108 protein-coding genes, 1 pseudogene and 1 riboswitch (1 of these 110 cut by a window edge) are annotated in these 112,065 nt (G+C 65.9%); of the genes and pseudogenes, 44 read left to right on the plus strand and 65 right to left on the minus strand.

Annotation, left to right across the window (positions count from 1 at the left end):
• Positions 1-1,212: retention module-containing protein (locus tag AB5S05_RS10705; protein WP_369287501.1), on the minus strand; the 1,212-nt coding region annotated here is incomplete at its 3' end.
• Positions 1,213-1,632: 420 nt separating this feature from the next.
• Here AB5S05_RS10705 and AB5S05_RS10710 point away from each other — a divergent pair.
• The 3 genes from AB5S05_RS10710 to AB5S05_RS10720 are packed head-to-tail and all read left to right on the plus strand — an operon-like array spanning position 1,633 to position 6,539.
• Entirely contained in the window at positions 1,633-2,988 is a 1,356-nt protein-coding gene (locus AB5S05_RS10710; protein WP_369287502.1) for a TolC family outer membrane protein, read from the plus strand.
• Between the two features lie 32 nt (positions 2,989-3,020).
• Complete coding sequence (locus AB5S05_RS10715) at positions 3,021-5,171, plus strand: type I secretion system permease/ATPase (protein WP_369287635.1); 2,151 nt, start codon at positions 3,021-3,023, stop codon at positions 5,169-5,171.
• Between the two features lie 9 nt (positions 5,172-5,180).
• Positions 5,181-6,539, plus strand: a complete 1,359-nt coding sequence (locus tag AB5S05_RS10720; RefSeq protein WP_369287503.1) for an HlyD family type I secretion periplasmic adaptor subunit — start codon at positions 5,181-5,183, stop codon at positions 6,537-6,539.
• A gap of 63 nt (positions 6,540-6,602) precedes the next feature.
• On the opposite strand, the gene AB5S05_RS10725 is transcribed toward AB5S05_RS10720, so the two are convergent.
• Both AB5S05_RS10725 and AB5S05_RS10730 read right to left on the minus strand, forming a co-directional pair.
• Positions 6,603-7,205, minus strand: a complete 603-nt coding sequence (locus AB5S05_RS10725; RefSeq protein WP_369287504.1) for a tRNA-uridine aminocarboxypropyltransferase — start codon at positions 7,203-7,205, stop codon at positions 6,603-6,605.
• A 102-nt stretch (positions 7,206-7,307) separates the two neighbouring features.
• Positions 7,308-8,201 (minus strand): LysR family transcriptional regulator, encoded by an 894-nt coding sequence (locus AB5S05_RS10730; RefSeq protein WP_369287505.1) that lies wholly within the window; start codon positions 8,199-8,201, stop codon positions 7,308-7,310.
• A 185-nt stretch (positions 8,202-8,386) separates the two neighbouring features.
• Between AB5S05_RS10730 and speB the strand changes: the two genes are divergently transcribed.
• The 4 genes from speB (at position 8,387) to AB5S05_RS10750 (ending at position 13,298) form a co-directional block, all read left to right on the plus strand.
• Positions 8,387-9,346 carry an agmatinase gene (speB, locus tag AB5S05_RS10735; protein ID WP_369287506.1) on the plus strand — a complete coding sequence of 320 codons (960 nt, stop codon included), beginning with the start codon at positions 8,387-8,389 and terminating at the stop codon, positions 9,344-9,346.
• A 75-nt stretch (positions 9,347-9,421) separates the two neighbouring features.
• Positions 9,422-10,816, plus strand: a complete 1,395-nt coding sequence (locus AB5S05_RS10740; RefSeq protein WP_369287507.1) for a YjiH family protein — start codon at positions 9,422-9,424, stop codon at positions 10,814-10,816.
• A 58-nt stretch (positions 10,817-10,874) separates the two neighbouring features.
• Positions 10,875-12,476, plus strand: a complete 1,602-nt coding sequence (locus tag AB5S05_RS10745; protein WP_369287508.1) for a 5-guanidino-2-oxopentanoate decarboxylase — start codon at positions 10,875-10,877, stop codon at positions 12,474-12,476.
• Between the two features lie 96 nt (positions 12,477-12,572).
• On the plus strand, positions 12,573-13,298 hold the full coding sequence (locus AB5S05_RS10750; protein ID WP_369287509.1) for an MBL fold metallo-hydrolase: 726 nt from the start codon (positions 12,573-12,575) through the stop codon (positions 13,296-13,298).
• An 8-nt stretch (positions 13,299-13,306) separates the two neighbouring features.
• Here the strand turns inward: AB5S05_RS10750 and AB5S05_RS10755 are convergent, their stop codons facing one another.
• Positions 13,307-13,432: a PA1414 family protein gene (locus AB5S05_RS10755; protein WP_369287510.1), complete on the minus strand. Its 126-nt coding sequence runs from the start codon at positions 13,430-13,432 to the stop codon at positions 13,307-13,309.
• A gap of 137 nt (positions 13,433-13,569) precedes the next feature.
• On the minus strand, positions 13,570-14,190 hold the full coding sequence (locus AB5S05_RS10760) for a cysteine hydrolase family protein (protein ID WP_369287511.1): 621 nt from the start codon (positions 14,188-14,190) through the stop codon (positions 13,570-13,572).
• 125 nt (positions 14,191-14,315) lie between these two features.
• On the opposite strand from AB5S05_RS10760, the gene AB5S05_RS10765 reads away from it, so the two are divergent.
• On the plus strand, positions 14,316-15,266 hold the full coding sequence (locus AB5S05_RS10765; protein ID WP_369287512.1) for a helix-turn-helix domain-containing protein: 951 nt from the start codon (positions 14,316-14,318) through the stop codon (positions 15,264-15,266).
• Positions 15,267-15,276: 10 nt separating this feature from the next.
• On the opposite strand, the gene aceK is transcribed toward AB5S05_RS10765, so the two are convergent.
• Positions 15,277-16,995, minus strand: coding sequence for a bifunctional isocitrate dehydrogenase kinase/phosphatase (gene aceK / locus AB5S05_RS10770; RefSeq protein WP_369287513.1), 1,719 nt, complete (start codon positions 16,993-16,995; stop codon positions 15,277-15,279).
• 183 nt (positions 16,996-17,178) lie between these two features.
• Here aceK and AB5S05_RS10775 point away from each other — a divergent pair, with 183 nt between their 5' ends.
• Positions 17,179-18,093 carry a DMT family transporter gene (locus AB5S05_RS10775; RefSeq protein ID WP_369287514.1) on the plus strand — a complete coding sequence of 305 codons (915 nt, stop codon included), beginning with the start codon at positions 17,179-17,181 and terminating at the stop codon, positions 18,091-18,093.
• 61 nt (positions 18,094-18,154) lie between these two features.
• Here the strand turns inward: AB5S05_RS10775 and cysK are convergent, their stop codons facing one another.
• On the minus strand, positions 18,155-19,129 hold the full coding sequence (gene cysK / locus AB5S05_RS10780) for a cysteine synthase A (RefSeq protein ID WP_369287515.1): 975 nt from the start codon (positions 19,127-19,129) through the stop codon (positions 18,155-18,157).
• Between the two features lie 250 nt (positions 19,130-19,379).
• Here cysK and AB5S05_RS10785 point away from each other — a divergent pair, with 250 nt between their 5' ends.
• Both AB5S05_RS10785 and AB5S05_RS10790 read left to right on the plus strand, forming a co-directional pair.
• The gene (locus tag AB5S05_RS10785) at positions 19,380-20,225 is read left to right on the plus strand and encodes an AAA family ATPase (protein ID WP_369287516.1); all 846 of its coding nucleotides are present in this window, start codon (positions 19,380-19,382) and stop codon (positions 20,223-20,225) included.
• 119 nt (positions 20,226-20,344) lie between these two features.
• Complete coding sequence (locus AB5S05_RS10790) at positions 20,345-21,523, plus strand: vWA domain-containing protein (RefSeq protein ID WP_369287517.1); 1,179 nt, start codon at positions 20,345-20,347, stop codon at positions 21,521-21,523.
• A 163-nt stretch (positions 21,524-21,686) separates the two neighbouring features.
• Here the strand turns inward: AB5S05_RS10790 and AB5S05_RS10795 are convergent, their stop codons facing one another.
• The 8 genes from AB5S05_RS10795 to AB5S05_RS10830 all read right to left on the minus strand — a co-directional run bounded on the left by AB5S05_RS10795 (position 21,687) and on the right by AB5S05_RS10830 (position 32,140).
• Positions 21,687-23,357 (minus strand): long-chain-fatty-acid--CoA ligase, encoded by a 1,671-nt coding sequence (locus tag AB5S05_RS10795; protein ID WP_369287518.1) that lies wholly within the window; start codon positions 23,355-23,357, stop codon positions 21,687-21,689.
• 136 nt (positions 23,358-23,493) lie between these two features.
• Positions 23,494-24,615 (minus strand): zinc-binding dehydrogenase, encoded by a 1,122-nt coding sequence (locus tag AB5S05_RS10800; RefSeq protein ID WP_369287519.1) that lies wholly within the window; start codon positions 24,613-24,615, stop codon positions 23,494-23,496.
• 53 nt (positions 24,616-24,668) lie between these two features.
• Positions 24,669-25,895, minus strand: a complete 1,227-nt coding sequence (locus AB5S05_RS10805) for a glutathione S-transferase family protein (protein WP_369287520.1) — start codon at positions 25,893-25,895, stop codon at positions 24,669-24,671.
• Complete coding sequence (locus AB5S05_RS10810; protein WP_369287521.1) at positions 25,885-26,742, minus strand: SDR family NAD(P)-dependent oxidoreductase; 858 nt, start codon at positions 26,740-26,742, stop codon at positions 25,885-25,887. Before AB5S05_RS10810 ends, AB5S05_RS10805 begins: the two co-directional genes overlap by 11 nt.
• Positions 26,739-28,418, minus strand: coding sequence for a glutathione S-transferase family protein (locus tag AB5S05_RS10815; RefSeq protein ID WP_369287522.1), 1,680 nt, complete (start codon positions 28,416-28,418; stop codon positions 26,739-26,741). Before AB5S05_RS10815 ends, AB5S05_RS10810 begins: the two co-directional genes overlap by 4 nt.
• A gap of 7 nt (positions 28,419-28,425) precedes the next feature.
• Entirely contained in the window at positions 28,426-30,027 is a 1,602-nt protein-coding gene (mhpA, locus tag AB5S05_RS10820) for a bifunctional 3-(3-hydroxy-phenyl)propionate/3-hydroxycinnamic acid hydroxylase MhpA (protein ID WP_369287523.1), read from the minus strand.
• Between the two features lie 15 nt (positions 30,028-30,042).
• Positions 30,043-31,011 carry a fumarylacetoacetate hydrolase family protein gene (locus tag AB5S05_RS10825; RefSeq protein ID WP_369287524.1) on the minus strand — a complete coding sequence of 323 codons (969 nt, stop codon included), beginning with the start codon at positions 31,009-31,011 and terminating at the stop codon, positions 30,043-30,045.
• 25 nt (positions 31,012-31,036) lie between these two features.
• Positions 31,037-32,140, minus strand: a complete 1,104-nt coding sequence (locus tag AB5S05_RS10830) for a VOC family protein (protein ID WP_369287525.1) — start codon at positions 32,138-32,140, stop codon at positions 31,037-31,039.
• Between the two features lie 154 nt (positions 32,141-32,294).
• On the opposite strand from AB5S05_RS10830, the gene AB5S05_RS10835 reads away from it, so the two are divergent.
• From AB5S05_RS10835 to AB5S05_RS10845, 3 genes are all read left to right on the plus strand, one after another.
• On the plus strand, positions 32,295-33,002 hold the full coding sequence (locus AB5S05_RS10835) for a TetR/AcrR family transcriptional regulator (protein WP_369287526.1): 708 nt from the start codon (positions 32,295-32,297) through the stop codon (positions 33,000-33,002).
• Positions 33,003-33,453: 451 nt separating this feature from the next.
• Positions 33,454-35,307, plus strand: a complete 1,854-nt coding sequence (locus AB5S05_RS10840; RefSeq protein WP_369287527.1) for a DUF1302 domain-containing protein — start codon at positions 33,454-33,456, stop codon at positions 35,305-35,307.
• A 16-nt stretch (positions 35,308-35,323) separates the two neighbouring features.
• Entirely contained in the window at positions 35,324-36,682 is a 1,359-nt protein-coding gene (locus AB5S05_RS10845; RefSeq protein WP_369287528.1) for a DUF1329 domain-containing protein, read from the plus strand.
• A 196-nt stretch (positions 36,683-36,878) separates the two neighbouring features.
• On the opposite strand, the gene AB5S05_RS10850 is transcribed toward AB5S05_RS10845, so the two are convergent.
• The 4 genes from AB5S05_RS10850 to AB5S05_RS10865 all read right to left on the minus strand — a co-directional run bounded on the left by AB5S05_RS10850 (position 36,879) and on the right by AB5S05_RS10865 (position 39,203).
• Complete coding sequence (locus AB5S05_RS10850) at positions 36,879-37,403, minus strand: DUF2937 family protein (protein WP_369287529.1); 525 nt, start codon at positions 37,401-37,403, stop codon at positions 36,879-36,881.
• Between the two features lie 47 nt (positions 37,404-37,450).
• On the minus strand, positions 37,451-38,224 hold the full coding sequence (locus AB5S05_RS10855) for a class II glutamine amidotransferase (RefSeq protein WP_369287530.1): 774 nt from the start codon (positions 38,222-38,224) through the stop codon (positions 37,451-37,453).
• Positions 38,225-38,226: 2 nt separating this feature from the next.
• Entirely contained in the window at positions 38,227-38,673 is a 447-nt protein-coding gene (locus tag AB5S05_RS10860) for an HIT family protein (protein ID WP_369287531.1), read from the minus strand.
• Positions 38,674-38,735: 62 nt separating this feature from the next.
• Entirely contained in the window at positions 38,736-39,203 is a 468-nt protein-coding gene (locus AB5S05_RS10865; RefSeq protein ID WP_369287532.1) for an MFS transporter, read from the minus strand.
• A gap of 110 nt (positions 39,204-39,313) precedes the next feature.
• On the opposite strand from AB5S05_RS10865, the gene AB5S05_RS10870 reads away from it, so the two are divergent.
• On the plus strand, positions 39,314-41,356 hold the full coding sequence (locus AB5S05_RS10870; RefSeq protein ID WP_369287533.1) for a S9 family peptidase: 2,043 nt from the start codon (positions 39,314-39,316) through the stop codon (positions 41,354-41,356).
• Between the two features lie 123 nt (positions 41,357-41,479).
• Positions 41,480-41,953, plus strand: a complete 474-nt coding sequence (locus tag AB5S05_RS10875; protein WP_369287534.1) for a cyclic nucleotide-binding domain-containing protein — start codon at positions 41,480-41,482, stop codon at positions 41,951-41,953.
• 14 nt (positions 41,954-41,967) lie between these two features.
• On the opposite strand, the gene AB5S05_RS10880 is transcribed toward AB5S05_RS10875, so the two are convergent.
• On the minus strand, positions 41,968-42,261 hold the full coding sequence (locus AB5S05_RS10880; protein WP_369287535.1) for a hypothetical protein: 294 nt from the start codon (positions 42,259-42,261) through the stop codon (positions 41,968-41,970).
• A gap of 139 nt (positions 42,262-42,400) precedes the next feature.
• On the opposite strand from AB5S05_RS10880, the gene AB5S05_RS10885 reads away from it, so the two are divergent.
• Positions 42,401-42,775 carry a YajD family HNH nuclease gene (locus tag AB5S05_RS10885; RefSeq protein ID WP_369287536.1) on the plus strand — a complete coding sequence of 125 codons (375 nt, stop codon included), beginning with the start codon at positions 42,401-42,403 and terminating at the stop codon, positions 42,773-42,775.
• A gap of 55 nt (positions 42,776-42,830) precedes the next feature.
• Entirely contained in the window at positions 42,831-43,298 is a 468-nt protein-coding gene (locus AB5S05_RS10890) for an RNA methyltransferase (protein WP_369287537.1), read from the plus strand.
• 66 nt (positions 43,299-43,364) lie between these two features.
• Here AB5S05_RS10890 and AB5S05_RS10895 read toward each other — a convergent pair whose 3' ends face one another.
• From AB5S05_RS10895 to rnd, 8 genes are all read right to left on the minus strand, one after another.
• Complete coding sequence (locus AB5S05_RS10895; protein ID WP_369287538.1) at positions 43,365-44,456, minus strand: extracellular solute-binding protein; 1,092 nt, start codon at positions 44,454-44,456, stop codon at positions 43,365-43,367.
• Positions 44,457-45,575, minus strand: coding sequence for an agmatine deiminase (aguA, locus tag AB5S05_RS10900; RefSeq protein WP_369287539.1), 1,119 nt, complete (start codon positions 45,573-45,575; stop codon positions 44,457-44,459).
• A gap of 96 nt (positions 45,576-45,671) precedes the next feature.
• Positions 45,672-46,559, minus strand: a complete 888-nt coding sequence (locus tag AB5S05_RS10905; RefSeq protein WP_369287540.1) for a LysR substrate-binding domain-containing protein — start codon at positions 46,557-46,559, stop codon at positions 45,672-45,674.
• 70 nt (positions 46,560-46,629) lie between these two features.
• On the minus strand, positions 46,630-47,859 hold the full coding sequence (locus tag AB5S05_RS10910; RefSeq protein ID WP_369287541.1) for a hypothetical protein: 1,230 nt from the start codon (positions 47,857-47,859) through the stop codon (positions 46,630-46,632).
• 103 nt (positions 47,860-47,962) lie between these two features.
• Positions 47,963-48,412, minus strand: coding sequence for a YcgN family cysteine cluster protein (locus AB5S05_RS10915; RefSeq protein WP_369287542.1), 450 nt, complete (start codon positions 48,410-48,412; stop codon positions 47,963-47,965).
• 94 nt (positions 48,413-48,506) lie between these two features.
• A complete protein-coding gene (locus tag AB5S05_RS10920; RefSeq protein ID WP_369287543.1) occupies positions 48,507-49,439 on the minus strand; it encodes a D-2-hydroxyacid dehydrogenase in 933 nt (310 codons plus the stop codon).
• Positions 49,440-49,457: 18 nt separating this feature from the next.
• Positions 49,458-49,751, minus strand: coding sequence for a YcgL domain-containing protein (locus tag AB5S05_RS10925; protein WP_369287544.1), 294 nt, complete (start codon positions 49,749-49,751; stop codon positions 49,458-49,460).
• Positions 49,748-50,881, minus strand: a complete 1,134-nt coding sequence (gene rnd, locus AB5S05_RS10930; RefSeq protein WP_369287545.1) for a ribonuclease D — start codon at positions 50,879-50,881, stop codon at positions 49,748-49,750. The genes AB5S05_RS10925 and rnd overlap by 4 nt, the downstream gene beginning before the upstream one ends.
• Positions 50,882-51,053: 172 nt before the next feature.
• Between rnd and AB5S05_RS10935 the strand changes: the two genes are divergently transcribed.
• Complete coding sequence (locus tag AB5S05_RS10935) at positions 51,054-52,115, plus strand: SMP-30/gluconolactonase/LRE family protein (protein ID WP_369287546.1); 1,062 nt, start codon at positions 51,054-51,056, stop codon at positions 52,113-52,115.
• Positions 52,116-52,181: 66 nt separating this feature from the next.
• On the opposite strand, the gene AB5S05_RS10940 is transcribed toward AB5S05_RS10935, so the two are convergent.
• Both AB5S05_RS10940 and AB5S05_RS10945 read right to left on the minus strand, forming a co-directional pair.
• A complete protein-coding gene (locus AB5S05_RS10940; protein ID WP_369287547.1) occupies positions 52,182-52,865 on the minus strand; it encodes a spermidine synthase in 684 nt (227 codons plus the stop codon).
• 109 nt (positions 52,866-52,974) lie between these two features.
• The gene (locus AB5S05_RS10945) at positions 52,975-53,481 is read right to left on the minus strand and encodes a hypothetical protein (RefSeq protein WP_369287548.1); all 507 of its coding nucleotides are present in this window, start codon (positions 53,479-53,481) and stop codon (positions 52,975-52,977) included.
• Between the two features lie 159 nt (positions 53,482-53,640).
• Between AB5S05_RS10945 and AB5S05_RS10950 the strand changes: the two genes are divergently transcribed.
• The 3 genes from AB5S05_RS10950 (at position 53,641) to AB5S05_RS10960 (ending at position 55,910) form a co-directional block, all read left to right on the plus strand.
• On the plus strand, positions 53,641-54,495 hold the full coding sequence (locus AB5S05_RS10950; protein ID WP_369287549.1) for a sulfurtransferase: 855 nt from the start codon (positions 53,641-53,643) through the stop codon (positions 54,493-54,495).
• 243 nt (positions 54,496-54,738) lie between these two features.
• Positions 54,739-55,218 (plus strand): hypothetical protein, encoded by a 480-nt coding sequence (locus tag AB5S05_RS10955; protein WP_369287550.1) that lies wholly within the window; start codon positions 54,739-54,741, stop codon positions 55,216-55,218.
• Positions 55,219-55,298: 80 nt separating this feature from the next.
• Complete coding sequence (locus tag AB5S05_RS10960) at positions 55,299-55,910, plus strand: response regulator (protein WP_369287551.1); 612 nt, start codon at positions 55,299-55,301, stop codon at positions 55,908-55,910.
• A 9-nt stretch (positions 55,911-55,919) separates the two neighbouring features.
• Here AB5S05_RS10960 and AB5S05_RS10965 read toward each other — a convergent pair whose 3' ends face one another.
• The 19 genes from AB5S05_RS10965 to btuB form a co-directional block, all read right to left on the minus strand.
• Positions 55,920-57,689 carry a hybrid sensor histidine kinase/response regulator gene (locus AB5S05_RS10965; protein WP_369287552.1) on the minus strand — a complete coding sequence of 590 codons (1,770 nt, stop codon included), beginning with the start codon at positions 57,687-57,689 and terminating at the stop codon, positions 55,920-55,922.
• 21 nt (positions 57,690-57,710) lie between these two features.
• Complete coding sequence (locus AB5S05_RS10970; RefSeq protein ID WP_369287553.1) at positions 57,711-58,778, minus strand: lipase secretion chaperone; 1,068 nt, start codon at positions 58,776-58,778, stop codon at positions 57,711-57,713.
• Between the two features lie 51 nt (positions 58,779-58,829).
• On the minus strand, positions 58,830-59,756 hold the full coding sequence (locus AB5S05_RS10975; protein WP_369287554.1) for an esterase/lipase family protein: 927 nt from the start codon (positions 59,754-59,756) through the stop codon (positions 58,830-58,832).
• 121 nt (positions 59,757-59,877) lie between these two features.
• The gene (locus tag AB5S05_RS10980) at positions 59,878-60,003 is read right to left on the minus strand and encodes a hypothetical protein (RefSeq protein ID WP_369287555.1); all 126 of its coding nucleotides are present in this window, start codon (positions 60,001-60,003) and stop codon (positions 59,878-59,880) included.
• Positions 60,000-61,202: an MFS transporter gene (locus AB5S05_RS10985; protein ID WP_369287556.1), complete on the minus strand. Its 1,203-nt coding sequence runs from the start codon at positions 61,200-61,202 to the stop codon at positions 60,000-60,002. The genes AB5S05_RS10980 and AB5S05_RS10985 overlap by 4 nt, the downstream gene beginning before the upstream one ends.
• Positions 61,203-61,324: 122 nt before the next feature.
• A complete protein-coding gene (locus AB5S05_RS10990) occupies positions 61,325-62,266 on the minus strand; it encodes a transporter substrate-binding domain-containing protein (RefSeq protein ID WP_369287557.1) in 942 nt (313 codons plus the stop codon).
• Positions 62,267-62,302: 36 nt separating this feature from the next.
• Positions 62,303-63,028, minus strand: coding sequence for an adenosylcobinamide-GDP ribazoletransferase (locus AB5S05_RS10995; RefSeq protein ID WP_369287558.1), 726 nt, complete (start codon positions 63,026-63,028; stop codon positions 62,303-62,305).
• Positions 63,025-63,600 carry an alpha-ribazole phosphatase family protein gene (gene cobC, locus AB5S05_RS11000; protein ID WP_369287559.1) on the minus strand — a complete coding sequence of 192 codons (576 nt, stop codon included), beginning with the start codon at positions 63,598-63,600 and terminating at the stop codon, positions 63,025-63,027. Before cobC ends, AB5S05_RS10995 begins: the two co-directional genes overlap by 4 nt.
• On the minus strand, positions 63,597-64,649 hold the full coding sequence (cobT, locus tag AB5S05_RS11005) for a nicotinate-nucleotide--dimethylbenzimidazole phosphoribosyltransferase (protein ID WP_369287560.1): 1,053 nt from the start codon (positions 64,647-64,649) through the stop codon (positions 63,597-63,599). The genes cobC and cobT overlap by 4 nt, the downstream gene beginning before the upstream one ends.
• A complete protein-coding gene (gene cobU, locus AB5S05_RS11010) occupies positions 64,646-65,167 on the minus strand; it encodes a bifunctional adenosylcobinamide kinase/adenosylcobinamide-phosphate guanylyltransferase (RefSeq protein ID WP_369287561.1) in 522 nt (173 codons plus the stop codon). The genes cobT and cobU overlap by 4 nt, the downstream gene beginning before the upstream one ends.
• Positions 65,168-65,305: 138 nt before the next feature.
• Positions 65,306-66,754, minus strand: a complete 1,449-nt coding sequence (locus AB5S05_RS11015; RefSeq protein WP_369287562.1) for a cobyric acid synthase — start codon at positions 66,752-66,754, stop codon at positions 65,306-65,308.
• Complete coding sequence (gene cobD, locus AB5S05_RS11020; RefSeq protein WP_369287563.1) at positions 66,751-67,743, minus strand: threonine-phosphate decarboxylase CobD; 993 nt, start codon at positions 67,741-67,743, stop codon at positions 66,751-66,753. The genes AB5S05_RS11015 and cobD overlap by 4 nt, the downstream gene beginning before the upstream one ends.
• Complete coding sequence (gene cbiB, locus AB5S05_RS11025) at positions 67,736-68,644, minus strand: adenosylcobinamide-phosphate synthase CbiB (RefSeq protein ID WP_369287564.1); 909 nt, start codon at positions 68,642-68,644, stop codon at positions 67,736-67,738. The genes cobD and cbiB overlap by 8 nt, the downstream gene beginning before the upstream one ends.
• On the minus strand, positions 68,641-69,441 hold the full coding sequence (locus AB5S05_RS11030) for a cobalamin-binding protein (RefSeq protein WP_369287636.1): 801 nt from the start codon (positions 69,439-69,441) through the stop codon (positions 68,641-68,643). Before AB5S05_RS11030 ends, cbiB begins: the two co-directional genes overlap by 4 nt.
• Positions 69,438-70,088, minus strand: a complete 651-nt coding sequence (gene bluB / locus AB5S05_RS11035) for a 5,6-dimethylbenzimidazole synthase (protein WP_369287566.1) — start codon at positions 70,086-70,088, stop codon at positions 69,438-69,440. Before bluB ends, AB5S05_RS11030 begins: the two co-directional genes overlap by 4 nt.
• The gene (locus AB5S05_RS11040) at positions 70,085-71,404 is read right to left on the minus strand and encodes a cobyrinic acid a,c-diamide synthase CobB (protein ID WP_369287567.1); all 1,320 of its coding nucleotides are present in this window, start codon (positions 71,402-71,404) and stop codon (positions 70,085-70,087) included. The genes bluB and AB5S05_RS11040 overlap by 4 nt, the downstream gene beginning before the upstream one ends.
• A gap of 124 nt (positions 71,405-71,528) precedes the next feature.
• A complete protein-coding gene (cobO, locus tag AB5S05_RS11045) occupies positions 71,529-72,140 on the minus strand; it encodes a cob(I)yrinic acid a,c-diamide adenosyltransferase (protein WP_369287568.1) in 612 nt (203 codons plus the stop codon).
• Positions 72,137-72,712, minus strand: a complete 576-nt coding sequence (locus AB5S05_RS11050) for a hypothetical protein (RefSeq protein ID WP_369287569.1) — start codon at positions 72,710-72,712, stop codon at positions 72,137-72,139. Before AB5S05_RS11050 ends, cobO begins: the two co-directional genes overlap by 4 nt.
• A gap of 53 nt (positions 72,713-72,765) precedes the next feature.
• Positions 72,766-74,613, minus strand: coding sequence for a TonB-dependent vitamin B12 receptor (gene btuB / locus AB5S05_RS11055; RefSeq protein ID WP_369287570.1), 1,848 nt, complete (start codon positions 74,611-74,613; stop codon positions 72,766-72,768).
• 122 nt (positions 74,614-74,735) lie between these two features.
• Positions 74,736-74,972, minus strand: a riboswitch (cobalamin riboswitch).
• Positions 74,973-75,094: 122 nt separating this feature from the next.
• On the opposite strand from btuB, the gene gap reads away from it, so the two are divergent.
• From gap to AB5S05_RS11070, 3 genes are all read left to right on the plus strand, one after another.
• Complete coding sequence (gene gap / locus AB5S05_RS11060) at positions 75,095-76,093, plus strand: type I glyceraldehyde-3-phosphate dehydrogenase (protein ID WP_369287571.1); 999 nt, start codon at positions 75,095-75,097, stop codon at positions 76,091-76,093.
• Positions 76,094-76,234: 141 nt separating this feature from the next.
• Complete coding sequence (locus AB5S05_RS11065; protein ID WP_369287572.1) at positions 76,235-77,842, plus strand: NAD(P)/FAD-dependent oxidoreductase; 1,608 nt, start codon at positions 76,235-76,237, stop codon at positions 77,840-77,842.
• Between the two features lie 522 nt (positions 77,843-78,364).
• Complete coding sequence (locus AB5S05_RS11070) at positions 78,365-79,453, plus strand: NHL repeat-containing protein (RefSeq protein ID WP_369287573.1); 1,089 nt, start codon at positions 78,365-78,367, stop codon at positions 79,451-79,453.
• Between the two features lie 355 nt (positions 79,454-79,808).
• On the opposite strand, the gene AB5S05_RS11075 is transcribed toward AB5S05_RS11070, so the two are convergent.
• Positions 79,809-80,903 (minus strand): PLP-dependent cysteine synthase family protein, encoded by a 1,095-nt coding sequence (locus AB5S05_RS11075; protein ID WP_369287574.1) that lies wholly within the window; start codon positions 80,901-80,903, stop codon positions 79,809-79,811.
• Positions 80,904-80,913: 10 nt separating this feature from the next.
• Complete coding sequence (locus AB5S05_RS11080; protein WP_438943568.1) at positions 80,914-81,792, minus strand: DMT family transporter; 879 nt, start codon at positions 81,790-81,792, stop codon at positions 80,914-80,916.
• 349 nt (positions 81,793-82,141) lie between these two features.
• Between AB5S05_RS11080 and AB5S05_RS11085 the strand changes: the two genes are divergently transcribed.
• The 3 genes from AB5S05_RS11085 to AB5S05_RS11095 are packed head-to-tail and all read left to right on the plus strand — an operon-like array spanning position 82,142 to position 83,620.
• The gene (locus AB5S05_RS11085) at positions 82,142-82,594 is read left to right on the plus strand and encodes an Hsp20/alpha crystallin family protein (RefSeq protein ID WP_369287576.1); all 453 of its coding nucleotides are present in this window, start codon (positions 82,142-82,144) and stop codon (positions 82,592-82,594) included.
• Between the two features lie 28 nt (positions 82,595-82,622).
• On the plus strand, positions 82,623-83,000 hold the full coding sequence (locus AB5S05_RS11090; protein WP_369287577.1) for an Hsp20/alpha crystallin family protein: 378 nt from the start codon (positions 82,623-82,625) through the stop codon (positions 82,998-83,000).
• Positions 83,001-83,059: 59 nt separating this feature from the next.
• Positions 83,060-83,620 (plus strand): Hsp20/alpha crystallin family protein, encoded by a 561-nt coding sequence (locus AB5S05_RS11095; protein ID WP_369287578.1) that lies wholly within the window; start codon positions 83,060-83,062, stop codon positions 83,618-83,620.
• A gap of 56 nt (positions 83,621-83,676) precedes the next feature.
• On the opposite strand, the gene AB5S05_RS11100 is transcribed toward AB5S05_RS11095, so the two are convergent.
• A complete protein-coding gene (locus AB5S05_RS11100) occupies positions 83,677-85,281 on the minus strand; it encodes an ATP-binding protein (protein WP_369287579.1) in 1,605 nt (534 codons plus the stop codon).
• The gene (locus AB5S05_RS11105; protein ID WP_369287580.1) at positions 85,278-86,003 is read right to left on the minus strand and encodes a response regulator; all 726 of its coding nucleotides are present in this window, start codon (positions 86,001-86,003) and stop codon (positions 85,278-85,280) included. The genes AB5S05_RS11100 and AB5S05_RS11105 overlap by 4 nt, the downstream gene beginning before the upstream one ends.
• A 787-nt stretch (positions 86,004-86,790) precedes the next feature.
• On the opposite strand from AB5S05_RS11105, the gene AB5S05_RS11110 reads away from it, so the two are divergent.
• The 4 genes from AB5S05_RS11110 (at position 86,791) to AB5S05_RS11125 (ending at position 93,106) form a co-directional block, all read left to right on the plus strand.
• Entirely contained in the window at positions 86,791-89,700 is a 2,910-nt protein-coding gene (locus AB5S05_RS11110; RefSeq protein WP_369287581.1) for a ribonucleoside-diphosphate reductase subunit alpha, read from the plus strand.
• Positions 89,701-90,003: 303 nt separating this feature from the next.
• Positions 90,004-91,254 carry a ribonucleotide-diphosphate reductase subunit beta gene (locus AB5S05_RS11115; RefSeq protein ID WP_369287582.1) on the plus strand — a complete coding sequence of 417 codons (1,251 nt, stop codon included), beginning with the start codon at positions 90,004-90,006 and terminating at the stop codon, positions 91,252-91,254.
• A gap of 168 nt (positions 91,255-91,422) precedes the next feature.
• Positions 91,423-92,277 (plus strand): hypothetical protein, encoded by an 855-nt coding sequence (locus AB5S05_RS11120; RefSeq protein WP_369287583.1) that lies wholly within the window; start codon positions 91,423-91,425, stop codon positions 92,275-92,277.
• A 400-nt stretch (positions 92,278-92,677) separates the two neighbouring features.
• A complete protein-coding gene (locus tag AB5S05_RS11125; RefSeq protein WP_369287584.1) occupies positions 92,678-93,106 on the plus strand; it encodes an NUDIX hydrolase in 429 nt (142 codons plus the stop codon).
• A 136-nt stretch (positions 93,107-93,242) separates the two neighbouring features.
• Here the strand turns inward: AB5S05_RS11125 and AB5S05_RS11130 are convergent, their stop codons facing one another.
• Positions 93,243-93,572: a hypothetical protein gene (locus AB5S05_RS11130; protein WP_369287585.1), complete on the minus strand. Its 330-nt coding sequence runs from the start codon at positions 93,570-93,572 to the stop codon at positions 93,243-93,245.
• Positions 93,573-94,230: 658 nt separating this feature from the next.
• Between AB5S05_RS11130 and AB5S05_RS11135 the strand changes: the two genes are divergently transcribed.
• Together AB5S05_RS11135 and AB5S05_RS11140 are read left to right on the plus strand one after the other, a co-directional pair.
• Positions 94,231-94,689 (plus strand): GyrI-like domain-containing protein, encoded by a 459-nt coding sequence (locus AB5S05_RS11135; protein WP_369287586.1) that lies wholly within the window; start codon positions 94,231-94,233, stop codon positions 94,687-94,689.
• A gap of 153 nt (positions 94,690-94,842) precedes the next feature.
• Positions 94,843-95,373, plus strand: a complete 531-nt coding sequence (locus tag AB5S05_RS11140; RefSeq protein ID WP_369287587.1) for an REP-associated tyrosine transposase — start codon at positions 94,843-94,845, stop codon at positions 95,371-95,373.
• Between the two features lie 177 nt (positions 95,374-95,550).
• Here the strand turns inward: AB5S05_RS11140 and AB5S05_RS11145 are convergent, their stop codons facing one another.
• From AB5S05_RS11145 to AB5S05_RS11160, 4 genes are all read right to left on the minus strand, one after another.
• The gene (locus tag AB5S05_RS11145; protein WP_369287588.1) at positions 95,551-96,294 is read right to left on the minus strand and encodes a class I SAM-dependent DNA methyltransferase; all 744 of its coding nucleotides are present in this window, start codon (positions 96,292-96,294) and stop codon (positions 95,551-95,553) included.
• Between the two features lie 143 nt (positions 96,295-96,437).
• Positions 96,438-97,097, minus strand: a complete 660-nt coding sequence (locus AB5S05_RS11150; protein WP_369287589.1) for a dioxygenase family protein — start codon at positions 97,095-97,097, stop codon at positions 96,438-96,440.
• A 491-nt stretch (positions 97,098-97,588) separates the two neighbouring features.
• The gene (locus AB5S05_RS11155; RefSeq protein WP_369287590.1) at positions 97,589-98,440 is read right to left on the minus strand and encodes a CAP domain-containing protein; all 852 of its coding nucleotides are present in this window, start codon (positions 98,438-98,440) and stop codon (positions 97,589-97,591) included.
• Positions 98,441-98,552: 112 nt separating this feature from the next.
• Positions 98,553-98,915 (minus strand): hypothetical protein, encoded by a 363-nt coding sequence (locus tag AB5S05_RS11160; RefSeq protein WP_369287591.1) that lies wholly within the window; start codon positions 98,913-98,915, stop codon positions 98,553-98,555.
• A 198-nt stretch (positions 98,916-99,113) separates the two neighbouring features.
• Between AB5S05_RS11160 and AB5S05_RS11165 the strand changes: the two genes are divergently transcribed.
• On the plus strand, positions 99,114-99,413 hold the full coding sequence (locus tag AB5S05_RS11165; RefSeq protein WP_369287592.1) for a hypothetical protein: 300 nt from the start codon (positions 99,114-99,116) through the stop codon (positions 99,411-99,413).
• A gap of 62 nt (positions 99,414-99,475) precedes the next feature.
• On the opposite strand, the gene AB5S05_RS11170 is transcribed toward AB5S05_RS11165, so the two are convergent.
• Positions 99,476-99,973 (minus strand): GNAT family N-acetyltransferase, encoded by a 498-nt coding sequence (locus AB5S05_RS11170; protein ID WP_369287593.1) that lies wholly within the window; start codon positions 99,971-99,973, stop codon positions 99,476-99,478.
• 165 nt (positions 99,974-100,138) lie between these two features.
• Here AB5S05_RS11170 and AB5S05_RS11175 point away from each other — a divergent pair, with 165 nt between their 5' ends.
• Positions 100,139-100,504: a SpoIIAA family protein gene (locus AB5S05_RS11175; protein ID WP_369287594.1), complete on the plus strand. Its 366-nt coding sequence runs from the start codon at positions 100,139-100,141 to the stop codon at positions 100,502-100,504.
• A 137-nt stretch (positions 100,505-100,641) separates the two neighbouring features.
• Here AB5S05_RS11175 and AB5S05_RS11180 read toward each other — a convergent pair whose 3' ends face one another.
• Entirely contained in the window at positions 100,642-100,980 is a 339-nt protein-coding gene (locus tag AB5S05_RS11180; RefSeq protein WP_369287595.1) for a hypothetical protein, read from the minus strand.
• Between the two features lie 208 nt (positions 100,981-101,188).
• Between AB5S05_RS11180 and AB5S05_RS11185 the strand changes: the two are divergent.
• A pseudogene (locus AB5S05_RS11185) lies at positions 101,189-101,476 on the plus strand (peptidylprolyl isomerase); the annotation flags it as partial.
• Between the two features lie 97 nt (positions 101,477-101,573).
• Here AB5S05_RS11185 and AB5S05_RS11190 read toward each other — a convergent pair.
• Positions 101,574-102,404, minus strand: coding sequence for a CAP domain-containing protein (locus AB5S05_RS11190; RefSeq protein WP_438943569.1), 831 nt, complete (start codon positions 102,402-102,404; stop codon positions 101,574-101,576).
• Between the two features lie 257 nt (positions 102,405-102,661).
• On the opposite strand from AB5S05_RS11190, the gene phaR reads away from it, so the two are divergent.
• The gene (gene phaR, locus AB5S05_RS11195; RefSeq protein WP_369287598.1) at positions 102,662-103,186 is read left to right on the plus strand and encodes a polyhydroxyalkanoate synthesis repressor PhaR; all 525 of its coding nucleotides are present in this window, start codon (positions 102,662-102,664) and stop codon (positions 103,184-103,186) included.
• Between the two features lie 85 nt (positions 103,187-103,271).
• On the opposite strand, the gene phaP is transcribed toward phaR, so the two are convergent.
• On the minus strand, positions 103,272-103,841 hold the full coding sequence (phaP, locus tag AB5S05_RS11200; RefSeq protein WP_369287599.1) for a TIGR01841 family phasin: 570 nt from the start codon (positions 103,839-103,841) through the stop codon (positions 103,272-103,274).
• Positions 103,842-104,310: 469 nt separating this feature from the next.
• Here phaP and phbB point away from each other — a divergent pair, with 469 nt between their 5' ends.
• From phbB to phaC, 3 genes are all read left to right on the plus strand, one after another.
• Complete coding sequence (gene phbB, locus AB5S05_RS11205; protein ID WP_369287600.1) at positions 104,311-105,054, plus strand: acetoacetyl-CoA reductase; 744 nt, start codon at positions 104,311-104,313, stop codon at positions 105,052-105,054.
• A 77-nt stretch (positions 105,055-105,131) separates the two neighbouring features.
• Positions 105,132-106,313, plus strand: coding sequence for an acetyl-CoA C-acetyltransferase (locus tag AB5S05_RS11210; RefSeq protein WP_369287601.1), 1,182 nt, complete (start codon positions 105,132-105,134; stop codon positions 106,311-106,313).
• Positions 106,314-106,406: 93 nt separating this feature from the next.
• Positions 106,407-108,113: a class I poly(R)-hydroxyalkanoic acid synthase gene (phaC, locus tag AB5S05_RS11215; protein ID WP_369287602.1), complete on the plus strand. Its 1,707-nt coding sequence runs from the start codon at positions 106,407-106,409 to the stop codon at positions 108,111-108,113.
• Positions 108,114-108,159: 46 nt separating this feature from the next.
• Here phaC and AB5S05_RS11220 read toward each other — a convergent pair whose 3' ends face one another.
• Positions 108,160-108,489 carry a carboxymuconolactone decarboxylase family protein gene (locus AB5S05_RS11220; RefSeq protein ID WP_369287603.1) on the minus strand — a complete coding sequence of 110 codons (330 nt, stop codon included), beginning with the start codon at positions 108,487-108,489 and terminating at the stop codon, positions 108,160-108,162.
• A gap of 207 nt (positions 108,490-108,696) precedes the next feature.
• Here AB5S05_RS11220 and AB5S05_RS11225 point away from each other — a divergent pair, with 207 nt between their 5' ends.
• Entirely contained in the window at positions 108,697-108,951 is a 255-nt protein-coding gene (locus AB5S05_RS11225) for a hypothetical protein (RefSeq protein ID WP_369287604.1), read from the plus strand.
• A 19-nt stretch (positions 108,952-108,970) separates the two neighbouring features.
• On the opposite strand, the gene AB5S05_RS11230 is transcribed toward AB5S05_RS11225, so the two are convergent.
• Both AB5S05_RS11230 and dgt read right to left on the minus strand, forming a co-directional pair.
• On the minus strand, positions 108,971-109,870 hold the full coding sequence (locus AB5S05_RS11230; protein ID WP_369287605.1) for an EamA family transporter: 900 nt from the start codon (positions 109,868-109,870) through the stop codon (positions 108,971-108,973).
• Between the two features lie 101 nt (positions 109,871-109,971).
• Positions 109,972-111,465: a dGTPase gene (gene dgt, locus AB5S05_RS11235; protein ID WP_369287606.1), complete on the minus strand. Its 1,494-nt coding sequence runs from the start codon at positions 111,463-111,465 to the stop codon at positions 109,972-109,974.
• A 127-nt stretch (positions 111,466-111,592) separates the two neighbouring features.
• Here dgt and AB5S05_RS11240 point away from each other — a divergent pair, with 127 nt between their 5' ends.
• A complete protein-coding gene (locus AB5S05_RS11240) occupies positions 111,593-111,781 on the plus strand; it encodes a hypothetical protein (RefSeq protein WP_369287607.1) in 189 nt (62 codons plus the stop codon).
• Between the two features lie 155 nt (positions 111,782-111,936).
• A protein-coding gene (locus AB5S05_RS11245; RefSeq protein ID WP_369287608.1) for a DUF3303 domain-containing protein crosses the window boundary here: on the plus strand, positions 111,937-112,065 show its 5' portion. 171 nt of this gene lie beyond the right edge of the window; 129 of the gene's 300 nt are visible here — the first part of the coding sequence; its start codon is at positions 111,937-111,939; the stop codon falls past the right edge of the window.

Consider the following 112,065-nt stretch of genomic DNA (forward strand, 5'->3'; position numbering starts at 1 on the left):
CGTGAAGCTGTAGGCACCGTCACTGCCCAATGTCAGCACGCCGTAGGTGCCCAGCGCAGTCACCGCCGCACTGTTGTCATGGCCCACTGCACTCCAGGCGGTAAATTCCTTCGGTGCGTCCGCTCCGGCACTGTCGTTGCTCAGCACGTTACCGCTGACAACGGAAACTCCGTCCTCGGTCACGCCCACCGGACCATCATCCACCGCTGTTGGACCGTCGTCGTTGACATAAATTATCAGAGGTGCGGCAGGCGAGATGTCGCCATCGGAGTCGATGACCCTAACGGCGAAGGTCTCGGCAACCTGATCATCTGCCCCAATGGCACCGGGAATACTGTGATCGACGGTGTTAGCCGTAATGGTGTAGACCCAATTACCCGCGGCATCGAAGGTCAACACCCCGTATTGGCCAGTGACAATCCCCCCCACGCTGATATCGATCCACTGACCGGCCATGTTTTGCACCTGCAACTGCACCTGCAGGGAGGAAACGCCATCCGGCGACAAGACAACCAAATGGCCCGATGTAGTTTCATTGGGACTTTCTGGATTGCTGCCACTTGGTAGCGCTGCCTCATCGACAGTGCCAACGCCCGAGTCGACGCTGGGGTGGTCATAGACGACTTCTATTGTCGGTGTGAAGTCCGGCTCCTCGGGCGTTACCACGATATCCGGCTCTGGAAACTCCGGGCCAGAACTCAGGCCTTCGGTGGGAAAGCCGATCACCGGGTCGAGCGCTCCTGCCGTTTCATCCAACAGCACGAAGGAATGCCCGCCACCGGCATTACCAGCGCCAACTGCACCACCGGCACCGGGACCAGCTGCGGTCGCGGCCAGAGCGGCAGTCGGGTCGACCCCGGCCTCAATCGCCGCCTGCAGCTGCTCCACATCGGTCAGGTCCTGATCGCTCGGCGCCTCGGCCGCCGCAGCGGTGGCTTCGGCATCAGCGCCGCCGCCCCTGGCCAGTAGCTGGGTATCCAGCACCAGGTTGCTGTCGCGGCCAAGCGTCAACTCGCCACCACCGACCAAGGCAATGGCTACTGCCCCCGCCGCCCCGGTGACCAGCTGCTCCCCGGCGAATACCCGGTCGCCCTCGACGAGGGGACGACGCGTTCCGTCGCCGGCTACTGCAAAGACTTCGCCGATAACCTGACTGACGACACCAATTAAAGTAGCCATGCCTGCATCCTCACCACAGATGTCGATAAACATCGACAGATTCAAAGGAGATAAACACCTATGAACATGAGGTCTGTGCAATGACGGCCAAATCAAACTTAAAGGTGCTTCTTACCTAATCCCGATACTCAGACAAAAAAATGACGCTCCCGCAGCACCGACCTAACCCATCGCAAACAACCCTGCCCATATGCACAAAAATAATTTTCTGTCGTCTATTTAGTCTCAAGAATGACAGCCGAGAGACCGAAATTTCTAATACGTCACAAAAAACATGAGCCCTTTTTCAAAAACTGTACAAGACTTTTTTCTCATAAACCGTGTGCCGTTTTTATCTTAGCTACACTGAAACAATGTTCTTAGCTTAGCTGTTAAGAGACTGAAACAGTTTTTCCAGGGGATTTGCCATTTTTTTGGCGGCAAAGAAGAGCACTTACCAAGGAGATTCATCACATGCGCGTTTTCAATCCGCTGTGGAGCAGCATGTTACTGACGATAGCCTGCACGCAGGCCCAGGCAATAACCCTGTCAGAAGCCATTCAAAGCACGCTGGACAACCATCCGGAGATTCACGCTGGAATCAACAGCCGTCTCTCTTCGGACGAGGAAGTGAAGATGGCCAAGGGCGGCTATCTGCCGACGGTCGACCTGCTGGTCGGCTACGGCCGGGAGCAGACCGACAGCCCCAGCACCCGGGCCCTGGGCGATCACAACACCGAAACCCTGAACTACCGAAACGCCGAGCTACGCCTGCGCCAGATGCTGTTCGACGGTTTCAACACCCCCAATGAGGTGGCGCGCACCGAGGCGGTGGTCAACTCACGGGCCTACCGGGTGCTCGGCACCTCGGAGAGCCTGGCCCTGCGCACCGTCGAGGTCTACCTGGATGTATTGAAGCGCCGCGAGCTGGTCAGCCTGGCGAAGAACAACCTGCTGGCCCACCAGCGCATCAACGACCAGATCGACCTGCGCAGCCGCCAAGGGGTGGGCAGCAGCGCCGACCTCGATCAATCCAATGCTCGCGTGGCCCTGGCGGCAAACAACCTCTATACCGAGCAAGTGAACCTGGCCGATGCGGAAGCCAATTTCTTCAGCGCCACCGGCCGGATTGCCGATCAACTGGAGTCGCCGGTCAGCGTCAAGACAGCCATGCCGGCAGATCTGCTGGCCGCCCGCCAGGCCGTCATGGAGAACAACCCCTATCTGAAATCGGCCCAGGCCGACGTGCAGGCAGCCGAGAAGCAATACGAGGTCGCCAAGTCGCCGTTCTATCCGCGCTTCGATGTCGAGCTGGCAACCAGCGCCGACGACAACATCCAGGGCGACGAGGGCCACTACAACACCTGGCGTGCCGCCGTGGTGATGAACTACAACCTGTTCAACGGCTTGCGCGACAAGGCACGCCTGCAATCGACCGCCCACCAGATCAATGAGTCGATGGACATTCGCAACAATGCGCTGCGGGTGCTCAACGAAAACCTCTCGCTGGCCTGGAACGCCATGGAGAACGCCCGTCTGCAAACTCCCAAGGCACGCGACTATGCCGACTATACTGCACGTGTTCGCGAGGCCTACCAGCAGCAGTTCAGCCTGGGCCAGCGGACGCTGCTCGACCTGCTCGACAGCGAGAACGAACTGTTCACCGCCAATCGCCGCTATACCGAGGTGCGCTATACGGAAGAGTTCTCCATGTACCGCGTGATCGCGGCCATGGGTGACCTGTTGCGTCAGCAGCAGGTCGTAGTACCGGCCGAGGCTGTAGCCCTTTCCGAAGTGAAGAGCGAGGCACGTCTGCCGGCCATGAAGTAGTACCGGCGCAGGAGTAGCTAACCTTGACCACCATGGAGCGGCCAGGGCCCTCTCACGATCCGCGGCTCAACCATGATGATCCGCTGCTCGATGGCCTGCTGATTCTCTGCAAGCTGCACGACTGCACGGCCAGCCGTGGCAGCTTGACAGCCGGTTTGCCCATGCCCGAGCAACGCCTGAGCACCGACCTACTGCCCCGCGCAGCCGCCAGGGCCGGTCTGCAGGGGCGCCTGCTGACACGGGAGCTTGGCGCCATCTCGGCGCTCAACCTACCGGTCCTGCTGCTGCTCAACAATGGCCGCAGTGCCGTATTGCGCCGATGGGAAGCCAACAACGATGCCCTGATCCTGCCGAGTGAGGCGGAAGGCGGCGAACAGCGCGTGCCTCGCGAACTACTGGCCAAGGAATACAGCGGCCGGGCATTCTTCGCCCGCCCACGCCATGAGCTGGAAGACCTGCGGACCCCGCTGCTGCCGCGCATCGAGGCCTGGTTTCGCGACACCCTCAAGCTGTCGCGCTGGCTGTACACCGATGCCATGCTCGCCAGCCTGCTGATCAACGTGCTCGGCCTGATGGTGCCGCTGTTCGTCATGCAGACCTACGACCGCGTCGTGCCCAACCAGGCCACTGCCACCCTCTGGGTGCTGGCCATCGGCCTGTTCATCGGTACCGCCTTCGAACTGCTGCTGCGGGTCATGCGCGCCAACCTGCTCGACAGCGCCGGCAAGAAGACCGATGTGGTGCTCTCGGCCGCCCTTTTCGAACGCATCACCGGCATGGCCATGAGCGCTCGCCCGGCCACGGTCGGCGGTTTCGCCCAGAACATTCACGACTTCCAGGGGCTGCGCGAGTTCCTCACGGCGGTCACCCTGACCAGCCTGATCGACCTGCCCTTCGCCTTGCTGATGATCGTGGTGATCGGCCTGCTCGGCGGCCCGCTGGTCGCCATTCCGTTGCTGGCCTTTCCGCTCACGGCGATATTCGCCCTGATCATCCAGAGCCGCCTGCGTGACACCGTACAGCGCAGCCTGGCCCTCGGCGCACAACGCCAGGCCCTGCTGATCGAAACCCTAGGCGGCCTGGAAACCCTAAAGGCCTGCGGTGCCCAGAGCGAGCGCCAGCATCAGTGGGAAACTACCCATGGCGCGCTTACCCGCCTGGATGTACATGCTCGTTTCCTGTCGGCCATGGCCACCAATGGCACCCTGTTCCTTCAGCAATGCGCCGGCATGGCCATCATCATCGCCGGTGTCTACACCATCATCGCCGGTGACATGAGCGTCGGAGCGTTGGTCGCCTGCTACATGCTCAACAGCCGGGTACTGGCCCCGCTGGGCCAGGTCGCCGGGCTGATCACCCGCTATCAGCAGGCGCGCCTGACCATGAAAAGCACCGACGCCCTGATGAGTCTGCCTCAGGAGCGCCAGGACAAGCAGCGCCCCCTGGAACGTACCCAGCTCAAGGGCGGGCTCGCGGTACGCCAGGTCACTTTCAGCTACCCGGGCCAGAGTCACCCGGCACTGGCCAAGGTCGACCTGCAGCTCAAGCCGGGTGAGCGGGTGGGCATCATCGGCCGCAGCGGATCGGGCAAAAGCACCCTCGCCCGTTTGCTGATGGGCTTCTATACGCCCGAAGAGGGGGAAATCCTGCTCGACGGCCTGGACCTGCGCCAGCTGGATGTCGCCGACCTGCGCCACCAGATTGGCTATGTCGCCCATGACCTGCCGCTACTGGCCGGCAGCCTGCGTGACAACCTGTGTCTGGGCGCGCGCTACATCGGCGATGCGCGCATGCTCGAAGTCGCAGACATTACCGGTGTCAGCGAGCTGGCCCGGCAACATCCACAAGGCTTCGATCGCCCCGTCGGCGAACGCGGTCAGCTGCTCTCCGGTGGTCAGCGCCAGGCCGTGCTGATGGCCCGCGCGCTGCTGCTCGATCCACCGATCCTGCTGCTCGACGAACCGACCAGCGCCATGGACAACACCAGCGAGGAGCTTCTGCGTAGCCGTCTGAATGTGCTGGCACGCGGCAAGACCCTGCTGCTGATCACCCATCGCGCCTCGATGCTCAGCCTGGTCGATCGCCTGATCGTGCTGGACCACGGCCATATCGTCGCCGATGGCCCAAAAGAGGCGGTGATAGAAGCACTGCGCAAGGGCCGGGTCGGCCCTGCCGCGATCTAGGAGCACGCCATGCAACCGCACCGCTCCTCTCTTGCCTATTTCGCCAACCTCGGTCGGCACAAGCACGACACCGAGTTCATGCCGGAAGTCGACGGTGCCATCCTCGAGGACACGCCCTGGTTCTCCCGGATCACTATCTGGATCACCGGCGCCTGCCTGCTCAGTGCCGTGGCCTGGGCGCACTTCGCAGTGCTCGACGAAGTCACCACCGGCCAGGGCAAGGCCATTCCGTCGAGCAAGATCCAGGTCATCCAGAACCTGGAGGGCGGCATCGTCAACGCCATCTATGCCCGTGAAGGCCAGGTAGTGAACAAGGGCGATGTGCTGCTGCGCCTCGACGACACCCGCTTTCTTTCCAACCAAGGTGAAACCGAAGCCGACCGTCTCGCCCTGATCGCTCGCATCGAACGCCTGAGCGCCGAAGCCGAGGGTCGGCCCATCGCCATGCCGGAGGAAATCACCCGCAATGCGCCGCAGCTGGCCGAAGACGAACTGGCGCTGTACCGCTCGCGCCAGCAGCGCCTGCAGAGCGAGCAGCGCACCCTGAACGAACAGCTGTTGCAGAAGAGTCAGGAACTGGCGGAGTTTCGCTCCAAGTCCGAACAGTATCGCTCCAGCCTCGGCCTGCTTCAGCAGGAGCTGAACATGTCCCAGCCACTGGTCGCCACCGGCGCCATCTCCCGGGTGGAAATTCTCCGCCTGCGCCGCAGCCTGGTCGAAATGCGCGGCGCCTTGAACGCCACCAACCTGGCGATACCGCGCGCCGAAGCGGCGGTCAACGAGATCAAGAGCAAGGTGCAGGAATCCGAGCTGGCGTTTCGCTCCGACGCCTTCAACCAGCTCAACGAGGCGCGAACCGACCTGAAGAAGATCACCGCCACCAGCTCCGCCATTCAGGACAGGGTCAGCCGCACCACCGTCATCTCGCCGGTCAACGGCGTCATCAAGCAGCTCAAGGTCAATACCATCGGCGGCGTGGTGCAACCGGGCAGCGACATGCTGGAAATCGTGCCATTGGAAGACAACCTGCTGATCGAGGCCAAGGTGCGCCCACAGGATGTGGCGTTTCTGCATCCCGGGCAAAAAGCCATGGTCAAGTTCAGCGCCTACGACTACACCATCTACGGCGGCCTCAAGGCCAACCTGGAACTGATCAGCGCCGATACCATCCTCGACGAAGAAGGCAACAGTTTCTACCTGATCCAGCTGCGTACCGAAAAAAGCCACCTGGGCAGCGAAGAGCACCCGCTGCTGATCATCCCCGGCATGATCGCCACCGTGGACATCATCACCGGCCAGAAGAGCGTGCTCGATTACCTGCTCAAGCCTGTGCTCAAGGCACGCAACGAGGCGCTACGCGAACGCTGAGCGCCGGAGTAGTGGTGATGAACAGAAAGCGTGGCCCGGACATGCCTGCCGCTGCCAAAACCTCTAGCCCGGGTGATGGTTACGCCTGAAAGTCTGCTCGCCCATCGCCGCGATCTGCCCCTCGATGAGTGCATCGAACGGCTTGAGCAAGGCCTCGTAACGCGCCGGCGCCTCGAGCACCTCCAGCGCCGCGACAAGCGCCTCGATGGTCGACAGCGCCCCGGGCATCGGCGCCTTGCGCAGGCGATAGCGCGAGCACAAGCCTGCCACCAGGGTCACGCGCGGCAGCGTCGCCAACACTGGATTGAGGTGCAGTAGCTTGCGCGCCTTGCGCCAAGTGCCATCGGGCACCACCAGCAACGCCGGCCGCTCGTCTGCCTGGCCGGCAAATGCCTGCAGCGACTGCGCGCCCTCGCCAGGAAACAGCAGGCAGGCTCGGTAGCCGGGCTGGGCCAGCCACTGGGGCAGATCCTCGAACTCCTCGCCGACACGCAGCTCGGCGTTGCTCAAGCCCAGCGCGGCCAGGCGCGCGGTATTCAGCGCATGCCGGACCTCACTGGGGTGCTGCAGGATCAACACGCGGGTACGACTCGACAGCCGCGGGATCAACGCGCAGAGACAGTGGCCCAGCGGGCGGCAACAACGTGGACAGTGGGGGCGTGACATCGGCTTCTCCTCGACTGGCCAGTTTGCCACAGGTCAACCCGGTGCCAACGCCGGCGCTGCAATGATCGCCGCGCCAGCCCCATGCCAATGCTTACAACCTGGTCATGGGGCAATGAGCTGCGCCTTCAACAGGTCGCGAAATGCCTGAATGAGCGCCTCCCGGGAACGGCCGCGGCGCAGAATCAGGGAAAATGGCGCCTGGTAGCCGAAGGTCGCCGGTAGCAGCACGCGCAGACGGCCCTGCTCGACCCAGTGCTGCGCGTAGTGCTCCGGCAGGTAGCCGATATAGGCCCCCGAAAGCACCAGGATCAGCTGTGCCTCCATCGACTCCACCGTCGCCGCGCTGTGCTTGAAGCCGTGCCGCGCCAGCTCCGCCTGGCTCCAGTAGCCGCGGCCGACCATGCGCTGCTGGGTGATCACCTCGGCGGGAATGCGCCGCTCGGCGAACAGTGGGTGGCGCTCGCTGCAGTACAGCCAATGCTGCTCGCGGTACAGCGGCTGGTAGACCAGGCCGTTCATTCGCGTGGAAAAAGCGCCGATGGCCAGGTCCAGGCGGTTGTCCAGCACCGCCAGCTGCAACTCGTAGGGGCTCATCACCGACAGGTGCAGGTGCACGGCCGGATGTTCGCGGCTGTAGGCGCCGATCACCTCGGCCAACGGCAAGGCCGCATCGCTGACGGTGGAGTCCAGCACACCGAGGTTGAGGGTTCCACGCAGTTCGCCCTTGAGGGCGGCGGCGTAACGCTCGAAGCCTTCCAGTTCGCCGAGCAGGCGCAGGGTTTCCTGATAGAACAGCTCGCCCTTGCTGGTCAGACTGAAGCCGCCGCGGCCTCGATGACAGAGAACAATGCCCAGGTGGCTCTCCAACTGGCTCATATAGGTGCTGATGGCCGAGGTGGAGAGGTTCAGCTCCTGCTGCGCGGCGGCGAAGCCCTGCTGGCGCACCACGCTGACGAAGATGCGCAGCAGTTTCAGGTCGGGCAGGGCTTGGCTCATCGGCAAAGGTTCTTCCTGGGATGGATGGGGTGCCGCGGTGCCCGTGCGGCCGCCCCATCCTACAAGGCCCCGTTTAGTTTAGAAATTCCTGAACTAAGTTTTTGCCCACAGCGATTTTTCCCACTACCCGAGTGCCCAACAATCCGGCCCAACGACTACAAGCACAACAACCGTGAGGCCTTGTCATGGACAAGATTCTGCACCAACCCCTGGGCGGCAATGAAATGCCCCGCTTCGGCGGCATCGCCACCATGATGCGCCTGCCGCACATTCAGAGTGCCGAGGACAAGCGCGAGCTCGACGTCGCCTTCGTCGGCGTGCCGCTGGACATCGGCACCTCGCTGCGCTCCGGCACCCGCTTCGGCCCCCGCGAGATCCGCGCCCAGTCGGTGATGATCCGCCCCTACAACATGGCCACCGGCGCCGCCCCCTTCGACTCGCTGAACATCGCCGACATCGGCGACGTGGCGATCAACACCTTCAATATGGCCGAAGCCGTGCGCATCATCGAGGAGGCTTACGACGAGATCCTCGAGCACGGCATCATGCCGCTGACCCTGGGCGGCGATCACACCATCACCCTGCCGATCCTGAGGGCGATCAAGAAGAAGCACGGCAAGGTCGGCCTGGTGCACATAGACGCCCATGCGGACGTGAACGACCACATGTTCGGTGAGAAGATCGCCCACGGCACCACCTTCCGCCGCGCCGTGGAAGAGGACCTGCTCGATTGCGACCGGGTGGTGCAGATCGGCCTGCGTGCCCAGGGCTATACCGCCGAGGACTTCAACTGGAGCCGCAAGCAGGGCTTCCGCGTGGTCCAGGCCGAAGAATGCTGGCACCAGTCGCTGGCGCCGCTGATGGCCGAAGTGCGGGAGAAGGTCGGCGGCGGCCCGGTGTACCTGTCGTTCGACATCGACGGCATCGACCCGGCCTGGGCGCCTGGCACCGGCACCCCGGAGATCGGCGGCCTGACCACCATCCAGGCGATGGAGATCATCCGCGGCTGCCAGGGCCTGGACCTGGTCGGCGGCGACCTGGTCGAAGTCTCCCCGCCCTACGACACCACCGGCAACACCTCGTTGCTCGGCGCCAACCTGCTCTACGAAATGCTCTGCGTGTTGCCCGGCGTGCAGCGTCGCTGAACTCCCGGGCCTTTTATTCGACACTGGGCGCCGAACGGCGCCCAGGCACTGCACAACAACAATTAAGGTGCTGACATGAATCACGACGAAACCATGCCGCTGCTGGATGACCAGCCACCAGCCGACACCTCCTATAGCGTGCGCCAGCTGCTGATCTTCCTGATCCCCTCGCTGCTCGGCGTGCTGCTGTTCCTCACCCCCATCGTCTACGAAGACAAGGTCACCATCGGCCTCGGCGTCATGGCCGATGCCCTGAAAGCCTCGCTGAGCGGCTGGCTGCCGGCCATCGCCACCGGCCTGCTGCTGTTCTCCGCCGCCTTCGGCCTGCTCGGCAGCCTGCTCAAGCCGCGCTGGCTTACCGAACGCCGCGCCCTCAACGACCTGTTCGTGCTCCATCCGCTGTGGCTGGGCCTGCGGGTCCTCGGCGCGGTGTTCGCCGCCATGACCTTCTGGCAGTTCGGCCCCGAGTGGATCTGGAACGCCAACACCGGCGGCGTGGTGCTCAAGGACCTGGCCCCGGTATTGATCACCTTCTTCCTGGTGGCCGGCCTGATCCTGCCGCTGCTCACCGACTACGGCCTGATGGAGTTCTGCGGCACCCTGGTGCGCAATGTGTTCCGCAAGATCTTCGGCCTGCCCGGTCGTTCGGCCATCGACGCCATCGCCTCCTGGCTGGGCTCCGGCACCGTCGGCGTGCTGATCACTGCCCAGCAGTACCAGAAGGGCTTCTACAGCGCCCGGGAAGCGGCGGTGATCGCCACCAACTTCTCCATTGCCTCGATCGCCTTCAGCCTGCTGATCACCAGCTTCATGAAGCTCGACCACCTGTTCGTGCCCTTCTACCTGACCGTGGTGGTCGCCGGCCTGGCGGCCGCCATCATCACCCCGCGCATTCCGCCACTGTCATGGAAGAAGGACGAGTACGTCGCCGGCGTTGGCAAGCAGATCAAGGAAGACGTACCCAGCGGCACCTCGCTGCTGAGCTGGGGCGTCACCCAGGCGGTCAAGCGTGCCAACGCCAACCCGTCGCCGGCGCAGATGGTCAAGGTCGGCGTGCACAACGTGGTGGACATCTGGCTCGGTCTGCTGCCGCTGGTGATGGCCATCGGTACCGTATCCCTGGCGATTGCCGAGTTCACCCCGGTATTCAACTGGCTGTCCTACCCCATCGTGCCGCTGCTCGAGGCGCTGCAGCTGCCGGAAGCGGCCAAGGCGGCGCCAGCCATGCTGGTGGGCTTCGCCGACATGTTCCTGCCGGCGGTGCTGGGCAAGGGTATCGAGAGCGAACTGACCCGCTTCGTGGTGGCCTGCGTGTCGCTGACCCAGCTGATCTACATGTCGGAAGTGGGCGTACTGATCATCAAGGCCAAGCTGCCGCTGAACATCCTCGAGCTGTTCGTGATCTTCATCATCCGCACTCTGATCACCCTGCCGATCATCGCCCTGATGGCCCACTGGATCGTCGGTTGATGCCCTGCCCTCTCCCGCTCGCGGGAGAGGGCCCTGCTGCCCGAATGAAGGAAAGACCATGACCACCTGCGGCGAATATCTCGTCAAGCAACTGCAAGCCTGGGGCGTCGACAGCGTATTCGGCATCCCCGGCGTACACACCGTCGAGCTGTACCGCGGCCTGCCGCACAGCACGATTCGCCACATCACCCCGCGCCACGAGCAGGGCGCCGGCTTCATGGCCGACGGCTATGCCCGGGTCACCGGCAAGCCGGGGGTGTGCTTCATCATCACCGGCCCGGGGATGACCAACATCCTCACCGCCATGGCCCAGGCCTACGCCGACTCCATCCCGATGCTGGTGATCTCCAGCGTCAACGAACGCGAGCGTCTCGGCCTCGGCAAGGGCTACCTGCACGAGCTGCCCAACCAGCGCGCCCTGGTCGCCGGCGTCAGCGCCTTCAGCCATACCCTGATGAGCGTCGAGGAGTTGCCCGGCGTGCTGGCCCGCGCCTTCGCCGTGTTCGAAGGCGAACGGCCACGCCCGGTGCACATCGAGCTGCCGCTGGACATCATCACCGCCGATGCCGGCCACATGGCTGTGGCCGCCAAGCCAAGCATCCAGCGCCCGGCCGCGCCGCGCGGGCTGATCCGCGAGGCCGCGGCCATGCTTGCCAACGCCAAGCGTCCGCTGCTGCTGCTCGGTGGCGGCTGCGTCACCGCCCAGGCCGAAGCACGCGCCCTGGCCAGCGCCCTGGATGCGCCGACCGCGCTGACCATCAACGCCAAGGGCCTGCTGCCCGCGGATCACCCGCTGTTGCTGGGCAGCAACCAGTCGCTGCTGCCGGTGCGCCTGCTGGCCCTGGAGGCCGACGTGATCCTGGCGATCGGCACCGAGCTGGGCGAGACCGACTACGACGTGGTGTTCGACGGCAACTTCAAGCTCGGCGGCGAGTTGATCCGCATCGATATCGACGCCCAGCAATTGCAGCGCAACTTCACCCCCACCCTGGCGATCCAGGGCGATGCGCGCCAGGCCATGCAGCAGCTGCTGCAAGAGCTGCCGGCGCGCCAGGACGACCCGCGCAGCCCCGGCGTGCAGCGCACGGCGGCGGTGCAGACGCAGCTGGCCGAGGACTTCAGCGGCTGGGTGCATTACCGCCAGCTGTTCGCCACCCTGCTCGAGGCGCTGCCCGAGGCCCGCTTCGTCGGCGACTCCACCCAGACCGTCTACAGCGGCAATCATCTGGTCGAACTGGACGGCGCACGGCGCTGGTTCAACTCCTCCACCGGCTACGGCACCCTCGGCTACGGGCTGCCGGCGGCCATCGGCGCCAAGCTGGCCGAACCGAGCCGCCCGGTGATCTGCCTAATCGGCGACGGCGGCCTGCAGTTCACCCTGGCCGAGCTGGCCAGCGCGGTGGAAGCCAGGGTCGGGGTGATCGTGCTGCTGTGGAACAACGCCGGCTACGGCGAGATCAAGCGCTACATGGAGAAACGCGACATCACCCCGCTGGGCGTCGACATCTACACCCCGGACTTCCTCGCCCTGGCCCGCGGCTTCGGCTGCGCCGCCGAACGCGCGCGCGACCACGCACACCTGGACGAGCTGCTGCGCCAGGCACCGGACGATCGTCCGTTGCTGATCGAGATCGCCGAGGCGCCGCCCTTCCACCCTTGAGCGATCGCCCTGGCCTGGGGGCGACCACCTCACAGCGCACGCGCCGGCAATGGAGTAGGCTGGAGGCGACAGCAGCGCCAGAGGGAGAGCAGCGCCATGCAGATCGTCAGCCGCGAGCGCTGGTTCGAGGTGGATCAGCGCTACGACGGCATCAGCCTGATCCACGAGCCCTACGTACGGCCCTTCTATCGCTGCAATATGTGGCATGTGCAGGGCCGCGAGCGCGATGTGCTGATCGATTCCGGCTCCGGCCTGGTCAGCCTGCGCGAGCAGCTGCCCTGGCTGACCGAGCGGCCACTGCTGGCAGTGGCCAGCCATACCCACTTCGACCATATCGCCGGCCATCACGAATTTCCCGAGCGCCTGGTCCATCCGGCCGAAGCGGACATCCTCGCCGCGCCGACCGCGGCCAATACCCTGGCGGCGGACTATGTCGGCGATGCGATGTTCGAGGCGCACCCGGACTGCCCGCTGTGCTACGCGGAGTACCGGGTCAAGGCGGCACCGGCGACCCGGCTGATCGAGGAAGGCGATGTGCTGGACCTGGGTGATCGGGTACTCGAGGTGCTGCATACCCCCGGTCATTCGCCCGGCGGTATAAGCCTATGGGAAGCGAAGACGCAGACGCTGTTTTCCGGCGACATCCTCTACGACGGGCCGCTGGTCGAAGACGCCTACCATTCCAACCTGGAGGATTACGCCCGCAGCCTGGCACGCCTGCGCGACCTGCCGGCGCGCACCGTGCACGGCGGGCACTTCCCCAGTTTTTCCGGTGAGCGCATGCGCGAGCTGATCGACCAGTGGCTGCTATCCCACCGCTAATCCGGTATTCACTCGCGCGGACGTTGGCGGCGTTGCGCTTCGCTCGGTACGGGAACGGGTTGCAGGCGTGGACGCTCGATGAGTCCCAAGGCGACCAGCAGCTGCCACACCCGACGATTGAGCCATGCGTTCATAGTCCATCCCTCCATCAGCACTGCCGGGATGGGCGAGCGGCTCGATCCTCCGGCGACTCGCCCCTTTATACAGCCTAGACCCTACTGCCGTTTGCGGATTGATCCCGATCATCCAAGCGCCGATCGGATCGCCTGGCTTACGAGCGGGCGCGCTGGTTCGACTGGTAGATATTGTCACGCTCGGGCCTCGCCCCGGACTTGAGGATCTGCAGCCACTCGTCGGTGCTCATCACCGCGGCGAAGCGTGACTGCAGCACCACGCAGAACACCCGGTGGATGTCCTCGGCGCTGGCCGCCCCGGCGCGATTGCGGTAGGACACCGAGCCGCTGGCGTCATGCAGGTACTCCACCTGCCAACCCTCGTGCACCGCCTGGCGGATGGTCGAGTCGTTGCAGTTGTGGGTCATGTAGCCGACCACGGTCAGGGTGTCGACGTCGCGCGCCCTCAACCACTGGCCCAGCTCGGTTGCCGCCAGGGCGCTCGGCAGCGACTTTTCCAGCCGCAGGTCGTGGGGCCGTTCGGCCACCGTCGGGTGCAGCGCCGCGTTGTAGCTGCCTCGGGGGAATAGTGGCGAATCGGCCGGCGCCAGTTGCTGCACCAGCACGATCGGCATGTCCTGGGCATGGGCGGCGTCCATGGCCCGGGCGATGTTGCCCAGCGACTGCTGCACGTCCGGGTATTCGATCGGCAGATTGCCGCCCAGGTATTCGTGCTGCACATCGATGACGATCAGGGCGCGGCGTGGGCTGTTCGACATATTTGACTTCCTCATCAGGTGGCGGTGGAAGGCCATTGTCGGAGAGGCGCCCCCGGCCCACGAGTGGCCCGAATGCCAATATTCGCTAGAATCGGGCCAAACCCGGATCCCACGCGAGACCACCCATGCACCCTCACCACGTGGCCGTGGTCGCCTTCGACCGCATCAGCCCCTTCCACCTCTCGGTGCCCTGCCTGGTGTTCGGCGAGCCGCGCCCCGGCGTACCGGCCTATACGCTGCAGGTCTGCGCGGCGGAGCCCGGCCCGCTGAATACCAGCGCCGGCTTCAGCCTCAACTGCGAACATGGCCTGCAGGCGCTGCAGCAAGCCCAGACCATCGTGGTGCCGAGCTGGCGCGACCCGCACGAGCGCCCGCCCCCGGCCCTGCTCGACGCCCTGGTCGCCGCCCACGACCGTGGCGCCCAGCTGGTCGGCCTGTGTCTGGGCGCCTTCGTCCTGGCCGAGACCGGCTTGCTCGACGGCCGCACCGTCACCACCCACTGGGCCTGGGCCGACCTGCTGGCGCAGCGCTTTCCGCGGCTGAGGGTCAATGCCGAGGTGCTCTACATCGATGACGGCGACCTGCTCACCTCGGCCGGCACCGCCGCCGCCCTGGACTGCTGCCTGCACCTGCTGCGCCAGCGCTGCGGCGCCGAGGTGGCCAACCAGGTGGCCCGGCGCCTGGTGGTGGCGCCGCACCGCCAGGGCGGCCAGGCCCAGTTCATCGAGCAGCCGCTGCCGGCCAGCGCCCAGGGCGACCGCCTCGGCGAACTGCTCGACTGGGTACGCGCCCACCTCGATCAGCCCCACAGCCTCGACAGCCTGGCCGAGCGCGCACTGATGAGCCGGCGCAGCTTCACCCGGCATTTCCGCCGGCTGACCGGCAGCACCGTCGGCGCCTGGCTGCTGGCCGAGCGCCTGGCCCTGAGCCAGCAGTTGCTGGAGCGCGGCGAGCAGTCGGTGGACAGCATCGCCGCCCTGGCCGGCTTCGGCTCGGCGGCGTCGCTGCGCCAGCATTTCAATGCCGCCCTGGGCCTGTCGCCACTGGCCTACCGGCGCAGCTTCCGCGGCGCCTGAGCGAGACGACTCAGGCCGGCTCGGCCTTACGCCGGTAGGGGAACACGTCGATCACCTTGCCGGCGCGGATTGCCTCCTGCAGGCTCTTCCAGTAGTCGGCGTCGTACAGCTCGCCATGCAGCTGGCTGAACAGCCGGCGCTGCTTGATGTCGGCGAACAGGAACGGCGGGAACTCCTCGGGGAACACGTCCAACGGCGCCACCGAATACCAGGGCTCGGAGGCCATCTCGTCCTCCGGGTAGCGCGGCGGCGGGATGCGGCGGAAATTGACCTCGGTGAGAAAGCAGATCTCGTCGTAGTCGTAGAACACCACCCGGCCGTGGCGGGTGACGCCGAAGTTCTTCAGCAGCATGTCGCCGGGGAAGATGTTCGCGGCCGCCAGCTGCTTGATCGCCAGGCCATAGTCGTCCAGCGCCTCGCGCACCTGGGCCTCGCTGGCGTTCTCGACGTACAGGTTGAGCGGGGTCATGCGCCGCTCGGTCCAGCAGTGGCGCACCAGCACGGTGTCGCCCTCCACCACCACGGTCGAGGGCGCCACCTCGAGCAACTCGGCCAGGCACTCGGGCTGGAACTTGGCCTTGGGAAAGCGAAAATCGGCGAACTCCTGGGTGTCCGCCATGCGCCCTACCCGGTCGACGCTTTTGACCAGGCGGTACTTCTCGATCACCGTGTTGCGGTCGACCGTCTTGGAGGGCGAGAAGCGGTCCTTGATGATCTTGAACACGGTGTTGAAGCCCGGCAGAGTGAACACGCTCATGACCATGCCACGCACGCCGGGGGCCATGATGAACTGGTCGTCGCTGCTGGCCAGGTGGTTGATCAGCGAGCGGTAGAACTCCGACTTGCCGTGCTTGTAGAAACCGATCGAGGTGTACAGCTCGGCAATGTGCTTGCCCGGCAGGATGCGCCTGAGAAAGCCGATGAACTCCGCCGGGATCGCCACCTCGACCATGAAGTAGGAGCGGGTGAAGGAGAAGATGATCGACACCTCGGCCTCGTCGGTGATCAGCGCATCGATCTGGATGCCCTGGCCCTCGCGGTGCAGCAGCGGGATCACCAGCGGCCACTGCTCGTCGCGGGTAAAGATGCGCCCGACCAGGTAGGCGCCCTTGTTGCGGTAAAGCACCGAGGAAAACAACTCGATGCACAGCTCCGGGTCCTTGCACACCCAGTCCGGCAGGTTCTCGCGCAGCTGGCCTTCCAGGCGTTTGAGGTCGCGCGGCAGGTCCTCGAAGGGCACGCTGAAGCGGTAGTCGGCGAAGATCGCCTCGAGCATCTGTGCCATCCCCGCCTCGGGCCGGTAGCTGCGGGTCTGCGCCGCGCGCTGCTGGCCGTGCGGCGACGGCCGGGTGGTGTGGATGAACATGCAGCCATCGCTGATCAGGTCATGGCTGAACTGGCCGCAGAAGATCGAATTGAACCAGGTCTCCGCCAGTTCGTCATCGAAGCGCCGGTCGATCAAGGTGATGTAGGCGCTCTTGACCAGCGGCCACTGGCTGACGTCGAGCAGCTCCTCGCCGAAGTCCTCACGCAGGCGCTCGCCCCACTCGCCGACCTTCTCCTCGTACAGGTTGATCCGCGCCGCGGCAGCCTGCTGGGCCTCCTGCCAGTGCGCCTGCTCGAAGCGCTCGCGGGCGCCCTCGGTGATCTGGCGAAAATGCTCGCGGTAGTCGTCGAAGCCGTCGAGGATCTGACGGGCGATATCGCTGGCCGGCCATTGCTGCGCCATGGGCAAACCTCTGCACGGAGAATTGAATGGCGAGCTTAGCCAGTGGAACGGCCGAGGAAAAGCCGGCTCACGCGGCAAAGGCGTCGCGGGACCCGGCAATCGCCACTTTGAAAGCCTGTTTCGGATTGCCTTGCTTCGCGCGCCCGGCAACACTGCTCACCCCTGCCCGCTCTGGAGTTCGTCGTGCGAACCGCCGACCTGCTACGCCTGCTGCTGCTCGCCGCCATCTGGGGCGCCAGCTTCCTGTTCATGCGCATAGTCGCGCCGATGCTCGGCAGCATGCCGACCGCCTTCTTCCGCGCCAGCTTCGGCATGCTCGGCCTGCTCGCCATCCTGCTGCTGATGCGGGTGCACTGGGATTTTCGCGGCAAGCTCCGGCAGTGCCTGCTGCTCGGGGTGATCAACGCCGGCCTGCCGTCGGCCATGTATTGCCTGGCGGCGCTGGTGCTGCCGGCCGGCTATTCGTCGATTCTCAATGCCACCACGCCGATGATGGGGGTGCTGATCGGCATGCTGTTCTTCGCCGAGGCCCTGACCCCGAGCAAGGCGGCCGGGGTGGCGCTCGGCCTGTTCGGCGTGGCGGTGCTGACCCGCACCGGGCCGGTGCAGTTCGATCAGGAACTGCTGCTCGGCGCCGGCGCCTGCCTGGTCGCCACCACCTGCTATGGCTTCGCCGGCTTCCTGGCCCGGCGCTGGATCGGCCAGCAGGGCGGCCTGGACAACCGCCTGACCGCCTTCGCCAGCCTGTGCGGCGCCAGCCTGTTCCTGCTGCCCTGGTTCGTCGGCAGCCTGGCGCTGCAGCCGCCGGCCAGCTGGGGCGGCCCCGAGGAGTGGCTGTCGCTGGCCGGGCTGGGGCTGCTGTGCACGGCCTTCGCCTACGTCCTGTATTTCCGCCTGCTGAGCGACATCGGCCCGATCAAGGCCTCGACCACCACCTTCCTGATCCCGCCGTTCGGCGTGCTTTGGGGCGCCCTGCTGCTGGGCGAGCCGCTGTCCTGGGCCTACCTGTATGGCGGCGCGCTGATCGCCGTGGCCCTGTGGCTGGTGGTCAGACCGACGCCGCCTGCGGCGCCGGTCAGGATCGTTGCCGCCGACTGACCCGATAGCGGACAGCAAAAAGCCGCCCGCAGGCGGCTTTCTTCGCCGATGAGCAGCGGCCCTACTGGACCAGCTCCTGCTCGCTGAACATATCGCTGAACAGCATGCTCGACAGGTAGCGCTCTCCGGAGTCCGGCAGCACCACGACGATGGTCTTGCCCTGCATCGCCGGCTCGGCGGCGAGGCGCACCGCCACCGCCATCGCCGCGCCACAGGAGATACCGCAGAGGATGCCCTCCTCGCGCATCAGGCGACGGGCCATGGCCTTGGCGTCCTCGTCGGTGACCTGCTCGATCCGATCGACCATGGCCAGGTCGAGGTTCTTCGGCACGAAGCCGGCACCGATGCCCTGGATCTTGTGCGGGCTGGGCTTGACCTCCTCGCCGGCCAGGGTCTGGCTGATCACCGGCGACGCCACCGGTTCCACCGCCACCGAGACGATCGGCTTGCCCTGGGTCTGCTTGATGTAGCGCGACACCCCGCTGATGGTGCCGCCGGTGCCGACGCCGCAGACCAGCACGTCCACCGCGCCATCGGTGTCGTTCCAGATCTCCGGGCCGGTGGTCTTCTCGTGGATCGCCGGGTTGGCCGGGTTGTCGAACTGCTGCGGCATGTAATAGGTGGCGGGATCGGAGGCGGCGATCTCCGCGGCCTTCTCGATCGCGCCCTTCATGCCCTTGGCCGGCTCGGTCAGCACCAGTTCGGCGCCCAGGGCCTTGAGCACCTGGCGTCGCTCCAGGCTCATGGAGGCCGGCATGGTCAGCAGCAGCTTGTAGCCGCGGGCGGCGGCGACGAAGGCCAGGCCGATGCCGGTGTTGCCCGAGGTCGGCTCGACGATGGTCATGCCCGGCTTGAGCACGCCGCGCTCCTCGGCATCCCAGATCATGCTGGCGCCGATCCGGCACTTCACCGAGTAGGCCGGGTTGCGCCCCTCGATCTTGGCCAGCAGGGTCACTCCGGGCGGGCCCAGGCGGTTGATCTTGACCAGCGGGGTGTTGCCGATGGCTTGGGCGTTGTCAGCGAAGATGCGGCTCATGGCGGTGTCCTTGTGCAGAGAATGCCGAGGGAAGACCGCCAAGCCTAAGTCGCCGACGAGTGGCCGTCCAGTTCGGCGCAGGCCGCGGCAGGCGGCGGACGCCCGTGGTGACGTGCCAGACGTGACCCGCCATTCAGTGACTGAATGGCCCGTCTGCGTTCACAGTCGCCTGGACGGCGCGTTATAGTCGCCTTTTCAAATACTGTACCCGCGGGTATTGCACCGGCCGTAACCGTTCGAGGATTTACCGATGAAGTTCGAAGGCACCCAGTCCTACGTCGCCACCGACGACCTCAAGCTCGCGGTCAACGCCGCCATCACCCTGCAGCGGCCGCTGCTGGTCAAGGGCGAACCCGGTACCGGCAAGACCATGCTGGCCGAGCAACTGGCCGAGTCCTTCGGCGCCAAGCTGATCACCTGGCACATCAAGTCCACCACCAAGGCCCACCAGGGCCTCTACGAGTATGATGCCGTCAGCCGTCTGCGCGACTCCCAGCTGGATTCCGACAAGGTCCACGACGTACGCAACTACATCAAGAAGGGCAAGCTGTGGGAGGCCTTCGAGTCCGAGGAGCGGGTAATCCTGCTGATCGACGAGATCGACAAGGCCGACATCGAGTTCCCCAACGACCTGCTGCAGGAACTCGACAAGATGGAGTTCTACGTCTACGAGACCAACGAGACCATCAAGGCCAAGCAGCGGCCGATCATCATCATCACCTCGAACAACGAAAAGGAGCTGCCGGACGCCTTCCTGCGCCGCTGCTTCTTCCACTACATCGCCTTCCCCGATCGCGAGACCCTGAACAAGATCGTCGACGTGCACTACCCGAACATCAAGAAGGACCTGGTCGCCGAGGCCCTCGATGTGTTCTTCGACGTGCGCAAGGTGCCGGGGCTGAAGAAGAAGCCCTCGACCAGCGAACTGGTCGACTGGCTCAAGCTGCTGATGGCCGACAACATCGGCGAGGCGGTGCTGCGTGAGCGCGATCCGACCAAGGCCATCCCGCCGCTGGCCGGCGCCCTGGTGAAGAACGAGCAGGACGTGCAGCTGCTCGAGCGCCTGGCCTTTATGGCGCGCCGCGCCAGCCGCTGATCGCGCCGTAGGGTGGAAGACCGCGAAGCGTCTTCCACCTTGCCCATCACCTACGCCGCACAGGCCCGGTGGATGAGAAGAGCGTCATCCACCCTACGGGTAATCGGGAGAGATCCGCCATGCTGCTCAACCTGTTCAATGAAATGCGCGCGGCCAAGGTGCCGGTATCGGTGCGCGAGCTGCTCGACCTGATCAACGCGTTGAAACACAACGTGGTGTTCGCCGACATGGACGAGTTCTACTTCCTCGCCCGCACCATCCTGGTCAAGGACGAGCGCCACTTCGACAAGTTCGACCGCGCCTTCGGCGCCTACTTCAAGGGCCTGGAAAACCTCAACCAGCACATCGAGGCACTGATCCCCGACGAGTGGCTGCGCAAGGAGTTCGAGCGCTCGCTGAGCGACGAGGAACGCGCCAAGATCGAGTCCCTCGGCGGCCTGGACAAGCTGATCGAGGAATTCAAGAAGCGCCTGGAAGAACAGAAGGAACGCCACGCCGGCGGCAACAAGTGGATCGGCACCGGCGGCACCAGCCCGTTCGGTTCCGGCGGTTTCAATCCGGAAGGCATTCGCGTCGGCGATGCCGGCAAGCGCCAGGGCAAGGCGGTCAAGGTCTGGGACCAGCGCGAGTACAAGAACCTCGACGACCAGGTCGAACTGGGTACGCGCAACATCAAGATCGCCCTGCGCCGCCTGCGCAAGTTCGCCCGCCAGGGCGCCCAGGACGAACTGGACCTGGACGGCACCATCGACCACACCGCCAAGGACGGCGGCCTGCTCAACATCCAGATGCGCCCGGAGCGGCGCAACGCGGTCAAGCTCTTGATCCTGTTCGACATCGGCGGCTCGATGGACGCCCACGTCAAGGTCTGCGAGGAACTGTTCAGCGCCTGCAAGACCGAGTTCAAGCACCTGGAGTACTACTACTTCCACAACTGCGTGTACGAGTCGGTGTGGAAGAACAACCTGCGCCGCACTTCCGAGCGCTTCTCCACCCACGACCTGCTGCACAAGTACGGGCCGGACTACAAGGTGGTGTTCGTCGGCGACGCCGCCATGGCGCCCTACGAGATCACCCAGGCCGGCGGCAGCGTCGAGCACTGGAATGAGGAAGCGGGGCACGTCTGGATCAGGCGCTTCATGGACAAGTACAAGAAGCTCATCTGGATCAACCCCTACCCCAAGGACACCTGGGGCTACACCGCCTCGACCAACATCATCCGCGAGCTGGTGGAGGACCAGATGTACCCCCTGACCCTGCAGGGGCTGGAAGACGGCATGAGATTCCTGTCCAAGTAAGCGAACTGATGTTGCCCACAAAAAAGCGCCCTATCGGCGCTTTTTTGCATTCCCTGCGGTCTTGTCTGCGACAGAGGCCCCTTATCTCCCCCCAAGCGGTTGACCGTCTAGCAGCCACACCTTGGAGCGTCGAAACCAGTGGGCAGATGGAGGGACCTGCACGCTAGGCCGGCTCCCGCAGCGCCCTGCGCAGGATCTTGCCCACATTGGTCTTGGGCAGCTCGTCGCGGAACTCGACGTACTTCGGTTTCTTGTAGCCGGTCAGCTGCCGTTTGCAGTGCTCGAACACCTGCTCGGCGGTCAACGCCTGATCCTTGCGCACCACGAAGACCTTCACCGCCTCGCCGGTACTCGGGTCCGGCACGCCGACACAGGCGCACTCCAGCACGCCAGGCAAACCGGCGATCACCGCCTCGATCTCGTTGGGGTAGACGTTGAAACCCGAGACCAGAATCATGTCCTTCTTGCGATCGACGATGCGGGTGCGGCCGCTCGAGTCCATGATGCCGATGTCGCCCGTCCGGAAGAACCCGTCGGCCGTCATCGCCTGCGCCGTATCATCCTCGCGCTGCCAGTAGCCCGCCATCACCTGCGGGCCACGAATGGCGATTTCCCCGGCTTCGCCAAATGCGAGGCGGCGGCCCTCCTCGTCGAGGATGGCGATCTCGGTCGACGGCAAGGGCAGGCCGATGCCGGCGGCGAACTCACGAATGCCGCAGGGGTTGCAGGTCGCCACCGCCGAGGTCTCGGACAGACCGTAGCCCTGCACGATGGGCACCCCGGTCACCTGCTGCCAGCGATCGGACACTGCCTTCTGCACGGCCATGCCGCCGCCGGTGCAGGCCTTGAGCGCGGAAAAGTCCAGGCCGGCGAACTCGGCCTGATTGAGCAGGCCGTTGTACAGGGTATTGACCCCGGGAAAGATATTGATGCGGTGCTTCTTCAGCTCGCGGACGAAGCCCGGCATGTCGCGCGGATTGGGAATCAGGATGTTGCTGGCACCCAGGCGCAGCCCCATCAGCGCGCAGACGGTCAGGGCGAATACGTGGTAGAGCGGCAGCGCACAGACGATGGTCATGCCCTGATCCCGCGGCCAGTCGGCCAGCGTCGGCTGAAACCAGGCTTCGTTCTGCAGCACATTGGCCACCACGTTGCGGTGCAGCAGCACCGCACCCTTGGACGCCCCCGTGGTGCCCCCGGTGTATTGCAGGAAGGCGATGTCGTCATGGCCGATCTGCACGTCCTTGAGCCGCATACCCGCTGCCTCGCGCATCACCTGGGTGAAGCGCAGAGCCTTGGGCAGGTTGAACCGTGCCACCATCTTCTTCAGGTGGCGCGCCGCGAGGTTGACCAGGGCGCCCTTGACACCCAGCAGGTCACCGGCACTCGCCACCACGACCTGCTGCAACGGGGTGTTGGCCAGCACCTGTTCGACGGTGTGGGCGAAGTTCTCGAGGACGAACAGCACCTGCGCACCGCTATCGACCAACTGATGCTCGAGTTCCCGTGGCGTATACAGCGGGTTGACGTTGACCACGGTATAGCCACCCCGCACCACCGCCGCCATGACCACCGGGTACTGCAGGATGTTGGGCAGCATGATCGCCACCCGGCTGCCGCGCACCAGGCCCTTGCTTTGCAGCCAGGCGGCCAGCGCCGCGGACATCCGGTCCAGTTCGGCGTAGCTCAGCGTGGTGCCCATGCAGCTGTACGCGGTGCGCGGCGCGAAGGTGTGGAACGCCTCCTCCATCAGGTGCGCCAGGGAGCGATACGACGAGCAGTCGATTTCGGCGGCTACGCCTTGCGGGTATGACTCGAGCCAGACTTTGTCCATGTATTGCCTCTTGTACTTGGTGTTGGTGGCGGCCGTGCAGCCAGCCGCATGCTCAGTGATGTCTTCAGCGGAACAGGCGCAACGGCCCATCGAGCCTGCCGCCATCGCCCGCCGCACAGACGAAATGCCGATCCCGCTAACGGGCGAGTAAACGTGCCAGTGCAGCGGTGGGGAACCAGCGCGCGGTGATCAGGCGTCCGGGCCAGCGCGGCGTGGAGTCGGCACTCAGGTCGATCTCGGCCAGGCGCACCAGCTGTTTGCCCTGGCTTTCACCGTTGAGCATGCGAAAGAACGCCTTGGGCACGTTTTCGATACCCTCCAGCACATCGTCCTTGAGCTGTATCTCACCATGGCGCACGCGCTTGGCCAGTTGCACGATGGCCGACATCATCCGCGGTTTGTGATCGAGCAAGACCATGCCCTGCTTGCGGATGCGCTTGGCCAGAATGGCATTGTTGTCGCGGCGCCCCACGTCCTGGCGGGTGTCGCTGAGGTGGCTGATGCCCAGGCGGCCGATGACGATGTGGCGGGCAAAGTCGTTGAAGTGATCCAGCACCGCCTCCGAGATATCGCCACTGGTGTTGTCGAAGTAGATATCGACCCCGTTGGGGCAGGCGCGCGCGATATCCGCAGACAACTGCTCGATGCTCTTGCCGCGATAGCTGACGGCGGCGGCATAGCCCCATTCCTGCTTGGCCTGCTCGGCCTTGTCCTCGCTGCTGACGATCGCCACCGTGCGCAGACCGAAGGATTTGCCGAGCTGCGCGGCGATACTGCCGACCGAGCTGGCGCCGGCCGAGATAAGCAGCGTCTCGCCGGCCTTGGGCCGCCCCAGGTCGAACAAGCCGAAGTAGGCGGTGGCGCCGGTGATGCCCACGGCGCTGAGGTAGGCGGTTGGCTCGGCCAGGCCCAGGTTGATCCGGGTGAAGGCACTGGCGTCGCTGGCGATCAGGTACTCCTGCATGTCGCAGCGTCCCAGCAACACCGTGCCCACCTTGACCGCCGGGTGGCGCGACTCGATCACCTGGGTCAGGCCGTAGGCATGCATGGTTTCGCCCGGCTCGACAGTTTCCGCATAGTTGCTTTCGCCGCGCATGCGCCCGACCAGCGCCGGGTCCATGGACAGGTAGCAATTGCGCCCGAGAAACTCGCCCGCCTTGAGCGCAGGCAAGGGCTGCATGGCGAGGGCGAAGATCTCGGGGCTGGGTCTACCCTCGGGGCGGTGCGTAAAGCGTACAAGACGGTTGTTTCGATTCATGGTCTCTTCTCTGCTCCGGGTGATCGCGGCCAAGGCCGCCGGGCCGGTTCGGTTCATGCGCTTGAGCGCGCCGCTTTGGCCTTCAGGTGCTGAATCCGCGCATCGGCAATGCCGTCGCGGATGAAGGGCGGCGAGAAGCCGTCGTAGAGGCTGTTGTGGATGACACCGTTGGCCAGCATCGCCGGCAACACCCGGGCCGCCTTCAACAGGGGCTCCAAGCAGCGCCAGTCAAGCTCATCGAGGGCGAGATAGCGCTGCTGGACCTGCTCGAAACTCCAGGCGCGGTACTGGGACGTCAGAAAGGTCGTATCGACGCCATAGACCTCGGCTCTGAATGTTTTTTTCCGTTCGCCGCTCGCCAGGGCGGTGCCTGCACTGAACGGGATGTAGGTCATGCCGACGAACGCCAGCAAGGACGCCAGGCCTGCAGGAACACCGCAGCGGATATCGAGCCACTCGCCGAAGCTGGTCTGCCCGACGCCGCCGCGTACATCGCCCAACTCGTGCAGCGTCTCGATCCAGTTGCAGGTGCGTGGGCCATGCAGCTCCATCAGCTCGGCGGAGAACGGGTCCTGGTACAGGTGGGCGAACAGCTGGCCGAATACGGCGAAATCGGCCAGCGAGGGCCTATCCCCCAGGAGAAACTGGTAGTGCTCGAAATGGCCGTCGAGGATCGCCAGCAGATCGATCAACTGCTGATCCAGGCTGGCCCTGACCCCTTCGCCGTCCAGCCCCAGCGCCTGGTCGAAGCCGCTCTGGCGCTGCAACACCATTGGCGCCATCTGCCCAGGCCGCATTTGCGGCAGGCCATAGCAGAGGGCGCGCGCCAGGCGGTGGCTGAGCGCGCTGCGATTCTGCAGATTGCCCCAGCGATAGTGCATGGAAAGGCGCACCAGATACTCGTCGGCGAAGTCCTCGATCAGCCACATCAGGAAAGCCAGACGAGGATCGTCCGGAATGCAGGGCCTGGACCTGTAGCGTTCCTCGAACAGCTGCATGATCGGCGTGGTGTCCTGCAGCACCTGCTCATCGGCCGTGAGCATCACCGGAATGATGCTCATGCCGACCTGGCTCGGGATGCGCTGCATATAGGCATGGGCATTGTTGCGCATGCGCTGATAGGGGATGCCCTTGTAGTGCAGGTAGGCGCGCAGCTTCCAGGAATAGGGCGAGTTGTTGTCGCACCAGATCCGGTAGCAGGTCTGGCCGTCAGCCAGGTTCATCTCCCGCTCGATGGTCTGCGCTTCGCGGTGCAGATTGGCCTTGTGCTCAGTGGTCATGGCGCACCTCCCCGTTCGGGCCGAGTCGGTCGAGCTGAAAGCGGCGGCGCAGAAGGCGGTCCTTCCACGCCAGCGGTAACAGGCGTTGGGCCAGCGGCATCAGGGTGCTGCCATGGCCGATGCGCGCCTCGGCCGGCGGGGCCTTGGCCAGCAGCTTTGCCACCAGCGTCCTGGCGAAGGCTTTGGGGCTGGTGGGCGACTCGGACGAGATCTGGGCGCGCTGCTCGATGGCGGCGGCGATCGCCCGGTAACGCGAGTCGGCGGCCAGGGTGGCGCCGAGGCGGCGCGCCGCGTTGTCGCCAAAGGCCGAAGCCACCGCGCCGGGATAGACTGTCATCACCTGTATGCCCAGCGGCGCCAGCTCCATCCGCAGCACGTCCGACAGGGCGTGCAGGGCGGCCTTGGAGGCGCAGTAGGCACCGGAGAACGGCGTGGCCAGGATGCCCGCCGAACTGCCGATATTGACGATCAAGGGCTTTGCGCCCTCGAGCAACAGCGGCAGCAACTGCCGGCTGAGCGCCAGGGGCGCGAACACATTGGTGGCGAACTGCGCCTGCACCTCGGCCGCCTGCATTTCCAGCAAGGGTCCCATGGCGCCGTAGCCGGCGTTGTTGATCAAACCGTCGAGGTAGCCGGCGTGCGCCCGGATCTGCTCGAACGCCGCACCAATCTGGCCGGCATCGGTGACGTCCAGCCGCAGGGGAATCAAGCTCCGGCTGGCGATGCTCGCCAGGCTTTGCGGGTTGCGTACCCCGGCGAACACGGTGTGTCCCTGGGCCGACAACTGCAGGGCCAGTTCGCGGCCGATGCCGCTGGAGCATCCGCTAATCAGATAGATCCTGCTCATGCCTCTACTCCGGCGTCGACGGCAGAAAGCTCTCGCGGGCTTTGCCACTGCTGCACATGGGTCGCACAACGCTCCAGCCACGCTCGCACCCGTTGGAACGGCTGCAGGCAGGCGCCGAGCCCGATCGCGGCAAAGCTGTCGAGGCGGGTGTACAGCAGCAGGTCGGCGTAGCTGAAGCGCGCGCCGACCAGCCAGGGGCGATCGTCCAGGGCATCGTCGAGCAACTGCAGCTTTTCCCGCAGGATCTGCTGTGCCTGCTCACGGTTGTAGGCGCGGACCTCGGCCGCTGCCGCCAGCCGGCCCTGCTGCTCGGCCAGATGATCGAGGAGAAAGGGCTGATACTCCTTCTCCATGCCGCTGTCGAAGGCGCTCCACATGCGGATCTGCGCCAGCGCCAGCGGCTGACTGCTGAACAGGCTGTCCGGCTCCTCGTTGCCCAGCAGGTATTCCGCGATCTTCAGCGAGTCGATCACCAGGCGATCGCCATGCTGCAACACCGGGACTTCCGCCACCGGATTCGAACGCAGCAAGGTGGGCAGCCCCTCCTCGCCGGCCAGCAGGTCGACCTCCTGGTAGCGATAGGGCACGCCCATGCCGCGCAATACCAGAAGCAACCGGCGCGTCAGGGGGCAATGCTGGAAGCCGTACAGGGTGAGGCCAGAGGCCTGCGCATCGGCGGCCTGGAGCAGGGCCTGACGCTCGGCCGAAGTCAGGCTGTGCATGCGCGCCTGACCCAGCAGCGGGGTCGCCCCGGGCTGCGTGCTTGCCAGCTGCCGCTGGGTAATCGGCGTGAAGGCCTCGTTGATGCCGAGCTTGCGGCGCAATATCGGTCGCAGCAGCGCCAGCACCGCGCGCTGGCCGAGGCTGCGCCGCGCCGGCGGCGTATAGGCGATGCGGCAGATCAGTTGCAGCACGCCCTTGGCGCGCAGCTTCAGCAGCACCTTTTCCTCCTCGCTCTGACTCTCGACGAAGGAGTGACGCTGCTCCAGGGCGGCCATCCAGCGGGTCAGGTTCGGGTACTGCTGGGCGCTCAGGCTGACCCCAACGATCGGGAACATCTTCAGCCGCGGATAGATGAGGATGTCGGCCATGCCGAAACGCGTGCCGACCAGGAAGTCCCGGCCGGCCAGGGCGTTTTCCACCCGGGTGGCGAACTGGCGCAGGCGCTTCTTGTGCTGCGCCTGTTGGGCCGGCGTCAGCACCTGCAGGTTCCACACCTTGGCCTCCCAGGCCAGATGCGCCGGGTTGTCGGTGGCCCGCGCCGCCTTGGCGATGAACTCGGCGCGGTCGCAGGCGATATGGTTCAACGGCCCCATCACCACCGCATACATCAGGTTGCGGTAGACCCGCGCCATGGCCAGCTCGAGATTCTGCCACTGGCGCACCTCGAGGCGCTCCGGCAGCGTATCGGGGTACAGGGGCACCTGCACGAAGACATCTTCCAGGTAGTCGCAGATAACCGACGACTCGTAGATCACCGCGCCGTTGTGGGACAGCGCCGGCACCACGCCATTAGGGTTGATACGCAGGTAAGCCGGGGATTTCTGCTCCATTCGCGCCAGGTTGATGATCTCCCGGGTGAAGGGAATGCCCTTCTCCAGCAGGCAGATCTTTACCCGCCGGACACAGGGTGAATTGGCGAAATCGTAGAGCACGAGACTATTGGATGCGGTCATGGTGGCCTCAATAGGCTGGCGAAAGGTAGTGACTGTCCAACTCGGGTTGGCAGCCGATGCTGTCGAGGTAGCGGTTCAATTGCCGATCGAGCTGTCGCGGCGAGCAGCGCAGCACCATCATCCGGTCGGGGCGCACCAGCACCACGGGGCGGCGCCCTGCCAGCCAGCGGTAGTCCCCCCGGCTATCGCTCAGCGCGCCGACCTTGGGCCGACTGGCGATGGTCAGCGAACGGCCATCCAGCTGCCGCCAGCGCTGCAGCGTGCTGTCGGCGAGGAACCGGAGCGGGTCGCAGTCGGCGCCGATCAGGTGGAACTGGCCGGCCAGGTGGGCGTCCAGCGACACCACTCGGCCCTGCTCGTCGAACAAGGGCTGCTGTGGAATCTCGATACCCAGGTGCAAGGCCCTGCCGCGCCACAGGTGCGCCCAGCGCGAACCGTTGATGTGGTTGCAAGGCTTCTTCAGCCGCAGGCCCTTGTTTTCGGAGTGCAGACCTAACCACTTGAGACCGCGAAATACGCCGTCGCGCAGGGACGCCGACCAGCGCCGCTGGGGCAAGATGGTGACCCCGACGAAGCGCGCGAAGTCGATAACCTGCCGGGCCTGTGGCCGGCGCTCGCGGTCATAGCTGTCGAGAATCTGCTCGCCCAAGCGGCCACGCAGAACAGCGGCCAGCTTCCAGCTCAGATTGTGGGCATCGCGCAGCCCCGCCATCATGCCCTGACCGGCAAACGGCGGCGTGATGTGGGCGGCATCCCCCAGCAGGAACACCCGGCCATCGCGAAAGCGCTCCGCCACCCGGGCGTGAAAGGTGTAGACGGCGCGGCGTTCCACCTGCATCGCCTTGGCGTCGCCCCAGGGCTCAAGCAGCTGGCGCACGCTGGCGTCGCTGAGCATCTGTTGGTGGGATTCGCCATCCTTGATCAGGAACTCCCAGCGGCGCTTGCCGAAGGGCGCCGACATGGTCACCCCCGGCCGTCGTGGATCGCACAGGAAGACCAACTCATGATTGGGACAAGGGTCCTTGCCGACGTCGAGGATCAGCCAGTCCTGGGCGTAGGTCTTGCCCTTGAAGTCCAGCCCCAGCACCTTGCGCACGGTGCTGCGGGCCCCATCGGCGGCCAGCAGGTATTGGCAGGTCACCTGCCTGCGCCGGCCCTGAGCATCCTTCAGCCACAGCCTCACACCGCTGTCCAGCTGATCGATCTGCAGGCACTCGCAGGCAGTCTCGAGCTGGACGCTGGGATGGCGCTGCAAGCCATCGCGCAGCTGTCGCTCCAGATGCGGCTGGTAGAACATGTGCTGCTCGGCAAAGCCGTTGACCTGCGCCCCGGTGTCGGCATGGAAGATCTCCTGACCGCCCGTGGCCAGGAAACGCACCTTGTCGATCAGGCGCATGTCCTGCAGAGCGCGCTGGTACAAGCCGATGCCCTGCAGGATGCGCGCACCTTCGTTGCACATGCCGATGGCTCGCGGGATCGGCAGGACGTCGGCGGCCTTATCGACCACCAGGGTGTCGATTCCCTGGCTGCCCAGGAGGTTGGCTGCGGTGACCCCACAGGGCCCCGCGCCAATGATCACGACATCGAAATGCCCGGTTTGACTGGCCATAGCGCCTCTCCTCACTCAACCCTGAACGATGGTGTTGCGCTGCCGGCCCAGGTCGATGACGCCATCGGCGCTACGGATGGACAGCTCCATCACGTCACCCGGCTGCAGGTAGTCGGAGCGTTTGCCCTGCATCTTGCGGAAGAGGTTCCACTTCTTGCGCTCCGGCAGCAGACCGACGAGCCTGACCAGCAGCGGCGACGGGATGCCCAGGGCGCAACCGGCCGGCGTGCCGGTCAGCACCAGATCACCGACGTTCAGATGGGCAATCTGGGTCAGCTCGCTGAGGGTCTGCGCCGGCTTGAACACCATGTCGCCGCTGCTTTCACGCTGGCGTGTGCGGCCATTGACGCTCAGCTGCAACTCGAGCTTGTTCAGGTAGTGGAACTCTTGCGGCTCCAGCAGACAGAGCACCGGCCCCACGGGGCAGAAGCTGCGATAGCTCTTGCCCTTGTAAAACTGCATCTGCGGCAGCTGCACGTCCCGCGCCGAGACGTCGTTGCCGATCACCAGTCCGGCGATCACGTCGGGCAGATCGCCTTCATGAATCTCGCGCGGTTCGCTGATGTCGGCGCCGATGACCAGCCCCAACTCGACCTCGTAGTCCAGCAGGGCGACGTGCGCGGGGCGTACGACCTCGTCGGTCGGCCCGGTGATGCTGGCGGCCGACTTGTTGAAGATCATGTTGAATTTCTTGTCGTCGGGGTTCATCCCCGAGTCGACCATGTGCTGCCGATAGTTGGCCCCCTGGCACAGCACCTGGCACGGCGCGGTGACCGGCGCCAGCAGCTTGACCTGATCGAGGGCGATCGCACGGCTCTTGCCCGGCAGCTTGCGCGACAAGGCGAACGCCTGCTTGCGCCCGGTGCGTAGGAAATCGGCCGTCGTCGGGTACTGCCCCTCGAGCGGATAGATGGCGCCATCGAGCACGCCCCATTGAATCTCGTCGCGGCCATGGGCGACGAAACGAACCACGTTACAAGCCATATCAGATCCTCTTCGGATGAAAGGGTCAGGAGTTGACGGCCTTGAGCAGGCGCTTGATCCGACCCAGGGTCAGGTCGTCCTTGCGCAGCAGGCGTTTGACGACCGAGCGCACAACCGCCAGCGGACGGTTCTGGCCGGTGATGTCCTTGGAAATCTCCGGCCCCCACTGGTGCTGGGCATGGGAATCGAACAGGCAGTAGCCGGTGGGATGATCCGCAGCGAACACATCGCCATCGACGTAGTGCTCGAACACATCCCCGTTGGGCTCGCGCCAGTAATCGAAGATCTGGCTGCCCAGCACATGCCGGCCGAATCCCCAGGAGTGCGAATATTTCTTGTTCTTCAGCCAGGTGTGACCGACCAGCAGGTCTTCCAGGTCGTCCAACTCGAATGCCGAGTGGGCGTGCCCGAGCAGGGGGGCGGTGGCCACGGCGAAGGTGTGGTGATCCACCGGCCGCTCACCGCAGTCGCAGCGCATGAAGGCGACGACGGGCAGCGGATCCTCGGGCAGGAACTGGAAGTCCGAAACGATCATGCCGAGGGTCTGCTGGTACCAGTTCAGCGAGGCCTGCATGCTCGCCACGCTGTGCACCGTGTGGCCCAGCTTGTAGACGCGCGAGGGTTGCAGCCGGCTGTGCGCCATGTCGCCCAGGCGCAGCTTGTTGTCACCGGCATGGTTCCACTGCCGCGGCTCCGGCTCGGACAAGGCCTCGAGCGACTTGAGCCCGGCGCAGACTTCGACGACCAAGCCGTCCGGATCTTTGAGCGCGACGAAACGCCCGCCCAGCTCATCCGGATGCTGCTGAACCGGCACGGCAAAGCGCCTTGACAGGGTTTCCAGGTCTTCTTCGCTGGCCAGCATGCCGATTCGGGCGAAGCCCTTGGCCCCCTTCTCCAGCACCAGCATCTGATGAGCCGTGCTCAGCCCGCGCAGGTAGATCACTTCATCGGAGCGCGCATCGATCAGCAAACCGAAATCCGTGAAGAAGCGAGCCGCCTCATCGAGATCGGGCCGCGTGAGCACCAGATAGGCCAGGGCTTGAACCTTCACCACTGGTTCGCTGGCCCGCTCGCTGACGATGCAATCGGCTTCCAGCTGCATCTGCAGCTGATCGGTAACACGGCTCATGGCGTCCTCCGCTCGGTCGTTTACGCCCCATTGGGCGGCTTGCGGCACACTATGAACGAACAATCGTCATTTGTGAATCTTTTTCAGTTTTTCTCGCTGCGCGCTGACCAGAAGTTGTTAAAATGGCCGCCCGCCCATTCGGATAGGCATCACCATGACCGCTGAAACCACTCAGCCATCGCGCGCCGTACGCAAGCGCGAACGGACCCGCGACACGCTGCTAACCGCCATGCAGCTGTGCCTGCTGGAGAAGGGCTACGAGAAAACCAATATCAGCGACCTGACCGAGCAGGCCGATGTCGGCCTGGGGACCTTCTACAACTACTACGATTCCAAGGCGGACATACTCGCGGCGGTCATCCAGTTGGTACTGCGCAACTACCATCTGGAGGTCGACCAGGTGACAGCTGGGCTGGAGGACCCAGCCGAGCGTCTGGCCGCATCGATGCACTACACCTTCAACCTGTTCTGCGACACCGCTGGTTTCAGCAAGCTGCTGTTCGAAAGCGGCGTTCCGCTGGAGCTTTATGCCAACGATATTCGTGAGCGCGCCAAGCAGGACATGCAAGCGGGCATCGACAAGAATCGCTTTCAGGTCAACGACCTGATGATCACACTCAATATGATCACCGGCAGCACGCTCTATTCGGGCGCCGACCTGTACCGGGGAAACATGGCGCCCAGCGCCATTCCGAAGATCATCGAGAACTTTCTGCTGCTGGTCGGCATGAGTTCGGCGGAAGCCAAGCGGATTTCGCAGATCGAATACCCGCTCCCCGCCAAGACCCGGTTCCCCATCTCGCTGATCGCCCTGAACGAGCGTGAGCGTGAACTCAAGGGTCAGTTGAACGAGCAGCCCTAAGCTCGCCAGCTTGCTGCGCCATTCCCATTCCGCAGCAATCAGCCAGGGCCGCTCGGCCCTGAGCTGATGCCGGCGCGACGCTCTCGCTCCAGCCTCCCGCCCGAGACTGGCCACACGGCCGGATCGCCTCCCCGCCTCCAGGCCCCATGGGCCGACAACTCGCCACGTTGCCCTCCCTTCGCTGAGTGACTGCATGCCGCCCTGCACTCCTGCTCACAGCTGATCGCCCAGCCAGAGCCCTCCGACCAAGGCGCGCCGCTCCAAGTTGAGCCGGCCGTCGCAAAAATATGACACCCACACATAATTGAATAATATTCAGAATTGAATTAACGTCACAAGGGTAAGGAGCTAGGCCGAGGGACCACTCCTTCAACCCCGGCATCACCGGTGGGGGAGCGCCTTGCAACGCAGTTGAGCAGCGTAAAGAACAACAACAAGAGAGGAAGTGGACGTGAACAGCAGAAGAATTCCCTGGCGGCGCGCCCGCCTGTCACTTGCCATTGGCCTGACCAGCAGCCTGGCCACCCCGGCCTTCGCCGTGACCTTCAACCTCGGCGAGATCGAGGGACAATTCGACTCCTCGCTCAGCGTCGGTGCCAGCTGGGCACTGCGCGACGCCGATAGCGAACTGATCGGCGAGACCAATGGCGGCAAGGGTTTTGCCAGCATTTCCGACGATGGGCGGCTGAACTTCAAGAAAGGTGAAACCTTCTCGAAGATCTTCAAGGGGCTGCACGACCTCGAACTGAAGTACGGCGACAGCGGCGTCTTCGTTCGCGGCAAGTACTGGTACGACTTCGAGTTGAAGGACGAAAGCCGCCCCTTCAAGGCCATCGATGACAGTAACCGCAAGGAAGGCGCCAAGGCCTCCGGGGCCGAGCTGCTCGATGCCTTCCTCTACCACAATTACGTGATCGGCGAACTGCCCGGCACCGTCCGCCTGGGCAAGCAGGTGGTCAGCTGGGGGGAAAGCACCTTCATCCAGGGCGGCATCAACAGTATCAACCCGGTGGACGTCTCGGCATTTCGCCGCCCCGGTGCCGAGATCAAGGAGGGTTTGATCCCGGTGAGCATGTTCTACCTGTCGCAGAACCTGACCGACAACCTCTCGCTGGAAGGCTTCTACCAGCTGGATTGGCAGCAGACGGTGGTGGACAACTGCGGCACCTTCTTCTCGCAGAACGACTTCGCCGCCGATGGCTGCGAAAGCGCCGCGATCGGCCCTGACCTCAGCGCCAACCCCGTGGCCCAGGCGGCGCTCGCCCCTTTCGGCGTCAACCTGGGCGCCGAAGGCATAGTGGTTTCCCGCGCGGCCGATGAGGATGCCCGTGACGGCGGTCAGTGGGGCACTGCACTGCGCTGGTTCGTGCCCGAGCTGGACAGCGAGTTCGGCGCCTACTTCATCAACTACCACAGCCGTCAGCCCAGCATCAACCTGATCGCCAGCCCGCACATCGCCGACCTGAGTTTCGTGCCGCAACTGTGCGCCAACCTGGGGATAGCCGATCCCATGGTGTGCGCAGGTGCGCTCGGGGCGAACCTCGATCAGCTGGTTGCTTCCTACCGCCTCGGCACCGCTCAGTACCAAGTCGCCTACCCGGAAGATATCCGCCTATACGGCCTGAGCTTCTCCACCACCCTGCCAAGCAACACCGCCCTGTCCGGCGAGATCAGCTACCGGCCCAATCTTCCAATCCAGATCAATGCGGTCGACCTCAGCATGATGGGTACCGGCGGCGGCTCGGTGGCCAATTCCGAGCTGATCAAGGGCTACCAACGCAAGCCGGTCACCCAGGCGCAGGTCACCGCCATGCACTTCTTCGAGCAGGTGATGGGCGCCGAGCGCCTGACCCTGATCGGCGAGGTCGGCCTGGTGCATGTCAGCGACCTGGACGGCAAAGGCGGTACGCGCTTCGGCCGCGACCCCGTATATGGCTCGGGTGCGCTCTACCCGGATAACAATCTCTGTCGCAATCTGGTCAGCCCGGTCACTGCGCAGAACTGCAACGAGGACGGCTTCGTCACTCCAAACTCCTGGGGCTACAAGCTGCGCGCCATCTGGGAATACAACGACCTGATCCCAGGCGTGACGCTCAAGCCCAATCTGGCCTGGTCGCACGATGTCGAGGGTTACGCCCCTGAGCCCGGCTTCAACGAGGGCAGCAAGGCCATCAGCCTGGGCCTGGATGCCGAGTACCTCAACACCTACAGCGCCAGCCTGTCGTACACCGACTTCTTCGGCGGCTCCTACAACACCAACGTCGATCGCGACTTCCTCGCGTTCAGTGTCGGTATGTCCTTCTAAAGCAGGCGAGAAGACCATGAAACAGATGATTCAGACCACGGCCCTGGGCCTAACTCTCATGGCCAGTTCCGCACTGGCGGCCGTGCCGGCCGAACGGGCCGCGCAACTCGGCCACAGCCTCACCCCCCTGGGCGCCGAACAGGCCGGCAATGCCGACGGCAGCATTCCCGCCTGGAGCGGCGGCCTGGCAAAAACCAGCGGTGAGCGCAATGCCGATGGCTTTCTCGATGATCCCTACGCCGACGAGCAACCGCTGTTCACCATAGATGCGCAGAACGTCGCCCAGTATCGGGAGAAACTGAGCGCCGGCCAGCTCGCCATGCTGCAGCGCTACCCCAAGACCTATCGCTTGCCCATCTACCCCAGCCACCGCAGCGTCGCCCTGCCGGAGTCCGTCTACCGCGCGGCGCAACAGAACGCACTCAACACCCAATTGATTGGAAACGGCAATGGCCTGAGCCACTTCGAGACGGCCTATCCCTTTCCCATTGCGCAGAACGGTCAGGAGGTGATCTGGAACCACATCACCCGCTACCGGGGCGGCAGCATGCGGCGTACCAGCGTGCAGGCCACGCCCCAGCATGACGGGACCTTCACCCCCATCTACTTCCACCAGCAGTTCAGCTACCGCGACCAGTTGAGCGACTTCGACCCCGCCAAGCCGGACAACATCCTGTTCTATTTCAAGGAGCGGGTCAGCTCTCCGGCCCGCCTGGCCGGGAACGTGGTGCTGGTTCATGAAACCCTCAATCAGGTCGAAGAACCGCGCAAGGCCTGGCTATATAACGCCGGCCAGAGGCGGGTCCGGCGGGCGCCCCAGGTAGCCTATGACGGCCCCTACCCGGGCTCCGAAGGCCTGCGCGTCGCCGACAATTTCGACATGTTCAACGGGGCGCTGGATCGCTACGACTGGCAGCTGATCGGCAAACGCGAGCTGTTCATTCCCTACAACAGCTTCAAGCTGGACTCACCCAAGCTCAACTATCGGGACATCGTTCAGGCCGGTCACCTCAACCCGGACTTCACCCGCTACGAGCTGCATCGCGTCTGGGTGGTGGAAGCCAAGCTGAAGCCCGGCGAGCGGCATGTCTATGCCAAGCGGACGTTCTACCTCGACGAAGACTCCTGGCAGATCGTCCTGGCCGAACACTACGACTCGCGCGGCATCCTCTGGCGCGCGGCCGAAGGACACCTGCAACCCTACTACGACGTCCAGGTGCCCTGGCTAGCCGTGGAAACCACCCATGACCTGATCAATGGTCGCTATATCGTGTCCGGCATGAAGAACGAGGAGAAACGGCCCGTCGAATTTGGTATCCGCAGCCTCGCCGCCGACTACACCCCGACCGCCCTGCGCAACGCCGGCGTGCGCTGAGCGCCAATTGTCCCAGCCTTTGGCCGCCTTAACCGGCGGTCTTTTTTTATTCTGGCGAGGGGCGGCTCTCTCTACCGAGGCTGACAGTCAAGCGCACCGAACAAGCAGAGCGCCGGGGACCGGCACAACGGGGCCAGGCCCCTCCAGCACGCCCCTCCAGCACGCCCCGCCAGCCCCGTACCTGTTCGCCGGAGTCTTATCGCCAGTGCCGCTGCTGCACCTTGCGGCTGCGGCCGACGCCCAGGGCCAGGCCGAGCAGCACCAGGGTTCCCTCCACCAGCCAGGCCAGCAGCAGCGCACAGGCGATGGCCCAGGCAATCGCCTCGGGCGCCAGCAACACCTGGTAGCGGTAGGCGGCGTAGGTCTCACCGAGCAACTGGTCATCGGCCGCCGTCGCCAGGTGCCAGACCTGGGCATACCAGGAGCCCTGCATGGCCTGCCACTCACGCTCGAGCCACTGGTCCCGTTCGACCAGGGCAGAAAGACTCTGCGCATCGCTGCGCATCACCTCATCCTTGCTGGCCCGGTAGTGCGCCACCAGCGCCTGCAGATCGCCGGCGAAGAAGCGCTTGGCGGTGACCCGAAAGCCTTCCAGACCCTGCTCAGCTTCCAGCCGGTGCGCCTCGACGCGTTTGGCGTAGTCGTCGACGAATCCCGGCACCTGTACACCGAGCAACAGCCCCAGGGCGAACAGGGTCAAACGCAGATAGCTTCTAAACATGCATGCCCCATGACTCGGATGACTTGAGAGATAGCGCGCCGTGCCCGCTAGGTGTTGCCCTGGGCCAGGCACTCGCCGGCCCGCCACAGCCGCCACTCACCGGGCTGGTAGAGGTTCCAGCGCTCGTTGTCGGTCAGCGGCTCGGTGGCCAGCACCGTGACCACGTCGTTGGGCGTGGTCTCGGCCTGGAAATCCACCCGCACGTCGACATCCTTCAGCTGCGCCGGGCCAAAGGGCGCGCGCCGGGTGATGTGCGCCAGTTTGCTCGAACAGAAACTGAACAGCCAGTCGCCGTCGCTGAGCAGGCAGTTGAATACGCCGTGGCCGCGATAGGCCACGCAGGCCGAGACCAGGCCCGGCAACACCACCTCCACCGGCACCGGCTCCGGGAAGGCCGCGCGCAGGCGATTGAGCAGGTCGCAGAAGGCCGCCTCGCTGTCGGTATCGCCCACCGGCCGGTAGAAGCCCGGGGCCGGACTGAAATCGGCCAGCTGGCCGTTATGGGCGAAACACCAGTTGCGCCCCCAGAGTTCGCGCACGAACGGGTGGGTATTGGCCAGGCACACCTTGCCGACGTTGGCCTGGCGAATATGGCCGATCACCACTTCGCTCTTGATCGGATAACGCTGCACCAGCTGCGCCACCTCCGACTCGCTGCTCGCCCGCGGCTCCTGGAACAGACGCAGGCCGCGCCCCTCGTAGAAGCCGATGCCCCAGCCGTCACGGTGCGGCCCGGTGCCGCCGCCACGGCGCATCAGTCCGGTGAAGCTGAAGACGATATCGGTGGGCACGTTGGCACTCATGCCGAGCAGTTCGCACATGACTAGAAGGCTCCGGCCAAGGTGTTGCGCAGCCGTTCGGCCTGCGTCTGCAGTTGCGCCTCCAGGCGCCTGCGCCCCTGCGGCAGGAAGCGCGTGACGGCGCGCCAGATCAGCCGCAGCACATCGCCGCGGCGACGCGGAATCAGGTGCAGATGCAGGTGCGGCACGTGCTGGTTGGACGCCGGGCCGTCGTTGATCAGGAAGTTGATCCCCTCCTGGCCGTAACCGGCCGCGCGTAACCCACTGGCGACCCTCTGGGCTAGCTCGAGCAGGCGCTCGCGGGCGGCCGCGGACAGGTCGCCCAGTGTGGGGGCATGCTCACGGCTGACGATCAGCACATGGGCCGGGCGCAGAGGAAAGATGTCGAGCATGACGATGAAGTACTCGTCCTCGTAAAGCCGGTAAGCCGGCAGGCGATCGGCGGCAATCGTACAAAACACACAGTCCATAAGCCCTCCTGGCACACCATGGCCCCGTCTGCCCGTCTCTCGGCCGGCCCGAAGACGCGCGGTCAGAGACGTGGTTCGAGCCGCCGGCCGCGGGCGCCTTGCGCTGCGAGGCGGCGGTCGTCGCCCTCGTCCTGCATCAGCTCACGCAGGGTCGGCGCCCGTTCCGCGGCCACCGGCTCGCTCGCCCGGCGGGCCTTCCACCAGCGTTCGATGGGCCAGCGTACGGCGACGAACAGCAGGTAGACGGCGAAGGCGATCAGGCCATACATGGCCAGGTCGGCCACCGCGCGCCAGGCGTTGTCGCCGACCTTGAACAGCACATCCATCGCGGTAATGGCCACGGCCGGGGCGAACAGCTCCTTGCTCGGCTCGACGATGGTCGGGGTCAGCAGCAGCACCGCGGCCAGCAGGCGCAGGGGCTCGCGCAGGTAGCGCCACATCCAGCCGGTCAGGCGGAACCAGACCAGCAGGCAGCCGAGCGCGGCGACGGCATAGATGGCCCAGGCCAGTTGATAATCGTCGTAAATCATAGCGTTGCTGATCCCTGGCATGGCGGGGCTGACAAAGTGGGGCTTATGATAACGGCTTTTGCGCGGTTCGGCGCCTGCGCCGTCGCCCCGTTTGCCCCTGGAGTTGCCCCATGCCGCACGCCCCTATCGCCCGCATCGAGCCTGGCGCAGACCCCTACCGCTGGCTGGAAAATCGCGACAGCCAGGAGGTGCTCGAGCATCTGCGGGCGGAGAACGCCTACCTGGATGCCGAACTGGCCGAGCAGGCGCCCTTGCGCGAGACCCTGTTTCAGGAGATCAAGGGCCGCATCCGCGAGACCGACCTGTCGCTGCCCGCGCCCTGGGGCCCCTGGCTGTACTACCAGCGCACCACCGCCGGCGACGAGTACCCGCGCCACTACCGCTGCCCGCGTCCGGCCGACGGCTCCCTGGCGGTCGACGAAAACGCCGAGCAGTTGCTGCTCGACCCCAACGCCCTGGCCGAGGGCGGCTACCTGTCACTCGGCGCCTTCAGCATCAGCCAGGACCATCGGCGCCTGGCCTACAGCCTGGACCGCAGCGGCGACGAGATCTACCGCCTGTTCGTCAAGGAACTGGACAGCGGTGCCCTTAGCGAATTGCCGTTCGACGACTGCGACGGCAGCATGACCTGGGCCAATGACAGCCAGACCCTGTTCTTCGGCGAACTGGACGAGACCCACCGGCCGCACAAGCTCTATCGCCACCGCCTGGGCAGCGACAAGGCCGAGCTGGTGTTCCACGAGGACGACGGCCGCTTCTTCCTGCATTGCTACCGCAGCAGCTCGGAACGCCAGCTGCTGCTGGCCCTGGACAGCAAGACCACCAGCGAGACCTGGGTGCTGGATGCCGACACCCCGCAGCAGCCCTTCCGCTGCCTGGCGCCACGCGAGGATGGCCACGAGTACCACGTCGACCACGGCAAGCTCGACGGCGCCTGGACCTGGCTGATCCGCAGCAACCAGGCCGGCATCAACTTCGCCCTGTTCCAGGCCCCGGACGATGGCGCCACGCCCACCCGCGAGCGCTGGCAGCTGCTGCGCGGCCACGACCCGCAGGTGATGCTCGAAGGCCTCAGTCTGAACGCGCACGCCCTGACCCTCAGCCTGCGCGAGGGTGGCCTGCCGATCATCGAGGTGCAGCCCGAGGGAGGCGCGGCCTACCGGGTCGATCTGCCGGATGCGGCCTACAGCCTGTACGTGCAGGACAGCCTGGAGTTCGCCAGCCCGGTGATCCGCCTGCGCTACGAGGCGCTCAACCGGCCCGCGCAGATCCGCCAGCTGGAACTGGCCAGCGGCGCGCAGCGGGTGCTCAAGCAGACCCCGGTGGAAGGCCCGTTCGACGCCGACGCCTATCTCAGTCAGCGCCTGTGGGCGAGCGCACCGGACGGCAGCCAGGTGCCGATCAGCCTGGTGGCCAGGCGCGAAGTGTTGCAGGCCGGACAGCCGGCACCGCTCTATCTGTATGGCTACGGCGCCTACGGCGAAAGCCTCGACCCCTGGTTCTCCCATGCGCGCCTGAGCCTGCTCGAGCGCGGCTTCGTCTTCGCCATCGCCCATGTGCGCGGCGGCGGCGAGTTGGGCGAGGCCTGGTACCGCGCCGGCAAGCTGGAACACAAGACCAATACCTTTACTGACTTTATCGCCTGCGCCGAGCACCTGATCGCCGGCGGCTACACCGCCGCTGACCGACTCGCCATCAGCGGCGGCAGCGCCGGTGGCCTGCTGATCGGCGCGGTGCTCAACCAGCGCCCCGAGCTGTTCGCCGCGGCCATCGCCGAGGTGCCCTTCGTCGATGTGCTCAACACCATGCAGAACCCCGACCTGCCGCTGACCGTCACCGAGTACGACGAATGGGGCGACCCCAACCAGCCGGCCGTATTCGCACGGATCAAGGCCTACGCGCCCTACGAAAACGTTCGGCAGCAGGCCTACCCGGCGATCCTCGCCGTCGCCGGCTACAACGACAGCCGCGTGCAGTACTGGGAGGCGGCCAAATGGGTGGCCAAGCTGCGCGCCAACAAGACCGATCACAACCTGTTGCTGCTCAAGACCGACCTGGAGGCCGGCCACGGCGGCATGAGCGGCCGCTACCAGGCGCTGCGCGATGTGGCTCTGGAATATGCCTTCCTGCTCAAGGTATTCGGACGGGCCTGAGCGACGCGAGACCCGCGAGTGAGCGGAGCATCACAGCTTCCGGCGAATGGCAGTTGGCAAGCCTGCGCCGGACAGCTAACGTCGCCGCTGAGCATGCCTATCGACCCCTGTAGCAGAGCCCCAATGCCAGACAACTCCCACCTGATCGATGAAATCCGCGACATGCTGCTCGACAGCGGCCTGTTCAACAACCTGCAGGCGCACGAGATCCTCAGCGCGGCCGGTTATTTCAACATCAGCAGCTACGAGCCCGATGCGATCATCTGCAACGAAGGGGATGCAGGCACCTTCATGTGCATCATCCATTTCGGCGCGGTGTCCATCTGCAAGACCAATTCCAACGGCGACAACATCGAGATCGCCCAGCTGCGCAAGGGCCGCGCCTTCGGTGAAATGGCCGTGCTCGACGGCGAGCGGCGTTCGGCCAGCTGCGTGGCCATCAGCGACTGTACCCTGCTGGTCCTGGCCAAGGATTCGCTGGAGAAGATGCTGCAGGAAGCGCCCAAGGTGGCCGCCCAGGTCATCCGCGCCATCGCCGTGAGCATGTCCAAGCGCCTGCGCATGGTCGACGGGCAACTGGTCGAGCAACAGATCTAGCGGCGCAGGCACGTTCAGTCGACCCCCTCCCGGGCGTTGCGCCGGCGCTGCTGCTCCAGCAAGGGCAACTCGCCATCGGCCGGCGCCAGGCTGCCGCGCGGCGACTTCAGCCACAGTCCCTCCTGGCCCCGGCCATCGTCGAGCAACCTCGGAGCCTTCGGCGGATTGCGCGGCTCGGGCCGCACAAAGGGCTGCGGCGTCGGCGTCCCGGGCGCCCCGGCCGCACGCTCGGCCGGCACCAGCAGCCGCTCGCCGGCATCCGCACCGACGGCCAGCAATCCCAGCAAAGACACCAGCAACAGCCGCATCGACGCTCTCCCGTTTGCAAACCCCGATGTCCATTGGGCCATGCGCCGCTGGATAAGTGCCGGGCATGCAGTTCTCAGCGACCATCGGCAGGACTAAACTGCTGCCAAGCACCAACGCCCAGCAACGGACACCCTCGCCATGAGTTCGGACAAATCCCCCTCGCCCACCGCCAAGCTCGACCGCATTCTCGCCGAGGCCCAACGCAGCCGCGAAGAAGGCTACCGGCAGAAGGCCCTGAAGATGTACCCGCACGTATGCGGCCGCTGTGGCCGCGAGTTCTCCGGCAAGCGCCTGAGCGAGCTGACCGTGCACCACCGCGACCACAACCACGACAACAATCCCCAGGACGGCTCCAACTGGGAACTGTTGTGCCTGTACTGCCACGACAACGAGCACTCGCGCTACACCGACCAGCAGTACTTCAGCGAAGGCTCGACCGCCAGCCAGCAGGGGCCCAAGGTCACGCACAAGGCGTTCGCCGACCTGGCCGCCCTGCTCAAGAGCAAAGAGTAAGCCGTCGGCCGCCGCGCCCCGTATACTGGCGCCCTTTGTCCAAGGGGCCAGTCTGGTGGCGAACAAGAGATACAGCTGCATCGGCCTGTTCAATCCCAAGTCGCCGGAAAACGTCGGCGCGGTGATGCGCGCTGCCGGCTGCTACGGGGTCAGTTCGGTGTTCTACACCGGCAAGCGCTATGAACGTGCCCGCGACTTCGTCACCGACACCAAGCGCGTCCATCTGGACATCCCCCTGATCGCCATCGACGACCTGCAGAAGATCATCCCGCTGGGCTGCACCCCGGTCGCAGTGGAGCTGGTCGAGGGCGCGCGGCCGCTGCCCGAGTACACCCACCCGGACCGGGCGATCTACATCTTCGGCCCGGAGGATGGCTCGCTGGACAAGCACATCCGCGACTGGTGCGAAGACGTGGTCTACGTGCCCACCCAGGGTTGCATGAACCTCGCCGCCACGGTCAACGTGGTGCTCTACGACCGCCTGGCCAAGGGCAACAACACCAAGTCCGGGCCGTTGTTCTGACCCGCGTCGCAGGCCGGCCACCTCAGTTCCGTCGACCTCCCGGGCCTTGGCCGCGGTACCGGCTCCCTAGCGCCCCGACTTCAGGCGGCTGAAGGCCCGGGTCAGGGCGCGATTGAACGGACGGGCGTTGTCGTTCTTGGTGTAGAGCTTGCCCTGCAGCTCGGCTGGCGGGTAGGTACCGGGGTCATCGCGGATGGCCGGGTCGATCGCCGCGGCCGCGGCCGGCACCGCGTTGGCGTAGAAGATGCTGTTGGTGATCGCCGCGATGACCGGCGGCTCCATCAGATAGTCCATCAGTGCCAGGGCAGCCTGCGGGTGCGGCGCATCCTTGGGAATCACCATCGCATCGAACCAGAGCAGCGCGCCCTCGCGCGGGATGCGGTACTCCAGGCTGTAGAGTTTGCCCGCCTGCTCGGCCTGGGCCGCGGCGATCGACACATTGCCGTTCCACGCCATCGCCAGGCAGGTGTTGCCGTTGGCCAGGTCGTTGATATTGCGATCGTTGTCGAAGTAGCGGATGTACGGCCGCACCTTGGCCAGGTGGGCTTCGGCCGCCGCGAGGTCGTCCAGGCTCTGCCGGTTGATATCCAGGCCCAGGTAGCGCATGGCCGCGGCGAACACCTCGTTGGGGTCGTTCAGGTAGCTCACCCCGCAGTCGGCGAAACGCGCCACCACGGCCGGGTCGAGCAACATCGCCCAGCTGTCGAGCGGTGCCCCGGGCATGCGCGCCTCGATCGCCTGGCGCTGGTAGCCGATACCGGTGGTGCCCCAGGCGTAGATGCCGGCGTAGCGATTGCCAGGGTCGAAGGTCGCCATGTGTCGCAGGTACTCGGCACCTAGCCCGGCATAATGCGGCAGGCGGCCCTTGTCCAGCGGCTGCAGGGCGCCGCTGCGGATCGCCCGACTGAGGTGCTGGCCCGAGGTCAGCACCAGGTCGTAACCGCTATGGCCGGTGAGCAGCTTGGTCTCCACGGTTTCCAGGGAGTCGAAGTGATCGACCACCACCCGAATGCCGGTCTGGGCTTCGAAGTTCGACAGGGTGTCCGGCGCCAGGTACTCGTTCCAGATATACAGGTTGACCTGCTTGGCCGGCTCGGCGGCCGCTAAGCCCAGGCTGGCCGTCAGTGCCAGGGCGGCAAGGCTTGCACAAGTTTTCATCTAGACCTCCTGAGGCTTGCTCGCCGCGTACTGCGGCATGGTGATGCAGGCGACGTTGCCGCCACCGAGCAGGATCTCCCGCGAACTCTCGATGCCGAGGATGCGGTGCTGGGGGAACAGCTCGGCCAGGGTGGCCTGGGCAATGCGGTCATTGGCGTCGCCGAACAGCGGCAGGACGATGGCCGAGTTGCCGGCGTAGTAGTTGATGTAGGACGCGCAGATCTGCGTGCCCGCCTGACGCAGGTGGGTGCCGTCGACCTGATCGAGGCCCGCGGCCTCCTCCACCGTCCACTCCAGCACCCGCGGTTGCGGCAGCTTGTGCACCTCCAGCTCGCGACCCCGGGCATCGCGGGTGCTGCGCAGGATGTCGTAGGCCTCCTGGTAGATTTCCCACTGCGGGTCGTTGCGATCGTCGGTCCACTGCATCACCACCACGCCGGGGCGGACGAAGCAGGCTAGGTCGTCGATATGGCCGTCGGTCTCGTCGAACTTGCAGCCGCGCGGCAGCCAGATCACCTGCTCGGCGCCCAGGTAGTCGGACAACCGGCGGGTCATCTCGTCCTTGCCCAGGTGGGCGTTGCGGTTGCGATTGAGCAGGCACTGCTCGGTGGTCAGCAGGCTGCCCTGGCCGTCACTCTGGATGCCGCCCATCTCGGCGATGAAGGGCGCGCGATAGCGATCGAAGCCCTCGATCTCGAGGAGCTTCTGGGCGATCTGGTCGTCCTTGTCCCAGGGGTAGTAGAGGCCGCCATCGAGGCCGCCGTAGGCGTTGAACTCGAAGTCGACGCCACGCACCTCGCCGCTCTGGTCATTGACCAGGAAGGCCGGGCCGCTGTCGCGGAACCAGGTGTCATTGCAGGTCATTTCCACCACCCGCACCTGGGCCGGTAGCAGACGGCGGGCGTTGGCGTATTGGGCGGCGGAGGCACAGACGGTGACCGGCTCGCTGCTGGCGATGGCACTGACGATCTCGACCCAGACCCGCTGCGCCGGCTTGGCGCCGTTGCGCCAGACATCCGGGCGCTCCGGCCAGCCGAGCCAGCAACGGGTCTTGGGTTCGAACTCGCCAGGCAGGCGGAAGCCGTCGGCCTTGGGCAGGGAAGTCAGGGAACGCGCCATCGAACACCTCATGCTGTCGGGGAAGGATGTCCAGACAGTACGCGGCGCCCGAGGCGGGCTTCCAATGACGATTTTCGCGGAACCGGTGAATTCAATTCATGAGTCACCTAGCTGATCACTCAACCAGTTCATGAATTGCACCACCGCCGGCTTGTCCAGGCGAATCCGCTCGCAGACCAGGGCGTACTGGCCGAGGGCCGTGACGCTGGCGGCGAAGGGCCGCACCAGGCGCCCGCTGGCCAAGTCCTCGGTGGCCGTCAGGTTGTCGCCGATAGCCACCCCCTGGCCCTGGGCGGCGGCCTCCAGGGCCAGGCCGGCATGGGCGAAATACAGCTGGCGGCTGGCCTGGACATCGCCGGCATGGCTGGTCAGCCAGGCCATCCAGGTCTTGCCATCCTGGTCGTCGTGCAGCAGGCACTGGCGGACCAGGTCGCGCGGCTGCTTGAAGCCGCCCTGATTGAACAGGCCGGGGCTGCACACCGGGAAGAACTCCAGGGTCGGCAGGGGCCGCACGAAGTAGCCGCTGGCATCCTCCGGGCCGGTGCCGTAGGTGATCGCCAGGTCGATGTCGCTGCCCGGCAGCGCTTGTTCCAGGGCCTGCTCATGCAGGTGCAGGGTGATCTGCGGAAAACGCGCGCTGAAGTCGGCCAGGCGCCGGATCAGCCACTTCTGCGCCAACTCGGCGGTCACCGCCACCCGCAGCTGCGCCTGCGAGGCCGGGTCGCGCAACGCGTCGCAGGCCTCGCCAATCAGCTCGAAAGCCTGCTGCAGGCTGTGCAAGAGTCGCTGCGCCGCCGGGGTCGGGCTGACCTGGCGCCCTTCACGGGCGAACAGCGGGGTGCCGAGCTGGTCCTCGAGCTGACGGATCTGGTGGCTGACTGCGCTGTCGGTCACGCACAGCTCGGCGGCGGCGCGTCCGAAGTGGGCGTGGCGGGCGGCGCACTCGAAGGTACGCAAGGCGGTGAGCGAAGGCAGGCGGCGCATGGGACCTCAGGGCAAGGCGATGCGCCGCATCCTCGCCCAGACCGGCGAGGACGTCCAGAACTGCAGGCGGTTAACGCAGCAAACGGCTGTCGAGCACCTTGGACGAGGTGCCCATGACGTTCTCGGTGAGTTGGACGAAGTCCTCGGTGCTGACCTTGTCCATGCGCATCAGGCCGCGGGTGACGTCGTCCAGCGAGCGCGGCTGACTGTCCTTGGTCTTCTGGCGGATTTCGCGGTCGAGTTCCTGCAACAGCAGCACGGCGCGCGCGGTGACCGGACCCTGGACGCGGCTGCCACGCAGGCTCTTGACCGGCTTGCTCCACTTGATCAGTTGCTCGCGGACCTTCTGGTAGCGCCCCTCGCTGATGCCACCGGCGCGGCGCATCAGCTCGATGGCGTAGTACTCGGCCAGGCCCTCGGTGATCCAGTCACTGCGCTCGCGCGACTGGATGCGGCTGAACACATGCACCAGTTCGTGGACCAGGGAACTGGTGCCGTTCTCGCTGACCAGCGGCCGCGCGCTATGCATGTAGTAGGAGTTGGTCGCCGACAGGCCGCCGCGCCACATCGGGTCGCCCGCGCCGACGATCAGCAGCTTGGCCGGATCGCGCGGGAACACCTCCTGCAGCTGCGGCCAGACGAAGGTCAGCAGGGTGAGAATATCCATCCGCCGCATGCCCTCGCCGATCGGCGCCGCCACGGTCACGTCGGTCTGGCCGAGCTGGGCCCGGCGGGTGCCGAGCTTGCCGGCGACTATCCAGCCGGTCGGCCGGTCGAACTTGCGCTGCGGGTTGTCGATGCGGAATTTGTGCTTGCCGATCCGCGGCCAGCCGGTTTCCACGCCACGCCAGCCCTTGGGCAGCTCGAACTGCAGGCGACTGACCAGTTCGGTCTTGTCCTGCTGACGCAGGCGTGCGCTGGGTACCAGGTCGTCGCCGCGCAGCAGGGCCCAGTCCGGGGTCATGCGCGCATCGAAGCGGCTGTCGCCACGCGGATGGCTGACGCGCACCCGGTAGCGCAGGCTCGCCTTGCCCTTGGCCGGCTGCCAGACTCCGCGACCGGGGGTATCCTCGCTCCACTGGCCGTCGGCGCTGAAGTCGCTGTAGGCGCCTTCATCGCCCAGGTCGAAGTCCAGGCTGATGACCCGCTCGCCCTTCTCCAGGGTCAGGCTGACCTCGGCCTGGTCGCTGTCCGGGATAAAGCGCACCCGGTAATCCAGGTCGACCCGGTTGCTGGCCGCCCACAGCGGGGCGCTCAGGCACAGCATGACGGCGGACAGCAGCAGACGGCGAATCGACATGAGCAACAACTCCTTGTGGGTGGGACGCTACAACTTATCCATAGACAGGATAGCGACTGGGCCATTCACCCAGGCAAAACGATAGAGGGGGCGCCGGCGGCGCTCAGCCGGCGCGGAAGATCAGGTGTTCTTCCCAGTCGTCCTCGGCCACGCTGTTCTCGCTGAGCATGCGCCCGGACTGGGAGATGCGCTCGATATGCACCGCCTCGGGATCGCCGCAGACCAGGTGGTGCCACAGCGGCAGGTCCTTGCCTTCGCTGACCAGGCGATAGCCGCAGGTCGGCGGCAACCACTGGAACTGGTCGGCCTGGGCCGGAGTGAGCTGGATGCAGTCGGGCACGAAGCGGGTGCGATTGGCGTAGTCGGTGCAGCGGCAGGTCTTCAGGTCCAGCAGCTTGCAGGCGATGCGCGTGTAGTAGACGCAGCCGTCGTCCTCGTCCTCGAGCTTCTGCAGGCAACACAGCCCGCAGCCGTCGCACAGCGACTCCCACTCCTGCTGATCGAGCTGATCGAGGGTCTTGCGTTTCCAGAAGGGTTCGACTTTGGCGGCCATGGCGAGGGTACGGCTGTGGGCGAAAAGGTCGGCAGTCTAGCGCGGCGCCTGGCGCCGGCCAAGGGTGCCACGCCGAATGGCGCGGGTCAGCCGGCTAATAGCCGCGGGCGAAATCCACGCCGCCGCGCAGCGCATCGCCGGCGCGGTAGCGTGCCAGGTTGTCGAGGAACAACTGCACCAGCAGGCGCGGCTCGGTGGGCGCGGCGCTGTGGCCGGTGAGCAACAGGTTCGGTGCGTTCCAGAACGGGTGGCCGGCGGGCAACGGCTCCTGCCGGCAGACGTCGATCACCGCCCCGGCCAGCCGCCCCTGCTCCAGGGCCGCGACCAGGTCGGCGTCGACCACCGCGGCGCCGCGCCCGGCGTTGATCAGCAGCGCGCTGGGCCGGAGCCGGGCCAGCAGGGCGGTATCGTAGACATCGCGCGTGGCCGGGGTATCGGGCAGCAGGTTGACCAGGTAATCGGCCGCAGCGGCCAGGCGTGGCAATTCGGCCATGCCGGCCACCTCGACGAAGGGCGCCTGCTCACGGGCACGGTTGGCCACCCCGCTCGACTCGACGCCGAACGGGGCCAGAAACTGCGCCACGCTCAGGCCGATGTCGCCGCAGCCGACGATCAGCACCCGCCGCCCCGCCAGGCTGTGCGGCAAACGGTTGTCCCAGCGCTGCTCGCGCTGAGCGGCCTGGCGGGCGAACAACCGGCGCTCGTGGGCCAGCAGATGACACAGCACGTACTCGGCCATCACCTGGCCGAAGATGCCCACGGCGCGGCTCAGCCGATAGTCCTGCGGCAGGTCGGCGGCCAGCAAGGGAGTGATCCCCGCCCAGGTCGACTGCAGCCACCGCGGTTTGTGGCCCAGGCGCAGCAGGGCTGCGAGCAGGTCCGGCTGGCCCAGCCACAGCGGGCAGTCGTCTGCCCGGCGCGCCAGTTGCTTGAGGTCGGCGCCGCCGTGCAGCTGCAGATCGGGGGCGGCCTGCTGCAGCAGCGCGGCATAGCGGGCGTGGTCGGCTTCGGCGATCAACAGGCGCATGCGGCTATCCCTCGCGGCTCAGACCGGATCGTTGCGGCGCAGCAGTTCTTCCGGCAGGTGCTCGATGTATTCCTCTTCCGGTGGCGGCATCTGCAGGTGATAGCCCTGCTGGTCGAGGTTCTCCAGCACCTTGTGGATGTCCTCGCGGGCCAGGGTGCGCTCCGGCGAGAGCACCATGTCGAAGGTGTGCAGCGGCGCACCGAAGGCCGCCAGCAGGGTCTCGGGCACGCGCTTGAGGGCATCGCTCTTGAGCACGTAGAGGTACATCTCGTTCTTGCGCGGGCTTTTGTAGATCGAGCAGATGCGTTTCACGCGGAGTCTCCTTTACCGGCCAGGCAGTCGAGCAGTGCCTGGCCCATCAATTCGCGGCGCCAGCCACGCAGGGCGTCCGGCAGCTGGTAGGGGCCATCGGGGTAGCCGGTTTTCAGCAAGGCTTCGAGGGTCTTCTTGCGCAGCATCAGCTCGGGGGCGATATCCAGCCGCTCGGCCTCGCGCTGGCCAATCGCACGCAGCTTCTTCAGCAGCGCCGAGGCCTCCACCGGCAGCGGCTCGGGCAGCGCCTCGGGCCAGTCGCTCGGTGGCAGGGCCGCGGCGTCCTTGATCAGCTGCAGCAGGGTCTCGCCGTCCTGGCGCACGGTCTTGGGATGCATGTCCTCGATCCGTGCCAGCGCCACCAGGTTGTCCGGCTGGGTGCGCGCCAGCGGCCACAGCGAGTGTTCGCGAATGATCCGGTTGCGCGGCTGGTTGCGCGCCCGCGCCTGCCGCTCGCGCCAGGCGCACAGGGCGCGCAGCACCGCCAGTTGCTGGCGCGACAGCTTCCAGGCCAGCTTGGCCTCACGGTAGGCCTCGTCCGGATCGACCTCGCGGCGCAGGTTGGCCACCAGTTCGGCGCCGTCCTCCAACACCCAGGCGTTCTTCTCGGCGGACAGGCGCTGGCGCAGCGCGAGGTAGATCTGCGCCAGGTGCAGCACATCCTCGGCGGCGTAGCTGACCTGGGTCTCCGACAGCGGTCGCTGCAGCCAGTCGGAGCGGGTTTCGCCCTTGGGCAGCTCGATGTCGAGCACCGCCTGGACCAGGCGCGAATAGCCCATGGAGAAGCCCAGGTTGAGGTAGCCGGCGGCCAGCTGGCTGTCGAACAACGGGGTCGGCAGGCTGCCGGTCAGGCGCAGGAAGACTTCCAGGTCCTCGCTGCAGGCATGCAGCACCTTGACCACCGCCGGGTCTTCGAGCAAGGCGGCGAAGGGCCTCCAGTCCTCGATCAGCAACGGATCGATCAGATAGGCCCGCTCGCCCTCGCTGACCTGCAACAGGCCGGCGATCGGGTAGAAGGTGTCGACCCGCATGAACTCGGTGTCCACGGCGACGAAGGACAGACCACGCCAGCTGGCGCAGTGCTGCGCCAGGCTGGCGTCGTCACGGATCCAATGAATATCTATAGCCACGCGGCTCTCCCCTGAATAATGCCGCGCAGTATATATCGCCCAGCCCGGTTGCCGGGCATGCGTGGCGACGAAGCAGTGCCAGCCCGGGCCGAGAGCCCCACAGCGGCGTCCTAACTGTGTAACCTGTCGCCGCGCTTTTCGATGCTGGCTTCGACACAAGGAAATAAGAACAATGAAGAAACTGCTTGGCCTGGCCGTGCTGGCGATCGGCGCCGGGGCCGCCTATCTGCTCCTCACCCCCAGCCCGATCGACCCGCTGGCCTGGCAGGCGCCGCCCGCCCCGGCCATGACCGGCGTACTGGAGCCCAACGACACCCTGATGAAGGCCGAACTGCTCGGCCGCGGCCAGGTCCATGGCCCCGAAGACAGCGCGGTGGACGACCAGGGCCGGGTCTACAGCGGCCTGCACGACGGGCGTATCGTGCGCATCGACGGCGATGGCGGGCTGGAGACCTTCGCCGACACCGGTGGTCGGCCGCTGGGCATGGACTTCGACGCCGCCGGCCGGCTGATCGTCGCCGACGCCTACAAGGGCCTGCTGGCCATCGACCCTCAGGGCCGGATCCAGGTGTTGAGCACCGAGGCCGAGGGCGTACCGTTCAAGTTCACCGATGACCTGGATATCGCCAGCGACGGCACCATCTACTTCAGCGACGCCTCCTCGCGCTTCGAACAGCCGGACTACCTGCTCGACCTGCTCGAGGCCCGCCCCCATGGCCGCCTGCTCAGCTACGATCCGGCCAGCGGCGAGACCCGCGTGCTGCTCAAGGACCTGTACTTCGCCAATGGCGTGGCGCTGTCGGCCGCCGAGGACTTCGTCCTGGTCAACGAGACCTACCGCTACCGCATCACCCGCTACTGGCTCAAGGGCGACAAGGCCGGCAGCCACGAGGTGTTCATCGACAACCTGCCAGGCCTGCCGGACAACCTCCAGGGCGATGGCGCCGGCACCTTCTGGGTCGCCCTGCCGAGCCCGCGCAAGGCCGACGCCGACTTCCTCCACCGGCATCCCTGGCTCAAGGCGCAGCTGGCCAAGCTGCCGCGGGCGCTGTGGCCCAAGGCGATTCCCTACGGCCTGGTGGTGGCGCTCAACGAACAGGGTGAGATCGTCCGCAGCCTGCACGACACCAGCGGCTCGCATCTGCGCATGATCACCTCGGCCAAGCCGGTCGGCGACTACCTGTACCTGGGCAGCCTGGACAACGACCGCATCGGCAAGCTGCAGATTCGCTGATCTGCGCAGCCACAAAAGCCCGCGCCGGTCAGCCGGCCGCGGGCTTTTTCAGCGGCGCAGCAAGGATCAGCCGCGCTTCTCGGCGATCCAGATGGTGTGCCGCGTGCCCCGGTTGCCGTGGGCGTAGACCTGCACTTCCTCCACCTTGAAGCCGGCCTTGCGCACCTTGTCGGCGAACTTGCGGTCGGCGCTGGCCGACCACACCGCCAGGATGCCCCTGGGCCGCAGGGCCTGGAAGCAGCGGCGCAGCCCTTCGGCCGAATACAGCCAGCTGTTGCGGCGCTGGGTCAGGCCCTCGGGACCGTTGTCGACGTCCAGCATGATGGCGTCGTAGCCCTGCTGCGCCGCATTCAATTCGACGGCCACGTCGCCCTGGATCAGCCGCGTGCGCGGGTCCAGCAACGGATAGCCGGACTTGGCCCCCAGCGGCCCGCGATTCCATTCGACCACCCCCGGCACCAGCTCGGCCACCGCCACCTCGGCATCGGCGCCCAGGTGCAGCAAGGCAGAGGCCAGGGTAAAGCCCATGCCCAGGCCGCCGATCAGCACCCGCGGCTGCGGGCGCCCGGCCACCTTGCGGCAGGGAATCGCCGCCAGGGCGTCCTCGGAGCCATGCATGCGGGTGTTCATCAGCTGGCCGCCGTCGCCGCCGGCGATCTTGATCACGAAATCCTCGCCGTACTCGAACAGGCACAGCGCGCCCGTGGTTTCCGGAATCGGGGCGGTGCCCAGCAATACAAAGCGCTTCATCGACGTCTCATCCCGGGCCGCGCCCGCCGCAAAAGGGGGCAACATACAGCAGACGCAAGCGCAGCGCCGCTAACAGACGCCGGCAAACGCGCCGCGCTGCCGGCCGACGCTAGTTTCTCGGCTCGCTCTTGAGCGAATAGTCGAGGATGCCGGGGACCGGAGACTCCGGCACATGGACCTGGATGAAGCCGTAGCCCAATGCGGTATGGCAGGCATTGCAGCCCTGCTGGGCCTGGAGAAAACGCTTGCCGAAGGCATCGCCGTCCTGCGCCTCGATGGCCTTGCGCAGGGGTGCCAGGTAGCTGCCTTCGAAGGCTTTGAGCATCTCGCGCCGACGTGGGCGGGTCACCTCGGCCACCTCCTGCGCCTCGCCCAGCTCTTTCAACTGGTACTGCGCCAACCCCCAGTTACCGCCCTTGGCCGCCCAGTAGAGCGCCGCAAAGCGATAGCCGATCTCGTGCATGACCACCCCCAGGCCCGGCTGGATGGACGCCAGGGCGTCGACCCGGCTTTCCAGGTCACCCTCGCGGATACTCTTCTCGCCGGGCTCGCCGGCCCCCAGGACGAGCACCGGCAACACTACCAGACCGATGAGCGACGCCACGCTGCGGAACATCTTTCCTCCTCCTCTTGCCCAGTATTGGCAAGCCTGTGCCCTGTCTGCAGCGTAGTTCAAAGGGATGCCTGTGGCGGCCGGCCAAGGACCGCCGATGCTCATCGCGGCGATTCCGGGTTTATCATGGACCCCGCCCTTAACGGACTCAGGACACCCGCCATGCCCCTCGCCCAACTGATCACCCCGGCCGCTCTCCAGGCCCGCCTGCAGCAGCCCGGCCTGGTGCTGCTCGACTGCCGCTTCGCCCTCGATGACCCGGCCTATGGCCTGCGCAGCTATGCAGAGGGACACATCCCCGGCGCCCGCTTCGCCGACCTGGAGCGCGACCTCTCCGGCCCGGTGCGCCGGGGCGTCACCGGCCGCCACCCGTTGCCGGCACCAAGCGAGCTGAACGAGCGCCTGCGCACCTGGGGCCTGAACCACGACAGCGAGGTGGTGCTGTACGACGACGGTCCCGGCGCCTTCGCCGCCCGCGCCTGGTGGTTGCTGGCCTGGCTGGGCAAGCGCGAAGGCGTCTACCTGCTCGATGGCGGCCTGAACGCCTGGCGTCGGGCGGGCGGCGAACTGACCCACGCGCTGCCGGCGGTTCAACCCGGCCACTTCGAGGGTGCGGCCGACAGCAGCCTGCTGATCGATGCCGAGCGGCTGCAACAGCGCCTGAGCGATCCACAGCTGTGCCTGCTGGATGCCCGCGCCCTGCCGCGCTTTCGCGGCGAGGTGGAGCCCCTGGACCCGGTTGCCGGGCATATTCCCGGCGCCCAGTGCGCGGCGTTCACCGACAACCTGGACAGCGACGGCCACTTCCTCCCGGCCGAACAGCTGCGCCAGCGCTTCGCCGCCCAGCTCGGCCAGCGGCCGGCCAGCAGCCTGGTGGCCTACTGCGGCTCGGGCGTCACCGCCTGTCACAACCTGTTCGCCCTGTGCCTCGCCGGCTATCCGCTGGCGCCGCTGTACGCCGGTTCCTGGAGCGAATGGATCACCGATGCGGCCAGGCCGGTGGCCACCGGCGACTGAAACGCTCAGCCGCCGAGAGGCGCGCGGGCGCAGCGAAGACAGCCTCGCTGCCCCGCCTAAGCACCAAGCGGAATATAGGCAATAACCGAAAGCTGAAAACAATTTAAAAACATAACTTTACAGCCCAAAGGTCGCACTAGACTTCAACATGAGCGGCTAACCCCGCTCCCGGTGGGGCCTTTATCAGAACAACATAAGCTGCCATGCGCTCCGGCCCCACCGGCCACCTGTCGCGAGGGCTATATGGGAATTGCCGCCAGCGAGCTCGCTCAACACGTCATCCGCCCCACCCTGACCTACCTGGGCTGTCATTGCGCTAGCGCCGAAGCCCTGCTGCTGGGGACGGCCGCCAGCCAGTCCGGGCTCGGTCAGGCCCTCGACAGCCGCCACGGCCATGGCCTCTACCGCATCGGCGAACGGCGTCACCAACAGCTCTGGGACCTGCACCTGGCCCGCGACCCGGATCGCGCCAGTCTGGTGCGCGGCCTGGCCAGCCAGCATGCCTTTCTCGCCGCGCCGCACTTGGAGTTGACGGTCAACCTGCGCTACGCCACGGCCATCGCCTGGCTGCTGATCGAGATGGAAAACCTCGAACTGCCTGCCGCCGACGACCTGCTCGGCCTGGCCCGGATCTGGCGTCAGGTGTTCCAGCCCCATGGCCGGCCGCGTGACTTCGTTGCCGCCTGGCAGCGCTGCGTCGGCACGCTCAGCCGGGTCGCCTGAAGCCGCTGGCAATTCGGCGGGCGCTTTAGGCTACAATCGCGCGGCGAGCCAACAACAAGAACACGCCGCGTGAGACAGCCATGACCGCACTCTGCACTGCCTTACCCGATCACCTCTGCCTGTTACTGGTAGATGACCACCGGATCTTCCTCGACGGCCTCAGCCTGGCCCTTGCCCCGCTCTGCCCGGACCTGCAGATTCATACCGCGCAGAACGCCGCCGAGGCCGAACGCTGCCTGCGCCAGCGTGATTTCGACCTGATCCTGCTGGACCTGCGCCTGCCCGACATCGCCGGCCTGGATCTGTTGCAACGCTGGCAGCAGCAGGGCCGCATGACCCCGGTAGCGATCCTCAGTGGCAGCGACTCGAACCTGGATGCCCAGGCGGCCATCGCCGCCGGCGCCCTGGGCTTCATCCCCAAGAGCGCCGACGGCGATGGCTTGCGCCAGGCCGTGACCCGCGTGTTGCTCGGCGAGACCCTGCCGCTGACCATCGACAAGCCGCCGCTGACGCCGCGCCAGCAGGAAATCCTCCTGCTGTTGGCCGACGGCCTGCCGAACAAGGCCATCAGCCGCCACCTGGGGCTGGCCGAAGATACGATCAAGACCCACCTCAAGGCGTTGTTCCAGGAACTCGACGTGCACACCCGCACCGCGTGCGTCAGCGCCGCCCGCCAGCGCGGCTGGCTGTAGTCGCGCGCCCTACCCGCCGGCTTGCGCCACGGGCACGGTCGGCAGCATCACCACCAAGGCCTGACGCAAGCGCGCCGGTAGCAGCGGTTTGCCGAGCAGCGTCACGTGCGCCGGAATGCAGCGCTCCTGCAACTCCGGGCTCAGGTCGGCGCTGATCAGCAAGGCCGGAAGCATCTGTCCGGCTGCCTCGCGCAGGCGATCGATGGCGCGCAAGCCATCCTCGACCGCGGCCAGCCGATAGTCGCTGATCAGCAATTGCGGCGCTGCCGTCTGCAGGCTGCACAAGGCGGCCGGCAAGTCGGCGCAGGCGGTTACCTCGCAGCCCCAGCGCCGCAACAGACCGGCCAGGGCCTCGCGTCCCTCCCGATCGTCCTCCAGCACCAGTACCCGCCCCTGCAGCGTCGCGCTGGCCGCGGGAGCCGGGCGCTGCTGGCCGGCCAGCGCCCACGGCAGATCCAGACTGAAACAGCTGCCCTGCCCTGGCGCGGAGCGCAGCTGCAATGGATGACCGAGCAGGGCCGCCAGCTGGCGGACGATCGCCAGGCCAAGCCCCAGGCCCAGTTCGGCGTTGCGCCCGGGGTTGTCGAGCTGGCGGAACTCCTCGAACACCTGAGCCTGCTCCTCGGGCGTCAGGCCGCGACCATCGTCGATCACCTCCAGGCGCACGCTGTCGCCCTGCTCCCGGGCAACGATTCGCACCCGCCCCGCCTGGGCATGGCGCAGGGCATTGCTCAGCAAGTTGCGCAGCATCCGCTCGAGCAGCAGTGGATCGCTGCGCACCCAGAGCTCAGGACACTGCCAGTCCAACTCGATGCCCTGCACCTGCGCCTCGCGTCCGGTCTCTCCACTCAGACGCTCGAGCAGAGGGCGCAAGGCGAAGACCTCCGGACGCACCTGAACGCCACCCGGCAGGGTCAGGCGGGTATAGTCCAGCAGTGACTGCAGCAAGCGACCGAGTTGCTCGATCGATACCGCCAGGCGGCTGCTGATACGGCGAATGGCCGGTTGCTGCTCCTGCTCGAGCAGGTGCTGGGCATACAAGCCCATGGCATTCAGCGGCTGGCGCAGGTCATGGCTGGCGGCGGCGAGCAGGCGCAGCTTGCGCGCATCATCGGCCTCGGCGCGCAAGCGGGCCAGGTCGAGCAGGCGCAGGTTGATCCAGGCACCGCGCTGGCCATGCTCCTGCAGGTAGGCACCGAGGCTGCCGATCAGGTTGGCGCAGAGCAGGAACTGGCCCTGATAGGCGAGAAAACCGGCCGGTTCGACCGCCAGCAGGCCGAGCGCCAGAAACAGCCCGCAGAAGCCCCAGGCAGCCAGGCTCACGGCGCGGAACGACACCCCCAGCAGCAGGTAGCCGAACAGCAGAATCAGGAACAGGCCATCGTAGGGCATGGCCACGCCTTGGGCCCAGCACAGGTGGATGATCACCGCGACGCAGGCGCCGTTGAAGCCGTAGGCGGCGCAGTAGGCCAGCAGTACCCGGCGTGGTGGGCTCTGAGGCCGGCGACAGTAGAGAAAACCAGCCGCGGCGGCGCACAGCCCCAGCACTCGCAGCGGCAGTACCGACAGCCCGACCGCCAGCGGCATCAGGGTCAGGTCCAACAGGGTATAGAGCAACTGAAACAGGATCGCGATGCTGGCGACCAGCAGCAAGCGCCGACGCACCCGCTGCACCCGATGCTCGAGAAAGCCCTGCTCCAGTTCGGCACTGAAACGCAGAAGGCGATAGCCGGCGCGCTGTTGCGCCAGCAGCAGCCGCTCTTCCTGTTCCAGGCTCATGCCACGCCGCCCGGACGCAATTCAGGGCTTGGCGCTGGCGGAGTCCGAGTCTTTGGCGGCAATCGCATCATAGGTGTCCACCCGGTGCTGGTCGGCGGCGTCGAACAGGCGCTGGCGCAAGCGTTGCTGTTCGCGGCGCCGGTCCGCCGGGCTGAGCCCAGTCCCTTGCAGGCTGGTCAGTTCTTGGCGATAGGCGGCGTAGCGTTGTTGCCAGGCCCGTTCGTTGCGTTGTTCGGTGAGCAACTGCTCGACCGCCGGCGGATCATAAGTCAACGCGAGGAACTGGCGCACCTGTTGCTCGCTCGCCCCTTCACGCCACAGCTGTTCGCTCTGCGCTTGCTGGGCCAGCGCCTGGCTCTGGCGCGCCTCGCTGGCCCGCAGGGCCTCGGGCAGCTGCTCACGCAGGCGCTCCTGGGCCTGGACCTTGGCCGTCTCGCTCAGGTCTTCGCGGCCCTGCAGGGCCAGGCTGTCGAGGGTGTAGCGGGCATAGGCTTCCTCGGCGCCGAACAGCGCCTCGACCGCGCCGGCGGCGAAATGCGCGCGACGCAACTGCGCCAGGCCGTCGAAGGCTTGCTGCAAGGTCGCCAGGCGTGCCTGCGGATCCGCCTGCTGGGCCACGTCCAGTGGCTGTTGCAGCAACGCCAGGCTGGCCCGCTTGTAATCCAGGTAGTCACCGAGCAGGCCGATCAGCTGACCCAGTGCCGGCTCCTGCAGGCGAGCGCCGGCATCGGCCAGCAGCGCCTCGACCGCGCGCTCCAGGCCGGCCTGATCGGCGGCGCTGAGGAAATAGTCGAAGTAGTCGCGTATGCCCAGGCCCAGTTGCAGGTTGCCGGCGCTGTCGACATCGAGCCGGCCGTCGACCTCGGTATCGGCCATCGCCGGCAGCAAAGGCGCGGGGAGCACAGGCGCGAGCCCAGCCGGCGGCGCCTCGACCAGCGGGACGCTGGCGCGGACCTCAGGTGACTGCAACGTGGAGACTGCGGCGGCTTGCGTCGGAAGCGGCCCCGGCCACTGCCAATAGACAATCAGGGCGGCGCCACCGAACAGCAGCACCGCCCACAGCAGAATCGAACGTAACGGCAGGGGCATGGAACCTCCAAGGGGCGGACTGCAGGAGGCAGCCCGCGATGCCATCAAGGATCAGACGCCTTTGTTCTTCAGGCGATTGGCATGCTGACGGTACAGCGATACCGGTTCGGTCCAGCCGCGGATGCCGAACAGCTGGTTGATCGCATCGGCATGGTTCAGGTGGTAGCTGTCGCCGAGCACTTGCCCCAGATAGGTCGAACAGACGCCGACCAGGCCATCGTTCTTCTCGCCACCGAACGCCAGGCTGGTAACAGCCAGGAACGGGTCGAGGGCATCGAAGATGTTGGTGTAGGCCACATTTCCGGTCCAGGAGAAGTAGCGGATCGGATAGCCGCGCACGCTCTGCAGCTCGGTGGACTTGGCGCAGTAGCTGGCGTTGTTGACGCCCCAGGGGTGGCGGCTGTTGAGCGCCGCGGTACCCGGAGTGGTCAGGGTTTCCAGCGAGGCCAGGCCGTCCTGCGGGTTGTTGTTGCCCGACAGCAGGTTGATGAACGCGCCCAGGGCATTGGCGATGGCATTGGCGCCGCCCTCGATGGCGCCATCGGCGGGCACTACCCCGCGCACCACGTCGGCGACCTTGGAACCCTTGTTGACGCCGTTGACCGAGGTCACCGAGGCAACCAGGTCGGGACGCAGCGAGGCCGCCACCCGCGAGGTCGGCGACCCCTGGCTATGGCCGATCAGGTTGACCTTGCCGCCATTGGCCGCGGCCCAGGGCACGATCTGCCGGGCCAGGTCGGCGCCGCGCTGCTCGCTGTCGTTGAACGCGGCGACGCTGGCGACATAGACCTTGGCGCCGTCGCGCTCAAGGTTCCAGGGAATGGTGTGGAAATAATTGACCAGACCGCCAAGGGTGTCGAACCCGCTGATGCCGTGTACCAGCACGATCGGGTATTTGGTCTGGGTGTAACCGGCCTGGGCCTCGACGGCGCCAGCCAGGGCCAGGCTGGCCAGGGCGGTGGTGATAACGCGACGCATGGGTGCCTCCTTGTTTTTCTTGTGGGCACGCCGGGAAACTGCGTCCGGCGCCACAAGAGTCTAAGAAGGCCACTGGCGGCGGCGCATCGCCCAGATGGGTGACCGAGCGCAGCCTGGTGGATCAGCAGGCGCCCAGGCCCAGTTGCAGGAGGGCCAGACCGCCTTGCCGCCAGCCCCACCAACTCAGGGCCAGCAGCAGCGCAGCGCCCAGCAGCAGGCCGGCGCCGAGCCAGAGCCTGCTGCTCATGCCCCGACTCCGGCCTGCTGCAGGCGCGCCACCGGCTGCTCGCGCACCGGCCAGTTGAGGGCGGCCGCCATCAGGCTGAGGAGAATCGCGATCTGCCAGACCAGGTCATAGCTGCCGGTCTTGTCGTACAGATAGCCGCCCATCCAGCCGCCGAGAAAGGCGCCGAGCTGATGGAACAGGAAGACGATGCCGCCGAGCATCGACAGGTTGCGCACGCCGAACAGGGTGGCCACCGTGCCGTTGGTCAGAGGCACCGTGGACAACCACAACAGGCCCATGGCGATGCCGAAGGCGTAGGCGCTCCACACCGTCAGCGGCGCCATGATGAAGGCGCCGATCACCGCCGCCCGCGCCAGGTACAGGGCACTGAGCAGGCGCGGCTTGGCGAAGCGACCGCCAAGCCAGCCGGCGATATAGGTGCCGAACACGTTGAACAGGCCGACCAGGGCCAGCACCGTGGTGCCGACCAGCGCCGGCAGGTGCTGGTCGACCAGGTAGGCCGGCAGGTGCACGCCGATGAACACCACCTGGAAGCCGCAGACGAAGAAGCCCAGCGCCAACAGCCAGAAGCCGGAATGGGAACAGGCCTCGCGCAGCGCCTCGGCCAGGCTCTGTTCCTGACCGTGGACCGGCAGCGGCTTGTCCTTGATCATCGCCGTCAGTGGCACGATCAGGGCCACCAGCAGGCCCAGCACCAGCAGCGCCGCCGACCAGCCAAGCCAGTTGATCAGGCCCAGACTGCCCGGCAACATGACGAATTGCCCGAGCGAGCCTGCCGCCGCGGCGATACCCATGCCCAGGCTGCGTTTTTCTGCGGGCACGGCGCGCCCGACCACACCGAGGATCACCGAGAACGAGGTGCCGGATAGGCCGATGCCGATCAGCAGGCCGGCGCTCAACGACAGCGACCAGGCCGAGTCTGCCAGCCCCATCAGTGCCAGGCCGATGGCGTAGAGGACCCCGCCCACCACCACGGTGCGCTGCGCCCCGAAACGATCGGCCAGGGCGCCGGTGAAGGGCTGGGTCAGACCCCAGATCAGGTTCTGCAGGGCGATGGCGAAGGCGAACACCTCGCGTCCCCAGCCGAATTCCGCGCTCATCGGCGCCAGGAACAGGCCGAAGCCGTGACGAATACCCAATGACAGGGCGAGGATCAAAGACCCGCCCAGCAGAATCCACAGTGTTGCCCGCGACTTCATTCGCTTTACTCTCCACGCCATTCGACTGGCTGCCTGATGGCAGCCACATCATCTGCCGCAGGATGCCCCCTCGCCACCCGGCTGGCAATCGGACCATTGGCCAATCGGGCTTGTCGCGCGATTCAGGGGACCGGCGCGTGGGTCTCCTCATGGCGCCGGCGAAAATAGTCGAGCAGGGGCGTCCGGTAGGTGGCGAAAGTCTCGGCCGGCAGGTAGCGCTGGTAGAGCGCCAGCAAGGCCCGCGGCTCGGCCATCTGCCGGCGCACCGCGCGGTCCAGGCGGCGGGCCATGGCCAGCCCCCAGGCGCTGCGGGTGCAATAGATGCCACTGAGTTGCAACTCGGTGTTGTCCGCCAGGCCGATGCTGCGCAGCGGCTCGAGGATCAACTCGTCCCGGTTGATCGCCATGACCACCGGTGGGTATTCCAGGGTGAAGTCGATGCGCCCGTGGCTGACCATGAACAGCAGGTTTTCACCACCGCCAGCGATACCGCCGCCGAAGCGCTCCAGGTTACCTGCGTCCTGCGCCTTCGCCAGAGCGGCGCGGACCGCCTCCGGGTAGGTGCGCCGCCTGGCCAGACCACCGCGCAGCTGCTCGCTGGCCAGCAGGTCGCTCAGGTACAGCCGCTCACCGCGCCAGGGCAGGCGCGCCACGGTGTCGGCCCGAACCACCAGCTCCATCGGCGGGCTCATCAAGTAAGGGACGAAGTAACCCAGGCGGTCGCGCTCGGCCAGCGGCAGGCTGCCGTTGCTGCAGAGTTCGCGGCCAGCGGCCAAAGCCTGCTGCAGCCGCGGCACGTTGAACAGCTCGTAGTGGATGTCCAGGCCGGGTAAGTCCGGCTCGAGCAATTGCAGCGACTCCAGCAGGATGCCGCTGTGCGGCTCGCCTTCCTTGAGCAGCACCCCGCCCGGGATGGGCAACAGGCCCCAGGTCAGCGACTCGGCCTGCACGCCGGTTACCAGCAGCATGGCCAGCAGTCCGGACACCCTGCAGGTGCGCCGGCTGTGATCGGCAACCAGGGAAACAACCAGGGCGGCAGCATGGGCAATCCGTGCACGGTTCAAGGCGATCCCTCCCCCTGCGCAGGCCACTGCGCTTAGCTAGAGCGCCAGTACCAGCAGTACCGCGCACTCAATCAACTCTAGCAAAGCGCCGGCGGTATCGCCGGTGGTGCCGCCCAGGCGTTGCAGCATCAGCCCGCGCAGCCATAGGAACAGTGCGGCGGCCACCAGCAGCGCCAGCAGCGCGCTCCAGCCGCACAACAGCAGCGCCACGCCATGCGCGGCGAGCACCCAGGGCAGCTCGCGGCGCGGCAGGTGCTCGGCCAGGGCCTGGCCCAGGCCGCCGGGGCGCACGTAGGGCGTGCTCAGCCACAGCAGCGGCAAGAGTGCACGCGCCAGCCAGGGCACCAGCAGCAACGGCAGGACCTCGCCGGCCTCGAGCAGGACGACCAGGGCAACGAACTTGAGCAACAGCAGCAGCACCAGCGCCACCACCGCCATCGGCCCGCTACGCGGGTCCTTCATGATCGCCAGGGTTCGCTCGCGGTCGCCGAAGCCGCCGGCCCAGGCATCCACACTATCGGCCAGGCCATCCAGGTGCAGGCCGCCACTCAGGCCGACCCAGAGCGCCAGCAGCAGCCCTGCCTGCAGCAGCACCGGGGCCGCGCCCAGCAGCCGATGCGCGCCGAACAGCAGCAGACCGATCAGCAGGCCCACCACCGGGTACCAGAGCAGCGAGCGCCCGGTTTCCGCGGCCGAGGGCATCGCCGCCAAGCGCACCGGCAAGCGCGTAAGAAACTGCAGAGCGATCAGCAGCGGGGTCATGGCAGCTCCTGCAGGCGGCCGAAGCGATCCAGTTGCAGGCGTACACGCTGGCCGTGGGCCACGTTGACCTGCAGCAGGTCCTGCTGCGGCAGGCCGCGGGCACCAGCCAGCAGCAGGCGCATCACGCCGCCATGGGTGATCAGCAGCAGGCGCTCGCCGGCATGGCGCAGCTGCAGGCGCTGCACGGCGCCCAGCACCCGCGCCTCGAAATCCACCAGCGGCTCGCCGCCGGGCGGGGTGAACGCATAGGGATCGGCCCAGAAACGTCCCAGGGCATCGGCATCGCTGACCATCAGCTCGGCGGCGCTGCGCCCTTCCCAGGCGCCGAAGTGCAGCTCCTGCAGCGCCGGTTCCAGGCTCAAGGGCAGGCCGCGCTGCGCCGCCAGCTCCTCAGCGAAGCGCGCGCAGCGCTGCAGCGGCGAGCTGATCAGCCGGTCCCAGGGCCCGGCCCCCTCGACCGCCGCACGCAGCTGGGCCCAGCCTGTTTCGGTCAGGGCATCGTCGAGGCTGCCACGCAGGCCACCGCCCTGCTCGGTCTCGCCGTGGCGCAGCAGTTCCAGGTAGACGCTCATGCCGGACGCTCCGCGACTGCCGCCTCGGCGAAGGTGGCCATCTCGCCGTGCAGTCGGCACGCCAGCTGCAGCAGCGGCACGGCCAGGGCGGCGCCGCTGCCCTCGCCCAGGCGCAGGCCCAGTTGCAGCAGCGGCTCGGCCGCCAGCGCCTGCAGCAGCCGCCGGTGGCCCGGCTCGGCGCCCTGGTGGGCGAACAGCAGCCAGGCGCGGCAGCCGGGGTTGAGGCGCGCCGCCGCCAGCGCCGCGACGCTGCAGATGAAACCATCGACCAGTAGCGGCACGCCCTGCTGGGCGCCGGCCAGGTAGGCGCCGACCAGGGCGAGGATCTCGAAGCCGCCGAGACGGCGCAGCGCCTCCAGCGGCTCGCCGATGGCCGGGCCGTGCAGGGCCAGGGCCGCGTCGATCACCGCCGCCTTGCGCGCCACCCCGGCGTCGTCCAGGCCGGTGCCGGGGCCGGCCAGCTCGGCCGCCGGGCAATCCAGCAGCCAGCAGGCCAGGGCCGTGGCCACGGTGGTGTTGCCGATGCCCATCTCGCCGCCGATAAACAGCTCGGCGCCGTCTTGCTGCGCGCGCAGCACGGCGTCGCGCCCGGCCTGCAGGGCCAGTTGCGCCTGCTCGCCGGTCAGCGCCGGGCCCTGGGCCAGGTTGGCGGTGCCAGCGCCGAGGTGCAGGTGGCGCACCCCGGGCAGCGCCAGGGGCTGCACGGTGCCCAGGTCGACCACCTCCAGCGCCGCGCCCAGCTGCCGCGCCAAAACGCTGATGGCCGCGCCGCCGGCGACGAAGTTGCCCAGCATCTGCCCGGTGACTTCCTGGGGGAAGGCCGACACCCCCTCGGCGACCACGCCATGGTCGCCGGCGAAGATACCGATCGCCACCCGTTCGATGCTGGGCCGCTCGCGCCCCTGCAGCGCCGCCAACTGGATCGCCACCCGCTCCAGCTGGCCGAGCGAGCCGGCCGGCTTGGTCAGCTGCTGCTGACGTGCCTCGGCCTGGGCGCGCGCCGCCTCATCCGGCGCTCGGCAGGCCTGCTGCCACCACGCTTGATTCATGGTGCCTCTCCTTTCAGCACCATCGGCAGCCCTGCCACGGTGAACAGCACCCGCTGGCAGCGCTCGGCCAGAGCCTGGTGCAGCCAGCCGGCGGCGTCCACGTAGCGGCGGGTCAGCTCGCCCAGCGGCACTATGCCCAGGCCAGTCTCGTTGCTGACCAGGATCACCCGCCCAGGCAGTCCCGCCAGGCACTCGAGCAGGGCCTCGCGCTCGGCCGCCAGGCGCGCCTCATCGTCCAGCATCAGCAGGTTGCTCAGCCACAGGGTCAGGCAGTCGACCAGCAGGCAACGGCCTTCGCCGGCCTGCTCGGCCAGCACCCGGGCCAGTTGCAGCGGCTCCTCCACCAGGGCCCAGTGCGCCGGACGGCGGGCCCGGTGCTGGGCGATGCGCGCGTCCATCTCGCCGTCCAGCGCCTGGCTGGTGGCGATGTAGGTCACCGCCAGCCCGGACTCGGCCGCCAGGCGCTCGGCCAGGCGGCTCTTGCCGGAACGGGCGCCGCCGAGAATCAGTTCATGCATAACCAGTCTCTCTAATTAGCCGTAGGGTGGATGTCGCTTCGCCCATCCACCATCCCGTCACACATGGCAGATCGATAAGGCGCGATCCACCCTAGGAAACTGTGGCCGCCTTGCTGGATGCAGAAGGCGACATCCAGCCTACAGGCCACAGAGTTCGCGCAGTTTCCCGGTATCCAGATGGGCCTCGACCAGGTCCGCCAGGCGCTCGATGTCGCGCTCGCGCAGGGCCTGGTAGTCGACTTGCCTCACCTGACGTAGCCCCGCCCAGCGCAGCAACGCGCTGCAGGCCGGACCCGACTCGAACAGGCCGTGCAGGTAGGTGCCGAGCACCTGGCCGTCGGCGCTGACGCCACCATCAACGCGGCCGTCGTCCAGTTGCACCGCGCCATTCAGGCCGGCGCCCGCGCTGACCCCGGCGTGGATCTCGTAGCCGGACACGGGCGCATCCTCCAGGCACAGGCGGCCGCGGACGTTGCGCAGCTGCTTCTCCGGCTCCAGCACCGTGGCGAACTCCAGCAGGCCCAGGCCCAGGCTGCTGCCGGGCGCGCCTTCCAGGCCATGGGGATCGTCGATCCGCGCGCCGAGCATCTGCAGGCCGCCGCAGATGCCGACGAGCTTGCCGCCGTAGCGCAGGTGCTTGCCGATGGCCGCCTCCCAGCCCTGCTCACGGAGGAATGCCAGGTCGGCGCGCACGCTCTTGGAGCCGGGCAGGATGATCAGGTCGGCGGATGGGATCGCCTGGCCGGGGCCGACGAAGCTCAGCTCGACCTGCGGATGCAGGCGCAGCGGGTCGAAATCGGTGTGGTTGCTGATGCGCGGCAGCACCGGCACCACCACCTTGAGCACCTCGCCGGCCTTGGCCGCCTGGCGTACATCGATGGCGTCCTCGGCTTCCAGGTGGAAATCCATCAGGTACGGCAGCACGCCGAGCACCGGCTTGCCGGTGCGTTGCTCCAGCCAGTCCAGCCCCGGTTGCAGCAGGGCGATGTCGCCACGAAAGCGGTTGATCACGAAGCCCTGGATACGCGCCTGTTCGCTCTCCGACAGCAGAGCCAGGGTGCCGACCAGGTGGGCGAACACCCCGCCCTTGTCGATGTCGGCGATCAGGATCACCGGGCAGTCCACCGCCTCGGCGAAGCCCATGTTGGCGATATCACCGGCCCTGAGGTTGATCTCGGCCGGCGAGCCGGCGCCCTCCACCATCACCACCGGGTAGGCGGCGCTCAGGCGCCCGTGGGAGGCCAGCACCGCGTCCATCGCCACCCGCTTGTAGTCGTGGTAGGCGGCGGCATCCATGCTGCTGATGGCGCGGCCGTGGATGATCACCTGGGCGCCGATGTCACTGTTGGGCTTGAGCAGCACCGGGTTCATGTCGGTGTGCGGCGCCAGGCCGGCGGCCTGGGCCTGCACCGCCTGGGCGCGGCCGATCTCGCCACCGTCTTCAGTCACGGCGGAATTGAGCGCCATGTTCTGCGGCTTGAACGGCGCCACGGCCACGCCCTGGCGTCTGAGCCAGCGGCACAGCGCGGTCACCAGGGTACTCTTGCCGGCGTCGGAGGTGGTGCCCTGGACCATCAATGTGGTCATGCCGAATGCTCCTTGAATGCTTGTAAGGCCCGCTCCAGTCGTGCCCAGCCCGACTCGTCCGGCGGCAGGCCGAAACGCAGGCTCTGGGGTTGCTGGAACAGCCGGGTGAGGATGCCCTGGGCGGCGAGAAACTCGTGCAGCACGGCCGCGCGCGCATCGGCCAACCACTGGAACAACGCGCAACCGCCGGTCGGCGTCAGGCCCTGCTCGCGCAGCAGCCGGGCCAGGCGTTCACCATCGGCCCGCAGGCGCTCACGCTGCACCTGCTGACCGGGCCCATCCTGCAGCAAGGCGGTGGCCAGGGCGCGCGCCGGACCACTGACAGCCCAGGGACCGAGCAGCTCGTCGAGCCGGGCCAGCAGCGCCGGCTCGGCCAGGACGAACCCCAGGCGGATGCCGGCCAGGCCGAAGAACTTGCCGAAAGAACGCAGCACGATCAGCCCGGGTCGGTCGCAGTGGGCCGCCAGACTGTGCTCGGGGGTGCAGTCGATAAAGGCCTCGTCGACCAGCAGCCAGCCGCCACGCTCGGCCAGGCGCGCGCGCCAGGCCAGCAGCTGCTCGGGGGCGAAACGCCGGCCCGTGGGGTTGTTCGGGTTGACCAGCAGCAGCACCTCGAGGCGCTCCAGGGCCCGGTTGATCCCCGCCTCGCTGAGTTCCAGCAGGCGATGGCCCTCGCGCCGCCAGGCCGCGGCGTGCTCGGCGTAGGCCGGGGCGACCACGCCGACCCGGCAGCGTTCGCGCAGCCGCGGCAGGGCCTGGATTGCCGCCTGGGAGCCGGCCACCGGCAGCAGGTGCGCGGCGCCGTAGTAGTCGCGGGCCGCCGCCTCCAGGCCGTCGTCGGTCTCGGGCAGTCGGGTCCAGGCGCTCGCAGGAATCGGCGGCAGCGGCCAGCCATAGGGAGCGATGCCGGTGGACAGGTCTAGCCAGTCGCCCAGGGCGATGCCATGGCGCCGCGCCGCCGCGCGCAGCCGGCCGCCGTGCTCAAGCAAGGGTCACCTCCGCCAGCAGCAACAGCGCCAGCCACAGCAGCACCCCGCCATTGACCAGGTTCAGCGCCCGCTCGATATCCCGCGCCCGCGGCTCGGCACCCTCGCCCAACTGCGGGCGCTGCTCCTCGCGCCCGTGGTAGATGGCCGCCCCGCCCAGGCTGACGCCCAGGGCACCGGCGCCAGCGGCCATCACCGGGCCGGCGTTGGGGCTGTCCCACTGCGGCGCCTGGCGCTGCCAGCAACGCAGGGCCAGGGCGGTGCGGCCGAGCAGCGCGTAGCTCAGCGCGACTAAACGCGACGGAATGTAGTTGAGCCCGTCGTCGATCCTTGCCGCGGCCCAGCCGAAGCGCTCGAAGCGTGGATTGCGGTAGCCCCACATGGCGTCCAGGGTGTTGCTCAGGCGATAGAGCACCACCCCCGGCGCGCCGGCCACGAGGAACCAGAACAGCGCGGCGAACACCGCGTCCGAGCCGTTTTCCAGCACCGACTCGGTGCCGGCGCGGGCCACCCCGGTGGCATCCAGGGCGGCGGTGTTGCGACTGACCATGTAGCCGACCCGCTCGCGCGCCAGCGCCAGGTCACCCAGGCGCAGGGCCTGGGCCACCGGTAGCGCATGCTCGCCAAGGCTGCGCAGGCCAAGGGCCGCATACAGGGCGATAACTTCGAGCGCCCAGCCGAGCCCCGGCAGCTGGGCCAGCAGCGCCGCCACCAGGGTCAGGGGCAGCACCGCCAGGCACCAGGCCGTGACACCATGGCTGCGCCAGCCGCGCCCGCCCGGGTTGAAGCGCTGCTCGAGGCGCGTCGCCAGGCGCCCGAAGGCCACCAGCGGATGCCAGCCCCTGGGCTCGCCGAAGCGCAGGTCCAGGGCCACCCCGGCCAGCGCGCCGAGCACCAGGCTCATGCCCCCGCCTCCACGCAGCCGCGAATCAAGGCGTGCAGCTGGCGCACCCCATCGGTCAGGGCGGCCGGACCGGGCTGGAGGATGTCGGCGGACTTGATCTCGTGCAGCTGGCCGCTGCGCACGGCGGCAATCGCCTCCCAGCCGGGGCGCGCGGCGACTTGCTCGGGGCGAAAGTGCCTGCCGCACCAGGAGCCGATGATCAGCTCGGGGTCGCGCCGCACCACCTCCTGCGGGTCCGCGATGATGCGCTGCTTGGCGCGCTTGAAGCGGCCCAGTTCGGCGAAGCAGTCTTCGCCGCCGGCCAGCTCGATCAGTTCGCTGACCCAGCCGATGCCGCTGATCAGCGGGTCGTTCCACTCCTCGAAGTACACCCTGGGCCGGCGTGGCAGCTGCGCGGCGCTGGCGCGGATCGCCTGCAGCCCGGCGTCCAGCTCGGCGACCAGGCGCTCGGCGCGCTCGCGGGCATCGACCAGGGCGCCGAGGGTCTCGATCATGCGCAGGATGCCGGCGACGTCGCGCTGGTTGAACAGGTGCACCTCCACGCCCTCGCGCGCCAGTTCGGCGAGGATGTCCGCCTGCAGGTCGCAGTAGCCCAGCACCAGGTCGGGCTGCACCGCGAGGATCTTGTCGATCCGCGCCGTGCTGAAGCCGCTGACCTTGGGCTTGTCCTGGCGCGCCTGGGGCGGACGCACGGTGAAGCCGGAGATGCCGGCGATACGCGCCTGCTCGCCGAGCAGGTAGAGGGTCTCGCAGGTCTCGGTGGACAGGCAGGCGATGCGTTGCGGGCCTTTCATCAGGGTCGTTCTCCCCAGCGATTCTCGAACAGCAGCTCACTGAGCGGCCGTGGCTCGGCCCAGCCCTGCTGCACCAGCATCGGCGTCTCGTAGAAGGCCGTCACCGGCCCCAGGCAGAGCAGCGCCAGCGGCTTGCTGCCGCTGGGCATGGCCAGCAACTCGGCCAATGCCTGCGGCTCGAACAGCGACACCCAGCCGAGTCCCAGGCCCTCGGCGCGGGCGGCCAGCCAGAGATTCTGAATGGCGCAGGCCATCGAGGCCAGGTCCATCTCCGGCAGGGTGCGGCGGCCGAACACGTGGGCCTCGCGGCCCTCCATCAGGGCCACCACCAGCAGCTCGGCGCAATCGCCGATGCCCTCGACCTTGAGCCGCAGGAACTCCTCGCCGCGCTCGCCCAGGGCCTCGGCGGTGCGCAGCCGCTCCTCTTCCACCAGGGCCTGGATCGACTGGCGCAGGTCCGGGCGGGTGATGCGAACAAAGCGCCAGGGCTGCATCAGGCCGACGCTGGGCGCCTGGTGCGCCGCCTCCAGCAGCCGCGCCAGCACCTCGGGCGCTACTTCACCCCCACAGAAGTGGCGCATGTCGCGGCGCTCGGCGATGGCCCGGTAGACCGCCGCCCGCTCCGCTTCACTGAAGGCCTGCTGGCTCATGGCCGCTCTCGTGAAAGAAATAGCTCCGCCGCCGCCGCCGGGTTGGACGCCAGGTAGAAGTGGATATAGGAGGCGGTCAGCCGGCCCTGGCGATAGACCGCCTCGGCGGTGCGCCTGTAGTTCGGGCACTCACCCCGGGCGAGCGGCGTAAGCTCGCTGGTCAAAGCCGAATGATGGAAGGTATGGCCGCGCAGGCGTCCGCCGGGCAGCTCGGCCTCCTGCAGGGCCAGGGCGGTCAGTCGCGGCTGCAGCGTCGCCTCGCCCGGCAGCAGGCCGAGCATGGCCGCGCTCTGCCCCTGCTTGTCGGTCAGACGTTCGAACAGATAGAGCATGCCGCCGCATTCGGCGTGGATCGGCTTGCCGGCGTCATGGTGGGCGCGGATCGCCCCGGCCATGGCCTGGTTGGCCGCCAGCCGGGCCAGGTGCAGCTCGGGGTAGCCGCCGGGCAGGTAGAGGCTGTCGACCTCCGGCAGCTGGCTGTCGGCCAGGGGCGAGAAGAAGCGCAGCTCGGCGCCCAACGCCCGCAGCAGGTCGAGGTTGGCCTGGTAGAGAAAGGCGAAGGCGGCGTCACGGGCCACGCCGATGCGCACCCCGGCCAGCAGCGGCTCGAGTGCCTGCGCGTCGGGTGCGGCGAAACTCACCTGCGCCGGCAGGGCCACCTCGGCGCTGGCGGCCAAGGCACTGGCCTCCAAGGCATCGGCCGCGGCATCCAGGCGCGCATCCAGGTCACTCAGCTCGTCGGCCTGGACCAGGCCCAGGTGACGGCTGGGCAACTCGACCGCGGCGCTGCGCGGCAGGGCGCCGTACCAGCGGATCGACTCGGGCAGGGCATCGCGCAGGATCTCGCCATGCCGGGCGCTGCCGACCCGGTTGCCGAGTACCCCGGAGAACGGCAGATCGGGCTGGAAGCTGGCCAGGCCGTGGGCCAGGGCACCGAAGGTCTGGGCCATGGCCGAGCCGTCGATCACCGCCAGCACCGGCACGCCGAAGCGCCGGGCCAGGTCGGCGGCCGAGGGGGTGCCGTCGAACAGGCCCATCACCCCCTCGATCAGGATCAGGTCGGCCTCCCCCGCCGCCTGCCAGAGCAGCCGCCGGCTGTCTTCCGCGCCGACCATCCACAGGTCCAGCTGGTACACAGGTGCGCCGCTGGCGCGGGCGAGGATCATCGGGTCGAGAAAATCCGGGCCGCACTTGAACACCCGCACCCGCTTGCCCTGGCGCGCGTGCAACCGCGCCAGGGCGGCGGTGACCGTGGTCTTGCCCTGGCCCGAGGCCGGGGCAGCGATCAACAGCGCCGGGCAGTTTCTATGGCTCATCGCAGGCTCCGTTCAGCATCGTAGGGTGGATGACGCCTTACCCATCCACCAGCGACAGCGGTGGATGAAGAAGGCGTCATCCACCCTACACAGCTGCGATCTTTGAACGCTTTGAGCGAGAGCATCAGAACTCCACGCCCTTCTGCGCTTTGACCCCGGCCTTGAAGGCGTGCTTGACCAGGCTCATCTCGGTGACGGTATCGGCCGCCTCGATCATGCCCGGCAAGGCGCCACGGCCGGTCACCACCACGTGTTGCAGCAGCGGCCGCGACTGGATGTCGGCGAGCACGGTCTCCAGCTCCAGGTAGCCGTACTTCAGGGCGATGTTCAGCTCGTCCAGCACCACCAGGCCGACGGCCGGGTCGCCCAGCAGTTGGCGCGCCACGTCCCAGGCCTGCTGGGCCTTGTCGATGTCGCGCTGGCGGTCCTGGGTTTCCCAGGTGAAGCCCTCGCCCATCACGTGGTAGCTGACCTCCTCGGGAAAGCGGCGGAAGAAGCTCTCTTCGCCGGTGCTGGCGGCGCCCTTGATGAACTGCACCACGCCGACCTTGATCCCGTGACCGAGGGCGCGGGCAACCATGCCGAAGGCCGAGCTGCTCTTGCCCTTGCCGTTGCCCGTGTGCACCAGCAGCAGGCCGTATTCGTCCTGGGCCTGGGCGATCTTCTCGTCGATCAGGGCCTTCTTGCGCTCCATGCGCGCCTTGTGCCGGGCGTCGCGTTCGGCCGATTCGCTCATCGACTTACCTCATTGCGCTGGCGCAGGCCGACTGCACTGCGCACGCCAACATAGAGTACCGCGGCCAGGCCGATATAGAGCGCCAGGTTGCCCAGGTAGCGCGGGTAGTAGAGGGCGATGCGCTCGGCCAGCAGGGCCAGGCTCGGCTCCGGATAGCGCCCGGAGAAGTACAGGAAGCCACCGCCAGACAGCAGGTAGGCGACCAAGGCGCTGAGCGAAACGGTCGCCACCAGCAGCGCCAGGCTCGACAGGTTGTCACGGTGCCAGCCGGCGTACAGGCGCCCGCCCAGCCACAGCGAGCCATAGGCCGGGACCAGCAGCCAGTAGGCCGGCGACATGCACCAGTCGCTTACCCCGGCCCACTCGATCGCGGCGAAGTCCAGCAGCGAGGCCTCGACGAACAACGCCGGAAATACCCAGCGCGGCGTCAGCAGCACGCCGGCGAGGAAGAACACCGCCCAGGAGGCGCTGGGCAGGTTGACCGAGGCGAAGTGATGGCCACGGGTCATGGCCAGCAGCGCCATCAGCGCGAGGCCGATCAGCAGTTGCACGCGGGGGGACAGCTTGAGCATGGTGGTTCTCCTGGGTTGGGCGCCGCGGGATGGCCCCGCCGGCGCCGGGTGGGTCAGAGGGCCTGGTAGCGCACCGTCAGATAGAGCGCCTGGCCGGGCTGGTTGTAGCCCTGGGCGGTCTCGTAGTCGGCGTCCAGCAGGTTGGCGATGCGGGTCTGCAGGCGCCATTCGGGGTCGATGCGGTATTCGCCGCGCAGATCGACGGTGGCGTAGCCGGACAGTTCTCGGGTGTTGGCCAGGTCGTCGTAGCGCTGGCCTTCGGCGTGCAGGCTGGCGCCGACGCTGAAGTCACCGAGGCGGCGGTCCAGGTCGAGGTTGAACAGCTGCTTGGCCCGGCGCGTCAGCTCGTTGCCATCGTTGGCCCCACTGGAGCGGTTCTCCGGCTCCATCAAGGTGTAGTTGGCGTTCCAGTCCCAGCCGAGCAACTGGCTGGCGAGGACCAGTTCGACGCCGCGGATGCGCGCCTCGGCGACGTTGGCCGGGGCCTTGAGGCTGGCGTCGTAGGCGATCAGGTCATCGATGCGGGTGCGAAAGGCGTTGACCGCCCAGCGCCCCCAGGCGTGCTGGCCGGCCAGACCGGCCTCCAGGCTCTTGGAGGTCTCCGCGTCCAGATCCGGGTTGCCGTAGTTGGGGTAGTACAGCTCGTTGAAGGTCGGCGCCTTGAACGCCGTACCGTAGCTGAGTGTCGCGCGCAGCCAGTCGCTCAGGGCGTAGCCGTAACCTATGTTGCCGGTGTCGTGGTGGCCGAACTGCTGGTTGTTGTCGCGGCGCAGCGACAGCTGCCAGTCGTGCTTGCCCGCTTCGCCGAGGTACTGGACGAAGCCGCCCTTGTTGTCGCGCGAGTCCTCGGCGTAGCTCTTGCTGCTGTTGACCTCGTCATGCAAGTAGTCGACGCCCAGGGTGAGGGTGTGGCCGGGTGCCAGGCTCAGGTCGTTCTGCCAGCTGGCACTGTCGCGGCGGCTGTCGAAACGCGAGTCGAAACCGCCATCCAGGTAGCTGTCGAACTTGTCCTCGCTGCGGCCGACCTGCAGGGTGACCTGCCAGGGGTCGAGCGGGGCGAAACGGGCGCGGGTGCCTATTACCCGCGACTGCACATCGGCGTTGGCGCGAAAGCCCTTGGTGCGCTTGCTGTTGACCTGGTCGAAGTCGTTATGCCCCTTGGCCTGCAGCAGGTTGGCGTCCAGCTCCAGGCCGTTGTCGAAGCGGTAGCCGGCGCTCAGGGTCGCGGAAAGGTTGCGGTAGCCGTCGGCATCGTCTTCGTACCCGCTGGTGGCGGCCGACTTGACGTTGATACCGTCGGTATCCAGGCCGCTGAGGCCCAGACTGTACCAGCCCCGCTCATCGCCGGCGGAGACTCCGGCGCTGCCGCTGTAGCTGTCGTGGGTGCCAACGCCTGCGGAGAAAAACGGCTTGATCCCCGTACCCGTGCCCTTGCGGGTGAAGAGCTGGATCACCCCGCCGATGGCCTCGGAGCCGTACAGGCTGGAACGCGGGCCGCGCACCACCTCGATCCGCTCGATCAGCTCCAGTGGCAGATCGGCCAGGGCCGCGCCGCCGGAGCTGACCGAGCCGATCTTGATGCCATCGACCAGTACCAGTACATGGTCGGATTCGCTGCCACGCATGAACAGCGAGGTGTTCTTGCCGGGTCCGCCGTTGTTGGTCAGGGACACGCCCGGCACCCGCTTGAGCAGTTCGGGCACGGAGGTCGCCTGGCTGCGCTCGATGGCGGCGCGGTCGAATACGGTCACCGCCGCCAGGCTCTGCTCGGCGGTCTGCGCGGTACGGGTGGCGGTCACCAGCTGGTCGCTGAGGCGGATGGGTTCGGCGGCATGTGCCGGGGAAATCGCGGCGATGGCGGACAGGGTCAGCGCGGCAGGCCGCAGGAGGGAATTGCTCATTATCGTCGTATGCTCCGTCGCGCTCACCCGCGCGACTCTGGCTGGGTAAGGCATACGGAGAACAATGGACGGGCAAGCTGCAGGGACGGCGCAGTCCACCCGCCAGACAACGCCCTCCGCGATGCCATGGACTGCGACAGGCCGGTCTCCGGGCTTACGAGTGGCAAGCTGAATGTTCAGCTGCCGACCAAGCGCACCTTCCCGTGCGAACGCACAGTGGTTGAAAAGCGCTGGTTTGACTCGTCTACCGTTGCGGGGGCAGCGTCGGAATTGCTGGCGTGAATCGCCAAGCGCACCGACTTCCCTGTTTCACCCCTCGAACGCACTGCGTTGGGGGCACCTGTTGCAAGCCGCGCAGGGTAGAGATCGCGCGCGCGGGCGTCAATCGACTTCCTCATCGCCCGGCGCCGCGGGCAGATTGCTGCGGCAAGCAGGCCTCGCTCACCTAAGCTGAAGGCAGGACAGCACATGGGAGGTGTCTATGCTGCGTATCGCAATCAACGGCTACGGGCGTATCGGTCGGGCGCTGCTGCGCGCACTGGTCGAGCGCAAGCTGGAACAGAGACTGCACCTGGTGGCAATCAACGACCTCTGCGATCCGGTCACCCTGGTCCACCTGACCTGTTTCGATTCGACCTTCGGCCGCTTTCCCGGCCACATCGGCCTGCACGAGGACTCGATGCAGGTCAACGATCAGTCCATTCACCTGCTGCGCGAGCCGGAGGCGGTCGAACTGCCCTGGGACAGTCTCGGCGTCGACCTGGTCCTGGAATGCACCGGCAAGCTGAAGAACCGCGCACAGGTCGAGCAGCACCTGACCGCCGGTGCGTCGCGGGTGCTGCTCTCGCACCCGCTGGAAAGCGCCGACATGACCGTGGTCTACGGGGTCAACCAGCAACTCCTGGGCAACCAGCAGATCGTCTCCAACGGCTCCTGCACCACCAACTGCCTGGCGCCGCTGGCCAAGGTGCTGCACCAGGCGGTGGGCATCCGCCAGGGCCTGATCAACACCGTGCACGCCTACACCAACGACCAGAACCTGCTGGACAACGCCCACGGCGACCTCTACCGCGCCCGCGCCGCGGCGCTGTCGATTATCCCCACCAGCACCGGCGCGGCCAAGACCATCGGCCTGGTCCTGCCGGAACTGGCCGGGCGCCTGGACGGCCTGGCGGTGCGGGTGCCCACGGCCAACGTCTCGCTGCTCGACCTGAGTTTCAGCGCCGAGCGCCCGGCCAGCCGCGAGGCGATCAACGCCGCGCTCAAGCAGGGCGTGCAGCAGCTGCCGGCGGGGGTGATGGAGTGCAACGAACTGCCGCTGGTGTCGCGCGACTTCAACGGCTACCCGGCCTCCTGCGTGGTCGACCTCAGCCACACCCGGGTGCAGGGCGATCTGGTCAAGGTGCTGGCCTGGTACGACAACGAGTGGGCCTTCGCCAACCGCATGCTCGATGTGCTGCTGGCCTGGCTCAAGCCCTGACGCCATCCAAGGGGCACGCGATGCGCCCCGGCGCCGCTCGGTAAATGCCGCGCGGTGCCCCCGAGGGGGCCGAACCCGCCTATAATCGCCGCCTTCCCTCAAGCTGCCGGGTTGCCTCCGGCCCTGATCCTGGATGTCCTCATGCTGCGCGTCACCGAACTGAAACTGCCCCTCGACCACCCCGAAGAGGCCCTGCGCCCCGCCCTGCTCCAGCGCCTGGGCATCGCCGACGCCGAGCTGCTCGACTTCAGCCTGTTCAAGCGCAGCTACGATGCGCGCAAGAAATCCAGCGAGCTGCAGTTCATCTACACCATCGACTTCAATGTGCGCGACGAGGCGGCGCTGCTGGCCAAGTTCCGCGACGACAAACATGTCGGCCCGGCCCCGGACACCCGCTACAAGCCGGTCGGCCAGGCCAGCCAGCCGCTGGACGAACGGCCGATCGTGGTCGGCTTCGGCCCCTGCGGCATCTTCGCCGCGCTGATCCTGGCCCAGGCTGGCCTGCGCCCGATCGTGCTGGAGCGCGGCAAGGAGGTGCGCCAGCGCACCAAGGACACCTGGGGCCTGTGGCGCAAGAACGTGCTCAACCCCGAGTCCAACGTGCAGTTCGGCGAGGGCGGCGCCGGCACCTTCTCCGACGGCAAGCTGTACAGCCAGATCAAGGACCCCAAGCACCTGGGGCGCAAGGTGCTGCAGGAGTTCGTCAAGGCCGGCGCGCCCGAGGAGATCCTCTACGTCAGCAAGCCACACATCGGCACCTTCCGCCTCACCGGCGTGGTCGCGACCATGCGCGAGGAGATCAAGGCCCTGGGCGGCGAGGTGCGCTTCCAGCAGCGGGTCAGCGACCTGCTGATCGAGGATGGCCAGCTGCAGGGCGTGGTGCTGGAAAACGGCGAGCAGCTGCGCAGCCGCCACGTGATCCTCGCCCTCGGCCACAGCTCGCGCGACACCTTCCGCATGCTGCATGCCCGCGAGGTATTCATGGAGGCCAAGCCGTTCTCGGTGGGCTTCCGCATCGAGCACCCGCAGTCGCTGATCGACCGCGCGCGCCTGGGCAAGTACGCCGGCCACCCCAAGCTCGGCGCCGCCGACTACAAGCTGGTCCACCACGCCAGCAACGGCCGCTCGGTCTACAGCTTTTGCATGTGCCCGGGCGGCACCGTGGTCGCCGCCACCTCCGAACCCGAGCGGGTGGTGACCAACGGCATGAGCCAGTACTCGCGCAACGAGCGCAACGCCAACGCCGGCATCGTCGTCGGCATCACCCCCGAGCAGGACTACCCGGGCGGCCCGCTGGCCGGCGTCGAACTGCAGGAGCGCCTGGAGTCCCAGGCCTATATCCTCGGCGGCCGCACCTACGAGGCGCCGGGGCAGCTGGTCGGCGACTTCATCGCCGGGCGACCGTCGACCGAGTGGGGCAGCGTCGAGCCGTCCTACAAGCCCGGGGTCAAGCTCGGCGACCTGGCGCCGTCGCTGCCGGATTTTGCCATTGAGGCCATCCGCGAGGCGATCCCGGCCTTCGACAAGCAGATCAAGGGCTTCGCCCTGGCGGACGCGGTACTCACCGGCATCGAGACCCGCACCTCCTCGCCCCTGCGCATCACCCGCGGCGACGACCTGCAGAGCCTCAACCTCAAGGGCCTCTACCCGGCCGGCGAAGGCGCGGGCTATGCCGGCGGCATTCTCTCGGCCGGGGTGGATGGCATCCGCGTGGCCGAGGCGGTGGCGAAGGACATGCTGGGCGGCTGATGCCCTCTGTACGGCCGAGCGCAGCCTAAAAGCTGCGCGCCATCGAAACGAAAAAGGCCCATCGATTGAGGGGCCTATGGCAGTAGGCAGTAGGCAGTAGGCAGTAGGCAGTAGGCAGTAGGCAGTAGGCAGTAGGCAGTAGGCAGTAGGCAGTAGCGAGGTCAGCCTCATGGTAAATGTCGCCAGTGGAAAATAAATCCCCCATATTTTCCGCATAAAGATCGCAGAAAATTAGACAATTAGAAATAGATCAAGCTACTCGCTTTAGTAACTTTATACCCGCTGGGCTCGACCCTCACCCTAGTTGCGCTTCCTCCAAGCTTGGCTAATATCAAAGTAAACAGAGCAGCACCTTAAAACCGCTTGCAAATTTTTTACTATTTGATATCGCTAGGCTTCATATATGCGAAATACAAATACCACCATCAGCCTGCAAATAAGACTCAATAGAGTCCGACCTATACACTTCACACAACTTGGCCAATTCATGGAGACTTACTCTTTAAGAAAGAGGAGAGCATCATGTTTAGCTTGACCTTTCCATATAACCCAACGAGAACGCCCTGTAAATTTTGGACCACTATTCTTAGGTCGCTGCTCAGCGGCATTGCCCTCGCTACGCTTACAATCGGATTAAACAACTATAGCCACGCTACCAGCAATCAGGTCTTATACGGAATATCATCTAATCAAAACCTCTACAAAATCGACATAGACACCGGCACTGCGACTTTCATCGGGGACTTGGGTTTCAATCAGAATGCTGCCGTTTCGTTAGCAACCATCCCTGCGAACGGAAATCTGCTTACCTTTCGAAGACCCACCCAATTCATTGAAATCAATCAGGCAAATGCCAACGCTACTGTTCTAAGCGATACAGTTAATTTTGGAATTGACGGACTATCATTCGATTCTAACGGCACCCTCTTTGGCTTTAGTAGCTTGACAGACGACCTCGCCAAATACGATCCATCAACAGGTCAGAAGACATTAATTGGGAGTATCCCTTCAATTACATTTACTGGAGGACTAACATTCAACAGCTGGAATGAACTGTTCGCCATAAAGGAATCCAGCTCCTTGATTAAAATCAACACCAGCGACAGCTCAATAACATCAATCGGTGACTTTACCCCTCGCAATACTTGGCTCGGCATTGCCTTTGACGAACACGATATTCTTTATGCAGTCAGACGCGAGTACACGTCCACCGGCATCATTTCAGAACTACATACTGTAGATGTTGCAAATGCACAAACCCAACTTATCGGACAAATATCGGGCTTCGTGCAATCTGATGACAGCATTATTAGACTAGCCTTCGCAAGCGATGCAAATCAAGACCCTACTTTACTCCTGAACGATCTTGTCACTCAGGTTATGATGATTAATACTCAGAAAGGAATCTCTAACAGCCTTGACGCCAAGCTGAGCAGTGCACTAAATGCATTGGACGACACCAACGAAAGCAACAATGCAGGAGCAATAAACGCACTGAAGGCATTCATCAATACTGTGCAGGCGCAAAGCGAAAAGCAGCTGACTATCGAGGAGGCCGAAGCACTAACCCAGTCCGCACTCCAGCTAATAGAAATCCTAGCGAACCCGTAACCTCTTAACACAAATCAATAGGGGAGGCAGATATTTTTTCCTACATGAATGAAAAATTAATTAGCCCCTTTTTTTTGCAGACTGAAGCTTGCTTGTAACGCCGAAACGAAAAAGGCCCATCGAGTGATGCAATGCTGTTCACTTAATCAGGTGAACGGCATTTTTCGTATCCCGGATGCAGTCCGGGGAAGTCTATCCCCTGCCAAGCAGCTCCCGGATTGTGAGAAAAAGGGAACAGATTTATTTTCTTGCAAGATTTAAAAATAAATCTGTCCCCTTTTCGTATGTCCCCTTTTCGTACTGCTGCCGACCGGCCGGGCCGGACAAGCCTGCAGCCCGATCGCGGTCTTGCCGCCTAGAGTCCAATGCTCGGCAGCTCGCCCGGCAACGGCTCGCCGCGCTCGGCGCAGGCGGCTATCGCCTCGATCAGCGGCGCCAGCTCGAAGCCCTGGGCCTTGAGCCAGGCGTCGTCGTAGTAGGTGGTGGCGTAGCGTTCGCCGCCGTCGCAGAGAATCGCCACCAGCGACCCCGTCTCGCCCGCCGCGACCATGCGCTGGGCCACCAGCAGCGCACCGATCAGGTTGGTGCCGCTGGAGCCGCCGACATGCCGGCCCAGGCGCCGGGCCAGGTAGTGCATGGCGGCCAGCGACAGTTCGTCGGGAACCTTGCACATGGCGTCGATCACCGACGGCAGGAACGAGGCCTCGACCCGCGGCCGGCCGATGCCTTCGATGCGCGAGCCGTGATCCAGGGTCAGCGTGCGGTCGCCGCTGCGGTAGTAGTCGAAGAACACCGAACGCTCGGCATCGGCGCACAGCACCCTGGTGGCGTGGCGGCGGTAGCGCACGTAGCGGCCGAGGGTGGCCAGGGTGCCGCCGGTGCCGGGGCTGGAGACCAGCCAGGCCGGCTCGGAATGCCGTTCGCAGGCCAGTTGCTGGAAGATCGACTCGGCGATGTTGTTGTTGGCGCGCCAGTCGGTGGCGCGCTCGGCGTAGGTGAACTGGTCCATGAAGTGGCCGCCAGTTTCGCGGGCCAGGCGCTCGGACTCGGCGTAGATCTGCGTCGGGTCGGCCACCAGGTGGCTCTGGCCGCCGTAGAAGGCAATCTGGGCGATCTTCTGCTTGGAAGTGCTGGCCGGCATCACCGCGATGAAGGGCAGGCCGAGCAGGCGGGCGAAGTAGGCCTCGGAGACCGCCGTGGAGCCGCTGGAGGCCTCGATCACCGGCGCGCCGGGCTTGAGCCAGCCGTTGCACAGGGCATAGAGGAACAGCGAGCGGGCCAAGCGGTGCTTGAGGCTACCGGTGGGATGGCTGGACTCGTCCTTGAAGTACAGCTCGACCCCCGGCAGGCCGGGCAGTTCCAGGGGGATCAGGTGGGTGTCGGCGCTGCGCTGGAAATCCGCCTCGATGATGCGGATGGCCTCACGGGCCCAGGTTCGGGTGTCGCTCATCTGCAGCTCCTCAGTCCAGTACGCCAGCCGGCACCGGTGCGGCGCCACGCCACTGGCTCAGCGCCACGCCGCCAAACACCAGCATAGCGGCCAGCAGCTGTGCAGGATTCAGGCGCTCGCCGAGCAGCAGCATGGCGAACACCAGGGTGAACAGCGGGATCAGGTTGATGAAGCCCGAGGCCTGGCTGGCCGGCAGGCGGCTGATGCCGAAGTTGTACAGGCCGTAGGCACCGACGGTGACCACCACGCCCAGGTAGAGCACCGCGCCCAGGCCCAGCGCGCTGATCGACTCCGGCAGCGGCGCGCTGAAGGCGGCCATCGGCAGGAAGAACAGGGTGCCGACAAAGGCCTGCAAGGCGGTGAGCAGGAACACCGAATAGCGCGCCGACAGCAGCTTGACCAGCAGCGTATAGGCGCTGGCACAGAGCATGGCGAGCAGCTCGTAGAAATTGCCCAGCAGCGGGTTGGGACCGTGCGCGTCGGCGCTGCCGGCCAGGCTCAGCCAGATCGCACCGGCCATGGCCAGGAGAAAGCCCGCCACCGTGGTGCGCGAGACGCGCTCGTGCAGAAACACGAAGGCGCCGACGGCCACCAGCAGCGGCAACAGCGCGCTGATCATGCCGGCCTGGGCGGCGCTGGTGTTCTGCAACGCCAGGGCCTCGAAGATGAAGTACAGGCAAGGCTCGCAGGCACTCAAGGCGAGCAGGTATTTCCAGTCACCGGCGCGGTACTGCAGGCGCCCGCGCCAGCGCCAGGCCAGCAGCAACACCAGGCTGCCCAGGGCCATGCGGGCGAAGATCACCCACAGCGGCGGCAACTCGGCGAAGGCCAGTTTCAGGGCGATAAAGGAGCTGCCCCAGATCGCCATCGCCAGCACCAGGCACAGCATTGCCCCTCGCCTGCCCTGCCCGCTCATCCTTCACCCCGGCAAAAGCTCGAGTGTAGAGAGGACGCAGCGGCGCGGACAGATACAGACAGCGGCGCGAACTGTATGCGTGGCCGCGACCAGGCCCAGCGCGCACCGGAGGGCGCGAGCAGAGCGCCCCAGGGCTAAAACGGCGGCCGGCTTTTTTATGCCAAAAATTCGCTTTCACCTCGGACATTTAATGAAACATCGTTCTAAAAAACGCCCTTGAAGCCGACTTTGACCGCCAACATATTTTTTTTCGACGGGCTTGAGGCCTCTGCCTCGAGCACCGCAAACGAGTTTCTGGTCGCTTCACCACAGGAGGTTTGCGATGTACGAGTCCCTAGTGAATTTCCCCGGTGGCCTGCTCGCCGAATTCGAGCGCTTGCAGCAGGAGCTGCAGCAGGAATTCGCTAACGTGGGTCGCCCAGGCAGCATCCGCGCCCTGGCCAGCGGCGCCTTCCCGGCGATCAATGTCGCCAGCACGCCGACCAGCATCGAAGTCTATGCCTTCGCCCCGGGAGTCGATCCGGCCAAGCTGGACCTGCAGATCGAGCAGGGCCTGCTGTCGATCAGCGGCGAGCGCGAAGCGGACGCCCCGGAAGACAACGGCACCCTGTCGACCTACGCCAACGAACGCTTCTCCGGACGCTTCAAGCGCACCATCAGCCTGTCCAAGGATGCCGATCCGGACAAGGTCGAGGCGCGCTACCGCGACGGCGTGCTGCATATCACGGTGGCGCGGCAAGCCGCGGCGCAACCCAAGCGCATTACCATCCAATGAGCCTTTCAACCCTTAGGAGGAACCCGTGATGAGCGAGAAACCGGTAGTCAAACGCAACGAGCGCAAGGAAGACGCCCAGGCATTGTTGCCGCGGGTCGACGTGCGGGAGAACAAGGACGGCATCCTGCTGATCGCCGACATGCCCGGCGTGCCAAAGGACAAGCTCGAACTGCATATCGACAACGACACCTTGACCATCGAGGGCGAGATCACCCCGGACACCCCGGAAAACATGGAGGCGGTGTATGCCGAGGTGCGCCTGTCACGCTACCGCCGGGCCTTCAGCCTGAGCGCCGAGCTGGATACGGCGCGCATCGATGCCCAGCTGAGCAACGGCGTGCTCAAGTTGCGCATTCCCAAGCATGCCTACGCCCAGCCGCGCAAGATCGAGGTCAAGGTCGCCTGAGCAGACTGAGCGGCCGCGCCCGATGATGCGGTCCGGCCGCCCGAACCGGAGGTCAACCCATGGAAAAACTCAACGAACTGAAACACGGCCTGGAGGATACCTGGCACTCGCTCGGCGAGGGCTGGCGGCACATGCGCGAGCGGGCCAGCGGCGCGCTGACCCGCTTCACCCCGGCCGGCAAGCACAAGGCAGAAGCCGGCGGCATGACGACTGGGTCCGACGCGACGGCGCCCGACGCAGCGGCGCCCGGCGCGATGGCGCCCAATGAGGTTGAATTCCCCTCGGCCAATTGGGCAATGCTGGCCGGCGACCTGTTCGAAGACACCGACAAGTTCGTCGTCCGCCTGGAAGTCCCCGGCCTGGACAAGCAGGACCTGGACATCGAGGTGCGCAGCGACGTGCTCATCGTGCGCGGCGAGAAGCGCTATGAACGGGAATCGGCCGAAGGCCAGTACCGCATTCGCCAGTGCGCCTTCGGCAGCTTCCACCGCAGCATCCCGCTGCCGACCCCGGTGCTCGCCGACAAGACCTCGGCCAGCTACCGCAATGGCGTGCTGCGCATCGAGCTGCCCAAGGCCGAGCAGGCTCGCGGCCGGCGCATCGAGGTGCGCGGCGCCTGAGTGCCACGGCCGGGCCAGCCGCACGCAGCGCTATCGAGGAGGCGCCGCCCTGCGGCTCACCCTTGGGTGCGCGGCCAGATCAGGCTGAAGCGTGCGCCACCGAGGTCATCGCTGCGGCCGATCTGCGCCCGGCCACCGTGCCAGTAGATGATCCGCCGCACGATCGACAGGCCCAGGCCGTGGCCACCCGAGGCGCGGGTGCGGCTGTCGTCCAGGCGCAGGAAGGGGTGGAAGATGCGGTCCCAGGCCTCCTCCGGCACCCCGGGGCCATCGTCCTCGATGTCCAGGCGACAGCGCTGCTGGCCGATCTGGTAGCTGATCCGCACCCGTGATTCGGCGTGACGCATGGCGTTGCCCACCAGATTCTGCAGGGCGCGGTGCAGGTAGCGCGGCTCGGCCTCCACCGGCACCGCGCCGCTGTCCTGGCCGGCCGGCGCGGCGCCACGCTCGACCCGCACGCTGGCGCGCAGCGGCGCCAGCTCGTCGATCACCTGATCGATCAGCCCGGCCAGGTCGACCGGCTGGAACTTCAGCGCCGGCGCGCCCTGCTCCAGGCGCGCGTAGGTGAGCATCTCGTCGACCAGCTTGTCGAGGTCCTGGATGTCGCTGTCCATGCCGTCCATGTACTTGCGCCGCGCCGCCTCGGTCTCGGCATCGCCGATCATCTCCAGGCCGAAGCGCAGCCTCGCCACCGGCGTGCGCAGCTCGTGGGACACCGCCCGCACCAGCTCACGCTGGGTGCTCAGCGAGCGCTGCAGGTGCTCGGCCATGGCATTGAAGGCGCTGGCCAGGCGCCCCACCGCATCGCTGCCACGGGCTGGCACCCGCGCCTCCAGGCGGCCGCTGGCCAGTTGCGTGGCGGCGCCCTCCAGTGCGCGCAGGCGTTGCTCCAGCGGACGCACCAGCAGGTAGACGGTGAGACCGACCAGGCTCAGGCCGAGCACCCCGATCAACACCAGCAGCTCCGGCGGGTAGGGATTCATCTGGTACAGCGGGCCGATCTCCAGCACCCAGGGCGAATCGACGATGCCGGAGAACACGTGGATGCTGTCGCCGCCCTTGCCCAGGGCCATCACCGTATCGCCCTCCTCCACCCGGCGGCGCTGGTCACCGTCCAGGTTGGCCTGGTCGAGGCTGATCAGGCGCAGCTCGAAGCCGAACTGCTTGTCCTGCTTGAGGGCCGCCAGGCGTTGCGGCTGCTCGTCGGCCGGGTAGCGAATCAGCTCATCTATAAGCAGGAACACGGTGGCGCGGGCCAGCTGCTCGCTGATCTGCTGCACCTCGCCGGTGAGCAGCAGCCGCTCCTGCTCGTCGATAAGGCTGTAGACGGTCGCCGCATGGGGGCCGGTCTGACGCACCAGCACCTGGCCGCGCAGCAGGCGGTTGCGCGCGCCATTGTCGAGCCCGACCTCCTCCAGCGCCCGGGTCTCCAGCGGAATGCCCAGCAGCCGCGCCCACACCGCCATGGCCCGGCGCCGCTCGATCTCGACCATGGGCGCGAGGTTGTCCGACATCAGGCGGAAGGTGCCGCGTGCCAGGCGCTCGCGGTACTGGTCCGAGCGCACCTCGTTGGCCAGGTGCAGGGTGCCGACGCCGAGCAGGGCGACCAGCACCAGCACGCTGAGCATGCCGGCGTAGATGCGCAGGAAGATGGAGTTCATAGCAACTCGGCGGCCGCCTCGGCGACGAACAGGTAGCCCTTGCTGCGCACCGTCTTGATCAGCCGCGGGTGCATGGGGTCGTCGCCAATCTTCGGCCGGATGCGCGAGATGCGCACGTCGATGCTGCGGTCCTGACCGTCGTACTCGATGCCGCGCAGGGCATTGAAGATTTCCTCGCGCGAGAGGATGCGCCCGGCGTTGACCGTCAGCAGCCAGAGCAGGTCGAACTCGGCGCTGGTCAGCTCGATGCTCTGCTCGCCCAGCCAGGCCTCGCGCATGGCGCTGTCGATCACCAGCGGGCCGAACTCCAGGCGCCGCGGCTCGCCCTCGACCCGCTCCGCCTCGCTGCCCTCGCGGCGACGCAGCAGGGCGCGGATGCGCGCCAGCAGCACGCGCGGGCGCACCGGCTTGCACACATAGTCGTCGGCGCCCATCTCCAGGCCGAGCACCTGGTCCATGTCGTCGGTGCGCGCGGTGAGCATCAGGATCGGCCCGTCGTAGCCGTCACGTACCTTGCGGCAGATCGACAGGCCGTCTTCACCCGGCAGCATCAGGTCGAGGATCACCAGGTCCGGCTGCTCCTTGAGGATGCGCGCGGCGGCCCGGGCGCCATCGGCCTCGATGGCCACGCTGAGGTCGTTGCCCTGCAGATAGTCGCGGGTCAGCTCGGCCAGACGCTGGTCATCTTCGACGATCAGGATACGCGAGATGTGTTGCTCCACTGCTGCCTCCCAAGGACGCTTCAACCAGGCTCAAACAGGCCGGCATTGTAGCAACGCCATCGCCACAAGCGGCGGCGAAATCCACGCGCGCGCCGCCCCGGCGAAAAGTCCCCACACGCCCGGCCATGGGCGCCTGAGCGGCCTGCACAGAGCCGCGCAATAATCAAGAAAAAAACCTACATCTTGTGTTTGTGCGGCAGCGACTAAATTCGCCGTGCGGGAATGAAAAAATCGCCGCCCAGCTCGACGAACGGTCTATGCCGGACAACCTCAGCTATCACGCGGCTTGGCGAAAGTTACCCCAAAGTAACCCACAGATTTATCCACAGGCAGCGCCGAGCAGTCTGCTTGCTATCGCCCTGGCACCGCACTATCTTGTATCCCCAGCGCGCCAAACACCTACATGTTGGGTTTTGGCTCAAGGAATGACACAAGCACATTTGCCCCTAAAAGGTCCAGGCCGAATACAAGAACAGTGCAGGTGAATGCTTCGATGGCCGCAGCCGCAGTATCCACGCCGGCCATTCTCCCACCCAGCGCCAAGCGCCTGGTGGGTGCAGACAACAGTGCGATGCCCTTGCACGCAGACCACAACATATAGTAGGCGCCGAGCAAGATCGGCCCCGGACTTTCGAGCCAGGAAGGCGTTTCGCTTGAGCCTTCCCTGCCCAGTTGCAAGTCCCTTGCGCGCGGTGTCCGCCGGGCGCTTGGCGTTGTTGAAATGGAATGAACGGCGGGTACGCCACTGTATAGCGTCGATTAACGAATTCAGAACACGGAGACTTTCATGCATACCGACACCACTCGCGAGAACCCGCAGGCCCAAGCGCCGCAGGCCGTCGATGCCAGCCAGGACCTGAGCGCCACCGCGCCGGGCCAGCTGCGTGTGATCAAGCGTAACGGCACCGTGGTGCCCTACACCGACGACAAGATCACCGTCGCCATCACCAAGGCCTTTCTCGCCGTGGAAGGCGGCACCGCCGCCGCCTCGTCGCGCATCCATGACACGGTCGCGCGCCTGACCGAACAGGTCAGCGCCACCTTCAAGCGCCGCATGCCGTCCGGCGGCACCATCCACATCGAGGAAATCCAGGACCAGGTCGAACTGGCCCTGATGCGTGCCGGCGAGCAGAAGGTCGCCCGCGACTACGTGATCTACCGCGAAGCCCAGGCCACCAAGCGCAAGAACGCCAGCGCCGCCGGCGAAATCGCCCAGCCGCACCCGAGCATCCGCGTGACCCACGCCGACGGCAGCGTCGCGCCGCTGGACATGGGCCGCCTCGACACCATCATCAGCGAGGCCTGCGAAGGCCTGGCCGAAGTCGACGGCGCGCTGATCCAGAAGGAAACCCTGAAGAACCTCTACGACGGCGTAGCCCAGCGCGACGTCAACACCGCCCTGGTGATGACCGCCCGCACCCTGGTCGAGCGCGAGCCGAACTACAGCTACGTCACCGCCCGCCTGCTGATGGACAACATCCGCGCCGAAGGCCTGGGCTTCCTCGGCGTGGCCGCCAGCGCCACCCACCACGAGATGGCCGAGCTGTACGCCAAGGCCCTGCCCGCCTACGTGGAAAAGGGCGTCGAGTTCGAACTGCTCGACCCCAAGCTGAAGAGCTACGACCTGGCCAAGCTGGGCGCGGCGATCGATCACGAGCGCGACCAGCAGTTCACCTACCTGGGCCTGCAGACCCTGTACGACCGCTACTTCATCCACAAGGACGGCACCCGCTTCGAACTGCCGCAGATCTTCTTCATGCGCGTGGCCATGGGCCTGGCCATCGAGGAGCCGCAGAAGGAAGAGCGCGCCATCGAGTTCTACAACCTGCTGTCCTCGTTCGACTACATGAGCTCCACCCCGACCCTGTTCAACGCCGGTACCCTGCGTCCGCAGCTGTCGAGCTGCTACCTGACCACCGTGCCGGACGACCTGTCGGGCATCTACAGCGCCATCCACGACAACGCCATGCTGAGCAAGTTCGCCGGCGGCCTGGGCAACGACTGGACCCCGGTGCGCGCACTGGGCTCCTACATCAAGGGCACCAACGGCAAATCCCAGGGCGTCGTACCCTTCCTCAAGGTGGTCAACGACACCGCCGTGGCGGTCAACCAGGGCGGCAAGCGCAAGGGCGCGGTCTGTGCCTACCTGGAAACCTGGCACATGGACATCGAAGAGTTCATCGAGCTGCGCAAGAACACCGGTGACGACCGCCGCCGCACCCACGACATGAACACCGCCAACTGGATCCCGGACCTGTTCATGAAGCGCGTGTTCGACGACGGCCCCTGGACCCTGTTCAGCCCGAGCGAAGTGCCGGACCTGCACGACCTCACCGGCAAGGCCTTCGAGGAGCGCTACGAGTACTACGAAGCCCTGTGCGAATACGGCAAGATCAAGCTGTTCAAGACCATCCAGGCCAAGGACCTGTGGCGCAAGATGCTCTCGATGCTGTTCGAGACCGGCCACCCGTGGCTGACCTTCAAGGACCCGTGCAACCTGCGCAGCCCGCAGCAGCACGTGGGCGTGGTGCACAGCTCCAACCTGTGCACCGAGATCACCCTGAACACCAACAAGGACGAGATCGCCGTGTGCAACCTGGGTTCGGTCAACCTGCCGAACCACATCGTCGACGGCAAGCTGGACCGCGAGAAGCTCGCGCGCACGGTCAAGACCGCGGTGCGCATGCTCGATAACGTCATCGACATCAACTACTACTCGGTGCCGCAGGCGAAGAACTCCAACCTCAAGCACCGTCCGGTGGGCCTGGGCATCATGGGCTTCCAGGACGCCCTGTACCTGCAGCACATCCCCTACGGCTCCGACGCCGCGGTGGACTTCGCCGACAAGTCGATGGAAGCGGTCAGCTACTACGCGATCCAGGCCTCCTGCGAGCTGGCCGACGAGCGCGGCAGCTACGAGACCTTCCAGGGCTCGCTGTGGAGCCAGGGCATCCTGCCGCTGGACTCGCAGCAGATCCTGATCGAGGCGCGCGGGCAGAAGTACATCGACGTCGACCTCTCCGAGTCGCTGGACTGGGCGCCGCTGCGCGAGCGCGTGCAGAAGGGCATCCGCAACTCGAACATCATGGCCATCGCGCCGACCGCGACCATCGCCAACATCACCGGCGTGTCGCAGTCGATCGAGCCGACCTACCAGAACCTCTACGTGAAGTCGAACCTCTCGGGCGAGTTCACCGTGATCAATCCCTACCTGGTGCGCGACCTCAAGGCCCGCGGCCTGTGGGACTCGGTCATGGTCAACGACCTCAAGTACTACGACGGCTCCGTGCAGCAGATCGAACGCATCCCGCAGGACCTCAAGGACCTGTACGCCACCGCCTTCGAGGTGGAGACCAAGTGGATCGTCGACGCCGCCAGCCGCCGCCAGAAGTGGATCGACCAGGCCCAGTCGCTGAACCTGTACATCGCAGGGGCCTCGGGCAAGAAGCTCGACGTGACCTACCGCATGGCCTGGTACCGTGGCCTGAAGACCACCTACTACCTCCGTGCCCTGGCCGCCACCAGCACCGAGAAGTCGACCATCAACACCGGCAAGCTCAACGCCGTGTCCAGCGGTGGTGGCGACGGCCTCAGCGCCGCGCCGGCCAAGGCCCCGGCCGAGCAGGCCGCACCGGCCCCGGCCCCTGTGCCGAAGGCCTGCGCCATCGACGAGCCGGACTGCGAAGCGTGCCAGTAAGTGACAGGTGACGCGCGGATCTGAGCGGCGCCCGCGTCGTTGCCTGGCAGGTCGGACCCCATCACGTACAGACGTACGCTCAGGGGTTCCAAGCTGCCAGGCGCCTAGCGCTCACTCGCTCAGCTTCACGCTCGAATGATTGAGACGGCTTTGAATTTACCTAGCCGTCCCGGCGAAAGGCAGCAGACCTTTCCACGCGACCACAGGTCGCCCGCGTCTTGTGTGTATGACGCCACAGACTAGTCTTTAACTGTATATCCATACAGGCCGGTCATGCACCGGCCCTCAAGCAGGAGCCAAGCCATGCTGAGCTGGGATGAATTCGACAAGGAAGACGGCGCGGAAGCCGCCGTCGCCAGCAACACCAACGCCCAAAGCACCGACCTGGGCCTGGACAAGCTCGACCAGGTCGGCGACGCCGCCGCCCACGAGGCCCGTGCCGTGGCCGCCGACGACAGCGCCGCGGTCGCCCGCGCCAAGGCCGCCCTCGACCAGCTGGACATCCAGGAAGGCCTCGACGAGCTGGAAGGCTCCGCCGCCCGCGTCGCGGTCGACGAGAAGCGCATGATCAACTGCCGCGCCGACCTCAACCAGCTGGTGCCCTTCAAGTACGACTGGGCCTGGCAGAAGTATCTGGATGGTTGCGCCAACCACTGGATGCCGCAGGAAGTGAACATGAACGCCGACATCGCCCTGTGGAAGAGCGCCGACGGCCTCACCGAGGACGAGCGCCGCATCGTCAAGCGCAACCTCGGCTTCTTCTCCACCGCCGACTCGCTGGTGGCCAACAACCTGGCCCTGGCCGTGTACCGCCTGATCACCAACCCGGAGTGCCGCCAGTACATCCTGCGCCAGGCCTTCGAAGAGGCGATCCACACCCACGCCTACCAGTACTGCATCGAGTCGCTGGGCATGGATGAAGGCGAGATCTTCAACATGTACCACGAGATCCCGTCGGTGGCGAAGAAGGCCAGCTGGGGCCTCAAGTACACCCGCGCCATCTCCGACCCGACCTTCAACACCGGCACCGTGGAGACCGACAAGGAACTGCTGCGCAACCTGATCGCCTACTACTGCGTGCTGGAAGGCGTGTTCTTCTACTGCGGCTTCACCCAGATCCTGTCCATGGGCCGGCGCAACAAGATGACCGGCGTCGCCGAGCAGTTCCAGTACATCCTGCGCGACGAGTCCATGCACCTGAACTTCGGCATCGACGTGATCAACCAGATCAAGATCGAGAACCCGCACCTGTGGGATGCGGCGATGAAGGACGAGGCCACCCAGATGATCCTCCAGGGCACCCAGCTGGAGATCGAATACGCCCGCGACACTATGCCCCGCGGTGTGCTGGGCATGAACGCGGCGATGATGGAGGACTACCTCAAGTTCATCGCCAACCGCCGCCTGACCCAGATCGGCCTGAAGGAAGAGTACCCGGGTACTTCCAACCCCTTCCCGTGGATGAGCGAGATCATGGACCTGAAGAAGGAGAAGAACTTCTTCGAGACCCGCGTGATCGAGTATCAGACTGGTGGGGCGTTGAGCTGGGATTGATTCAGCTTACTCACTGAAAGATCAAGAGCGCTTTACCTGAAATGGATATTTGGGGCAGCGACTAGCAAGACTAAGAGCCCCGCCTTTGTGCGGGGTTTTTTATTGAGCGAGAACCTGCACTTATTTTGAAGTACAGCTTAACGCTAGACTCAAACACGGAGATACTTTGTGAGCCACAAAATTGATACATTCACTTTCGTGCTAATGCCTTTCAGCTCCGAGTATGATGATACATATAAACTAGGCATCAAGGCCGCCGCCAAAGAACATAACGTTCGAGCAGAAAGACTTGACGAACAACTCTTCGGCGAGGGAATGCTTGACAGAATATATCGTCAGATTGATGTTGCCGACTTCATAATAGCCGACCTATCAGACAGAAACTCAAATGTATTCTATGAACTTGGCTATGCTCACGCGAAAGATAAGATCTGCATCCTGTTAACCAAAGATGCATCCGACATACCCTTTGACCTGAAACACAAACGACATATTGTGTATGGCAACTCTATCGCCTATTTGAAGAGCGAACTATCAAAAAACATTGCATGGGCAAAAGCAGAGGCCAAAGCCCGAGAAGAAAATAAAATATCCGTCACAACGAAATCCCCAATCGGCGATCTCACCACCTCAAAACACACAGCTGAAGCGACAATCACTTTCACATTCGACCTGCACAACAAAACGAATCAGATTTCGCCTGAAATTTCTGCTATTTACCTTTACACAGGAAATAGATGGAAAATCGTGCACGACACTAAAGAATGCCCTCACTCGGAAGCAGATATAGAGCCATTCAAATATCGGTACTTCATCGTCCCTCCAGCACCAAAAATTGGACGCAATGGTTGGGCTCAAGTAAAGATCAAAGCAAGTCGCACCATAGCCAAAGCATGGGAGGGCGACGAAATAAAAGATGAATACAATATTGGAGGACGTGGAATTCTGCGACTAGAAACTGCCGACGGAAACTATGACCACGAGTTCGACTTCAACCTTGAAGTACAGGAAATTCCGTTCTAACGACAGACTAGAAACAGAAACTAAAAAAGTGGAACAGATCTATTTATTCTGCCGCTCTTTTCTACCGGTTTCGCCCTTACGGCGAGTCACTTTCTCTTTGCACGCGCAAAGAGAAAGTAACCAAAGAGAAAGCGCGCCCGGCATGCGGGTTTCGCTGCGCTCAACTTCCCTCGCTCCGGCGCTGCTCCAAGGGCCGGCTTGCAAGGGCCATCCATGGCCCTTCAAGCCTCTCGCCGCATCCATGCGGCTCGTCCCCTTACGCAACACCTCCACTCGGCCTCCTGACGGGAATCGGAGTCCGCGTTGTTTGGGCGATTTGTGGAATGCAGAGCAAAAAGCAAGAGCCCGTAGGACGGGTTGAGCACAGCGATACCCATCAACGGACCAACACCTCCCCACCATGACCAACAGCCACCAAGCCGTTACCCCCATCCTGCTCAGCATCTCCGCCGCCTGCCTGTTCGACGAGGCCGGGCGTCTGCTACTGGTGCGCAAGCGCGGCACCCAGGCGTTTATGCTGCCGGGCGGCAAGGCCGAGCCGGGTGAAGATGCGTTGGCGGCGCTGACGCGGGAGCTGGCCGAGGAGTTGAACCTGAGCCTGGCTGCCGAGGCCCTTAGGCCGCTTGGTCGCTTTCGCGCCGCGGCGGCCAACGAGCCGGACACCTGGATCGAGGCGAGCGTGTTTCGTGCCCCGCTGCCCCACCCCGTCAACGCGGCAGCCGAACTGGAGGAGCTGCGCTGGCTTGCGCCTCGGGACACACCGCCCGACAACTTGGCGCCGCTGCTGCGCGAGCACCTGCTGCCGCTGCTGTGGCCGCTTGAGGACTGATCACGAACCACTTAGCCGCCTGCTGCAGCTAGCGAGGTAACCTGGATATCCCGGTGGAAAGCGCTTCGCGGTTTTCCACGAGGTGGCCCTACGCGCTACCAGTGGCATGCTCTTCTTTGTCACATGGGCAGAGCACTCAAGACGCGATCCGCGCCACAAACTCCGAAGCTTCCTGGCGTGTAAAGAAACGCCCAAGACGGACGAATCCAGAAATTACAGTGGCTTTGATCTCAACAACTTCTCCCGCCAGATCCCTATTGGTTATCCATTCATCAGGCAATCCATCAATCAAATGGAATGGTGCGGGACGACCGTCTCGATATCGGGATATTTCTACCTGTCCGGTATGAGAGTCCTTGAACGCAGGAACGAAGCGAGCCTGGGCATTATTTTCGCTCACGCCTCCGGTTCCAGCATACTGTTGGTTCTCTTTTTCCAAAAATGACGGACGTTGTTGGATTAACATCATGGCCACCTTTTTAAACAGCTCGGCTCCGGACTCCTTACCTGTAGATAAAACATTCGATTCCGTTACGGCTTTAACTTAGCGCGCCCAGGGCTTTTGCGAACTATTCAAATAGATGAAGCAAAGCGTCTTTTCGCACTAATACCAATGGAGTAGATGGTTTGACGAAAACCACGTGCCGCCCTGAATACGTGGGCCGCTAGCCAGGTAGCCTGGATGTCTCGGGGGAAAGGCTTCGCCGTTTTCCACGGGGTGGCCCTCCACCTTGCGCAGTGGTGAGGTTACCTAGGGTGAACAACGCGAAGCTTGTCCACCTTGATGGCCCGAACGTCAACGGCAACGAGTCGCCCGAACGTCCGTGGCGAATAGCCCGGGCTCACGCCCCGCTGCCCGCCCCGTCAACACGACCGCCGCAGTGCAGGAGTTGCTTTGGCTTGCGCATCAGGACACGCCGCCCGCCAGCCTGGCAGCGCTGCTACGCGAACATGTGTGACCGCTGCTCTGGCCAAACCATGGGTGACGGCTAGCCAGATGCAGGCAGTGGAACCTTGGGTTCCTATTGAGCCGCTGCTAGGCTAAACGCCGAATTCGTCCGCCTGCAACGGACAATGGACCACACCGGCCGCTACCTGGCCCAACTGCAAAGGAGCCTGCCCCCATGCAAACCCCGACTGTCCTCGACTACCCTGCCGTGCGCCTGATCGGCATGCGCTGGCAACCCCAGGAGCCCGGCACCATCGGCGAACTGTGGCAGCGCTTTCTGCTGCGCGAGGGGGAAATCCAGCCACTGGCGCCGATGGCCGGCAGCTTCGGCGTGTGCGAGCCACTGACGGAAGGCGGCTGGCGCTATCTGGCCGCCCGCCCGGTCACGCCCGAGACGCCGGTGCCCGCCGGCATGCACGCCCTGACCCTGCCCGCCGGCCGCTACGCGGTGCTAGAGCATCGCGGCACGGTGGACAGCCTGCCGGACAGCTTCCGCGCGGCCTATGGCGAATCGCTGCCCGCGGCGGGGCTGAAGCCGGCCGAGGGCATGGCGTTCGAGTTCTACGACGAGCGTTTCCTCGGCCCGCACCACCCGGACAGCCTGGTGCAGATCTACATTCCACTGGCCCAGTAGCGAGTAGCTCGGATATCCACAGTGGAAAACGCTTCGCGGTTTTCCACGGGGTGGCCCTCCACCCTACACGGGGGTGGTGGGGTTTTCGTAGGGTGGACAACGCGCAGCTTGTCCACCCTGGTTCAACCCCTTACCGCTCAAGGACGAGCCGCCATGCCCGACTACCGCCGCGCCCGCGTTCCCGGCGCCAGCTACTTCTTCACCGTCAATCTGCGCGACCGCCAGAGCGATCTGCTGGTCCGGGAAATCGATCTGCTGCGTACAGCAGCCCGCGCCACCAAGGTTCGCCATCCCTTCCATATCGACGCCTGGGTGGTGCTGCCCGAGCATATGCATTGCCTGTGGACGCTACCGCCGGGCGATTCCGACTTCGCACTGCGCTGGAAGGTGATCAAATTCGCCTTTGCCCGCCGCCTGCCGGCCAGCGAGCCGTTGACCAGCACGCAGCAAAGGCGCGGGGAACGCGGCATCTGGCAACGCCGCTACTGGGAACACCTGATCCGCGATGACCGCGATTACCGGCGCCACTTCGACTACATCCACTACAACCCGCTGAAACACGGCCATGTACAGCGCCTGGCGGACTGGCCCTATTCGACCTTCCACCGGGCGGTGGCGATGGGGCTCTACCCCGAGGACTGGTGCGTCGGGCCGTTGCATGAGGGCGGGGGTTACGGCGAGTGAATGGCCCTGGTGAACAATGTTTCGCGACTTTGCGCGTCGTTGTCGGATTCGGCGTTCGATCCGTGATCGGATGGTGGATGGGTGGAGCGTCATCCACCCTACGAACTACTGGAATCGGCACGCGGCCCGTGATCGGGCGGTGGATGGGTGGAGCGCCATCCACCCTACGGCTGGGCGTCAGATCTTTACGCAGGCGAAGATGGCGTTACCGGAGGTTTGATTCCAGGGGATGAGCTTCTGGTAATCGTGCTCGAGCACATGCACCTCGAAGTACGGCTGCAACAGTGCCTGCAACTCGGCGAAGCTTGTGGCGACCATGGGGTGTTCGTCGTGCCATACCTGGGTGGAGTCCGCCAGCGTGCGTTCGATGCGCAGCCTCAGCGATTGCTGCTCGCCCTCGCCGCAATAGTTCCAACCGGAGCTGAAGCTGAACAGGCCGTCGGCATGCCGGGCGGTATGGGTGACGAACAGGTCGTTGTCGATCTGCCGCTTGTCGACAGCGTTGAAGCAGAACAGCCCATCGGTAGCCAGCGCGCCATGCACGCTGGCGATACAGGCCTGCAATCGTTCGATTGCGCCACTGTAGTGGAGCGAATAGAGGAAGCAGGTGATCAGGTCCACCGGTTCTGCCAGCGTGAAGCCGCACATGTCCTGCAGGGAGAATCGTGCTTCCGGGCAGCGAGCCGCTGCCCTGTCCAGCATCGGCTGGTTGATGTCGAGCCCGCTGCTCTGATAGCCGGCATCGATAAAATGGCGGACATGCGGCCCGGTGCCACAGGCCAGGTCCAGGTGGCGCCTGCCGGCGTTGCCGAACAGCTGCTGGAGCCGGTGAATGCAGTGGCTTTGCGCCTGATAGTCGATATCGGCGCACATCAGATCGTAATAACCGGACAGGTCGGTATAGAGGGCATTGCCGGGCATGATGACCTGTGGGTTTTAACCGGAGCGTTGGCGGGCGCGCATCATAGCCCAACCCGGTTAAGGGAAACATGGGCGCAGCGCGTGGTCTGGCGGTCCACCGGGCCGCTCCTACCCAGCAGACCGCAAAGGCTCACCGGCTCTCGCTAGACCCCTCTGACCAGGACGATATCGAAGCCGCCGCGCCGCCCCTCGCCATCCGCTTCCAGGGCGATCACATTGTCCGGGTGGGCGCTGGCCCAGGGGTCCTTGGCGATGTAGGGGTCGCCGGCAAAGTACAGCTGCAGGGTCACCGGCACGTGCAGCGACTCCATCACCCGAAAGTGGATATGCGCCGGCCGGGTGATCCCGGCGTACTTTTCCAGTCCCGGCAGGTTCGGCGGCACCGGGTAGCGCCCGGGCATCACCGTCTCGATGCGGTAACGGCCCTGGGCATCGGTGTAGAGCATGCCGCGCAGGTGGAAGTTGCCCTTGTCGGTGAAGTTGCCGGGGGTCTGGGTGTCGTACAGGCCGGCGCCGTTGGCCTGCCAGACCTCGACCAGGGCGTTGGGGATGGGCGTGCGGCAGTCGGCGCTGAGCACGGTGCCGCTCACCACCAGGCGCTCGCCGGGCTCATCCGGCCCTGCCAGTTTGCTCAGGAAGGGCGCACCGAAGCGGTAGTAGGGGCCGAGGATGTCGCCGGCCGTGGTTCGGCAACCCTGCCCCGCCAGCACCGGGCCGGCCAGCAGGCCGCCGCCGAGAATGAAACCACCATAGAGAAAATGACGCCGAGAAAGGCCAGCGCCTGCCTGTTGCTGCTTGTTCACGTCAGCCTCCCGGCCATCGCCTTGAGCGCACGCCCGCCGCCCTCTGCTGCTCCCAGAGAACGCGCGTGTACCGCAGCAGTATAGAAGCCTCCAGACTGTCCGGCAGCATGGCCAGGGCTCAGCCCAGCACGCGATTTAGGCTGGCGTTCGCGCAGGCCTTCGCCGGCCAGGATGCCGGCCGCGCAGGTTGCTCAAGCAAGCGACCACGCCAACCCAGGGTGCGTCGAGGGCCACAACGACTCCCGATGCTGCGCTTCTTGCTGATGACGACACGTTTGCGTTTCTGGCGCGCCGGAGCACCGACTCAGCGGCCTCTGCGCCCTTATCGTCGGGCATGACGGGGTGATGCGGATGAGCGCCAGCTTGCCGAGCCAGCAGCGATGGCGCTGCGGGCGGAGGTCCATCACTTACTCCTCAGGCTGTCTGAACAAGCGTTGTGCAACGCCTGCCGGGCAGCCTGGGACAATGAGATAGGGAACGCTTCGCCTCGCTTAAGGCGCACCGAACAGTGCCGTCCAGTAGATGCCTGCATCGCTCCTGGGATCGACCGCGTAGGCCGCGCCCAGTTCGCTGAACCCCGGATTCATCAGGTTCGCGCAGTGGCCGGGGCTGGCCAGCCAGCCGGCGACCACCTTGCCCGGGTTGTCCAGCCCGGCGGCGATGTTCTCGCCGATCCGCCCGCCGCTGTAGCCGGCCAGTTCCGCCCGGTCGCTCGGGGTGTGGCCGTCGCGGTCGCGATGAGCGAAGAAGTTGCCGTTGGCCATGGCCCGGCTGTGGGTTTCGGCCGCCGTGCCCAGCGCGGCGCTCCAGGCCAGCGGTGCCGCCGCGGCGAAGGGCTTGTCGCCACAGCGGCGCGGTTGCGCGCGGGCAGCATTGACCTGCTCGAGCAGCCGCTGCCCCTCCGCCTGCCAGTCGCCCAGGCGCCCGCCCAGCAGGGGCCGCGCCAGCACGATGCGCCAGTCGCGTGCCGCGCGGCTGACGCCGATGTCGACGAACTGCGGGTCCAGCAATACCGTGCAGAAGCTCTCCTGCAACGCGGTCATCGCCGCCTGCGCATCGCGCGGCCCCGACAGGCTGATCGCCTGCACGTTGACCAGCGGATAGGCGGCGCTACTCAGCGCTTGTTGCAAGTCCCCGGCTCCATCGACCGGCAGGACCAGGCGCGGATCGCTCGCCAGCGGCGGCAGCTCCTCGGAGGCCCGTCCGGCGCAGTGCTGCACCTGGCTGCGATAGGCATTGATCGAATCGACCAGCAGCGCCTCTTCGGCCGCAGTGGCAACAGCGGCAAAGGGCAACAGCAGCGACCACACCACATAACTGACTAGCCTGGATCCGACGCCCATGCGCCCCTCTCCCTTCATCCATCCGACTGCGCCCATGATGCCCAAAGCGCAGGACAAAAAGGCACACTTTTACGGCCTGCCGCCCGCAGGTCTCCACAGGCCGCTGCTCGCTCTAGGGATGCGGGTCGGGCCGCCCGGGTGGCAACGCCGGTGTCGAGTGACGCGTCAGCCACAGGGCCCGCAGGACATTGATCGCGGCCATGCTCAGGTGCTGTTCCGCGGCCTGCAACGCCAGCTGGGCCGCCAGGCGCTTGTCGGCATTGCTCAGGTGCGCGGTCTTGCGGCCCATTTCGTCATCGACGCTGGCCAGCATCGCCTGGATCTCCTGCACCGCCTGATCCGATGCGTCACGCATCTCGCTCAACAAGCGGTTGACCTCCGCTGGTGTCATGGCCAGGGCACGAACGCTGCGAAACGTCAGCCGTGCCGGCAGCGTGGCCAAGGAAAATCCGGTCGAGAGTAGCTTGCCGATCATGCCATTAGCTCCTGTGGAAAGCGGGCAACCCAGCCAGCATCTTAGCCTACCGGGGAAAATCGCCAGAACATGCCTGGGCGCGGGGCCGACCCGGCTGCCAGCGGGTCAGCTACCTTTGCTGTATGCCTTCGCCGCAGTGGCAGCCCCATGCCGGCCACGAGGGTGCCCCAACAGACGACCAGCGCCACGGGAGCGACCATGCAGGCCTACAGTTCGTTTTATCGGTGGTTACACCGTCACCTGGTGGTGAGTTTCTTGCTGATGACGGTCAGTTTTCTGACCTTTGGCTACTTCACCATCGACTTGGTGCATCTGCTCAGCAGCAATACCGCGTTTATCGTCAGGCATGGCTGGATGGCACTGGTAAGCGGCGGCTTTCTGCAGTTCGTCCAGCTCTCGCTGATAGCGCTGCTGGCCATGGCCTGCTACCTGCTTTTCCGGCTGTGCGAGCAGGCCGTGGTGCAGCGCCTGTCGGGCCGGGCGCGACTGCTCGAGTAGCGAGCCGTTCTGCCGCGCCAGAGGGTGATTCCGGCGCCCAACCGCCACGCCGCGCCGACGCCTCAGTGCGGCCGTGGGTTGATCAGGTACGTCAGCAACTCCGGCTCGCCGCCATCGGCCAAGCGTTGCACCGAACGAAACGGCAGCTCGCTCAGCATCGCCTGCCAAAAGGGCGCGGCCAGCGGGTCCTGCGGGTACAGGCTGACCACCCAGGGCTGCTGGCTGGCGAGAATCACCTGCTCGACCAGCGCCCGGCCAATGCCCTGGCGGCGGTACTTCCTGAGGATGAATAGGTCGGCGAACTCCAGCGCGTCCACGCCGGGGATTTCGCTGCGTTCGATCAGCAGGAAGCCGGCGATAAAGCCGTCCACCAGGATCAACTGGGCACTCCAGTCCGGGCGCTGCCAGTACAACGCCAGGTGCGGCTCATGCACGTAGAAGCGCCCGTCGAGCTCTACATCCTCCTGCTCCCAGTCCGACGACTCGTAGGCATAGAACTGGTAGAGGTTGCGGATCAGCGGCAACTGCTCGACGCTGGCAGGCACTAGCTGGACGGACATGGCTCACTCGACGGCTGGATAAGGGCCCAGGCAGTTTAAGACGCCAGGGCAGCGCCGTCGCCCTGTGGCACATACCGCAGCAGATTTGCCCGACGCATCTGCCCGTTAACGAATCCCGCCAAGCGGCGTATCGTAGTAGGGTCATCCATTCGTGGAGGAGTCGTTATGTTCCAGGTAACGCGACACGGCGAAAACCGCATCGACGTGGACTTTGCCGGCAAGCTCAACCGCGACGACATGCGCGCCGCGCTGGATCAGCTGACGCAGCAATCCGAAGGCATCGAGCATGGTCGCATGCTCTATCGCATCGGCAACTTCTCGATGCCGTCGCTGGGCGCGATTGGCGTCGAACTGGCGCACATCCCGCAGATCTTTCGCGTCGCCCGGCGCTTCGACCGCATGGCCGTGGTGGCCGACAAGCAGTGGGTCAGGAAGGCCAGCGAGGTCGAAGGGGCATTGATCCCCGGCCTGCAGATCAAGGCCTTCGATTCGGTCCAGGAGGCGCAAGCCGAGGCCTGGTTGCAGCAGTAGGCAGGCCGGCACCCGCCTGCACAGCAGACGCGCGCCCGGCATGAGGCGACACGCAACGCCGCGAGGCGCGTCCTCGGCGGTCAAGGCTTGGATGCGCCTCGCGCTCAGGCGCTTGCCAGGCGCCATTGCACCGCTGCCTAACCCAGCTGATCGACCATCACCGCATTGGTGTACACCAGGCTGCCATCGCTCTTGCGGTGGCCGACCAGGTGGAACTGACCACGTTGATCCGAATCCAGGTAGACGCGCAACTGGCAGTCGGAGAGGGGCCCGCACTCATCCGGGGTGACCACCTCCATCGTGCTCATGTCCACATCGAGCATGGCCTCGGCCTCATGGGTCTGCTGCAGGCGCTCCTCGGCCTGTTCCAGGCGCACGTGATCGGGTTCGTTGACGCGGAAATGGATCTGCCCCATCGGCGTGGACTTCTGCGCCCCGCGTGGTTTGCACCAGCCTTCGATGGTGAAGGTATTCATGGCACGACCTCCTCAGGTGAATGTCCGGGCGCGCCCGCGCCCGCCTGATTGAATTTTAGACAATCCACACCGAAGGTTGAGCCGCTGGGCTGCTCGTCATCGCCAGCCCAGCGCCCTGGCCAGGGGCACCGCCGCCCGTAACATAAGCGGCGCGGCGCTTGAATAGCCCGCCGATTGCGGTAGGCTTTGCAGCTTCTTAGAGAGGAGTACCCCCATGGCCAAAGCCACTGCCCGTCACATCCTGGTTGCCAGCGAAGCCAAGTGCAACGAACTCAAGGCCGCTATCGAAGCCGGCGCCGACTTCGCCCAAGTGGCCAAGGACAACTCCACCTGCCCGTCCAGCCGCAACGGCGGCGACCTGGGCTCCTTCGGCCCCGGCCAGATGGTCAAGGAATTCGACACCGTGGTATTCAGCGCCCCGCTCAACCAGGTGCAGGGCCCGGTGAAGACCCAGTTCGGCTATCACCTGCTGGAAGTCACCAGCCGCCAGGACTGATTCGCCCTGGCCCCGCCGCACGAACGGTGGGGCCAGCACCCTCCTGCGGGCGCAACGCCTCGAACGCCCCCTCTTGCCCCATGCTGCGCGCCCGACCCTAACGTGGTGTGCCGAACAGCTGCGCCCAATAGCTGCCGCCGCTGCTCTTGGGGTTCAACACATAGGCGGCGCCCATCTCGGTGAAGCGCGGATTCATGATATTGGCGCAATGCTCAGGGCTGCTCAGCCAGCCGGCGACCACCTGCTCGACCGAATTCTGCCCGGCAGCGAGGTTCTCGCCGATCCGCCGCCAGCGATAGCCTTGACGCGTGGCCCGCAGGTCGGCGTAACTGCCGTCGCGACCACGATGGCTGAAATAGTCGTGCTCGGCCATGTCGCGGCTGTGCAGCAGCGCGGCCTTGGCCAGGCGTGCATCCCAGGTCAGCGCGGGGGCGGCGGTGAAGGCCCGCTCGCCGCAGCGGCGCGGCGCCGCGCGCGCCTGGTTGACCTGCGCCAGCACCGCGCGCCCCACCGCCTGCCAATCACCCAGGGAGGCGAACGACAGCGGCCGCGCCAACACCACCTGCCAGCTATTGGCGAGGCGCAGCACGCCAATCTCCGCAAACTGCGCACTCAGCAGCTCGCGACAATAGCGCTGCTTGATCGCCCGCAACGCGGTGGCCGCGTCCCTGGGCCCCGACACGGCAATCACCTGCACCTTCGCGGCTCGATATCCGGCCTGACGCAGCGCAGCCTGCAATTGCGCCTCGGAAGCCACGCGCACCCGCGCCAAGCGCTCATCGGGCGCCAGCGGCGCCACCGGCTCGACCGGGCGACCGCCACAGCCGGTGCTCGACTGGCGCAAGTCATTGATCAGCGCGACCAGTTGCCGGTCGTTGCCGGCATGCACCCCACTGCCAGGGCACAGGGCGGCCAGCAGCACCAGCATCCTGGCCAGGCGGCGCCAGCCGGGCCGGGACCTGGGCTTGCATGCGCAATCGCCAGTCGCTGATTCCTGCTCTGTCATGGCTGCACCGCCGGGCTCTGGTACGCGGCGACTGCCGGAGCGCCGCCTTCTCTCGAGACACTGTAGACAAGCCCCGGGGCCTGCCCGAGCCAGCGCCCGGGCCGACCCGGCCAGACGCCACGCCCGCTCGGTCTTTGGGGTACCATGGCCACATATTCCCGTTTGCAAGAGTCCGCAGCATGCCTGACCGGAACCCGGTACGCCTGATCAAGAAGTACCCCAACCGTCGCCTCTACGATACGCGAACCAGCAGCCACATCACCCTGAGCGACATCCGCAAGCTGGTGGTCGAGCAAGAGCCGTTCCAGGTGGTGGACGCCAAGACCGGCGAAGACCTGACCCGCAGCATCCTCCTGCAGATCATTCAGGAAGCCGAGAGTGACGGCGAGCCGATCTTCTCCAGCGACATGCTCCGGGGCATCATCCGCTTCTACGGGCCCTTCCAGGGCATGCTTGGCAGCTATCTGGAAAACAGCATCAAGGCGGTGGCCGATATCCAGGCGCAGGCCGGCCAGCAATCGTCCCAGGCCTGGAGCGACTTCATGAGCAGCCAGCTGCCGATGATGCAGAAACTGATGGGCCAGTATGTCGAGCAGTCCAAGCAGCTGTACCTGAACACCCAGAACCTGTTCGGCATGTTCCCGGGGTTTCCAGGCGCAACAGGCCGCAACGACAAGAATGGCAAGGACGACGACAAGGCCTGAACCGGCCTGCCTGACAGCTTTTTCACCTATAACCCCGCAATGACCCCGGCAGCGCCGGGGCCTTGCAGGTCATGGCTGCAGCGGCTTACTTGCGCGCACCGCCAGCCGCCTTGCCCGCCTCGCGGGTCGCCTGACTGGCGGCCGAAGCCGCTGCCGCCATCCCGTTCTCGGCGATTTCCGCCGCCTGCTTGGCGGTCTTCTGCGCGCTCTCATAGACGCTTCCGGCCCCATCGACGGCCGACTTGAGCATGGCCACGGCCGACTCGGAGCCGGCCGGCGCATTCTTGGCGATTTCGGCGACCAGATCCTGCATCTGCTGGGTATTTTGCGCCGCCTGACGCTCGCCGAGCTTGGCGATATCGGCCTGGGTCGCGGAAATCAGGTCATAGACCTTGCGGTTGAACTCCAGCAGACGCTCGGCCTGCTGAGCCGGGTTGGCGAAGCTGCCGAAAGCGGCCGCCACACTTTGCGGGTCCCGTGCGCCGAACAGCTTGCGGGCGCTGTCGAAACCTTCCTCGCTGACGGCACGCATGGCGGCCAACTGCAGCTGGCTGAGCTGCTCGACGCCCTTGAGGATCTTGCCGTTCACCTGCTCGAGCAGGTCGAGGTTGGCTTTCTGATCAGCCTGCAGTTTTTCCGAATCAAAGAAGGTCATGGGTGAGTCTCCTGAGGATAGAAAGGTCGATAAACCATGCCGCCGGGCACTGGAACACCCGATCCGCTGACTCATTCTTGGCCATCCCCACGCCAGGCGCAAGTATTTTTTTTGCACCGCACAAAAACAATCAAAGACCAGAAACCAAGCTTAACTTCTGCCAAATGAGCACTAAAAATAGAGATAACTCGAATTCTGTTACAACAACATTATTTCCATAAACAAGAATGACGGCCATATCAGAGCATTTTTTTGCGGAGCACTAACCGCTCTCCGTCGAGCCGAAACCGCGGTGACGTGTTATTCCAAACATGACCCATAAGTCGTATTGATATTGCAACATTCACTTTGCACTATCGGCTTGCCCAGGCACCTGCGATCCGTATCGAGCGCGCGAACAAGCCATGCGCGCCATAGGATTTTGCAGCCCTTGCCCCGGCTTCCAATCGATCAATGGAGCGAATTGAGCATGCAGGAAAAGCGAATTGCACTGGTCACCGGCGGCATGGGTGGCATCGGAACGGCGATCAGCCGGCGTCTGCATCGGGACGGATTCATCGTGGTGGTGGGCTGCAGCTCGCAGTCGACGCGCAAGGATGCCTGGCTGGAACAGCAACAGCGCGATGGCTACGAATTTCACTGCGTGACCGGCAATATCGCCGACTGGGACGAGACCGTGCGCGCCTTCGCCCAGGTGCGTGAACAGATCGGCCCGGTCGACGTGCTGGTCAACAACGCCGGCATCACCCGCGACACCACCTTCAAGCGGATGACCCCGGAGGACTGGAACGCGGTGATCGCCACCAACCTCAACGGCCTGTTCAACACCACCAAGCAGGTCGTCGACGCCATGGTCGAGCGCGGCTGGGGCCGCATCATCAATATCTCCTCGGTCAACGGCCAGCGCGGCCAGTTCGGCCAGACCAACTACTCGGCCGCCAAGGCCGGCATCCACGGCTTCACCATGGCCCTGGCGCGCGAGGTGGCGAGCAAGGGGGTCACCGTCAACACCATCTCCCCCGGCTACATCCGCACCGAGATGACCGCGGCGATCCGCGAGGACGTGATGGAGAAGATCGTCGCCGGGATTCCCGCCGGGCGCCTCGGCCAGCCCGAGGAAATCGCCTCGATGGTCGCCTGGCTGGCCGGCGAGGAAGCCGCCTATGCCACAGGCGCGGACTTCTCGGTCAACGGCGGCCTGAACATGGCCTGACACGGCCGCGCCAGTACCCGGCGAGCGCCTGCCAAGGGGCGTTCGCCCACTCTCTTGCCTATCACAGAGGTCCGAACATGAACGATGTTGTGATCGTCGCCGCCACGCGCACCGCCATCGGCAGCTTCCAGGGCGCCCTGAGCACCTTGACCGCAGTCGAACTGGGCGCCGCGGTGATTCGCCAGCTGCTGGCCCAGGCCGGCGTCCAGCCAGGCGCCATCGATGAAGTCATCCTGGGCCAGGTGCTGACCGCCGGCTGCGGGCAGAACCCGGCCCGCCAGGCCGCGATCAAGGCCGGCCTTCCCCATGCAGTCCCGGCGCTGACCCTGAACAAGGTCTGCGGCTCCGGCCTCAAGGCTGTGCACCTGGCCGCCCAGGCGATCCGCTGCGGCGACGCCGAGCTGGTGATCGCCGGCGGCCAGGAAAGCATGAGCCTGGCGCCCTACGTCCTGGCCAAGGCGCGCACCGGCCTGCGCATGGGTCACGCCGAACTGCTCGACAGCATGATCCAGGATGGCCTGTGGGATGCCTTCAACGACTACCACATGGGCGTGACCGCCGAGAACCTGGCCGCGCGTTACGGCATCGGTCGCGAGCAGCAGGATGCCTTCGCCGCCGCCTCGCAGCAGAAGGCCGCCGCCGCCATCGAGGCCGGCCATTTCAGGGCCGAGATCACCCCGATCCAGATTGCGCAGCGCAAGGGCGAGCCGCTGGTGGTCGACACCGACGAACAGCCGCGCGGCCAGACCACCCTCGACAGCCTGGGCAAGCTGCGCGCGGCCTTCAGCAAGGACGGCAGCGTCACCGCCGGCAACGCCTCGTCCCTCAACGACGGCGCCGCCGTGGTGCTGCTGGCCAGCGCGAAGAAGGCCGCCGAACTGGGCCTGCCGATCATGGCCAGGATCAAGGCCTACGCCAGTGCCGGGGTCGATCCGGCGGTGATGGGCATCGGTCCGGTGGAGGCCACCCGCCGCTGCCTGGCCAAGGCCGGCTGGGACATCGGCCAGCTCGACCGGGTCGAGGCCAACGAGGCCTTCGCCGTGCAGGCCCTGAGCGTCAACCAGGAACTGGGCTGGGATGCCGCCAAGATCAACGTCAACGGCGGCGCCATCGCCCTGGGCCACCCGATTGGCGCCTCGGGCTGCCGCATCCTGGTGACGCTGCTGCACGAACTGCAGCGCAGCGACCTGAGCAAGGGCCTGGCCACCCTGTGCATCGGCGGTGGTCAGGGCGTCGCCCTGGCGGTCGAACGCGAATAGGGCCGCCGCGCGCGATACCGGTTCGGCTTGCGCCGGGCCGGCATCGTCCCTGGCCTGGCCCCCAGCACTTCTTTCAGATAGCGGATACCGGTTATGGAAAACGCCTCCCCGTTCAGCAGCTTTTTCTCACCCAACCTGCCATTCGGCGTGCACCTGACGTTGCAGCAACTGCGCTACTGGGTGCGCCACAACCCCTGGTTTCAGGGCAGCCAGACCGACGCCTGGTTCGAGCTGGACGGTGCCGCGCTCGAGCGCCTGCAGTGCGAGTACAACGCCGAATGGACCCAGCTGAGCCTGCAGACCCTGACCCAGCAGCCCTTCACCTTCAGCGACCCACGCTTTGCCGGCAAGGCCTGGAGCCAGCCGCTGTTCGGCTCGCTGGCGGCGCTCTACCTGCTCAACTCGCGCTACCTGATGCGCCTGCTCGACGAACTGCCGATCGAGTCGAGCAAGATGCGCCAGCGTCTGCAGTTTCTGGTCGAACAACTGGTCGCTGCCGCCGCGCCGAGCAATTACCTCAACAGCAACCCCGAAGCCCTCGAGCGCCTGGTGCAGACCCAGGGTGCCAGCCTGTTCAACGGCCTGCTCAACCTGGCCAGCGACATGCAGGAAGGCAAGCTGCGCCAGTGCGACCGCGACGACTTCGAGATCGGCGTCGATATCGCCGCCACCCCGGGCCAGGTGGTCTATCAGAATCCGCTGTTCCAGTTGATCCAGTACGCGCCCCAGAGCGAAAAGCAACACCAGCGTCCGCTGCTGATCGTGCCGCCGATGATCAACAAGTTCTACATCCTCGACCTGCAGCCGGAGAGCTCCTTGGTGCGCCATGCCCTCGCCCAGGGCCACCGGGTGTTCCTGGTCTCCTGGCGCAATGCCGACGCCAGCGTCGCCGACAGCCGTTGGGACGACTACGTGGAGCAAGGCATCATCGAGGCGATCCAGGTCACCCAGCGCATCGGCGGCCAGGCCCAGCTCAACATTCTCGGCTACTGCGTGGGCGGCGCCCTGCTCGCCTGCGGGCTCGCCGTGCTGGCCGCGCGCGGCGAGAAGCCGGCGGCCAGCCTGACCCTGCTGGTCTCGCTGCTCGACTACGAAGACGCCGGCATCCTCGACATCTTCATCGACGAGGAACTGGTCAGCTATCGCGAGCGCACCATCGGCGGCGAAGGCGGCCCCGTCGGCCTGTTTCGCGGCGAGGACATGGGCAACACCTTCTCGCTGCTGCGGCCCAACGAACTCTGGTGGAACTATAGCGTCGAGAAGTACCTCAAGGGCCAGAAGCCGCGACCGCTCGACCTGCTGTACTGGAACAACGACAGCACCAACCTGCCCGGGCCCATGTACTGCTGGTACCTGCGCCATACCTACCTGCAGAACGACCTCAAGAGCGGCAAGCTGCAGTGCTGCGGCGAAGTGATCGACCTGGGCAGCCTCGACATGCCGGCCTACCTGGTCGGCGCCCGCGAGGATCACATAGTCCCCTGGACCGGCGCCTACGCCAGCACGCGCCTGCTCAAGGGCCCGCTGCGCTTCGTGCTCGGCGGCTCCGGGCACATCGCCGGCATCATCAACCCGCCGGCGAAGAACAAGCGCGGTTACTGGACCAACCCCGACACCCAGGCCGCCCCGGAGTCCTGGCTGGCCGGCGCCGAGGAGCACCCCGGCAGCTGGTGGGGAGACTGGATCGACTGGCTTAGCCAGTACGCCGGCAAGTCCACCGCGGCGGTCACCCGCCTCGGCTCGAAGCAGTACCCGCCCCTGCAGCCGGCGCCTGGCGACTACGTCAGGCAACGCGGCTGAGTCGCCGGCTGCTCGGCATCCGCGCCAACAGCGGCGTCAACTCGTCCTAAGTCTTGGCCTTGCGCTCCAGCACATCGTCGGCCCAGCTCAGGGCGGCAATCACGGTGGGGAAGCCGATGGTGCTGGTGATCGCGAGCAAGGCGTGATGGATCTGCTCGGGGCTGGCGCCGACTTCCAGGGCCCGCCGGGTATGGCTGTGCACCGCTCCCTCGGAGCGGATGGCCGCCGCGGCGCCGAGTTGAACCAGCTGGACGACCAGTTCGTCCAGCGGGCCGGCGTTGCGCACGGCGGTACCCAGGCCCTCGACGGCAGCAAAATACTCCGTGTGCTGCTTGCGAAAGCGTTGATAGGTTTCCAGTTCGCGTTTCTTTTCCATGATCTGCCTCCTCACGTTACGCCTGCCGGCACGGGCAGGACGGCTTAGTTCAGCCTAGACCGCCTGCGACGCGACAGGGGCATAAGCGCACCGCCACGGCCGGGGCGCGGCAGCGCCGATAGCCACTATCGAGGCGAATGATTTCTGCAAACGGCGGCGGCCGAATACGCTGGCCGCATTGTTCCGCCACGCCCCGCAGGTGCTTCCGTGAAAGCTTCCCTCGCCCTGATAATCGCCCCATTGCTGCTGTCGCTCGGCGCCTGTGCCACGCCACCGCAGCCCGCCGAACGGCCGTACACCGAGGCCGAGATCAAGCAGTTCGCCCTGGAGCTGCTCAGCCGCAGCGGCCTGTCCTTCGAGGACTACGAGAAGGTTCGCCGTGCATTGCTCGACCCCGAATACCGCATGTCGAACTCGATCAAACGGCGCGGCGCCGACACACCGGGCGGCGAGCGCGGCTGAACTCGGCCGGCAGACGCCGTCACAGCGCCCCGGGCGACGCACCGAGCCGGCGCAGGCGCTGGAGCAGGCGGCCGCCCCAGACGTTGATCAGCAGCCCGAGCATCACCAGCAGCGCGCCCAGCAGTTGCAGCGCGCCGAGCCGCTCGCCGAGCAGCAGTGCCGAGGAACTCAGCCCGACCACCGGCACCAGCAGCGAGAACGGCGCCACCTGGCTCACCGGATAGCGCGACAGCAGCCGGCTCCACAGCCCATAGCCGAGAATGGTGGCGCCGAAGGCCAGGTAGATCAGCACCAGCACCGTCTCCAGACCGATGCCGCGCAACGCGCTGTCGATCACCTCGGGACCTTCCAGCAGCCAGGACAGCGCCAGGAACGGCAACGGCGGCACCAGGCTGCCCCAGACCACCAGGCCAACCAGGTTGACCTTGCCGATCTTGCGCGTGACCACGTTGCCCAGCGCCCACATCGCCGCGGCGCAGAGGGTCAGGACCAGGCCGGCCAGGGTCATGTCGGCACCGCCCTGCCGGCCGATCAGCAGCAGGCCGCCGGCCGCCACCAGCAGCCCGAGCAGGCTGCTGGCGCGCAGCCGCTCGCCGAGCAGCATGGCGGCGAACATCAGGGTGAAGAACGCCTGGGAATGCAGCACCAGCGAGGCCAGGCCGGCCGGCATGCCCACCGACATGGCCGAGAACAGGAAGGCGAACTGGCCCAGCGAGATGGTCAGGCCGTAGGCCAGCAGCCAGCGCAGCGGCAGCTGCGGGCGCCTGATAAAGAGCACGGCCGGAAAGGCCGCGAGGAGGAAGCGCAAGGCGCCCAGCAGCATCGGCGGCATGCCGTGCAGGCCGACCTTGATCACCACGAAGTTCAGGCCCCAGACGATGATCACGACCAGTGCCAGCAGCAGATCCCTGGGCGACATAGCGACCCCTCGTCCTCGGCGAAATAGCCATTAGAGCCGCCGCGGCCCCTCGCCCGCCCATACAGTGGGGCGACAAATCGGCATCACAGTGCGGCCGGCGCCTAGAGCGCCGACAGGGCCCGGTATTCGTCCTGGGCATGCTGGTCGGTCATGCCGCTGATGAAATCCTGGAGCATCCGGCAGCGGTGGTAGTACTCCCAGAGCGGGCGGTCCTGAGCCGGTGCGGCCGGAAGCGCCCGGAGCGCCTCGTGGTAGGCCTTGAGCAGCTGGCTGGGCAGGCGTCGGGCGAGCATCTGCAGGTGCGGCGCCGCGCGGCAGGTGCCCTCGGTCAGGGCCAGAAAGGTCTCGGGGCTGGCCTTGAGCAGCGGCGCGTAGAAATCCAGCAAGCCCTGGAGGATGCGGTAGCCCTGCAGGTGCAGGGTCTCCACCTCCCGATGGCAGAATACCCAGTCCATCGCCACGTCCTTGAAGGTCTGCACGATGGCATGGGCGAGGCTGCCGTCCTCCACCAACGCCCGGTCGAGGCTGCCGTGGTAGACCGCCTCGATGTTGTCGATGAATTGCTCGGCGGCATGCTGCACCAGCGGGTGGATCATGCTCACCCGCAGCCAGATGAAGAACTCGCCGGCCTTGTTGATCGGCTCGTCCTGCGAGCGTTTCAGGGCGTAGCCGACCAGCTCGCGAAAGGACTTGCCGGCCGGCAGGCAGGCATCCGGGCACTGGTGCTGGGCGAACTTGTCGAGCAGCAACTGAGCCAACTGCTCGACCTCGAGGATGCCCTTCTCCACCGAGTCCTCGATGTCCGCCAGGCAGTAGGCGATGTCATCGGCGGCCTCCATGATATAGGCCACCGGGTGGCGGCTACCCGGCTGCAGGCCGAGGGCGCCGCGAAGCTCGCCGATGAACGGCTCCTCGGCCAGGTAGAAACCCGCCTTCTTGTTCAGGTAGGCGCCGGGCGTGCCGGCCATGGGCTTGGCCTGGTAGGCCGGGCGCACGTACTTGAGCAGGCCGGCGGTCTGGGTATAGGTCAGGTTCAGGCGCATCAGCCTGACCACCAGGCGTATCGCCTGGGCATTGCCCTCGAAGTGCTTGAGGTCGGCGCCCATGCGTTCGCGCAACTGGGCGTCGCCCAGGCCGGCGGGCAGCGCGGCGGCGAACAGCGCATCGAGTTCGCGCTCGAACCATTCGCCGATGGCGAATTCGCCGAAATGACCAAACGGCGGGTTGCCGATGTCGTGCATCAGGCAGGTCATCTCCACCAGGCTTTCCAGGGCGCCCTCGAGGCCGTCCAGGCCGTAGTCCGCGGCGCGCTCGCCGAGCTGCTTGTACAGGGTGCGAACGATGAAGCGGCCGGTCTGCTGCACCTCCATCGAATGGGTCAGACGACTGCGCACCGCGGCGTTGCGCTCCAGCGGGAACACCTGGGTCTTCTGCTGCAGACGGCGCACCGCGGCGCAATTGATGATCCGGCCACGATCGCTTTCCAGCTGGTCGACCAGCGCCGCCAGCTCCGCGTCGGCACCGCGCCGCCCTTCGGCCTTGCCATAGGGCCGTTCGCGGGAAATCTTCTGTTTGAAATCAACCGGTCCCTGCATCGCGGATCGTTCCTGGCCTGTACACGAGCCCGCAGCCTAGCGCGGGCCAGCGGCTTTACCAAGGGGCCGCTGGCGCCGAGCGGCGGACTCTGCTATCCAGGGCGAAAACCATCACGGGAGGATAGCGATGAGTCGCGCCGCGTTTCACCAACAGCACGCCGAACAGGCGCGCGCCGAGGCCAGGCGCCTGCTGGCCGAGCGCGAGACGCGCGGGGCGGGCTGGCTGGCCTGGGTGGCGAGCGAGCTGTACCGCCTGAGCCCGGTCGAATACGCCGCCATGGTCCGCCGCGAGCTGCAACGCCTGAACGAAGGCTAGCGCCCCTCCGCTTGCCCGGCCGCCCCGAACCGGCGGACGAACGCCGGGTTACCTATAGTGGTGGAGTGACGCCAAGGCGCACAGGCAGGCAGCGGTCCTTGGCGGCCCGATGCCCTGCCACCCGAGGTCGCCTCACTCCAAACCAGGAGGTTCTCATGTTATTTGCAGTCAGCTATCAACTTCGCCCCAACGCCAGCGAGGAGTCTCAAGGTCGGGCGCTGCAACTGTTCGCCAACTGGACGCCACCGCAAGGCTATACATTCAAGGCCCACTACAGCTACGCC

The sequence above is a fragment of the Pseudomonas zhanjiangensis genome, from assembly GCF_041027545.1.
GTDB classification, from domain to species: domain Bacteria; phylum Pseudomonadota; class Gammaproteobacteria; order Pseudomonadales; family Pseudomonadaceae; genus Aquipseudomonas; species Aquipseudomonas zhanjiangensis.

Bases quoted from the DNA above. Each gene is read 5' to 3' on its own strand.
- AB5S05_RS11175 (WP_369287594.1), top strand. From the start codon at position 100,139: ATGTTCCAGGTAACGCGACACGGCGAAAACCGCATCGACGTGGACTTT.
- AB5S05_RS10885 (WP_369287536.1), top strand. From the start codon at position 42,401: ATGAGTTCGGACAAATCCCCCTCGCCCACCGCCAAGCTCGACCGCATT.
- AB5S05_RS11050 (WP_369287569.1), bottom strand. From the start codon at position 72,712: ATGCTCAAGCTGTCCCCCCGCGTGCAACTGCTGATCGGCCTCGCGCTG.
- AB5S05_RS10975 (WP_369287554.1), bottom strand. From the start codon at position 59,756: ATGCGTCGCGTTATCACCACCGCCCTGGCCAGCCTGGCCCTGGCTGGC.
- AB5S05_RS11095 (WP_369287578.1), top strand. From the start codon at position 83,060: ATGGAAAAACTCAACGAACTGAAACACGGCCTGGAGGATACCTGGCAC.
- AB5S05_RS11220 (WP_369287603.1), bottom strand. From the start codon at position 108,489: ATGGAAAAGAAACGCGAACTGGAAACCTATCAACGCTTTCGCAAGCAG.
- AB5S05_RS10845 (WP_369287528.1), top strand. From the start codon at position 35,324: ATGAAACAGATGATTCAGACCACGGCCCTGGGCCTAACTCTCATGGCC.
- AB5S05_RS11015 (WP_369287562.1), bottom strand. From the start codon at position 66,754: ATGACCACATTGATGGTCCAGGGCACCACCTCCGACGCCGGCAAGAGT.
- AB5S05_RS10785 (WP_369287516.1), top strand. From the start codon at position 19,380: ATGAAGTTCGAAGGCACCCAGTCCTACGTCGCCACCGACGACCTCAAG.
- AB5S05_RS10710 (WP_369287502.1), top strand. From the start codon at position 1,633: ATGCGCGTTTTCAATCCGCTGTGGAGCAGCATGTTACTGACGATAGCC.
- AB5S05_RS11075 (WP_369287574.1), bottom strand. From the start codon at position 80,903: ATGAGCGACACCCGAACCTGGGCCCGTGAGGCCATCCGCATCATCGAG.
- AB5S05_RS11100 (WP_369287579.1), bottom strand. From the start codon at position 85,281: ATGAACTCCATCTTCCTGCGCATCTACGCCGGCATGCTCAGCGTGCTG.
- dgt (WP_369287606.1), bottom strand. From the start codon at position 111,465: ATGCAGGGACCGGTTGATTTCAAACAGAAGATTTCCCGCGAACGGCCC.
- AB5S05_RS10905 (WP_369287540.1), bottom strand. From the start codon at position 46,559: ATGCGCCGCCTGCCTTCGCTCACCGCCTTGCGTACCTTCGAGTGCGCC.
- AB5S05_RS10795 (WP_369287518.1), bottom strand. From the start codon at position 23,357: ATGGACAAAGTCTGGCTCGAGTCATACCCGCAAGGCGTAGCCGCCGAA.
- AB5S05_RS10745 (WP_369287508.1), top strand. From the start codon at position 10,875: ATGACCACCTGCGGCGAATATCTCGTCAAGCAACTGCAAGCCTGGGGC.
- AB5S05_RS10870 (WP_369287533.1), top strand. From the start codon at position 39,314: ATGCCGCACGCCCCTATCGCCCGCATCGAGCCTGGCGCAGACCCCTAC.
- AB5S05_RS10810 (WP_369287521.1), bottom strand. From the start codon at position 26,742: ATGAGCAGGATCTATCTGATTAGCGGATGCTCCAGCGGCATCGGCCGC.
- AB5S05_RS11190 (WP_438943569.1), bottom strand. From the start codon at position 102,404: ATGCTGGTGCTGCTGGCCGCCCTGTGCCCTGGCAGTGGGGTGCATGCC.
- mhpA (WP_369287523.1), bottom strand. From the start codon at position 30,027: ATGGCCAGTCAAACCGGGCATTTCGATGTCGTGATCATTGGCGCGGGG.
- AB5S05_RS10965 (WP_369287552.1), bottom strand. From the start codon at position 57,689: ATGAGCCTGGAACAGGAAGAGCGGCTGCTGCTGGCGCAACAGCGCGCC.
- AB5S05_RS10715 (WP_369287635.1), top strand. From the start codon at position 3,021: ATGGAGCGGCCAGGGCCCTCTCACGATCCGCGGCTCAACCATGATGAT.
- cobT (WP_369287560.1), bottom strand. From the start codon at position 64,649: ATGAATCAAGCGTGGTGGCAGCAGGCCTGCCGAGCGCCGGATGAGGCG.
- phaP (WP_369287599.1), bottom strand. From the start codon at position 103,841: ATGACCTTCTTTGATTCGGAAAAACTGCAGGCTGATCAGAAAGCCAAC.
- AB5S05_RS11090 (WP_369287577.1), top strand. From the start codon at position 82,623: ATGAGCGAGAAACCGGTAGTCAAACGCAACGAGCGCAAGGAAGACGCC.
- AB5S05_RS11080 (WP_438943568.1), bottom strand. From the start codon at position 81,792: ATGCTGTGCCTGGTGCTGGCGATGGCGATCTGGGGCAGCTCCTTTATC.
- AB5S05_RS11230 (WP_369287605.1), bottom strand. From the start codon at position 109,870: ATGTCGCCCAGGGATCTGCTGCTGGCACTGGTCGTGATCATCGTCTGG.
- cysK (WP_369287515.1), bottom strand. From the start codon at position 19,129: ATGAGCCGCATCTTCGCTGACAACGCCCAAGCCATCGGCAACACCCCG.
- AB5S05_RS10835 (WP_369287526.1), top strand. From the start codon at position 32,295: ATGACCGCTGAAACCACTCAGCCATCGCGCGCCGTACGCAAGCGCGAA.
- AB5S05_RS10865 (WP_369287532.1), bottom strand. From the start codon at position 39,203: ATGATTTACGACGATTATCAACTGGCCTGGGCCATCTATGCCGTCGCC.
- AB5S05_RS10935 (WP_369287546.1), top strand. From the start codon at position 51,054: ATGAAGAAACTGCTTGGCCTGGCCGTGCTGGCGATCGGCGCCGGGGCC.
- cobU (WP_369287561.1), bottom strand. From the start codon at position 65,167: ATGCATGAACTGATTCTCGGCGGCGCCCGTTCCGGCAAGAGCCGCCTG.
- AB5S05_RS10960 (WP_369287551.1), top strand. From the start codon at position 55,299: ATGACCGCACTCTGCACTGCCTTACCCGATCACCTCTGCCTGTTACTG.
- AB5S05_RS10750 (WP_369287509.1), top strand. From the start codon at position 12,573: ATGCAGATCGTCAGCCGCGAGCGCTGGTTCGAGGTGGATCAGCGCTAC.
- AB5S05_RS11240 (WP_369287607.1), top strand. From the start codon at position 111,593: ATGAGTCGCGCCGCGTTTCACCAACAGCACGCCGAACAGGCGCGCGCC.
- AB5S05_RS10850 (WP_369287529.1), bottom strand. From the start codon at position 37,403: ATGTTTAGAAGCTATCTGCGTTTGACCCTGTTCGCCCTGGGGCTGTTG.
- AB5S05_RS11140 (WP_369287587.1), top strand. From the start codon at position 94,843: ATGCCCGACTACCGCCGCGCCCGCGTTCCCGGCGCCAGCTACTTCTTC.
- AB5S05_RS11135 (WP_369287586.1), top strand. From the start codon at position 94,231: ATGCAAACCCCGACTGTCCTCGACTACCCTGCCGTGCGCCTGATCGGC.
- AB5S05_RS10940 (WP_369287547.1), bottom strand. From the start codon at position 52,865: ATGAAGCGCTTTGTATTGCTGGGCACCGCCCCGATTCCGGAAACCACG.
- AB5S05_RS10720 (WP_369287503.1), top strand. From the start codon at position 5,181: ATGCAACCGCACCGCTCCTCTCTTGCCTATTTCGCCAACCTCGGTCGG.
- AB5S05_RS10825 (WP_369287524.1), bottom strand. From the start codon at position 31,011: ATGGCTTGTAACGTGGTTCGTTTCGTCGCCCATGGCCGCGACGAGATT.
- AB5S05_RS10790 (WP_369287517.1), top strand. From the start codon at position 20,345: ATGCTGCTCAACCTGTTCAATGAAATGCGCGCGGCCAAGGTGCCGGTA.
- gap (WP_369287571.1), top strand. From the start codon at position 75,095: ATGCTGCGTATCGCAATCAACGGCTACGGGCGTATCGGTCGGGCGCTG.
- phbB (WP_369287600.1), top strand. From the start codon at position 104,311: ATGCAGGAAAAGCGAATTGCACTGGTCACCGGCGGCATGGGTGGCATC.
- AB5S05_RS11110 (WP_369287581.1), top strand. From the start codon at position 86,791: ATGCATACCGACACCACTCGCGAGAACCCGCAGGCCCAAGCGCCGCAG.
- AB5S05_RS10945 (WP_369287548.1), bottom strand. From the start codon at position 53,481: ATGTTCCGCAGCGTGGCGTCGCTCATCGGTCTGGTAGTGTTGCCGGTG.
- bluB (WP_369287566.1), bottom strand. From the start codon at position 70,088: ATGAGCCAGCAGGCCTTCAGTGAAGCGGAGCGGGCGGCGGTCTACCGG.
- AB5S05_RS11040 (WP_369287567.1), bottom strand. From the start codon at position 71,404: ATGAGCCATAGAAACTGCCCGGCGCTGTTGATCGCTGCCCCGGCCTCG.
- AB5S05_RS11125 (WP_369287584.1), top strand. From the start codon at position 92,678: ATGACCAACAGCCACCAAGCCGTTACCCCCATCCTGCTCAGCATCTCC.
- AB5S05_RS10805 (WP_369287520.1), bottom strand. From the start codon at position 25,895: ATGACCACTGAGCACAAGGCCAATCTGCACCGCGAAGCGCAGACCATC.
- AB5S05_RS10910 (WP_369287541.1), bottom strand. From the start codon at position 47,859: ATGTCGATTCGCCGTCTGCTGCTGTCCGCCGTCATGCTGTGCCTGAGC.
- cobC (WP_369287559.1), bottom strand. From the start codon at position 63,600: ATGAGCGTCTACCTGGAACTGCTGCGCCACGGCGAGACCGAGCAGGGC.
- AB5S05_RS10830 (WP_369287525.1), bottom strand. From the start codon at position 32,140: ATGAGCCGTGTTACCGATCAGCTGCAGATGCAGCTGGAAGCCGATTGC.
- AB5S05_RS11130 (WP_369287585.1), bottom strand. From the start codon at position 93,572: ATGTTAATCCAACAACGTCCGTCATTTTTGGAAAAAGAGAACCAACAG.
- AB5S05_RS10860 (WP_369287531.1), bottom strand. From the start codon at position 38,673: ATGGACTGTGTGTTTTGTACGATTGCCGCCGATCGCCTGCCGGCTTAC.
- phaC (WP_369287602.1), top strand. From the start codon at position 106,407: ATGGAAAACGCCTCCCCGTTCAGCAGCTTTTTCTCACCCAACCTGCCA.
- phaR (WP_369287598.1), top strand. From the start codon at position 102,662: ATGCCTGACCGGAACCCGGTACGCCTGATCAAGAAGTACCCCAACCGT.
- AB5S05_RS11180 (WP_369287595.1), bottom strand. From the start codon at position 100,980: ATGAATACCTTCACCATCGAAGGCTGGTGCAAACCACGCGGGGCGCAG.
- AB5S05_RS11210 (WP_369287601.1), top strand. From the start codon at position 105,132: ATGAACGATGTTGTGATCGTCGCCGCCACGCGCACCGCCATCGGCAGC.
- aguA (WP_369287539.1), bottom strand. From the start codon at position 45,575: ATGGCGCGTTCCCTGACTTCCCTGCCCAAGGCCGACGGCTTCCGCCTG.
- btuB (WP_369287570.1), bottom strand. From the start codon at position 74,613: ATGAGCAATTCCCTCCTGCGGCCTGCCGCGCTGACCCTGTCCGCCATC.
- AB5S05_RS11165 (WP_369287592.1), top strand. From the start codon at position 99,114: ATGCAGGCCTACAGTTCGTTTTATCGGTGGTTACACCGTCACCTGGTG.
- AB5S05_RS10970 (WP_369287553.1), bottom strand. From the start codon at position 58,778: ATGCCCCTGCCGTTACGTTCGATTCTGCTGTGGGCGGTGCTGCTGTTC.
- AB5S05_RS11170 (WP_369287593.1), bottom strand. From the start codon at position 99,973: ATGTCCGTCCAGCTAGTGCCTGCCAGCGTCGAGCAGTTGCCGCTGATC.
- AB5S05_RS10730 (WP_369287505.1), bottom strand. From the start codon at position 8,201: ATGAGCCAAGCCCTGCCCGACCTGAAACTGCTGCGCATCTTCGTCAGC.
- AB5S05_RS10920 (WP_369287543.1), bottom strand. From the start codon at position 49,439: ATGCGCCTGTTGATCGCCGAAGCCGACCACGCCCGCTATGCCGCGCTG.
- AB5S05_RS10950 (WP_369287549.1), top strand. From the start codon at position 53,641: ATGCCCCTCGCCCAACTGATCACCCCGGCCGCTCTCCAGGCCCGCCTG.
- AB5S05_RS10815 (WP_369287522.1), bottom strand. From the start codon at position 28,418: ATGACCGCATCCAATAGTCTCGTGCTCTACGATTTCGCCAATTCACCC.
- aceK (WP_369287513.1), bottom strand. From the start codon at position 16,995: ATGGCGCAGCAATGGCCGGCCAGCGATATCGCCCGTCAGATCCTCGAC.
- AB5S05_RS10765 (WP_369287512.1), top strand. From the start codon at position 14,316: ATGCACCCTCACCACGTGGCCGTGGTCGCCTTCGACCGCATCAGCCCC.
- AB5S05_RS10740 (WP_369287507.1), top strand. From the start codon at position 9,422: ATGAATCACGACGAAACCATGCCGCTGCTGGATGACCAGCCACCAGCC.
- AB5S05_RS11115 (WP_369287582.1), top strand. From the start codon at position 90,004: ATGCTGAGCTGGGATGAATTCGACAAGGAAGACGGCGCGGAAGCCGCC.
- AB5S05_RS11065 (WP_369287572.1), top strand. From the start codon at position 76,235: ATGCTGCGCGTCACCGAACTGAAACTGCCCCTCGACCACCCCGAAGAG.
- AB5S05_RS10875 (WP_369287534.1), top strand. From the start codon at position 41,480: ATGCCAGACAACTCCCACCTGATCGATGAAATCCGCGACATGCTGCTC.
- AB5S05_RS10995 (WP_369287558.1), bottom strand. From the start codon at position 63,028: ATGACCCCGCTGCTGATCGCTCTGCAGTTTCTTACGCGCTTGCCGGTG.
- AB5S05_RS11160 (WP_369287591.1), bottom strand. From the start codon at position 98,915: ATGATCGGCAAGCTACTCTCGACCGGATTTTCCTTGGCCACGCTGCCG.
- AB5S05_RS11145 (WP_369287588.1), bottom strand. From the start codon at position 96,294: ATGCCCGGCAATGCCCTCTATACCGACCTGTCCGGTTATTACGATCTG.
- AB5S05_RS10980 (WP_369287555.1), bottom strand. From the start codon at position 60,003: ATGAGCAGCAGGCTCTGGCTCGGCGCCGGCCTGCTGCTGGGCGCTGCG.
- speB (WP_369287506.1), top strand. From the start codon at position 8,387: ATGGACAAGATTCTGCACCAACCCCTGGGCGGCAATGAAATGCCCCGC.
- AB5S05_RS10915 (WP_369287542.1), bottom strand. From the start codon at position 48,412: ATGGCCGCCAAAGTCGAACCCTTCTGGAAACGCAAGACCCTCGATCAG.
- AB5S05_RS10895 (WP_369287538.1), bottom strand. From the start codon at position 44,456: ATGAAAACTTGTGCAAGCCTTGCCGCCCTGGCACTGACGGCCAGCCTG.
- AB5S05_RS10760 (WP_369287511.1), bottom strand. From the start codon at position 14,190: ATGTCGAACAGCCCACGCCGCGCCCTGATCGTCATCGATGTGCAGCAC.
- AB5S05_RS11155 (WP_369287590.1), bottom strand. From the start codon at position 98,440: ATGGGCGTCGGATCCAGGCTAGTCAGTTATGTGGTGTGGTCGCTGCTG.
- cbiB (WP_369287564.1), bottom strand. From the start codon at position 68,644: ATGAGCCTGGTGCTCGGCGCGCTGGCCGGGGTGGCCCTGGACCTGCGC.
- AB5S05_RS10880 (WP_369287535.1), bottom strand. From the start codon at position 42,261: ATGCGGCTGTTGCTGGTGTCTTTGCTGGGATTGCTGGCCGTCGGTGCG.
- AB5S05_RS10725 (WP_369287504.1), bottom strand. From the start codon at position 7,205: ATGTCACGCCCCCACTGTCCACGTTGTTGCCGCCCGCTGGGCCACTGT.
- AB5S05_RS10755 (WP_369287510.1), bottom strand. From the start codon at position 13,432: ATGAACGCATGGCTCAATCGTCGGGTGTGGCAGCTGCTGGTCGCCTTG.
- AB5S05_RS10855 (WP_369287530.1), bottom strand. From the start codon at position 38,224: ATGTGCGAACTGCTCGGCATGAGTGCCAACGTGCCCACCGATATCGTC.
- cobO (WP_369287568.1), bottom strand. From the start codon at position 72,140: ATGAGCGAATCGGCCGAACGCGACGCCCGGCACAAGGCGCGCATGGAG.
- AB5S05_RS10955 (WP_369287550.1), top strand. From the start codon at position 54,739: ATGGGAATTGCCGCCAGCGAGCTCGCTCAACACGTCATCCGCCCCACC.
- AB5S05_RS10985 (WP_369287556.1), bottom strand. From the start codon at position 61,202: ATGAAGTCGCGGGCAACACTGTGGATTCTGCTGGGCGGGTCTTTGATC.
- AB5S05_RS10800 (WP_369287519.1), bottom strand. From the start codon at position 24,615: ATGAATCGAAACAACCGTCTTGTACGCTTTACGCACCGCCCCGAGGGT.
- AB5S05_RS11070 (WP_369287573.1), top strand. From the start codon at position 78,365: ATGTTTAGCTTGACCTTTCCATATAACCCAACGAGAACGCCCTGTAAA.
- AB5S05_RS11085 (WP_369287576.1), top strand. From the start codon at position 82,142: ATGTACGAGTCCCTAGTGAATTTCCCCGGTGGCCTGCTCGCCGAATTC.